This is a genomic window from Rhizobium sp. F40D2, assembly GCF_051810745.2.
Taxonomy (GTDB): domain Bacteria; phylum Pseudomonadota; class Alphaproteobacteria; order Rhizobiales; family Rhizobiaceae; genus Rhizobium.
Genome location: NZ_CM131436.1, coordinates 3880666 through 3992621 on the forward strand (window position 1 = coordinate 3880666; position 111956 = coordinate 3992621).

109 protein-coding genes, 1 tRNA gene and 3 pseudogenes (2 of these 113 only partly in view) are annotated in these 111956 nt (G+C 61.5%); 51 read left to right on the top strand and 62 right to left on the bottom strand.

Features of this window, described 5'->3' with window-relative positions; genetic code table 11:
• The 8 genes from ACS4RS_RS18675 to ACS4RS_RS18710 all read left to right on the top strand — a co-directional run.
• Positions 1 to 1578, top strand: the 3' portion of a protein-coding gene (locus tag ACS4RS_RS18675; protein ID WP_439009767.1) for an ABC transporter permease subunit. The gene continues 654 nt to the left of window position 1, outside the view; 1578 of the gene's 2232 nt are visible here — the last part of the coding sequence; its start codon lies beyond the left edge, outside the window; it ends in the stop codon at positions 1576 to 1578.
• A complete protein-coding gene (locus ACS4RS_RS18680) occupies positions 1575 to 2636 on the top strand; it encodes an ATP-binding cassette domain-containing protein (RefSeq protein ID WP_439009766.1) in 1062 nt (353 codons plus the stop codon). The genes ACS4RS_RS18675 and ACS4RS_RS18680 overlap by 4 nt, the downstream gene beginning before the upstream one ends.
• Before the next feature lie 32 nt (positions 2637 to 2668).
• The gene (locus ACS4RS_RS18685) at positions 2669 to 3490 is read left to right on the top strand and encodes an inositol monophosphatase family protein (RefSeq protein ID WP_439009765.1); all 822 of its coding nucleotides are present in this window, start codon (positions 2669 to 2671) and stop codon (positions 3488 to 3490) included.
• A gap of 130 nt (positions 3491 to 3620) precedes the next feature.
• Positions 3621 to 4154 carry an NUDIX domain-containing protein gene (locus tag ACS4RS_RS18690; RefSeq protein ID WP_439011806.1) on the top strand — a complete coding sequence of 178 codons (534 nt, stop codon included), beginning with the start codon at positions 3621 to 3623 and terminating at the stop codon, positions 4152 to 4154.
• A gap of 57 nt (positions 4155 to 4211) precedes the next feature.
• Positions 4212 to 4718, top strand: a complete 507-nt coding sequence (locus ACS4RS_RS18695) for a winged helix-turn-helix transcriptional regulator (protein ID WP_449313778.1) — start codon at positions 4212 to 4214, stop codon at positions 4716 to 4718.
• Positions 4719 to 4731: 13 nt separating this feature from the next.
• Complete coding sequence (gene fabF / locus ACS4RS_RS18700) at positions 4732 to 5997, top strand: beta-ketoacyl-ACP synthase II (protein ID WP_439009764.1); 1266 nt, start codon at positions 4732 to 4734, stop codon at positions 5995 to 5997.
• Positions 5998 to 6077: 80 nt separating this feature from the next.
• Positions 6078 to 6506, top strand: a complete 429-nt coding sequence (locus ACS4RS_RS18705) for a DUF4864 domain-containing protein (protein ID WP_439009763.1) — start codon at positions 6078 to 6080, stop codon at positions 6504 to 6506.
• Positions 6507 to 6612: 106 nt separating this feature from the next.
• On the top strand, positions 6613 to 7695 hold the full coding sequence (locus ACS4RS_RS18710) for an acyltransferase family protein (RefSeq protein ID WP_449313779.1): 1083 nt from the start codon (positions 6613 to 6615) through the stop codon (positions 7693 to 7695).
• A gap of 2 nt (positions 7696 to 7697) precedes the next feature.
• On the opposite strand, the gene tgt is transcribed toward ACS4RS_RS18710, so the two are convergent.
• From tgt to coaD, 5 genes are all read right to left on the bottom strand, one after another.
• Entirely contained in the window at positions 7698 to 8828 is a 1131-nt protein-coding gene (gene tgt, locus ACS4RS_RS18715) for a tRNA guanosine(34) transglycosylase Tgt (RefSeq protein ID WP_439009762.1), read from the bottom strand.
• Positions 8825 to 9928, bottom strand: a complete 1104-nt coding sequence (gene queA, locus ACS4RS_RS18720) for a tRNA preQ1(34) S-adenosylmethionine ribosyltransferase-isomerase QueA (RefSeq protein ID WP_439009761.1) — start codon at positions 9926 to 9928, stop codon at positions 8825 to 8827. Before queA ends, tgt begins: the two co-directional genes overlap by 4 nt.
• A gap of 79 nt (positions 9929 to 10007) precedes the next feature.
• The gene (locus ACS4RS_RS18725) at positions 10008 to 10517 is read right to left on the bottom strand and encodes a peptidylprolyl isomerase (RefSeq protein WP_439009760.1); all 510 of its coding nucleotides are present in this window, start codon (positions 10515 to 10517) and stop codon (positions 10008 to 10010) included.
• Between the two features lie 28 nt (positions 10518 to 10545).
• On the bottom strand, positions 10546 to 11118 hold the full coding sequence (locus ACS4RS_RS18730) for a peptidylprolyl isomerase (RefSeq protein ID WP_439009759.1): 573 nt from the start codon (positions 11116 to 11118) through the stop codon (positions 10546 to 10548).
• A 90-nt stretch (positions 11119 to 11208) separates the two neighbouring features.
• Positions 11209 to 11703: a pantetheine-phosphate adenylyltransferase gene (gene coaD / locus ACS4RS_RS18735; RefSeq protein ID WP_012557666.1), complete on the bottom strand. Its 495-nt coding sequence runs from the start codon at positions 11701 to 11703 to the stop codon at positions 11209 to 11211.
• Between the two features lie 105 nt (positions 11704 to 11808).
• Between coaD and ACS4RS_RS18740 the strand changes: the two genes are divergently transcribed.
• Positions 11809 to 12135, top strand: coding sequence for a hypothetical protein (locus ACS4RS_RS18740; RefSeq protein ID WP_439009758.1), 327 nt, complete (start codon positions 11809 to 11811; stop codon positions 12133 to 12135).
• 93 nt (positions 12136 to 12228) lie between these two features.
• Entirely contained in the window at positions 12229 to 12384 is a 156-nt protein-coding gene (locus ACS4RS_RS18745; protein WP_439009757.1) for a hypothetical protein, read from the top strand.
• A 440-nt stretch (positions 12385 to 12824) separates the two neighbouring features.
• Here the strand turns inward: ACS4RS_RS18745 and gyrA are convergent, their stop codons facing one another.
• Positions 12825 to 15650: a DNA gyrase subunit A gene (gene gyrA / locus ACS4RS_RS18750; protein WP_439009756.1), complete on the bottom strand. Its 2826-nt coding sequence runs from the start codon at positions 15648 to 15650 to the stop codon at positions 12825 to 12827.
• Positions 15651 to 15899: 249 nt separating this feature from the next.
• On the opposite strand from gyrA, the gene ACS4RS_RS18755 reads away from it, so the two are divergent.
• On the top strand, positions 15900 to 16547 hold the full coding sequence (locus tag ACS4RS_RS18755; protein WP_012557663.1) for a MarC family protein: 648 nt from the start codon (positions 15900 to 15902) through the stop codon (positions 16545 to 16547).
• 86 nt (positions 16548 to 16633) lie between these two features.
• Here the strand turns inward: ACS4RS_RS18755 and ACS4RS_RS18760 are convergent, their stop codons facing one another.
• The gene (locus tag ACS4RS_RS18760) at positions 16634 to 17140 is read right to left on the bottom strand and encodes a single-stranded DNA-binding protein (protein WP_439009755.1); all 507 of its coding nucleotides are present in this window, start codon (positions 17138 to 17140) and stop codon (positions 16634 to 16636) included.
• A 282-nt stretch (positions 17141 to 17422) separates the two neighbouring features.
• Here ACS4RS_RS18760 and uvrA point away from each other — a divergent pair, with 282 nt between their 5' ends.
• The 3 genes from uvrA to ACS4RS_RS18775 are packed head-to-tail and all read left to right on the top strand — an operon-like array spanning position 17423 to position 21633.
• Positions 17423 to 20344 carry an excinuclease ABC subunit UvrA gene (gene uvrA / locus ACS4RS_RS18765; RefSeq protein ID WP_439009754.1) on the top strand — a complete coding sequence of 974 codons (2922 nt, stop codon included), beginning with the start codon at positions 17423 to 17425 and terminating at the stop codon, positions 20342 to 20344.
• Complete coding sequence (locus tag ACS4RS_RS18770) at positions 20341 to 20802, top strand: GNAT family N-acetyltransferase (protein WP_439009753.1); 462 nt, start codon at positions 20341 to 20343, stop codon at positions 20800 to 20802. The genes uvrA and ACS4RS_RS18770 overlap by 4 nt, the downstream gene beginning before the upstream one ends.
• 24 nt (positions 20803 to 20826) lie before the next feature.
• Positions 20827 to 21633, top strand: a complete 807-nt coding sequence (locus ACS4RS_RS18775; protein ID WP_439009752.1) for a DUF72 domain-containing protein — start codon at positions 20827 to 20829, stop codon at positions 21631 to 21633.
• A 41-nt stretch (positions 21634 to 21674) separates the two neighbouring features.
• On the opposite strand, the gene ACS4RS_RS18780 is transcribed toward ACS4RS_RS18775, so the two are convergent.
• Positions 21675 to 23147, bottom strand: a complete 1473-nt coding sequence (locus ACS4RS_RS18780; protein WP_439009751.1) for an NAD(P)H-hydrate dehydratase — start codon at positions 23145 to 23147, stop codon at positions 21675 to 21677.
• Positions 23148 to 23490: 343 nt separating this feature from the next.
• Here ACS4RS_RS18780 and ACS4RS_RS18785 point away from each other — a divergent pair, with 343 nt between their 5' ends.
• From ACS4RS_RS18785 to hspQ, 3 genes are all read left to right on the top strand, one after another.
• Entirely contained in the window at positions 23491 to 23829 is a 339-nt protein-coding gene (locus ACS4RS_RS18785; RefSeq protein ID WP_003539626.1) for a P-II family nitrogen regulator, read from the top strand.
• Between the two features lie 79 nt (positions 23830 to 23908).
• Entirely contained in the window at positions 23909 to 25318 is a 1410-nt protein-coding gene (gene glnA / locus ACS4RS_RS18790; RefSeq protein WP_003559365.1) for a type I glutamate--ammonia ligase, read from the top strand.
• Positions 25319 to 25476: 158 nt separating this feature from the next.
• Positions 25477 to 25806, top strand: a complete 330-nt coding sequence (gene hspQ / locus ACS4RS_RS18795; protein WP_003539613.1) for a heat shock protein HspQ — start codon at positions 25477 to 25479, stop codon at positions 25804 to 25806.
• A 406-nt stretch (positions 25807 to 26212) separates the two neighbouring features.
• On the opposite strand, the gene ACS4RS_RS18800 is transcribed toward hspQ, so the two are convergent.
• Positions 26213 to 26878: an invasion associated locus B family protein gene (locus ACS4RS_RS18800; protein WP_012557658.1), complete on the bottom strand. Its 666-nt coding sequence runs from the start codon at positions 26876 to 26878 to the stop codon at positions 26213 to 26215.
• A 284-nt stretch (positions 26879 to 27162) separates the two neighbouring features.
• Here ACS4RS_RS18800 and ACS4RS_RS18805 point away from each other — a divergent pair, with 284 nt between their 5' ends.
• Together ACS4RS_RS18805 and ACS4RS_RS18810 are read left to right on the top strand one after the other, a co-directional pair.
• Entirely contained in the window at positions 27163 to 28965 is a 1803-nt protein-coding gene (locus ACS4RS_RS18805) for an extracellular solute-binding protein (RefSeq protein ID WP_439009750.1), read from the top strand.
• Between the two features lie 65 nt (positions 28966 to 29030).
• Positions 29031 to 29702: a DsbA family protein gene (locus ACS4RS_RS18810; protein WP_439009749.1), complete on the top strand. Its 672-nt coding sequence runs from the start codon at positions 29031 to 29033 to the stop codon at positions 29700 to 29702.
• A gap of 22 nt (positions 29703 to 29724) precedes the next feature.
• Here ACS4RS_RS18810 and ACS4RS_RS18815 read toward each other — a convergent pair whose 3' ends face one another.
• Genes ACS4RS_RS18815 through ACS4RS_RS18825 form a run of 3 tightly spaced genes read right to left on the bottom strand, consistent with a single transcriptional unit; the run spans position 29725 to position 34014 of the window.
• Complete coding sequence (locus ACS4RS_RS18815) at positions 29725 to 30192, bottom strand: OsmC family protein (RefSeq protein ID WP_439009748.1); 468 nt, start codon at positions 30190 to 30192, stop codon at positions 29725 to 29727.
• A 16-nt stretch (positions 30193 to 30208) separates the two neighbouring features.
• Positions 30209 to 33712 carry a transcription-repair coupling factor gene (gene mfd / locus ACS4RS_RS18820; RefSeq protein WP_449313780.1) on the bottom strand — a complete coding sequence of 1168 codons (3504 nt, stop codon included), beginning with the start codon at positions 33710 to 33712 and terminating at the stop codon, positions 30209 to 30211.
• Entirely contained in the window at positions 33709 to 34014 is a 306-nt protein-coding gene (locus tag ACS4RS_RS18825; protein WP_004680228.1) for an FAD assembly factor SdhE, read from the bottom strand. The genes mfd and ACS4RS_RS18825 overlap by 4 nt, the downstream gene beginning before the upstream one ends.
• Positions 34015 to 34106: 92 nt before the next feature.
• On the opposite strand from ACS4RS_RS18825, the gene recG reads away from it, so the two are divergent.
• A complete protein-coding gene (gene recG / locus ACS4RS_RS18830; protein WP_439009746.1) occupies positions 34107 to 36212 on the top strand; it encodes an ATP-dependent DNA helicase RecG in 2106 nt (701 codons plus the stop codon).
• On the opposite strand, the gene ACS4RS_RS18835 is transcribed toward recG, so the two are convergent.
• From ACS4RS_RS18835 to pcsA, 14 genes are all read right to left on the bottom strand, one after another.
• Complete coding sequence (locus ACS4RS_RS18835; protein WP_439009745.1) at positions 36209 to 36916, bottom strand: DUF502 domain-containing protein; 708 nt, start codon at positions 36914 to 36916, stop codon at positions 36209 to 36211. The genes recG and ACS4RS_RS18835 overlap by 4 nt on opposite strands.
• 134 nt (positions 36917 to 37050) lie before the next feature.
• A complete protein-coding gene (gene glmS, locus ACS4RS_RS18840; protein WP_439009744.1) occupies positions 37051 to 38877 on the bottom strand; it encodes a glutamine--fructose-6-phosphate transaminase (isomerizing) in 1827 nt (608 codons plus the stop codon).
• A gap of 110 nt (positions 38878 to 38987) precedes the next feature.
• Complete coding sequence (gene glmU, locus ACS4RS_RS18845) at positions 38988 to 40349, bottom strand: bifunctional UDP-N-acetylglucosamine diphosphorylase/glucosamine-1-phosphate N-acetyltransferase GlmU (protein ID WP_439009743.1); 1362 nt, start codon at positions 40347 to 40349, stop codon at positions 38988 to 38990.
• A 163-nt stretch (positions 40350 to 40512) separates the two neighbouring features.
• Positions 40513 to 41298: an FCD domain-containing protein gene (locus ACS4RS_RS18850; protein ID WP_439009742.1), complete on the bottom strand. Its 786-nt coding sequence runs from the start codon at positions 41296 to 41298 to the stop codon at positions 40513 to 40515.
• Positions 41299 to 41314: 16 nt separating this feature from the next.
• Complete coding sequence (yjfF, locus tag ACS4RS_RS18855; protein WP_012557650.1) at positions 41315 to 42283, bottom strand: galactofuranose ABC transporter, permease protein YjfF; 969 nt, start codon at positions 42281 to 42283, stop codon at positions 41315 to 41317.
• Positions 42280 to 43293, bottom strand: coding sequence for an ABC transporter permease subunit (locus ACS4RS_RS18860; RefSeq protein ID WP_439009741.1), 1014 nt, complete (start codon positions 43291 to 43293; stop codon positions 42280 to 42282). The genes yjfF and ACS4RS_RS18860 overlap by 4 nt, the downstream gene beginning before the upstream one ends.
• Positions 43290 to 44813 carry a galactofuranose ABC transporter, ATP-binding protein YtfR gene (gene ytfR, locus ACS4RS_RS18865; protein ID WP_439009740.1) on the bottom strand — a complete coding sequence of 508 codons (1524 nt, stop codon included), beginning with the start codon at positions 44811 to 44813 and terminating at the stop codon, positions 43290 to 43292. The genes ACS4RS_RS18860 and ytfR overlap by 4 nt, the downstream gene beginning before the upstream one ends.
• 185 nt (positions 44814 to 44998) lie before the next feature.
• Positions 44999 to 45961: a galactofuranose ABC transporter, galactofuranose-binding protein YtfQ gene (gene ytfQ / locus ACS4RS_RS18870; RefSeq protein WP_003586511.1), complete on the bottom strand. Its 963-nt coding sequence runs from the start codon at positions 45959 to 45961 to the stop codon at positions 44999 to 45001.
• A 143-nt stretch (positions 45962 to 46104) separates the two neighbouring features.
• Positions 46105 to 47181, bottom strand: a complete 1077-nt coding sequence (locus ACS4RS_RS18875) for a BMP family ABC transporter substrate-binding protein (RefSeq protein WP_439009739.1) — start codon at positions 47179 to 47181, stop codon at positions 46105 to 46107.
• A gap of 54 nt (positions 47182 to 47235) precedes the next feature.
• Entirely contained in the window at positions 47236 to 48156 is a 921-nt protein-coding gene (locus ACS4RS_RS18880) for an ABC transporter permease subunit (RefSeq protein WP_439009738.1), read from the bottom strand.
• Positions 48153 to 49238, bottom strand: coding sequence for an ABC transporter permease subunit (locus ACS4RS_RS18885; RefSeq protein ID WP_439009737.1), 1086 nt, complete (start codon positions 49236 to 49238; stop codon positions 48153 to 48155). Before ACS4RS_RS18885 ends, ACS4RS_RS18880 begins: the two co-directional genes overlap by 4 nt.
• Positions 49239 to 49249: 11 nt before the next feature.
• Positions 49250 to 50818 carry an ATP-binding cassette domain-containing protein gene (locus ACS4RS_RS18890; protein ID WP_439009736.1) on the bottom strand — a complete coding sequence of 523 codons (1569 nt, stop codon included), beginning with the start codon at positions 50816 to 50818 and terminating at the stop codon, positions 49250 to 49252.
• 39 nt (positions 50819 to 50857) lie between these two features.
• Positions 50858 to 51838: a quinone oxidoreductase family protein gene (locus tag ACS4RS_RS18895; protein ID WP_449313781.1), complete on the bottom strand. Its 981-nt coding sequence runs from the start codon at positions 51836 to 51838 to the stop codon at positions 50858 to 50860.
• Between the two features lie 10 nt (positions 51839 to 51848).
• Positions 51849 to 52577: a phosphatidylcholine synthase gene (pcsA, locus tag ACS4RS_RS18900; protein WP_439009734.1), complete on the bottom strand. Its 729-nt coding sequence runs from the start codon at positions 52575 to 52577 to the stop codon at positions 51849 to 51851.
• A gap of 359 nt (positions 52578 to 52936) precedes the next feature.
• On the opposite strand from pcsA, the gene ACS4RS_RS18905 reads away from it, so the two are divergent.
• Positions 52937 to 53749 carry an FAD-binding oxidoreductase gene (locus ACS4RS_RS18905; protein ID WP_439009733.1) on the top strand — a complete coding sequence of 271 codons (813 nt, stop codon included), beginning with the start codon at positions 52937 to 52939 and terminating at the stop codon, positions 53747 to 53749.
• 51 nt (positions 53750 to 53800) lie between these two features.
• Here ACS4RS_RS18905 and ACS4RS_RS18910 read toward each other — a convergent pair whose 3' ends face one another.
• From ACS4RS_RS18910 to ACS4RS_RS18940, 7 genes and pseudogenes are all read right to left on the bottom strand, one after another.
• The gene (locus tag ACS4RS_RS18910) at positions 53801 to 54415 is read right to left on the bottom strand and encodes an FCD domain-containing protein (RefSeq protein ID WP_439009732.1); all 615 of its coding nucleotides are present in this window, start codon (positions 54413 to 54415) and stop codon (positions 53801 to 53803) included.
• A 360-nt stretch (positions 54416 to 54775) separates the two neighbouring features.
• Complete coding sequence (locus tag ACS4RS_RS18915; RefSeq protein ID WP_439011805.1) at positions 54776 to 55135, bottom strand: VOC family protein; 360 nt, start codon at positions 55133 to 55135, stop codon at positions 54776 to 54778.
• 79 nt (positions 55136 to 55214) lie between these two features.
• Positions 55215 to 56417, bottom strand: a complete 1203-nt coding sequence (locus ACS4RS_RS18920) for an ABC transporter permease (RefSeq protein ID WP_449313782.1) — start codon at positions 56415 to 56417, stop codon at positions 55215 to 55217.
• Complete coding sequence (locus tag ACS4RS_RS18925; protein WP_439009731.1) at positions 56407 to 57123, bottom strand: ATP-binding cassette domain-containing protein; 717 nt, start codon at positions 57121 to 57123, stop codon at positions 56407 to 56409. Before ACS4RS_RS18925 ends, ACS4RS_RS18920 begins: the two co-directional genes overlap by 11 nt.
• 12 nt (positions 57124 to 57135) lie before the next feature.
• Positions 57136 to 58429: pseudogene (locus ACS4RS_RS18930) on the bottom strand (efflux RND transporter periplasmic adaptor subunit).
• A 160-nt stretch (positions 58430 to 58589) separates the two neighbouring features.
• Positions 58590 to 58964, bottom strand: a complete 375-nt coding sequence (locus ACS4RS_RS18935; protein WP_439009730.1) for a GFA family protein — start codon at positions 58962 to 58964, stop codon at positions 58590 to 58592.
• A gap of 8 nt (positions 58965 to 58972) precedes the next feature.
• The gene (locus tag ACS4RS_RS18940) at positions 58973 to 59182 is read right to left on the bottom strand and encodes a hypothetical protein (RefSeq protein ID WP_003586528.1); all 210 of its coding nucleotides are present in this window, start codon (positions 59180 to 59182) and stop codon (positions 58973 to 58975) included.
• A gap of 374 nt (positions 59183 to 59556) precedes the next feature.
• Between ACS4RS_RS18940 and ACS4RS_RS18945 the strand changes: the two genes are divergently transcribed.
• Positions 59557 to 59739: a hypothetical protein gene (locus tag ACS4RS_RS18945; protein WP_439009729.1), complete on the top strand. Its 183-nt coding sequence runs from the start codon at positions 59557 to 59559 to the stop codon at positions 59737 to 59739.
• 156 nt (positions 59740 to 59895) lie between these two features.
• On the opposite strand, the pseudogene ACS4RS_RS18950 reads toward ACS4RS_RS18945, so the two are convergent.
• A pseudogene (locus tag ACS4RS_RS18950) lies at positions 59896 to 60454 on the bottom strand (cytochrome c).
• Positions 60455 to 60760: 306 nt separating this feature from the next.
• On the opposite strand from ACS4RS_RS18950, the gene ACS4RS_RS18955 reads away from it, so the two are divergent.
• The 7 genes from ACS4RS_RS18955 (at position 60761) to ACS4RS_RS18985 (ending at position 65797) form a co-directional block, all read left to right on the top strand.
• Positions 60761 to 61264, top strand: coding sequence for a cytochrome b/b6 domain-containing protein (locus tag ACS4RS_RS18955; RefSeq protein WP_439009728.1), 504 nt, complete (start codon positions 60761 to 60763; stop codon positions 61262 to 61264).
• A gap of 153 nt (positions 61265 to 61417) precedes the next feature.
• Entirely contained in the window at positions 61418 to 61831 is a 414-nt protein-coding gene (locus ACS4RS_RS18960) for a hypothetical protein (protein WP_439009727.1), read from the top strand.
• A gap of 93 nt (positions 61832 to 61924) precedes the next feature.
• On the top strand, positions 61925 to 62152 hold the full coding sequence (locus ACS4RS_RS18965; RefSeq protein ID WP_439009726.1) for a hypothetical protein: 228 nt from the start codon (positions 61925 to 61927) through the stop codon (positions 62150 to 62152).
• Complete coding sequence (locus ACS4RS_RS18970) at positions 62149 to 63615, top strand: TolC family protein (protein WP_439009725.1); 1467 nt, start codon at positions 62149 to 62151, stop codon at positions 63613 to 63615. Before ACS4RS_RS18965 ends, ACS4RS_RS18970 begins: the two co-directional genes overlap by 4 nt.
• 13 nt (positions 63616 to 63628) lie before the next feature.
• Entirely contained in the window at positions 63629 to 64975 is a 1347-nt protein-coding gene (locus tag ACS4RS_RS18975) for a multicopper oxidase family protein (protein ID WP_439009724.1), read from the top strand.
• Between the two features lie 31 nt (positions 64976 to 65006).
• Positions 65007 to 65486 carry a plastocyanin/azurin family copper-binding protein gene (locus ACS4RS_RS18980; protein ID WP_439009723.1) on the top strand — a complete coding sequence of 160 codons (480 nt, stop codon included), beginning with the start codon at positions 65007 to 65009 and terminating at the stop codon, positions 65484 to 65486.
• Positions 65487 to 65509: 23 nt separating this feature from the next.
• Entirely contained in the window at positions 65510 to 65797 is a 288-nt protein-coding gene (locus tag ACS4RS_RS18985; protein WP_439009722.1) for a copper-binding protein, read from the top strand.
• Positions 65798 to 65925: 128 nt separating this feature from the next.
• Here ACS4RS_RS18985 and ACS4RS_RS18990 read toward each other — a convergent pair whose 3' ends face one another.
• The 5 genes from ACS4RS_RS18990 to ACS4RS_RS19010 form a co-directional block, all read right to left on the bottom strand.
• A complete protein-coding gene (locus ACS4RS_RS18990) occupies positions 65926 to 67005 on the bottom strand; it encodes a sn-glycerol-3-phosphate ABC transporter ATP-binding protein UgpC (protein ID WP_439009721.1) in 1080 nt (359 codons plus the stop codon).
• Between the two features lie 27 nt (positions 67006 to 67032).
• Entirely contained in the window at positions 67033 to 68082 is a 1050-nt protein-coding gene (locus tag ACS4RS_RS18995; protein ID WP_439009720.1) for an ABC transporter permease subunit, read from the bottom strand.
• Positions 68079 to 69116 carry an ABC transporter permease subunit gene (locus ACS4RS_RS19000; protein WP_439009719.1) on the bottom strand — a complete coding sequence of 346 codons (1038 nt, stop codon included), beginning with the start codon at positions 69114 to 69116 and terminating at the stop codon, positions 68079 to 68081. The genes ACS4RS_RS18995 and ACS4RS_RS19000 overlap by 4 nt, the downstream gene beginning before the upstream one ends.
• Before the next feature lie 11 nt (positions 69117 to 69127).
• The gene (locus ACS4RS_RS19005) at positions 69128 to 70387 is read right to left on the bottom strand and encodes an extracellular solute-binding protein (RefSeq protein WP_439009718.1); all 1260 of its coding nucleotides are present in this window, start codon (positions 70385 to 70387) and stop codon (positions 69128 to 69130) included.
• 169 nt (positions 70388 to 70556) lie between these two features.
• Positions 70557 to 73076, bottom strand: coding sequence for a hypothetical protein (locus tag ACS4RS_RS19010; RefSeq protein ID WP_449313783.1), 2520 nt, complete (start codon positions 73074 to 73076; stop codon positions 70557 to 70559).
• 184 nt (positions 73077 to 73260) lie between these two features.
• Between ACS4RS_RS19010 and ACS4RS_RS19015 the strand changes: the two genes are divergently transcribed.
• Positions 73261 to 74319, top strand: coding sequence for a LacI family DNA-binding transcriptional regulator (locus tag ACS4RS_RS19015; protein WP_449313784.1), 1059 nt, complete (start codon positions 73261 to 73263; stop codon positions 74317 to 74319).
• Here the strand turns inward: ACS4RS_RS19015 and ACS4RS_RS19020 are convergent.
• The 5 genes from ACS4RS_RS19020 to ACS4RS_RS19040 are packed head-to-tail and all read right to left on the bottom strand — an operon-like array spanning position 74306 to position 79437.
• Complete coding sequence (locus tag ACS4RS_RS19020) at positions 74306 to 75049, bottom strand: ATP-binding cassette domain-containing protein (protein ID WP_439009716.1); 744 nt, start codon at positions 75047 to 75049, stop codon at positions 74306 to 74308. The two genes, ACS4RS_RS19015 and ACS4RS_RS19020, sit on opposite strands and share 14 nt — an antisense overlap.
• On the bottom strand, positions 75046 to 75906 hold the full coding sequence (locus tag ACS4RS_RS19025) for an ATP-binding cassette domain-containing protein (protein ID WP_439009715.1): 861 nt from the start codon (positions 75904 to 75906) through the stop codon (positions 75046 to 75048). Before ACS4RS_RS19025 ends, ACS4RS_RS19020 begins: the two co-directional genes overlap by 4 nt.
• Entirely contained in the window at positions 75893 to 76795 is a 903-nt protein-coding gene (locus ACS4RS_RS19030) for an ABC transporter permease subunit (protein WP_439009714.1), read from the bottom strand. The genes ACS4RS_RS19025 and ACS4RS_RS19030 overlap by 14 nt, the downstream gene beginning before the upstream one ends.
• Positions 76792 to 77820: an ABC transporter permease subunit gene (locus tag ACS4RS_RS19035; RefSeq protein WP_439009713.1), complete on the bottom strand. Its 1029-nt coding sequence runs from the start codon at positions 77818 to 77820 to the stop codon at positions 76792 to 76794. Before ACS4RS_RS19035 ends, ACS4RS_RS19030 begins: the two co-directional genes overlap by 4 nt.
• 21 nt (positions 77821 to 77841) lie before the next feature.
• Positions 77842 to 79437: an ABC transporter substrate-binding protein gene (locus tag ACS4RS_RS19040; protein ID WP_439009712.1), complete on the bottom strand. Its 1596-nt coding sequence runs from the start codon at positions 79435 to 79437 to the stop codon at positions 77842 to 77844.
• A 134-nt stretch (positions 79438 to 79571) separates the two neighbouring features.
• Between ACS4RS_RS19040 and ACS4RS_RS19045 the strand changes: the two genes are divergently transcribed.
• The 3 genes from ACS4RS_RS19045 to kdgD all read left to right on the top strand — a co-directional run bounded on the left by ACS4RS_RS19045 (position 79572) and on the right by kdgD (position 82285).
• Entirely contained in the window at positions 79572 to 80282 is a 711-nt protein-coding gene (locus ACS4RS_RS19045) for an FCD domain-containing protein (protein ID WP_439009711.1), read from the top strand.
• A 65-nt stretch (positions 80283 to 80347) separates the two neighbouring features.
• A complete protein-coding gene (locus ACS4RS_RS19050) occupies positions 80348 to 81322 on the top strand; it encodes a mannonate dehydratase (RefSeq protein ID WP_439009710.1) in 975 nt (324 codons plus the stop codon).
• A gap of 36 nt (positions 81323 to 81358) precedes the next feature.
• Complete coding sequence (kdgD, locus tag ACS4RS_RS19055) at positions 81359 to 82285, top strand: 5-dehydro-4-deoxyglucarate dehydratase (RefSeq protein WP_439009709.1); 927 nt, start codon at positions 81359 to 81361, stop codon at positions 82283 to 82285.
• A gap of 113 nt (positions 82286 to 82398) precedes the next feature.
• Here the strand turns inward: kdgD and ACS4RS_RS19060 are convergent, their stop codons facing one another.
• From ACS4RS_RS19060 to ACS4RS_RS19075, 4 genes are all read right to left on the bottom strand, one after another.
• On the bottom strand, positions 82399 to 83610 hold the full coding sequence (locus tag ACS4RS_RS19060; protein ID WP_449313785.1) for an ABC transporter ATP-binding protein: 1212 nt from the start codon (positions 83608 to 83610) through the stop codon (positions 82399 to 82401).
• Entirely contained in the window at positions 83496 to 84344 is an 849-nt protein-coding gene (locus ACS4RS_RS19065; protein ID WP_439009707.1) for an ABC transporter permease subunit, read from the bottom strand. Before ACS4RS_RS19065 ends, ACS4RS_RS19060 begins: the two co-directional genes overlap by 115 nt.
• Positions 84337 to 85275 (bottom strand): ABC transporter permease subunit, encoded by a 939-nt coding sequence (locus ACS4RS_RS19070; protein WP_439009706.1) that lies wholly within the window; start codon positions 85273 to 85275, stop codon positions 84337 to 84339. Before ACS4RS_RS19070 ends, ACS4RS_RS19065 begins: the two co-directional genes overlap by 8 nt.
• Positions 85276 to 85354: 79 nt before the next feature.
• Positions 85355 to 86659 (bottom strand): extracellular solute-binding protein, encoded by a 1305-nt coding sequence (locus tag ACS4RS_RS19075; RefSeq protein ID WP_439009705.1) that lies wholly within the window; start codon positions 86657 to 86659, stop codon positions 85355 to 85357.
• A gap of 199 nt (positions 86660 to 86858) precedes the next feature.
• Here ACS4RS_RS19075 and ACS4RS_RS19080 point away from each other — a divergent pair, with 199 nt between their 5' ends.
• The 3 genes from ACS4RS_RS19080 to ACS4RS_RS19090 are packed head-to-tail and all read left to right on the top strand — an operon-like array spanning position 86859 to position 89851.
• Positions 86859 to 88058, top strand: coding sequence for an ROK family protein (locus ACS4RS_RS19080; protein WP_439009704.1), 1200 nt, complete (start codon positions 86859 to 86861; stop codon positions 88056 to 88058).
• Positions 88059 to 88091: 33 nt separating this feature from the next.
• Entirely contained in the window at positions 88092 to 89192 is a 1101-nt protein-coding gene (locus ACS4RS_RS19085) for a Gfo/Idh/MocA family protein (protein ID WP_439009703.1), read from the top strand.
• Between the two features lie 17 nt (positions 89193 to 89209).
• Entirely contained in the window at positions 89210 to 89851 is a 642-nt protein-coding gene (locus ACS4RS_RS19090; protein WP_183692918.1) for a ThuA domain-containing protein, read from the top strand.
• Positions 89852 to 90024: 173 nt separating this feature from the next.
• Here ACS4RS_RS19090 and ACS4RS_RS19095 read toward each other — a convergent pair whose 3' ends face one another.
• A complete protein-coding gene (locus ACS4RS_RS19095) occupies positions 90025 to 90504 on the bottom strand; it encodes a DUF2938 domain-containing protein (RefSeq protein ID WP_439009702.1) in 480 nt (159 codons plus the stop codon).
• Between the two features lie 242 nt (positions 90505 to 90746).
• Between ACS4RS_RS19095 and ACS4RS_RS19100 the strand changes: the two genes are divergently transcribed.
• A complete protein-coding gene (locus ACS4RS_RS19100) occupies positions 90747 to 91544 on the top strand; it encodes a creatininase family protein (protein ID WP_439009701.1) in 798 nt (265 codons plus the stop codon).
• A gap of 16 nt (positions 91545 to 91560) precedes the next feature.
• Here ACS4RS_RS19100 and ACS4RS_RS19105 read toward each other — a convergent pair whose 3' ends face one another.
• Positions 91561 to 92511 carry a LysR substrate-binding domain-containing protein gene (locus ACS4RS_RS19105; protein WP_439009700.1) on the bottom strand — a complete coding sequence of 317 codons (951 nt, stop codon included), beginning with the start codon at positions 92509 to 92511 and terminating at the stop codon, positions 91561 to 91563.
• Positions 92512 to 92693: 182 nt separating this feature from the next.
• Between ACS4RS_RS19105 and ACS4RS_RS19110 the strand changes: the two genes are divergently transcribed.
• From ACS4RS_RS19110 to ACS4RS_RS19140, 7 genes are all read left to right on the top strand, one after another.
• Positions 92694 to 93710, top strand: a complete 1017-nt coding sequence (locus ACS4RS_RS19110; protein ID WP_439009699.1) for an ABC transporter substrate-binding protein — start codon at positions 92694 to 92696, stop codon at positions 93708 to 93710.
• A 73-nt stretch (positions 93711 to 93783) separates the two neighbouring features.
• Positions 93784 to 94608 (top strand): ATP-binding cassette domain-containing protein, encoded by an 825-nt coding sequence (locus tag ACS4RS_RS19115; RefSeq protein WP_439009698.1) that lies wholly within the window; start codon positions 93784 to 93786, stop codon positions 94606 to 94608.
• The gene (locus ACS4RS_RS19120; protein ID WP_439009697.1) at positions 94608 to 95471 is read left to right on the top strand and encodes an ABC transporter permease subunit; all 864 of its coding nucleotides are present in this window, start codon (positions 94608 to 94610) and stop codon (positions 95469 to 95471) included. Before ACS4RS_RS19115 ends, ACS4RS_RS19120 begins: the two co-directional genes overlap by 1 nt.
• Positions 95471 to 96784 (top strand): cytosine deaminase, encoded by a 1314-nt coding sequence (locus ACS4RS_RS19125; protein ID WP_449313786.1) that lies wholly within the window; start codon positions 95471 to 95473, stop codon positions 96782 to 96784. Before ACS4RS_RS19120 ends, ACS4RS_RS19125 begins: the two co-directional genes overlap by 1 nt.
• Before the next feature lies 1 nt (position 96785).
• Positions 96786 to 98192 carry an FAD-binding protein gene (locus ACS4RS_RS19130; RefSeq protein WP_439009696.1) on the top strand — a complete coding sequence of 469 codons (1407 nt, stop codon included), beginning with the start codon at positions 96786 to 96788 and terminating at the stop codon, positions 98190 to 98192.
• Positions 98192 to 98773 (top strand): NAD(P)H-dependent oxidoreductase, encoded by a 582-nt coding sequence (locus ACS4RS_RS19135; protein WP_439009695.1) that lies wholly within the window; start codon positions 98192 to 98194, stop codon positions 98771 to 98773. The genes ACS4RS_RS19130 and ACS4RS_RS19135 overlap by 1 nt, the downstream gene beginning before the upstream one ends.
• A 98-nt stretch (positions 98774 to 98871) precedes the next feature.
• Positions 98872 to 99264: a RidA family protein gene (locus tag ACS4RS_RS19140; RefSeq protein ID WP_439009694.1), complete on the top strand. Its 393-nt coding sequence runs from the start codon at positions 98872 to 98874 to the stop codon at positions 99262 to 99264.
• 35 nt (positions 99265 to 99299) lie between these two features.
• On the opposite strand, the pseudogene ACS4RS_RS19145 reads toward ACS4RS_RS19140, so the two are convergent.
• The 4 genes and pseudogenes from ACS4RS_RS19145 to ACS4RS_RS19160 all read right to left on the bottom strand — a co-directional run.
• Positions 99300 to 99374 (bottom strand): annotated as a pseudogene (locus tag ACS4RS_RS19145) (MarR family transcriptional regulator); the annotation flags it as partial.
• A 42-nt stretch (positions 99375 to 99416) separates the two neighbouring features.
• Positions 99417 to 99653 (bottom strand): hypothetical protein, encoded by a 237-nt coding sequence (locus ACS4RS_RS19150; RefSeq protein ID WP_439009693.1) that lies wholly within the window; start codon positions 99651 to 99653, stop codon positions 99417 to 99419.
• Positions 99653 to 99823 (bottom strand): hypothetical protein, encoded by a 171-nt coding sequence (locus ACS4RS_RS19155; protein WP_010069037.1) that lies wholly within the window; start codon positions 99821 to 99823, stop codon positions 99653 to 99655. Before ACS4RS_RS19155 ends, ACS4RS_RS19150 begins: the two co-directional genes overlap by 1 nt.
• 101 nt (positions 99824 to 99924) lie before the next feature.
• The gene (locus ACS4RS_RS19160; RefSeq protein WP_003586584.1) at positions 99925 to 100182 is read right to left on the bottom strand and encodes a DUF982 domain-containing protein; all 258 of its coding nucleotides are present in this window, start codon (positions 100180 to 100182) and stop codon (positions 99925 to 99927) included.
• A 390-nt stretch (positions 100183 to 100572) separates the two neighbouring features.
• Here ACS4RS_RS19160 and ACS4RS_RS19165 point away from each other — a divergent pair, with 390 nt between their 5' ends.
• Positions 100573 to 101400: a nickel-binding protein gene (locus ACS4RS_RS19165; RefSeq protein ID WP_184376884.1), complete on the top strand. Its 828-nt coding sequence runs from the start codon at positions 100573 to 100575 to the stop codon at positions 101398 to 101400.
• Positions 101401 to 101476: 76 nt separating this feature from the next.
• Here the strand turns inward: ACS4RS_RS19165 and ACS4RS_RS19170 are convergent, their stop codons facing one another.
• A complete protein-coding gene (locus ACS4RS_RS19170) occupies positions 101477 to 101770 on the bottom strand; it encodes a DUF982 domain-containing protein (RefSeq protein ID WP_439009692.1) in 294 nt (97 codons plus the stop codon).
• Positions 101771 to 102787: 1017 nt separating this feature from the next.
• Here ACS4RS_RS19170 and ACS4RS_RS19175 point away from each other — a divergent pair.
• The gene (locus tag ACS4RS_RS19175; protein ID WP_439009691.1) at positions 102788 to 103522 is read left to right on the top strand and encodes a hypothetical protein; all 735 of its coding nucleotides are present in this window, start codon (positions 102788 to 102790) and stop codon (positions 103520 to 103522) included.
• Here ACS4RS_RS19175 and ACS4RS_RS19180 read toward each other — a convergent pair.
• Both ACS4RS_RS19180 and ACS4RS_RS19185 read right to left on the bottom strand, forming a co-directional pair.
• On the bottom strand, positions 103519 to 105012 hold the full coding sequence (locus tag ACS4RS_RS19180) for an FAD-dependent monooxygenase (protein ID WP_439009690.1): 1494 nt from the start codon (positions 105010 to 105012) through the stop codon (positions 103519 to 103521). The two genes, ACS4RS_RS19175 and ACS4RS_RS19180, sit on opposite strands and share 4 nt — an antisense overlap.
• Positions 105013 to 105130: 118 nt before the next feature.
• Positions 105131 to 105988, bottom strand: coding sequence for a LysR family transcriptional regulator (locus tag ACS4RS_RS19185; RefSeq protein WP_439009689.1), 858 nt, complete (start codon positions 105986 to 105988; stop codon positions 105131 to 105133).
• A gap of 107 nt (positions 105989 to 106095) precedes the next feature.
• Between ACS4RS_RS19185 and ACS4RS_RS19190 the strand changes: the two genes are divergently transcribed.
• Positions 106096 to 106554, top strand: coding sequence for a DUF3237 domain-containing protein (locus ACS4RS_RS19190; protein WP_439009688.1), 459 nt, complete (start codon positions 106096 to 106098; stop codon positions 106552 to 106554).
• Between the two features lie 304 nt (positions 106555 to 106858).
• Here ACS4RS_RS19190 and ACS4RS_RS19195 read toward each other — a convergent pair whose 3' ends face one another.
• Both ACS4RS_RS19195 and ACS4RS_RS19200 read right to left on the bottom strand, forming a co-directional pair.
• Positions 106859 to 107029 carry a hypothetical protein gene (locus ACS4RS_RS19195; RefSeq protein WP_439009687.1) on the bottom strand — a complete coding sequence of 57 codons (171 nt, stop codon included), beginning with the start codon at positions 107027 to 107029 and terminating at the stop codon, positions 106859 to 106861.
• A gap of 175 nt (positions 107030 to 107204) precedes the next feature.
• Positions 107205 to 107408, bottom strand: coding sequence for a CsbD family protein (locus tag ACS4RS_RS19200; protein ID WP_439009686.1), 204 nt, complete (start codon positions 107406 to 107408; stop codon positions 107205 to 107207).
• A gap of 151 nt (positions 107409 to 107559) precedes the next feature.
• Here ACS4RS_RS19200 and ACS4RS_RS19205 point away from each other — a divergent pair, with 151 nt between their 5' ends.
• Positions 107560 to 107787 (top strand): hypothetical protein, encoded by a 228-nt coding sequence (locus ACS4RS_RS19205; protein WP_439009685.1) that lies wholly within the window; start codon positions 107560 to 107562, stop codon positions 107785 to 107787.
• 20 nt (positions 107788 to 107807) lie between these two features.
• Here ACS4RS_RS19205 and ACS4RS_RS19210 read toward each other — a convergent pair whose 3' ends face one another.
• The 3 genes from ACS4RS_RS19210 to ACS4RS_RS19220 form a co-directional block, all read right to left on the bottom strand.
• Positions 107808 to 108134, bottom strand: a complete 327-nt coding sequence (locus ACS4RS_RS19210; RefSeq protein WP_439009684.1) for a type II toxin-antitoxin system RelE/ParE family toxin — start codon at positions 108132 to 108134, stop codon at positions 107808 to 107810.
• Entirely contained in the window at positions 108121 to 108411 is a 291-nt protein-coding gene (locus ACS4RS_RS19215; protein WP_439011804.1) for a ribbon-helix-helix domain-containing protein, read from the bottom strand. The genes ACS4RS_RS19210 and ACS4RS_RS19215 overlap by 14 nt, the downstream gene beginning before the upstream one ends.
• Before the next feature lie 286 nt (positions 108412 to 108697).
• Positions 108698 to 108773 (bottom strand) — tRNA-Lys (locus ACS4RS_RS19220).
• Positions 108774 to 109050: 277 nt separating this feature from the next.
• Between ACS4RS_RS19220 and ACS4RS_RS19225 the strand changes: the two genes are divergently transcribed.
• The 3 genes from ACS4RS_RS19225 to ACS4RS_RS19235 all read left to right on the top strand — a co-directional run.
• Positions 109051 to 109932 (top strand): GyrI-like domain-containing protein, encoded by an 882-nt coding sequence (locus tag ACS4RS_RS19225; RefSeq protein WP_439009683.1) that lies wholly within the window; start codon positions 109051 to 109053, stop codon positions 109930 to 109932.
• A 169-nt stretch (positions 109933 to 110101) separates the two neighbouring features.
• Complete coding sequence (locus tag ACS4RS_RS19230; RefSeq protein WP_439009682.1) at positions 110102 to 110851, top strand: cytochrome c biogenesis protein CcdA; 750 nt, start codon at positions 110102 to 110104, stop codon at positions 110849 to 110851.
• Positions 110852 to 111190: 339 nt separating this feature from the next.
• Positions 111191 to 111956, top strand: the 5' portion of a protein-coding gene (locus ACS4RS_RS19235; protein ID WP_439009681.1) for an MBL fold metallo-hydrolase. It continues 143 nt past the right edge of the window; the window shows 766 of its 909 coding nt (coding positions 1-766); it begins with the start codon at positions 111191 to 111193; the stop codon falls past the right edge of the window.

Sequence of the window (111956 nt, forward strand, 5' to 3'; positions counted from 1 at the left end):
CGTTGCGGCGTTGCCTGGCGCACGCTCCTTCTCGCCCTCATGACCGCTACCGGCTCCACCCTGCTCGGCCTCGGCTTTGCGCTGGTGGCGACGCGCACGCGCTTTCCGTTCAAAAAGGGATTGCGCCTGCTGACGGTGCTGCCGATCATCACACCGCCCTTCGTCATCGGCTTGGCGCTGACGCTTCTGTTCGGGCGCGCCGGGGTCATCACCGAGGCCTTGTCGAGCCTCCTGGGTATCGAGCCAGGCCGCTGGCTCTATGGGCTTACAGGCATCTGGATTGCCCAGGTCCTCTCCTTCACGCCGATCTCCTTCCTCGTCCTTATCGGCGTCGTCGAAGGCGTCAGCCCGTCGATGGAGGAGGCATCGCAGACCCTGCGTGCCGGTCGCTGGCGCACATTCTGGCGCGTCTCGCTGCCGTTGATGAAGCCGGGTCTCGCCAATGCCTTCCTGATCGGGTTCATCGAGAGCATGGCCGATTTCGGCAATCCGCTCGTGCTCGGCGGCACGCATGGCGTGCTTTCGACGGAAATCTTCTTCGCGGTCGTGGGCTCGCAGAACGATCCGTCGCGCGCGGCCGTTCTGGCCATCGTCCTCCTCTGCTTCACTCTCTCGGCGTTCCTCGCCCAGCGTCTCTGGTTATCGGGCAAGAGCTTCGCCACGGTCACCGGCAAGGGCGACAGCGGCGCCCATATCGCCTTGCCGCGCGGACTTTCCATTGCCGTGCATGCGGTGGTCGTTCCATGGATGATTTTCACCGTCGTCGTCTATGGAATGATCCTGGTCGGCGGCTTCGTGAAAACCTGGGGCCTCGACAATACGCTGACGCTCGACCACTACGTTCGCGCCTTCTCGATCGGTTTCGCCAATGGCGGGATTGCGTGGACCGGTGTGGCGTGGAACTCCTTCTGGACGACGATGGAGATCGCGCTCATTTCGGCGCCCTTGACCGCTGCGGTGGGCTTGCTGACGGCCTACATCATCGTACGGCAGAAATTCGTCGGTCGGAACGTCTTCGAATTCGCGCTGATGATGAGCTTTGCTATTCCCGGAACGGTCATCGGCGTCAGTTACATCATGGCTTTCAATCTGCCTCCGGTAGAGATGACGGGCTCGGCGCTGATTCTCATCCTCTGCTTCGTCTTCCGCAATATGCCGGTCGGCGTTCGCGGCGGGATCGCGGCGATGAGCCAGCTCGACAAGAGCCTGGACGAGGCGTCGCTGACTTTGCGTGCGGACAGTTTCCGCACGATCCGCAAGGTGATCCTGCCGCTGCTGCGGCCAGCCATTACCGCTGCCCTGGTCTATTCCTTCGTTCGCGCCATAACCTCGATCAGCGCCGTCATCTTCCTCGTCAGCGCGCAATACAACATGGCCACGTCCTATATCGTCGGCCTCGTCGAGAATGGCGAATACGGCGTGGCGATCGCCTATTCATCCATGCTGATCGTGGTGATGAGCATCATCATCGCCGGCTTCCAGCTTATCGTCGGCGAACGCCGCCTGCGCCGCGAAAATCGCGTCGCCGGCGCCAGCTCAGCCCCCTCTGTTCCTCTCGGTCAGGAGAAAACTGCATGATCACCGTCAAACCCGGTTCCGTCACCTTTCAGAACGTGCGCAAGACTTTCGGTACATTCACGGCCATTCCGGACCTGTCTCTGACCATCGACCCAGGCACGCTGGTAACGTTGCTCGGCCCATCCGGCTGCGGCAAAACAACGACGTTGCGCATGTTGGCCGGGCTCGAGCATCCGACATCCGGACGCATTCTGATCGGCGGTGCGGATGTCACTATGTTGCCCGCCAATGAGCGCGATGTCTCGATGGTTTTCCAGTCCTATGCCCTGTTTCCGCACATGACGTCGCTCGATAACGTCGCCTACGGTCTGCAGTCGTCGGGCCTCGGCAAGAAGGAAGCGCGGGAAAAGGCCGAGGAAGGATTGAAGCTCGTCGGCCTTGCGGGCATGGGCCATCGCTTGCCTGCCGAGCTTTCCGGCGGCCAGCAGCAACGCGTTGCGGTTGCCCGCGCACTTGTGCTCGAGCCGCAGGTGCTGCTGCTCGACGAACCGCTCTCCAATCTCGATGCGCGTCTGCGCCGCCGGGTCCGTACGGAAATCCGCGAACTGCAGCAGCGGCTCGGTTTCACCGCCGTCTATGTCACGCACGACCAGGATGAAGCCCTGGCGGTATCCGACCGCATCATCGTCATGAAGGATGGCGAGATCGCCCAGTCCGGGACGCCGCGCGAGCTTTACGAAGCGCCGGCCTCTTCCTTCATCGCCGATTTCATGGGCGAGGCCAATGTCATCCCCTGCGAGGTGGTCCGCATTGAAGGTGCGGAGGCGCTCATCCGCGTGGCCGGTGTCGACCATCGCCTGCCGGGGCGCAGCGCAAAGCCCGGCATGGCGAAACTTGCTGTCAGGCCCGGATCGATCACCATAGCACCGCCCGGCCAGGAGGGCCTGGCTGGACGCGTTCTCCACAGTGCCTATCTCGGCGGACATGTCGAATATGAAATCGAGACCGACGTCGGGACGCTGTTCATCATCGACCATGCCGTTGAGAGAAATCTTCCGCCTTCGAGCGATGTTACACTCGGATTCGAGAACCGTGGCATTGCGCTGATCAACGCCTGAAACATTTGGAATGCGAAATAAAGGATAGCAACATGACTATGCATGACACCGACCTGGAGCGGCGCTTCGCCCTGGCCAAATCCCTTGCTGAGGAGGCTGGCGCTTTGGCGCTCGACTATTTCAACAAGCGCGAGACTCTTGTGATCGAGACAAAGCGCGATCTTCAGGACGTCGTGTCGATCGCGGATCGGAACGTCGAGACCTTTCTGCGCGAGCGGGTTGCGGCAGCAATTCCCGAGGACGGTTTCCTCGGCGAGGAGTTTGGCCATCAAGCGGGAAGTTCCGGCTACACCTGGGTTGTTGATCCAATCGACGGCACCGCGCCCTTCGTCAATGGCATGCCGACCTGGTGCGTTTCGATCGCTGTCCTCCACCAAGGCGTCCCGGTCATCGGCGTCATCCAAGCGCCCTGTGCGAATGAGCTTTATGCCGCAGCCGCCGGCCTTGGAGCGAGCTTGAATGGCGGGATGCTGTCGCTTGATCCCTCCCGCACGATACAGAACGCCATGACGGGCATCGGCTGCAATACGCACGTCGCTCCAGACGTTGTCGGCTCGATCATAACGGCGTTGCTTGCTAGCGGCGGCACGTTCATCCGGAACGGCTCTGGAGCGCTCATGCTTGCCTATGTGGCTGCAGGGCGTCTTGTCGGCTATTACGAACCTCACATGCGGGCTTGGGACTGCATGGCGGGCTTTTGCCTGGTCAAAGAAGCAGGGGGCGAGTGCCTGCCCTTTCCGACCGAGGGGGAAGATTTGTTCAAGGGGCATCCAGTCCTTGCCAGCAATGTTTCCGCATATCCCGAATTGTTGGCGATTCACAATCTGCGCGACGGCCATAGGACCGGATTGTAGAGCAGGCTAGGCGGCGGCGAGCGCGCGGCTGACAATGGCGGATGTTTGCTCGTAGAACTGATTGTCATAATCTGCCATGAACACGAGCAGGCAGATGAAGAACAAGCAAATTCAACAACCCCCACTCGCGATGAAGACTCCGAGAAAACGCAGCAAGCCTCGACCAGACAAGTCTCAGCCATTGCTGCGGCAGCTCGCCGCCGTTCCTGCCAAGCTGTTTTCGGGTGCATTCCGCCAACAGTACGGCGCGATTTGCTTCCGCTACATCGATGACGGACCGGGAATCGAAATCCTGGTAATCACATCGCGCGAGAGTGCGCGCTGGGTCATTCCGAAAGGGTGGCCGATGAAAGGGAAGAAGCCGTTTGAAGCGGCGGCGATCGAAGCCTGGGAGGAAGCAGGCGTGCGCGGGACGGTGAGGAAGAAACCGGTCGGTCGCTACACCTATCTGAAAGACCTCGACGATGGCGACGTAGCTCCCTGCATCGTCGATTTGTTTCAGGTTGAAGTCATCGAGATCAGCAACGACTTCAAGGAGCAAGGCCAGCGCATTTTGGAATGGGTCAACCCCGATGAAGCGGCACGACGCGTTCGTGAGGTCGAACTGAAATCGCTGCTCGTCGAATTCGAAGTTCGCCGGCGCACGAAGCGCGATCCCCGCTGACGGCTGTCCTCCATTAGTTACTTGCATGATGATAGTCACTGCTGTAGTGACATCCCTATGCAGCGGACAAGCTTCAGTCAATTCAAATGCCCGGCGGCGCGCGCGCTCGACAGCGTCGGCGACTGGTGGAGCATCCTCATCCTGCGCGACGCCTTTCAGGGGCTGTCGCGCTTTGACGATTTCCAGAAGAGCCTCGGCGTTGCGCCGAACATCCTGACGCGGCGGTTGAAACACCTCACTGATAAGGGGCTGTTCGAACGGCGGCTTTATCATCAGCGCCCTGCCCGCTACGAATATCGGCTGACGGACAAGGGCCGCGATTTCTTTCCAGTGCTGATGACGCTGTTTTCCTGGGGAAGCCGGCACATTCCGGAGGAAGATCTTGCCTTTCTGCTCGGCGACGCCGCCTCCGGCAAAGAGCGCGAGGCGGTGCTGGTCGACGCACGGACCGGCGAAGAAGTGACTCCCGAAAACACCAGCCTGCTGGCAGGCCCGGCAGCCGACGACGCGGTGCACGAGCGGATCGCCCGCATGCGCGCCTGGTATCTCGGCATCGACGCATAGAGAGGAATATATCATGGATCGCATCGTCGTCACCGGCATGGGACTTGTCTCGCCGCTCGGCACCGGCGTCGAGCTCGCCTGGAGGCGCCTTCTTGACGGCGGCTCCGGGCTGAGAGTGCTTTCGGACGATGTCGTCGGAGAGCTGCCGGCCAAGGTCGGCGGCATCGTTCCTGATATCACCGAGAATGCCGAGGCCGGTTTCGATCCCGACCGTTACATCACGCCCAAGGACCAGAAGAAGATGGACCGCTTCATCCAGTTCGCCATGGCGGCCACGGAGGAAGCGGTGAAGCAAGCCGGCTGGATGCCGGTCGACGAAGCGAAACGCGAGCGCACCGCGACGATCATCGCCTCCGGGGTCGGCGGTTTTCCGGCGATCGCGGAAGCGGTGCGGATCGGCGAAACGCGCGGCGTGCGGCGGCTGTCGCCCTTCACCGTGCCCTCCTTCCTTGTCAATCTCGCCGCCGGTCAGGTCAGCATTCGTTACGGCTTCAAGGGCCCGCTCGGCGCGCCGGTGACGGCTTGTGCGGCCAGCGTCCAGGCGATCGGCGATGCGGCGCGGCTTATCCGCTCCGGCGAAGCGGATGTGGCGATCTGCGGCGGCGCCGAGGCGTGCTTCGACAAGGTGAGCCTCGGCGGCTTTGCCGCAGCGCGCGCCCTTTCCACCGGCTTCAACGAGACGCCGGACCTGGCGTCGCGGCCCTTCGACACGGCGCGCGACGGTTTCGTCATGGGCGAAGGCGCCGGCATCCTGGTCATCGAAACACTTGAGCATGCGCTTGCCCGCGGAGCGACGCCGCTGGCCGAACTCGTCGGCTACGGCACGGCGGCAGACGCTTATCACATGACGTCAGGCCCCGAAGACGGCGACGGCGCGCGCCGGGCGATGGAGGCAGCCCTCCGGCAGGCGAATATCCCGGCATCGGAGGTCAAGCACCTCAACGCACATGCGACCTCCACACCGGTCGGCGACAAAGGCGAGATCGCGGCGATCGCCACGGTCTTCGGCCGCAATGGCGGCATCGCCGTCAGCGCGACAAAATCGGCGACCGGCCATCTGCTGGGTGCTGCCGGCGGGCTGGAGGCGGTCTTCACCATCCTGGCGCTGCGCGACCAGATCGCGCCGCCGACCCGCAACCTGGATCAGGCCGATGCCGCCGCCGATGGGATCGATATCGTCGGCAAGACGGCGCGGCCGCTGCCCATGGACTATGCCATCACCAACGGTTTCGGCTTCGGCGGCGTCAATGCCAGCGCCCTCTTCCGCCGCTGGTCGTAAAGTCCGCTTTTCTTAAGTAAAAAATCGCCTACACTTCTGCTCTATCGGGGATCATTCTCCGATACAGCTGGAGATCCACCATGCGCGCCTTCTTCGCAGTTGTCATTCTGTGTGCCGCGTCCCTCTTCTCCACCGTCTCGGCGCGCGCCGAAGACCCGATCGAGACGACGCGGACGATGATCGAAGAACAGATCGCGGCGTTCCTCAAGGACGACGCCGAAACCGCATATTCCTTCGCCGCTCCCGGCATCAGGGCGATGTATCCCGACAAGAACCTGTTCTTCGCCATGGTGAAGAAAAGCTACGAGCCGGTCTATCATCCCGGCAACTACGCTTTCGGCCGCAGCCGCTCGATCGACAACGGCGCGCTGATCTATCATGAGGTGCTGATCTCAGGCCGCGACGGCAAGGACTGGACGGCGATCTACCAGATCACCCGCCAGCCGGATGGCAGCTACAGGATCAACGGCGTGCAGATCATGCCGGATGCCGACAGCAAGGGGATCTAACGCGCTATTCTTGGCTGGATGAAACGCTGCCCAGCACCTGGATCCGTTGCACTAACTATTTTGAAATCGTGCTGGAGTAAAAATCCGCCAGCGGAGGATTGGCAGGTTGAATACTGGCAAGCGATTTTTCACGGCTATTGAAGCGTTGCGGGGACTCGCGGCCATCATGGTCATGTTTCTACACACCGGCGGCACGCTTGGTCCGATACCTGTCAATATCAGCTACCTTGCCGTTGATCTCTTCTTTCTCTTGAGCGGCGTCGTTCTTGCAAGTTCATACGAAAGGCAACTGGCAACGGGACAGATTTCGCCTGCCAGATTTCTGCTGCAGCGGATCATTCGGCTTTATCCTGTTTATCTGCTTTCTCTTCCTGTTGGCCTTGTCAGCTATTCAATTCAATTCGGCTTCGATTACCTAACCTTGGCCAGCCTTCTGCTGAGGGCGATTCTGTTCATTCCAAATGCAGGCACGGGCGGCGCCTTTCCGCTAAACGGGCCGAGTTGGTCGCTCTTCTTCGAACTCTGGGCTGGAGTGCTGTTTTCCATTCTTCTGGTGCGACTTTCATCCAGAAGCTTGCTCGCCATCGCCCTCGGGACAGCGGGTATCACCTTGTACGGAGCCGTTGGAGGCAATTTCGACATTGGCCATCAGGCGGGCTACTTCGGATTTGGCTTCTCGAGAGTTTTGTTCTCGTTCTCGCTCGGGATCTGCCTTCAAAGGTTTCACGAGCTTCGGCCGCCGAATGCGGCCAATAGAGGCAACACCGTCGGCATTTTCCTCTGTGGTTGCCTGATTGTGATCACGAATATACCCGCCAGCACATTTTACGGTTTTCCCTATTTTGATCTTTTCATATGCTTGGTGATTTTCCCGGCCATTGTCTGGGTCGCAATGCGCACGAGGCAGACCGGCTTTGTCGAACTGGCATTTCGTTGGCTGGGGATCGTTTCCTATCCGATTTATATCCTGCACGCGCCCATCTTCGAGTTGCTGCATTTGCTGCGGCAAAAGGGCTTTGACCTCCCGGCATCCCCTGCAGCCGGTATGGTCGTCGTGATAGCGATTTTCATCATGGCCGGCATCGTCGCCACCCACTTCGACGAGCCAGTGCGCAAAAAACTCAAAATCGTGATTGCCCCAAGACCAGCATCAGAGCTTCCCGCGGAGAGCCGCGCTGGAGCGAGCTAGCCTTACACCGGGTCGAGATCGCCCCTCGCCCATTCCTCCATCGTCTCCGCCATGAAATCGGCGAAGCGGCCTTCGGCGATTGCCTTGCGGATGCCCTGCATCAGTTCCTGGTAATAGGCGAGATTGTGCCAGGAGAGCAACATGCCGCCGAGCGCTTCGTTGGAGCGGACGAGATGGTGCAGATAGGCGCGTGAATAATCGCGCGAGGCCGGGCAGTTCGACTGATCGTCGAGCGGGCGCATATCCTCGGCATGGCGGGCATTGCGGATATTGACCTTGCCGCGGCGCGTGAAGGCCAGGCCGTGGCGGCCGGAACGGGTCGGCATGACGCAGTCGAACATGTCGATGCCGCGGGCGACCGATTTCAGGATATCATCCGGCGTGCCGACGCCCATGAGGTAACGCGGCTTTTCCCCGGGGAGCACGGGCAGCGTTGTGTCCAGCATCTGCAGCATGACGTCCTGCGGCTCGCCGACGGCAAGGCCGCCGATCGCATAACCCTTGAGGTCGAGCTGGCTCAACGCCTCAGCCGAGCGGATGCGCAGCGCCGGAATGTCGCCGCCCTGGACGATGCCGAACATCGCCTTTCCAGGCTGCTCCCCGAAGGCGACCCGGCAGCGCTCGGCCCAGCGCAGAGACATTTCCATGGCGCGCTCGATTTCCTTCGGCTCGGCCGGCAGCGCCACGCATTCGTCGAGCTGCATCTGAATATCGGAGCCGAGCAGCCCCTGGATTTCGATGGAACGCTCCGGCGACATATGGTGCAGGCTGCCGTCGACATGCGACTTGAAGGTGACGCCCTGCTCGTCGAGTTTGCGCAGGCCGGAGAGCGACATGACCTGGAAGCCGCCGGAATCCGTCAGGATCGGGTGCTCCCAGCGGATCAGCCTGTGCAGGCCGCCGAGGCGGGCGACACGCTCGGCGCTGGGACGCAGCATCAGGTGATAGGTATTGCCGAGGATGATGTCGGCGCCGGTTTCGCGCACCTGGTCGAGATACATGGCCTTGACCGTGCCGACGGTACCCACAGGCATGAAGGCCGGCGTGCGGATCGTGCCGCGCGGCATGGAAATCTCGCCGAGGCGCGCGCCGGCATCGGTCTTCTTCAAGGTGAACTGGAAGTTCTCTGTCATTTGTCTTTCCGGAAAAGAAGGCTCGCGTCTCCATAGGAGTAGAAGCGGTAGCCTGTCGAAATGGCGTGTTTATAGGCCGCGTGCATGGTTTCGAAGCCAGCGAAGGCCGAGACCAGCATGAACAGCGTCGAGCGCGGCAGGTGGAAATTCGTCATCAGCATGTCCACAGCCTTGAAGCGGTAGCCGGGAGTAATGAAAATGCCGGTGGCGCCGCTCCAGCCGCGGATCTCGCCGCCTTCTTCTGCAGCACTTTCGATCAGCCGTAACGAGGTGGTGCCGACGCAGACGATGCGCCCGCCCCTTGCCTTGACGGCATTCAGCCGGGCGGCGATTTCAGCGCTGACAGTGCCGCTTTCAAGATGCATCTTGTGATCGTTGGTATCGTCAGCCTTCACGGGCAGGAAGGTGCCGGCGCCGACATGCAGCGTGACGAAATGACGTTCGATGCCGGCTCTGTCGAGCGCTTCGAACAGCGCAGGCGTGAAATGCAGGCCGGCGGTGGGGGCAGCGACGGCGCCCTCTTCGCGGGCATAGATCGTCTGGTAATCAGCGCGGTCGCGCTCGTCCTCGGGGCGCTTGGCGGCGATATAGGGCGGCAGCGGAATATGGCCGACGGCGGCGATCGCCTCGTCGAGCGCCGGGCCGGAAAGATCGAAGGCAAGCGTCACTTCGCCGGCCTCGCCCTTCTCCTCGACGGTGGCATCGAGCGAGCCGAGGAAGCAGCTTTCGGCTGAATGACCGAAGGCGATGCGGTCGCCCTCCTTGATGCGCTTGCCGGGCTTGGCAAAGGCCTTCCAGCGGCTCGGCCCGACGCGCATATGCAGCGTTGCCGACACCTGCTGGCCGCCGGCGCCGTCGCGATGGCGAATGCCTTCCAGCTGGGCGGGAATGACCTTGGTATCGTTGAAGACCAGCGCATCGCCCGCCCGCAGGAAGGATGGCAGATCGCCGACGCGATGATCGGAGAACACGCTTTCCGCATGGGGCCTGCTTTCCGCATGGGGATTGACGACGAGCAGGCGCGCGCTGTCGCGCGGCTCGGCAGGCCGCAAGGCGATGCGTTCATCCGGCAAATCGAAATCGAAAAGGTCTACGCGCATAACGGCACTTTCAGGCAAAGCGAAACCCGCCCCCACGCGGTTGCGCACGCGCAAGAGCGGGTTTCAGCAGAAATCACAATCAGACGTCGGCGGCAACCCGCATCGAGACGATCGAGTCCGGATCGGAAACCGGCTCGCCGCGCTTGATCTTATCGACGTTGTCCATGCCTTCGATGACCTGGCCCCAGACGGAATACTGCTTGTTCAGCCAGGGCGCGTCGGTGAAGCAGATGAAGAACTGCGAATTGGCCGAGTTCGGGTTCTGTGAACGGGCCATCGAGCAGGTGCCGCGCGTATGCGTGGTCGCAGAGAATTCGGCCTTTAGATCTGGCTTGGAGGAGCCGCCCATGCCGGCGCGGCCGGGATTGAAGGTTTCCGAGCCCTTCTTGCCGAATTCGACGTCGCCCGTTTGAGCCATGAAATCCTGGATGACGCGGTGGAAGACGACGCCGTCATAGGCCTTTTCGCGGGCGAGTTCCTTAATGCGGGCGACATGCTCCGGGGCGACCTGCGGCAAAAGCTGAATGACAATCTTGCCCTTGGTGGTTTCCAGAATGATGGTGTTTTCGGGATCCTTGATCTCGGCCATTGTCTTCTCCTCTTGTTTCTCTCGTAACTTACTTCTTACCCAAGGTGACCTTGATCATCCGGTCGGGACTTTTGACTTCGCCGTTCTGGCCTTCGCCGCGCTTGATCTTGTCGACATTCTCCATCCCGGAAACGACCTTGCCGACGACGGTATACTGGCCGTTGAGGAAGGATCCGTCATCAAACATGATGAAGAACTGCGAATTGGCGGAATTCGGGTCCTGCGAACGGGCCATGCCGACCGTGCCGCGCACAAACGGGGTCTTGGAGAACTCGGCCGGAATATCCGGCATGTCGGAGGAGCCGGTGCCGGCGAGGCTCGGATCGAAACCCTTTTCCATATTGCCGTATTTGACGTCGCCGGTCTGGGCCATGAAGCCGTCGATGACGCGGTGGAAGGCGACGTTGTCATATTCGCCCTTCTTGGCCAGCGCCTCAATCTGGGCGACGTGCTTCGGCGCAACCTCAGGCATCAGCTGGATGACGACGGGACCGTTCTTCAACTGGATGGTGAGATAATGATCGGCCGACTGGGCGAAGGCATCCCCCGCGAAGGAGGCGAGATACAACACGCCGGCAAATGCGAGATAAAAGAGTTTCATGTGGGCTCCGTTGCGGCGGGTTCCGCCTGGTCTTTGCGCTTGCTGGACTTGGTACTTATCAGACTTTGTACTTGTTAGACGTCGTACTTGTCAGTCTGGGCGCTTGGATGTGAGGGCTTGCAAGACGGCGGCCGGCACGAAGGCGCTGACATCGCCGCCCATGGCGGCGATCTGGCGGACCAATGTGGCGGTAATGGGCCGCGAGGCCGTGCCCGCCGGCAAAAAGATGGTTTGGATATCAGGCGCCATCGTCCGGTTCATGCCGGCCATCTGCATTTCGTAATCAAGATCGGTGCCGTCGCGAAGACCGCGGATCAAAAGCGTGGCGCCATGGCTGCGGGCGGCATCGACGACCAGATTGTCGAAGGCGACGACGTCGATGTCGCCGGTCTTGCCGGGCAGCACTTCAGCCAGGGAAAGGCGGATCAGCTCGGCTCTCTCCTCGAAGGAAAAGAGCGGCGCCTTGCCGGGATGAATGCCGATCGCAACAATCACCTTTTCGGCGACGTTCAGCGCCTGGACCAGAACATCCACATGCCCATTGGTGATCGGGTCGAAGGACCCGGGATAAAAAGCTGTCGTCATCTGGCCCGACCGTTGGTTTGACGCCTTTTGTCACGGATGCCGCCTTCCCGCAAGTCATTTGGCCGCAAGTGATTTGGCCAATCATCCCGGACGGTTGAACGGCGGATGAATGGCTCGTTCAAGGCGGTTTCAGACAGGATCTGCTTAACTCGGATCATCAACGCAGCCGATGCCATTCCGGCATCCGGCGCTCCCCGAAAGACCAAGTCCATGCTGATCGTGCTCGTTGCACTTGCCGTCGTTTCCTCCCTCGCCGCCGAGATGGCCTATGGCTATTTCGCCGACCGCTACGAGGTGAGCTGGGTGCGGCCGGCGCTTGCAGAGCATGCGGCGATCGTGCGCGCCCAAGGCCGGCTGCGCGAAAAAACGAGGTTCGAATCTGAACGCCAGATGAACGGCACATTCAAGGAGGCTTCAGATCGGCATTGGTAAACACCCCGTCAACATCCGGCGGAACCATTTTAAAACGGATGCGTTCATTCAACCGACACATAGATGCGATTATCGCGGCAGGAAGGACTAAAGATGCCCGGCAAGATTACGATGATTAACGTGCTCTGGATGGTAATGGTCACGGGCATGCTGACCGCAACTGTCGCTCTCTATGATCAGAAGATTGATGCGTCCAAGGTTTATGGTCCCTATGCTTCGGCCCGGACGGCCGTACTGGGCCAGTACTGAGGGGCGAGAACGCAACTCCCCAGGAAAGGAATGCCTATGTTCACGATCTTGACAGTGCTCACCGCCCTTATCAGCATCATGTTCATAGTGTCTGTAGCCTCGACGATATCAGCGCTCCGGCGCGAAGGTGAAGAGGTAAAGGCGCTGAACGAAAAACATAGAGCGTTCTGACCTTCCTTTTTCCAAGCAATTCCCCACCTTGAGCGGCACCCTTCCGCTGCCCAAGGCCTTTCAAAGCCGGATGCACCCAGCCTCCGGCTTTTTCTTTGGGACTGATCTTGAACCATCCCTTAAAGCGCGTCGCGATCTTTCAGATTGCTCCTTGCGCTTTGGGTCTTTGTATCTACGCGGGTCGTTATCGCAAAACCGCTGCACACTTTTACGCGACATGCTTTTGCTTGAAAAGAAAAGGGCGGCCCGACGCCGCCCCGTTCATATGATCATTCCTCGGCCGGCCCGGCCCGATCACCATCGGCAATCGGCGCCTCACCGGCTGCACCTTCGTCGGTCGCAGCGGCGCCGCCTTCGGCGACCTCGACAACCTCCTCCGTCTCCTCCTCCTCAGGCTCACTGATGCGCTCGACCGAGACGACCTTCTCGTCCTTGGCCGTCGAGAAGATCGTGACGCCCTTGGTGGCGCGGCTGGCGATGCGGATGCCGCCGACCGGCACGCGGATCAGCTGGCCGCCATCGGAAACCAGCATGATCTGGTCGCCGTCATCGACGGGGAAGGCCGCGACCAGTTCGCCGATCTCGCCTGTCTTCGACGTGTCGGTGGCGCGGATGCCCTTGCCGCCGCGGCCGGAGATGCGGAAGTCATAGGAGGACGAACGCTTTCCGAAGCCCTTTTCAGAGACGGTGAGCACGAACTGCTCGAGCTGCTTCAGCTCCTCGTAACGCTCGTCGGAGAGCTGTCCCTCTTCGGTGACCTCCTCGCCGACCAGCGCGATCTCCTCGGCCTCGCCCGTCGTCAGGCGGCGGTCGTTGGCGGCGCGCTTCAGATAGGCGGCGCGTTCCCACGGCTCGGCGTCGACATGGCGGACGATGGTCATTGAGATGATGCGGTCGCCGCCGGCAAGGCTGATGCCGCGCACACCGATCGAGTTGCGGCCGGCAAAGACGCGGACATCGTCGACGGAGAAACGGATGCACTGCCCGAGCGCCGTCGTCAGCAGCACGTCGTCATTTTCCGTGCAAGTCTCCACGGAGAGGATTTCATCGCCCTCCTCCTCGAGCTTCATGGCGATCTTGCCGTTGCGGTTGACTTGGACGAAATCCGACAGCTTGTTGCGGCGAACGGTGCCCCGCGTCGTCGAGAACATCACGTCGAGATTATCCCAGCTCTCCTCGTCCTCGGGCAAGGGCAGGATGGTGGTGATGCGCTCGCCGGGGGCGAGCGGCAGCATGTTGATCAGCGCTTTGCCGCGCGAGGTCGGCGTTCCGATCGGCAGGCGCCAGACCTTTTCCTTATAGACGATGCCGCGCGAGGAGAAGAACAGGACCGGCGTATGCGTATTGACAACAAATAGCCGGCTAACGAAATCCTCGTCGCGGGTAGTCATGCCGGAGCGACCCTTGCCGCCGCGGCGCTGGGCGCGATAGGTGGTCAGCGGCACACGCTTGATATAGCCGAGATGCGAGACGGTGACGACCATGTCCTCGCGGGCGATCAGATCCTCGTCATCCATTTCGAGGCCGCCATCGACGATCTCGGTGCGTCGCGGCGTACCGAATTCATCCCGCACTGCGATGAGCTCGTCTTTGACGATGGTCTGGATGCGGACGCGCGAAGAGAGAATATCGAGGTAATCCTTGATTTCCTCGCCGATCTTGTTGAGTTCGTCGCCGATTTCGTCGCGGCCAAGCGCCGTCAGGCGGGCAAGGCGCAGTTCAAGGATGGCGCGGGCCTGCTCTTCGGAGAGATTGTAGGTCAGGTCCTCATTGATGCGATGGCGCGGATCGTCGATCAGACGGATCAGGCTTTCGACATCTTCGGCCGGCCAGCGGCGGGTCATCAGTTCTTCGCGTGCCGACTGCGGATCGGGCGCCTGACGGATGACGCGGATGACTTCATCGATATTGGCGACGGCAATGGCGAGACCGACCAACACATGAGCGCGGTCACGCGCCTTGCGCAGCAGGAATTTCGTTCTCCGGCTAACGACCTCCTCACGGAAGGAGACGAAGGCGCGCAGCATGTCGAGCAGGGTCAGCTGCTCCGGCTTGCCACCGTTCAGCGCCACCATGTTGCAGCCGAAGGACGTCTGCAGCGGCGTATAGCGGTAAAGCTGGTTGAGGATGACCTCGGCATTGGCGTCGCGCTTCAATTCGACGACAACACGATAACCCTGGCGGTCGGATTCGTCGCGCAGATCGGAGATGCCTTCGATGCGCTTGTCGCGCACCAGCTCGGCCATCTTCTCGATCATCGTCGCCTTGTTCACCTGGTAGGGGATCTCGGTGATGATGATCTGCTCGCGGTCGCCGCGCATCGGCTCGATGGCCGCGACGCCGCGCATGATGACCGAACCGCGGCCCGTCTCATAAGCCGAGCGAATGCCGGCACGGCCGAGGATCTTCGCACCCGTCGGGAAGTCGGGGCCGGGAATGATCTGCATCAGGTCCGGCAGCTCGATGGCGGGATCGTTGATCAGCGCGATGCAGCCGTCGATGACTTCCGACAGGTTATGCGGCGGAATATTGGTCGCCATGCCGACGGCGATGCCGCCGGCGCCGTTGACGAGCAGGTTCGGGAACTTGGCGGGCACCACGACCGGTTCGGAGAGCGTGCCGTCGTAGTTGTCGCGGAAATCGACGGTTTCCTTGTCGAGATCGTCGAGCAGTGAATGGGCAGCCTTTTCGAGGCGGCATTCGGTGTAACGTTCGGCCGCCGGCGGATCACCGTCGACCGAGCCGAAATTGCCCTGGCCGTCGATCAGCGGCAGACGCAGCGACCAGGGCTGGGCCATGCGGGCCAGCGCATCATAGATCGCCGAATTGCCATGCGGATGGTATTTACCCATCACGTCACCGGTGACGCGGGCGCATTTGACGTATTTCTTGTTCCAGTCGATGCCGAGCTCGGACATGCCGTAGAGGATGCGCCGGTGCACGGGCTTCAGGCCGTCGCGCACGTCGGGCAGCGCGCGGCTGACGATGACGCTCATGGCGTAATCGAGATACGACCGCTGCATTTCCTCCATGATGGAGATGGGCTCGATGCCTGGCGGGAGCTTCCCGCCGCCGGGGGGTGTTTGCTCAGTCAAAACAGATCACGATCTCTTCTAGAATCACTTGAAGATTTATAGCGGAAAGCCTGTTGCCGCGCCAATTTCACGGGGCGTTTTGAACAGGCTTTTGCGGCTTAAAGAGGGTAAAACATGCAAGTCGCGCGGTCGCAGCGGACAAATCCGCCGCCGGCCGCCGCGGGACATTTGCCAAATCGGAATCGCCGCTTCACAATCACCAAAACCAGGCATAAAAACCACGTGACTATATGGGGTTTTCGAGGGACGATGGCAAGCGCCGACCAATTGATCAACGCCTTCACGACGCTCATCGTCACCATCGATCCGCCGGGGCTCGCACCGATCTTCCTGGGGCTGACGACCGGCATGAGCCGCGCCCAGCGCACGCAGGTGGCGCTGCGCGGTTCGACCATCGCCTTCATCATCCTTGCCGTCTTCGCGCTATTCGGCGCGAGCGTGCTCGGCGTGCTCGGGATCTCGATCGGCGCCTTCCGCATCGCCGGCGGATTGCTGCTCTTTTGGATCGCCTTCGAGATGGTCTTCGAACGGCGCCAGGAGCGCAAGGAGAAGGCCACCGAGGCGGCTGTCACCAAGGATCATATCGAGAATATCGCCGTCTTTCCCCTCGCCTTGCCGCTGATCGCCGGCCCGGGCGCAATCTCGGCGACAATCCTGCTTGCCGGCACACTGCCGACATCCGTCGAAAAGGCCCAGTTCATCGCCGTCATCGCCGCCAATCTGTTGCTGACCTTTCTCATGCTGCTGATCGCCGATAGGCTCGACCGCTTCCTCGGCGTCACCGGCCGGGCGATCCTGACGCGGCTCCTCGGCGTCATCCTCGCCGCCCTTGCGGTGCAATTCGTCGTCGACGGCGCAAAAGCGGCGCTCAATCTGATCAGCGCGACGCCGCACTGATCGGTGCAAAACCAAAGAAAAAGAGCACGACGCCATCAAAGGCATCATGCTCTCGGATAGTCTATAGAGCTGGGAAAAGCGGCGGATCAGAACGGGATGTCGTCGTCGAGATCGCGCGAGAAGTTGCCGCCGCCACCGCCGCGGCTTGGCGATGATGAGGGAGCCGGGGCGCCGTAGTCATCGCCATAATCATTGTTGTTGCTGCCTCGGCCGCCGCCGGAGCTTGCACCGCCGCCTTCACCGCGGCCGTCGAGCATGGTCAGGGTCGAACCGAAGCCCTGCAGCACCACTTCCGTCGAGTAGCGGTCCTGTCCCTGCTGGTCCTGCCATTTGCGGGTCTGCAGCTGGCCTTCGATATAGAGCTTGGCGCCCTTCTTCACATATTGCTCGACAACCTTGCAGAGGCCCTCGTTGAAGACGACGACGGTGTGCCATTCGGTCTTTTCACGGCGCTCGCCGGAATTGCGGTCGCGCCAGGTCTCCGAGGTCGCGATACGGAGATTGGCGATCGGCCGGCCATCCTGCGTGCGGCGGATTTCCGGGTCCGCACCGACGTTTCCAATCAGAATTACCTTGTTTACGCTACCAGCCATGCTTCTCACCCTGCCTGCCGCCCTGCCCGGCGGCGTTTAATCGATCGGCGCACCTTAAACCATCACGGACCGCCGATGCGCATGGGCGGCATTTAATCCACATGTTTATCCATCAGAAAGCCGCATGCATCCATCAGGAATTTTGTTCTTTATTTGTTCTAGTTTATCCGTATGATCCTGTCAACAGAATCGAAAACCTTCAGTGTTGCGGACATTCAGCCTCGACTCGCCGGTCGGCATCACTAAATAAGGGCTGTTATCCCAAAGGACCAAGCTGAGACGATGAGCGAACTGAAGACGATCTCCATCCGCGGCGCGCGCGAGCACAATCTCAAGGGCATCGATCTCGATCTGCCGCGCAACAAGCTGATCGTCATGACCGGGCTTTCGGGCTCCGGCAAGTCCTCCCTGGCCTTCGACACGATCTATGCCGAGGGCCAGCGCCGTTATGTCGAGAGCCTGTCGGCCTATGCCCGGCAGTTCCTCGAGATGATGCAGAAGCCCGACGTCGACCAGATCGACGGGCTGTCGCCGGCGATCTCGATCGAGCAGAAGACCACCTCGCGCAACCCGCGCTCGACGGTCGGCACCGTCACCGAGATCTACGACTATATGCGCCTGCTCTTTGCCCGCGTCGGCGTTCCTTATTCGCCGGCGACCGGCCTGCCGATCCAGAGCCAGACGGTCAGCCAGATGGTCGACCGTATCCTCGATTTCGGCGAGGGCACCCGTCTTTATATTCTCGCGCCGCTCGTGCGCGGGCGCAAGGGCGAGTACAAGAAGGAACTGGCGGAACTGATGAAGAAGGGCTTCCAGCGCGTCAAGGTCGACGGGCAGTTCTACGAGATCGCTGAAGCGCCGGTACTCGACAAGAAATACAAGCACGACATCGACGTGGTGGTCGACCGCATCGTCGTGCGCTCGGATGTCTCGGCCCGCCTGGCCGACAGCCTGGAGACCTGCCTGAAGCTCGCCGACGGGCTGGCGGTTGCCGAATTTGCCGACAAGCCGCTGCCGCCGGAAGAGACTTCGGCCGGCGGCTCGGCCAACAAGTCGCTGAACGAGACGCATGAGCGCGTGCTGTTTTCGGAGAAATTCGCCTGCCCGGTTTCCGGCTTCACCATTCCCGAGATCGAACCCAGGCTGTTCTCCTTCAACAATCCCTTCGGCGCCTGCCCGACCTGCGACGGCCTCGGCGCCCAGCAGAAGATCGACCCTGACCTGATCGTGCCCGAGCCCGAGCGGACACTACGCGACGGCGCAATCGCCCCCTGGGCCAAGTCGACCTCGCCCTATTACAACCAGACGCTCGAGGCGCTCGGCAAACATTACGGGTTCAAGCTAGGCACTCGCTGGAACGATCTTTCCGACGAGGCAAAGGACGTCATCCTCAACGGCACCGACGACAAGATCGAATTCCATTATGCCGACGGCGCCCGCTCATATACGACGCAGAAGAATTTCGAAGGCATCATCACCAATCTCGAGCGCCGCTGGAAGGAGACCGATTCCGCCTGGGCGCGCGAGGACATCGAGCGCTTCATGTCGGCGGCCCCCTGCCCGTCCTGCAACGGCTTTCGCCTGAAACCGGAAGCGCTGGCGGTGAAGATCAACACGCTGCATATCGGTGAGGTCACCGGCATGTCGATCCGCGTCGCCCGCGACTGGTTCGAGACGCTGCCGGCAAGCTTCAACGCCAAGCAGAACGAAATCGCCGTGCGCATCCTCAAGGAAATCCGCGACCGGCTGCGCTTCCTCAACGATGTCGGCCTGGAATATCTGAGCCTGTCGCGCAACTCCGGCACGCTGTCGGGCGGCGAAAGCCAGCGTATCCGGCTGGCCTCGCAGATCGGTTCGGGGCTGACGGGTGTGCTCTACGTGCTCGACGAGCCGTCGATCGGCCTGCATCAGCGCGACAATGCCCGGCTGCTCGACACGCTGAAGCACCTGCGCGACATCGGCAACACCGTCATCGTCGTCGAACATGACGAAGATGCGATCATGACAGCCGACGACGTGGTCGATATCGGCCCGGCCGCCGGCATTCACGGCGGCCAGGTCATCGCCCACGGCACGCCGCAGGATATTATGGACAATCCGAAGTCGCTGACCGGAAAATATCTGTCCGGCGAACTCGGCGTTCCCGTTCCCCACGAGCGCCGCAAGCAGAAAAAGGGCCGCGAGATCAAAGTGGTCGGGGCGCGCGGCAACAATCTGAAGAACGTCACGGCGGCAATCCCGCTCGGCGTGTTCACGGCGGTGACCGGCGTTTCCGGCGGCGGCAAATCCACCTTCCTGATCGAGACGCTGTATAAATCGGCCGCAAGGCGGGTCATGGGCGCACGCGAAAACCCTGCCGACCATGACCGCATCGACGGCTTCGAGCATATCGACAAGGTGATCGATATCGACCAGTCGCCGATCGGCCGTACGCCGCGCTCGAATCCGGCGACCTATACCGGCGCCTTCACACCGATCCGCGACTGGTTCGCCGGCCTGCCGGAAGCAAAGGCGCGCGGCTACCAGCCGGGCCGCTTCTCCTTCAACGTCAAGGGCGGGCGCTGCGAGGCCTGCCAGGGCGACGGCGTCATCAAGATCGAAATGCACTTCCTGCCTGATGTCTACGTCACCTGCGACGTCTGCCACGGCAAGCGCTATAATAGAGAGACGCTCGACGTTACTTTCAAGCAGAAGTCGATCGCCGACGTGCTCGATATGACGGTGGAGGAAGGCGTCGATTTCTTCGCGGCAGTACCCGCCGTGCGCGACAAGCTGCAGGCGCTGAAGGATGTCGGCCTTGGTTACATCAAGGTCGGCCAGCAGGCGAACACGCTTTCCGGCGGCGAGGCGCAGCGCGTCAAGCTCGCCAAGGAGCTGTCGAAACGCTCGACGGGACGCACGCTCTATATTCTCGACGAACCGACGACCGGCCTGCATTTTCACGACGTCGCCAAGCTGCTCGAAATGCTGCACGAACTGGTGAACCAGGGCAATTCCGTGGTGGTGATCGAGCACAATCTCGAAGTCATCAAGACGGCCGACTGGGTGCTCGATTTCGGCCCCGAAGGCGGCGATGGCGGCGGCGAGATCGTGGCTTTCGGCACGCCGGAGGCGATCGTCAAGGAGAAGCGCTCCTATACCGGACAGTTCCTCAAGGAATTGCTGGAGCGGCGGCCGGCGAAGAAGGCGGTTGCGGCGGAATGACGATGAAGCCGGCGTCGCCCGATGATCTGGAAAGGGTCGCGACGCTGACGGCAGCCGCCTATCAGCCCTATACCGAGCTGTTCGGCGCTCCGCCGATCCCGGTGGCGGAAGACTATACGCCACGGATCGCGCGCGGCGAGGTCTGGCTGCGCGAGGTCGCCGACGAAACGGCCGGCCTGATGGTCGTCGAGCAGCATTCAGATCACCTCTTGCTATACAGCATCGCAGTCTCGCCGGCCTTTCAGGGTGGCGGGCATGGGTTGGCGATGCTCCATTGGCTGGAGGGCAAGGCGCACGAATGGGCGCAGCGTGAGATCCGGCTCTACACCAATGCCCTTATGGAACGGAATATCGCGCTTTACAGCGCCTTCGGGTTTCAGGAAACGGGTCGCCGGCCGAACCCTTATCGGCCAGGATGGACCCTCGTCGACATGACGAAACAGATCAACGCAGCCTGAGCGGCTGCGAATGGGGAGGACAACATGACGAAATCCGGCACTATCCGCACTGGCATCGGCGGCTGGACCTTCGAGCCCTGGCGCGGGCATTTCTTTCCCGATGACCTGAAACAGAAGGACGAGCTGAACTTTGCCAGCCGCCAGTTGAAGGTCATCGAGGTCAACGGCACCTATTACAGCACCCAGAAGCCGGCGGTCTTCGCGAAATGGGCAGCCGATGTGCCCGACGGCTTCATCTTTTCGCTGAAGGCGACGCGGTTCGTCACCAATCGGCGGGTGCTTGCCGAAGCCGGTGAATCGATGGAGCGGTTCCTGTCATCGGGAATCAGCGAGCTCGGCGATCATCTCGGACCGCTACTCTGGCAGTTCGCGCCGACAAAGAAGTTCGATCCGGACGATTTCGAGGCCTTCCTGAAGCTGCTGCCGGACAAGCAGGACGGGCTGGCGCTCCGCCACGTGGTCGAGGTCCGCCACGATTCCTTCAAGGTCCCGGAATTCGTGGCGCTGCTTGCCAAATACGGCGTGGCGCCTGTTTGCGCCGAACATTTCGAATATCCGATGATCGCCGACGTGACGGCCGATTTCGTCTATGCCAGGCTGCAGAAGGGATCGGACGACATTGCGAGCTGCTACCCCGACAAGGACCTGAAGGCCTGGGCGGGCCGGCTCGAGACCTGGGCCGAAGGCAAGGTTCCCGACGATCTGCCGTTGATCGACGGGGATCGCAAGGTCAAGGCCGAGCCGCGCGACGTTTTCGCCTTCATGATCCATGAGGGCAAGGTCAATGCGCCGCATGGGGCGATAGCCCTGCAGAAGCTGCTGGCGGAGTAAGTCAGCGCCCCGAGCCTCGGAGCGGCTATGCACCGACCGGACTAAAGCGGCAAGACGTGAGTGGCGAGGTCTTCCGCCGTCAGCCCCTTGCCGGCACGGTGGGCGGCCTCTCCATGCAGCCAGACGCCGGCGGCCGCGGCCTCGAAAGCCGGCAGGCCTTGGGCGAGCAGTCCGCCGATGATGCCGGCGAGAACGTCGCCGGAACCTGCGGTGGCAAGCCAGGCAGGCGCGTTGGTATTGATCAGCGCGCGGCCGTCCGGCGCGGCGATGACGGTATCGGCGCCTTTATAGACGATCGCGGCGTTGGCGCGTCGGGCTGCGGCCAGGGCCGTGTCCACCTTCCCCAGCGCATCGTCGCTGCCGATATCGGGAAAGAGCCGCGAAAATTCGCCCTCATGCGGCGTCAGCACCAGGCGCGGCTCACCGCCGAAAAGATCGAAAAGCTGTTGCGGATCGTCCTTGAACGAGGAGATGCCGTCGGCATCGAGCACCAGCCGGCGTTCGGCAAGGGCCGAGACGAAGGCGCGCGCCCTGGCGCCGATGCCGAAACCGGGGCCGAGAACGAAGGTTTGCAGCCGCTTGTCGGTGAGCCAGTCTTCGAGGTCGGCCAGGTCGTTGATCGCATGCAGCATGACGGCGGTGAGATGCGCGGCATTGGCAGCCATTGCCGCGCCGAGCGTTGCGATCGTCACCAGGCCGGCGCCCGCCTTCAGGCCCGAGATCGCCGACATGCGCGCAGCACCCGTCTTGTCGGCCTCGCCTGAGAAGACGACCAGATGACCGCGCTTGTATTTGTGGGTTTCCAGCTGTTCGGCCGGCAGCGCACCCTTCCAGGCGCCCGGCCTGTTCTCGGCGATGACGCCGCTCGCCTCCGCCCTGATGATGCGGGCGGGAATGCCGATATCGAAGACCTCCAACTCACCGCACAGCTCCCTGCCCGGCATCAGCAGATGGCCGGGCTTGCGGGTCATGAAGGTGATGGTGTTGCTGGCCCGGAAGGCAGCGCCCAGCACCCGGCCGGTGCGGCCGTCCAGGCCGGAGGGCAGATCGATGGCCAGCACGGGAAGACCGGCCTCGGCCACCCGCTCGATCACCGTGCGGACATCGGCTGGCACATTGCGGGCGAGCCCCGCACCGAACAGGCCGTCAATGACGACGTCGCCGCTTTCGGGACTATAGAGCTGGAGCGGTTCGCCCCGCAGCGCGCATCCGGCTTTCGCACGGGCCGCATCGCCCTTCAGCCTGGAGGGATCGCCAAGGTGGAAGAGCGCCACGCGAGCCCCGCCCTCCTGCAGATGTCGTGCGGCGACATAGGCGTCGCCGCCATTGTTGCCCGGCCCGCAGAGCACGACGAAGCGCAAGGCTCCGGGATGAAGGCGCAGGGCCGCAGCCGCAGCCGCCGCACCGGCCCTTTCCATCAGGCCAAAAGAATCGATACCGGATGCGGCAGCAGCGGTATCGACGGCGGCCATCTCGGCAGGCGTGAGAAGGAGGTCGGACAGTTGGTGGCTCATCGGCCTATTCAATCGAAAAACGCCTAAAAAACAACCGCCTGAAATCAGAAAGAAAAGAACCACTTTTGTGCATTTGCCTATATTTTCATCTTGCGCAGACGTGGTTGCGCGACTCCTTAAACATGGGTTTTTTCAGATTTTCGATATGTTTTTGATCGAAGGGCAGAGTTTCGCGACTGTTTTGTCACCAAATCGACATCAGAATCTCCGCAAATGCGGCGGTTTCGGCAAAATCCGTGGATTTTTTTAAGAAGACGGATTTCAAACTGGCACGATATCTGCATCATATCCGGCGAGCGGGAAAATTCCTGCCATAACGGGAGAAGCGGAGAGACATTTTCTCATGAAAAAGATCGAAGCGATCATTAAGCCTTTCAAGCTGGACGAAGTGAAGGAAGCTCTTCAGGAAGTCGGCCTGCAGGGTATCACGGTCACTGAGGCCAAGGGTTTCGGCCGTCAGAAGGGTCACACGGAACTTTACCGCGGAGCCGAATACGTCGTCGACTTCCTGCCGAAGGTCAAAGTCGAAGTCGTCCTGGCCGACGAAAACGCGGAAGCCGTCATCGACGCGATCCGCAAAGCGGCGCAGACCGGCCGTATCGGCGACGGAAAAATCTTCGTCTCCAACGTCGAAGAAGTTATCCGTATCCGCACCGGCGAGACCGGCATCGACGCCATCTGACCCACTTTGCCAAGCGCGCAAAGTTCGATACGGTCAGCGCAGCCATGTATTGTCATCGTAAATCGGAGGAAGGTATTTAATGGCGACCGCAAGCGAAATTCTGAAGCAGATCAAGGAGAACGACGTAAAGTTCGTCGATCTGCGCTTCACCGACCCAAAGGGCAAGCTGCAGCATGTGACGATGGACGTGGTCTGCGTCGACGAGGACATGTTCGCTGACGGCGTGATGTTCGACGGCTCCTCGATCGGCGGCTGGAAGGCCATCAACGAGTCCGACATGGTGCTGATGCCCGACACCGAGACGGTGCATATGGACCCGTTCTTCGCTCAGTCGACCATGGTCATCGTCTGCGATATTCTCGATCCGGTTTCCGGCGAGGCTTATAACCGCGATCCGCGCGGCACGGCCAAGAAGGCCGAAGCCTATCTCAAGGCATCCGGCATCGGCGACACGATCTTCGTCGGCCCGGAAGCCGAATTCTTCGTCTTCGACGACGTCAAGTACAAGGCCGATCCTTACAATACCGGCTTCAAGCTCGATTCGACCGAACTGCCGTCTAATGACGACACCGATTACGAAACCGGCAACCTCGGCCATCGCCCGCGCGTCAAGGGCGGCTATTTCCCGGTTCCGCCGGTTGACAGCGCCCAGGACATGCGTTCGGAAATGCTGACGGTTCTCTCGGAGATGGGTGTCGTCGTCGAAAAACATCACCATGAAGTGGCCGCTGCCCAGCACGAACTCGGTATCAAGTTCGACACGCTGGTGCGCAACGCCGACAAGATGCAGATCTACAAATACGTCGTGCATCAGGTGGCCAATGCCTATGGCAAGACGGCGACCTTCATGCCGAAGCCGATCTTCGGCGACAACGGCTCGGGCATGCACGTGCACCAGTCGATCTGGAAGGGCGGCAAGCCGACCTTCGCCGGCGACGAATATGCGGGTCTCTCCGAGAGCTGCCTCTACTACATCGGCGGCATCATCAAACATGCCAAGGCGATCAACGCCTTCACCAATCCGTCGACGAACTCCTACAAGCGTCTCGTCCCGGGCTATGAGGCACCGGTTCTGCTGGCTTACTCCGCGCGCAACCGCTCGGCCTCCTGCCGCATTCCGTTCGGCACCAATCCGAAGGCAAAGCGTGTCGAAGTCCGTTTCCCGGATCCGACCGCCAACCCCTATCTCGCCTTCGCCGCCATGCTGATGGCCGGCCTCGACGGCATCAAGAACAAGATCCATCCCGGCAAGGCCATGGACAAGGATCTCTACGACCTGCCGCCGAAGGAATTGAAGAAGATCCCGACCGTCTGCGGCTCGTTGCGCGAAGCCCTCGAAAGCCTCGACAAGGACCGCAAGTTCCTGACGGCCGGCGGCGTGTTCGACGACGACCAGATCGATGCCTTCATCGAACTGAAGATGGCAGAGGTGATGCGTTTCGAAATGACGCCGCATCCTGTCGAATACGACATGTACTATTCGGCCTGATCGGCCTGAACACGGAAAGTCCCGGTGTGCCGGGGCTTTCCCCTCCCAGGGTCATGGACGCCAGCAGGAGGATATGACGTTCATGTGACGCGCTTGCGCAAAAATCTTGATTTGCGCGGCACCAATCACCAAATTTGGTGATGAAAGGAAGTCGTACCATGAAAGAAAGAGTAGCAAAGTTCAGTATCGGCGAAGTGGTCCGGCACAAGGTTTTCCCGTTTCGCGGCGTCATCTTCGACGTTGATCCGGAGTTCGCGAATACGGAGGAGTGGTGGAATTCCATTCCGGCCGAGGTGCGCCCGAGCAGAGACCAGCCCTTCTATCACCTGCTCGCCGAAAATGACGAAAGCGAATATGTCGCTTATGTCTCCGAGCAGAACCTGATGAACGATGAAAGCGGCACGCCGCTTCGCAACCCACAAATCTACCAGATTTTCGATCAGGCCCCGTCTGGGCAGTTCAAACCCAAGATGAGCTTCGCCCATTAAATCAAAGGTGCCGATCAAGGAACAAGGCCTCGCCTCTCCCAGCGAGGCCTTTTCTTTTGGCGCTAAATCCGCATTGTCCGGTTAAGCTACTGACAATACCTGCCAATTTCTCTTTGCCTTTCGCCGGAAAGCCCTTCATCCGGCTGCCGCCACCGACCGGGGTCGAGCCACGGGTCTCGACCCGTCCTTCGGACCCCCGTAAACGGGGCGAAGGGGATATGCCGCAACGTCTCCGTCCCTCGCTGGCCTCAAGCAGGGCACGTCCCCTCGCCCCGATTACGGGGAGAGGGTTAGGGTGAGGGGCTGACATCACCGCGAACCGGACAGCCGGCGCAAAGCAGAGATAGCCGCTTATCAATAAAAAACCCGGCGCGAAGCCGGGTTCTATTCGATATGGCAGCAGGGATTACTGCGCCTTGGCTGCCTTCTGGGCGTCTTCCAGCTTCTTGCGGGCTTCTTCGGCCTTCTTCTGCATGCTGTCCTGCAGGCTGCGCTGGCTTTCAGCGAGCTTGGATTCGGAAACCGGTTCGCCGTCATAAGCGCCAGTGAAGCCTTCGAGCGAAATCTTGATCGGGTTCGGGGCGCGGCGGAAGTTGATCGAGGTGAAGATCACGTCGCTGCCCTTCTTGAGGCTGGCGATCATCGCGTCGGTCAGCGGGACTTCGGCCGTGCACTTGTCCGGCAGGCAGACGGCGTAGTCGAGCTTCTGGCCCTTGCCGCCGTCGATCTGCATGATGACGCCCGGGGGGATCAGGCGTGCCGTGGGAACCGACACCTGCAGCAGCTTGCGGTTGATCTTGCCGGAGACCGAGATCAGGCCGACGGCCGTGACAAGCTGGCCGCCATTGGCGAGAATTAGGTTCTGGACAACACAGATGTCGTTGTCTTCCTGCTTGCTGCAGGTCTTGTACCAGCCAAGCTTTGGCGCTCCAGTGGCCTGCGCCGGGGCATCGGCCGGAGCCTGTGCCGCCGCATCCTGTGCGAAGGAGGAGACCGGAGCCGAAGCGGCGCCGAACATCACTGCCAGAACGGACAGCGCTGCCCGCATTTTCTTTTCAGACTTGAACATCATAACGAATTCCGTCTCCTGATATCCGTTCGGGGCAGCGACTTGCCGCCCCAACCATCGGGTCGTTCGGCACCCACCTCTTAAAAAAATAAGGCAAATGCATGACCCCGAAACTTCGGGTTCACCTGTTACATCGCAGCGTTCAAGATATCCAGCTTTTCTTTGGCAATTTGAGGAGCATTTCGTCGCGATGCCAAAGAAATCGCCGCTTCGTGTTGGAATCGCTCGACCCCATGATAATCTCCGCGGTGAATCATGCCCGTTTTCGTGGTTGCAAGGATTGCCGAATGCTCCGGATCGTCGTCCCCCTCGTCCTCTCGCTGCTGTGCGGCGCTGTTGCCGCGGAGCCGCTGCATGGCATCGCGATGCATGGCGAACCGGCCTTGCCGGCTGATTACAAACACTTCCCTTACGTCAATCCCGATGTGAAGAAGGGCGGCAAGATCACCTACGGCGTCGTCGGCACCTTCGACAGCCTCAACCCGTTCATCCTGAAAAGCATGCGCACGACGGCGCGCGGCATGTGGGATCCGGAATATGGCAATCTCGTCTACGAATCGCTGATGCAGCGCTCCAGGGATGAGCCCTTCACGCTCTACGGCCTTCTTGCCGAGACGGTGGAATGGGACGACGCCCGGAGCTTCATCCAGTTCAACCTCAATCCGAAGGCGAAATGGGCCGATGGCCAACCGGTGACGCCCGAGGATGTGATGTTCACCTTCGAGCTGATGCGCGACAAGGGGCGGGTGCCCTTCGCCAACCGCCTCAACGTCGTCGCCAAGATGGAAAAGGTCGGTGAAAACAGCGTGCGCTTCACCTTCAACGACAAGGCTGACCGCGAGACGCCGCTGATTTTCGGTCTTTTCCCGGTCCTGCCGAAACATGCGATCGATCCGGAAACCTTCGACCGTTCGTCGCTGACGCCGCCTGTGGGATCCGGTCCCTACAAGGTGAAGACCGTAAAGCCCGGTGAGAGCATCACCTATGAGCGCGATCCCAATTACTGGGGCAAGGACATTCCCTCCAAGGTCGGCACCGACAATTACGATCAGATCACCGTCCAGTATTTCCTGCAGGATACGACGCTGTTCGAGGCCTTCAAGAAGGGTGATGTCGACGTCTATCCCGACGGCAATCCCGGCCATTGGGCCAATGCCTATAATTTCCCTGCGGTCACCTCAGGCGCCGTCGTCAAGGACGTATTCACACCGAAACTGCCGAGCGGCATGCTCGGCTTCGTTTTCAACACGCGCCGACCGATCTTTGCCGACACCAAGGTGCGCGAGGGCCTGTCGCTGGTGTTCGATTTCGAATGGGCAAACAAGAACCTTTATTCCGGCGCCTATAAGCGCACCCAGAGCTTCTGGCAGAATTCCGAGCTGTCCAGTTTCGGCGTTCCCGCCAATGCGGCCGAGCTTGCGCTGCTCGGGCCGATCAAGGACAAAATCGCACCCGCGATTCTCGACGGCACCTACAAGCTGCCGGTCACCGACGGCTCGGGCCGCGACCGCGATGTGCTGAAGCAGGCCGTCGGACTGTTGAAACAGGGCGGCTATACGATCCAGGGCGGCAAGATGCTGGATGCCTCCGGCCGCCAGCTCGCCTTCGAGATCATGACGCAGAATGCCGATCAGGAGAAACTCGCCATTGCCTATCAGCGTTCGCTGCAGACAATCGGCATCGCCGCTTCGATCCGCACCGTCGACGATTCGCAATACCAGAGCCGGACGAACAGTTTCGACTACGACATGATCATGAAGTCCTATACATCGTCGCTGTCGCCCGGAAACGAACAGCTCGGCCGCTGGTCGTCGGCTGCGCGCACGCGCGAGGGTACGGACAGCTTTGCCGGCGCCAATGATCCCGATATCGACAAGCTGATCGACCACCTGCTCAGGGCACGCTCGGCTGAGGATTTCACCGCGGCGGTGCGCTCCTACGATCGGCTGCTGCTTTCCGGCCATTACGTGCTGCCGCTCTATCATATCGACCAGCAATGGGTGGCCCACAGCAAACGCATCGGCCACCCCGACAGCGTGCCGCTCAATGGCTATCAACTGCCGGTATGGTGGGATACGAGCGCGCAGTAGAAGCAGCCGAACCGCCCGGCCTTTATGTCTCCCTTCGGAGACGCCTAGACATAAGGAAGATCATCATGGAGCGTATCACCATCGACGTCGTCTCGGATGTCGTCTGCCCCTGGTGCTATCTCGGCAAGGCGCGGCTGGAACTCGCCATCGCCGAGGTGCAGGACGAAATCGGCGTCGACATCAACTGGCGGCCGTACCGGCTCAATCCCGACTATCCCAAGGAGGGCGTCGACCAGAAGAAGGCGTTGGCTAAGAAGCTTGGCGGCGAGGAGCGCGTGGCGCAAGCCCATAAGATGCTGACCGATTTAGGCCGCGAGGTCGGCATCGCCTTCGATTTCGAAGCGATCAAGATCGGCCCGAACACGCTCGATGCGCATCGGCTGATTCACTGGGCGATGATCGAAGGCCGCGAGAAGCAGGACAAGGCCGTTGCCGCGCTGTTCAAGGCGAATTTCGAGGAAGGCCGCAATGTCGGCGACCATGCGGTGCTGCTCGACATCGCCGAAAAGGCCGGCCTCGACCGCTCGGTCATCGCCTCGCTGCTTGCCTCCGATGCCGATCGCGATCTGATCGTCGCCGAGATCACGGCGGCGCAGGAGATGGGCGTCAACGGCGTGCCCTTCTTCATCTTCGACCAGCAATATGCTGTCAGCGGGGCGCAGACGCCGGATGTGCTGGCGAATGCGCTGCGCGATATCGCCAAGGCCAAGGCCGAGGCGCGATCGGGGCTCAACTAACAAGCCCGACGACGGGCTCAGCTCACCCCAGAACCGGAACGCAGCGCACCTCGGTCTTCACCGAATTGGCGATGAAGCATTCCTCGTGGGCGCGATGATGCAGGGCTTCGAACTCGCTTAGCGAGGGCTGCTTATCGCCGGAGAAGACGACATGCGGGCGGAGCGTCACGACAGTCATGGCGAGACGGCCTTCGGCATTCTTCTGCATGAGGCCCTCGGCGGCATCGGTGTAGCTGTCGACGCAGAAGCGCTGTTTGGCGGCAATCGACAGGAACCAGAGCATATGGCAGCTGGAGAGCGAGGCGACGAACGCCTCCTCCGGATCGACGGCGTCCTCGGCGGAATAAGGCAGCGGAACGACGTGGGCAGACGAGGATGCGCGCAGCTCGATGCCGCCGTCGAAGGTCCAGCGGTGGGCGCGGCTGTAGCGATTGTCGGTGAAGGTCTCGCCGTTGCGCTGCCAGGCGATCGTCGTGCCGTATGTCGCCATCTCGGTCTCCCTTTGTTTATTTCGCCATCTCGGCCAGCTGCGTCATGATCACGGCAGCGCCCTGCAGGCGCTTTTCCGGGGTCGGCAGGTCGCGGGTCAGGAACAGGCTGTGGTCGGGGCGGATCTTCGCCATCGCGCCCTGCTTGCCGATGTAGCCGACGAGATTTGCCGGATTGGGGAATTCCTTGTTGCGGAACTGCACGACGACGCCCTTTGGACCGGCGTCGAGCTTTTCGACATTGGCGGTGCGGCAGAGCGACTTGATGTAGACGATCTTCAAGAGATGCTGGACTTCGATCGGCATCGGCCCGAAACGGTCGATCATCTCGGCGCCGAAGCCATCGATTTCCTTGAGTTCGGTGATTTCGCCGAGACGGCGGTAAAGCGCCATGCGCAGATGCAGATCGGGCACATAGCCCTCCGGGATCATCACCGTCGTGCCGACGGAGATTTGCGGCGACCAGCCGGTGTCGTGGATCTCGTCGACACCCTTGACCTCGGCGACCGCCTCTTCGAGCATCTGCTGGTAGAGTTCGAAGCCGACCTCCTTGATGTGGCCGGACTGCTCTTCGCCGAGCAGGTTGCCGGCGCCGCGGATATCGAGGTCGTGGCTGGCCAGCTGGAAGCCGGCGCCGAGTGTATCCAGCGACTGCAGCACCTTCAGCCGGCGGTCGGCGGTTGCCGTCAGCACCTTATTCACAGGCAGGGTGAAGAGCGCGAAAGCGCGCACCTTCGAGCGGCCGACGCGGCCGCGCAGCTGATAGAGCTGAGCGAGGCCGAACATATCGGCGCGGTGGACGATCAGCGTGTTGGCTGTCGGCACATCGAGGCCGGATTCTACGATGGTGGTCGACAGCAGCACGTCGTAACGGCCATCATAGAAGGCGTTCATGATGTCTTCGAGTTCGCCGGCCGGCATCTGGCCGTGGGCGACGGCGACCTTCAGCTCCGGCACGTCGGACTGCAGGAAGGCATGCACATCGGTAAGATCGGCAAGCCTGGGGCAGACATAGAAGCTCTGACCGCCGCGATAGTGCTCGCGCATCAGCGTCTCGCGGATGACCAGGCTGTCGAAGGGCGAGATGAAGGTGCGCACCGCCATGCGGTCGACCGGCGGTGTGGTGATCAGCGACAATTCGCGCACCCCGGTCATGGCCAGCTGCAGCGTGCGCGGGATCGGCGTCGCCGACAGCGTCAGCACGTGCACGTCGCTCTTGAGCTCCTTCAGCCGCTCCTTGTGCTTGACGCCGAAATGCTGCTCCTCATCGATGACGAGCAGGCCGAGATTGGCAAAGTTGATGCCGGCGCCGAGCAGCGCATGCGTGCCGACCACAATATCAGTCTTGCCTTCGGCGACTTCCTTCTTGGTCAGCGCCAGCTCCTTGGCCCCAACCAGGCGTGAGGCCTGCTGGATGCGCACCGGCAGGCCGCGGAATCGCTCGGAAAAGGTCTTGAAATGCTGGCGGGAAAGCAGTGTCGTCGGCACGACGATGGCAACCTGGACGCCATTCATCGCGGCGACGAAGGCGGCGCGCAACGCCACTTCCGTCTTGCCGAAGCCGACATCGCCGCATACGAGACGATCCATCGGCCGGCCGGCGCCGAGATCGGAGCGCACCGCGTCGATGGCGTTGTCCTGGTCCTCGGTCTCATCATAGGGGAAGCGGGCGGCAAATTCGTCGTATAGGCCGTCCGGCGTCGTCAGCATCGGCGCGTGGCGCGTCAGCCGCTCGGCGGCGATGCGGATCAACGCATCCGCCATGTCGAGCAAGCGCTTCTTCAGCTTGGCCTTGCGCATCTGCCAGGCGCCGCCGCCGAGCTTGTCGAGCTGCGCCTCGGTACCCTCGCCGCCGTAGCGGGAGAGAAGATCGATGTTTTCGACCGGCAGGAAGAGTTTCGCCTCATCGGCATATTGCAGTTCGAGGCAGGCATGCGGCGCGCCCGCGGCCTCGATGGTCTTCAGCCCGATGAAGCGGCCGATGCCGTGTTCGGCGTGGACGACGATCGAGCCCTCGTCGAGGCCGGCGACCTCGGCGATGAAATCGGCGGCGCGCTTGCGGCGCTTGGAGCGGCGCACCATGCGGTCGCCGAGGATATCCTGCTCGCCGATAACGACGAGATCGCCCGCCTCGAATCCGGATTCGAGATTGAGCACTGCGGCGGCGGCCTCGCCTTGCGCTAGCGAACCGAGATCCTTCAGCGCCTCGATCGGCTTGACCTTTTCCAGGCCGTGTTCGTTCAGCACCTGCAGCAGGCGCTCCAGCGAACCTTCGGTCCAGGCGGTGACCAGCACTTTCGCGCCGGCAGCGCGGCGGTCGGCGATATGTTTGACGACGACGTCGAAAATGTTGATGCGCTCGGCATCACCGCCGCCTTCGGCATTCGAGCGGGCCCAGCGCTGGCCCTGGCGAGCGTCGATATTGACGACGCGGCGCGCCTCACCTTCGATTTCGTTGAAGGGGCTGATGCGGATCGCGCCGAGGGCGTCGAGGGTTTTGGCGAAAAGCTTGCTGTCGAGATAGAGCTGGCCCGGCGTCACCGGCTTATAAGGCGTGCCCTGCGCCATCTGGCCCTTGGCCGGCTGACCGGAATTCAGGCGGGCGTCATAATAATCGAAAACCAGCTTGGAGCGCTCCTCGGCTGCCTCACGCACCGTGTTGTCGGTGACAATACGGAAGCCGCTGAGATAATCGAAGACGGTATCGAGCTTCTCGTAAAAGAGCGGCAGCCAGTGCTCCATGCCCGGATAACGGCGGCCTTCGGAGACGGCGAGATAGAGCGCGTCATCACGCGTCGTCGCGCCGAAGGCCGAGAGGTAATTCTTGCGGAAGCGGCTGATCGTATCCGGCGTCAGCGTCACCTCGCTCATCGGATTGAGATCGAGGGAGCGCACCTGGCCGGTGGTGCGCTGGCTGGCCGGATCGAAGCTGCGGATCGATTCCAGCGTATCGCCAAAGAAGTCGAGGCGGACCGGCTCTTCCGAACCCGGCACGAAGACATCGAGAATGCCGCCGCGCACGGCATATTCGCCGACCTCGCGAACGGTTGCGACGCGGTCGAAGCCGTTGCGCTCCAGGCGCCCGGCGAGATCGTCCATGCGCAGCTGGTTGCCAGGACGGGCCGAAAAGCTCAGGCTTTCGATGACATCCTGCGGCGCCACCTTCTGCAGCATGGCATTGGCGGTGACGAGCACGATCGCCGCATGCGGCTTCTTCCGATGGGCGATGAGGCCGCCGAGTGCGGCAAGCCGGCGGGCCGAAGTATCGGCGCTGGGGGAAACGCGGTCATAGGGCAGACAGTCCCAGGCCGGCAGGGTCAGAACCGGGATATCGGGGGCGACGAAGCCCAGCATCTGCTCGAGATCGGCCATGCGATGGCCGTCTGATATGACATAGGCGACCGGCTCGCCTGCACGGGCGAGCTCGGCCAGCAGCAACGGCTCGAGGCCGACAGGCACATTGCCGATTGTCAGCGGCTCGGCAATGGCCGCAAGCTTCTTCGCATCGAAACCAGGGATCATTCCGGCGTCCTGAGGGGCTTGTCGAAATCGGGAGTATAGGCAGCAAGGCGGGCAAACATCGGCGTCTGGAAACGTTCCGGGACGGGCCATGTTCCCATAATCCAGCGAACAAGATCATTGTCCTCTTCGGCCATGATCGTCTCGAACTCGTCGAGCTCTGCATCCGAAAGCGTCGCGATCTCGGCTTCGGCGAACTGGCCGAAGACCAGATCCATCTCGCGGATGCCGCGATGCCAGCAGCGGAATAGGATACGACGGCGGCGCGGGTCGAGACCGGCACTCGTGAGCGTGACACCTGTCATGGCATTACCTTCCTGTTGATGCGCCTCTATAGACCCTGGAAAGCGGCTTGTCAGCCTTGCCAAGGCCGCATTGTTCATCGCATTTTGGCCACATGCGCCCCGCCATTCTTGATCCTCTGTTTTCTCCCATTTCGGGCCTTCCGGGCGTCGGCCCGAAGATCGCCGAGCTGCTGGTCAAGCTGCTCGGGCGCGAGACGCCGGAGGATTGCCGGGTCATCGATCTTATCTTCCACGCGCCGTTTTCGCTGATCGACCGGCGCAACCAGCCGGGGATTGCCCGCGCGCCGCAGGGCGCGATCGTGACGATCACCGCCCGCGTCGACCGGCACCAGGTGCCGCCGCGCGGCAAGAGCAATGTCCCCTACCGCGTTCTCCTGCACGACGAGACCGGCGAGTTGACGCTGGTTTTCTTCCGCGGTCAGGCGGCCTGGCTGGAAAAACAACTGCCTCTCGATGCTGAGGTCACGGTCAGCGGCAAGGTCGACTGGTTCAACGGCCGCGCCTCGATGGTGCATCCCGATTACATCGTCAGGGCCGATGAAGCAGAGAACCTGCCGCTGGTCGAGCCGATCTACCCGCTGACGGCGGGGCTTTCGCCGAAGACCTTGCGCAAGATCATCGATGCCGCCCTGCCGCGCTTTCCCGCGCTTCCGGAATGGATCGACACTGCGCTGGCGCAGAAGCAGGGCCTGCCGTCGATCGGCGATAGCTTCCACATGCTGCACGAGCCGCGCGACCCCGCCGATATCGACCCGCAGGCCCCTGCCCGTCGGCGGCTCGCCTATGACGAATTCCTTGCCGGCCAGCTTTCGCTGAGCCTGGTGCGCCAGAGGCTGCGCAAGGTGGCGGGCCAGCCGGTGCAGGCGACGGGCGAAATCAGCGGTGAGATTCTGAAGTCCCTGCCCTTCTCGCTCACATCAAGCCAGAACGAGGCGATCGCCGAGGTTTTGAAGGACATGGCCGGCACTGAGCGCATGCTGCGGTTGTTGCAGGGCGATGTCGGTTCCGGCAAGACGCTGGTAGCACTGATGGCGATGGCGGCGGTGATCGAAAGCGGCGGCCAGGCCGTGCTGATGGCACCGACTGAAATCCTGGCGCGCCAGCACCATGCGACGATCTCGAAATTCGCCGCCTCCGCCGGGCTCGGCATCGAGATCCTGACCGGCCGCACCAAGGGGCGTGAGCGAGAGGAGATCCTCGAGCGCATCGCGTCGGGCGCCGCACAGATCATTATCGGCACGCATGCGCTGTTCCAGGACAGCGTCGCTTACGCCAAGCTGATGCTGGCCGTCGTCGACGAACAGCACCGTTTCGGCGTGCATCAACGACTGAGGCTGACCGCCAAGGGCATCTCGCCGCACATGCTGGTGATGACGGCGACGCCGATCCCGCGCACACTGGTGCTTGCCGCCTTCGGCGACATGGACGTTTCCAAGCTCACGGAGAAACCGGCCGGCCGCAAGCCGATCCAGACGATCACCGTGCCGATGGAGCGGACAGGGGAAATCGTCGGGCGGCTGCAAAGCGCGCTTGCCGAGGGCAAGAAGGCCTACTGGATCTGCCCACTGGTCGAAGAATCCGAAGAACTCGACCTGATGTCGGCCGAGGAGCGGCATGCGACGCTCGTTGCCGCGCTCGGCCCCGATATCGGCCTCATCCATGGCCGCATGAGCGGGCCGGAGAAGGATGCGGCGATGATGGCGTTCAAGAACGGCGAGACCCGCCTCCTCGTCGCCACCACTGTCGTCGAGGTCGGCGTCGACGTGCCGGATGCGACGATCATGGTGATCGAACATGCCGAACGTTTCGGCCTGGCGCAATTGCATCAGCTGCGCGGCCGCGTCGGGCGCGGCGACGAAGCCTCGACCTGCATCCTGCTCTACAAGGGGCCGCTCGGCGAAACCGGCCATGCCAGGCTTTCGATCATGCGCGAGACCGAGGACGGTTTTCGCATCGCCGAGGAGGACTTGAAACTACGCGGTGAAGGTGAGCTGCTCGGCACCCGCCAGTCCGGCACGCCGGGCTTCCGCATCGCCAGCCTCGAGGCGCATGCCGACCTCCTGGAAATTGCCCGCAAGGATGCCGCCTATCTCATCGAGCGCGATCCGGAGTTGACTGGTGACCGAGGAACGGCAATCCGCACCCTGCTCTATCTCTTCCGTCGCGACGAGGCGATCCGGTTCTTGAGAGCTGGTTAGTCGGCTTTAGAAACCGCCACCGGCTTCGGTCGCGGCAGATGCTTCTGTTTCGGTTCGGGCGGCTTGTGCTCGGGGGCAACGAGGCCGCCCGAGATCAGGAACTTGGCGGCGTCTTCCGGGCTCATGTCGAGCGGGACGATCTTTTCGCGGGGCACGAAGACCAGGAAACCGGCCGTCGGCACCGGCGTCGGCGGCAGGAAGACGGCGACCATGTCCTGACCGATGTCGTTGAACTTCGACGCGATCTCGCCCTTGGCATCGGTGGCGATGAAGACCAGTGCCCAGAGGCCGGGACTGGGATATTCGATGAGGCCGACCTTCTTGAAGGAATTCGCCTGTTCCTTCAGCACCGTTTCGAAAATCTGCTTCACGCTTCTGTAGACGGTGCGCACCAGCGGCATGCGCTGAACGATCGATTCGCCGAAACGGACGATGCTCTGGCCGATCAGGTTCTTGCCGAGGAAGCCGACGACGGTGATCAGCACGACGGCGGTCAACAGGCCAAAACCGGGAATGGCGAAATTGAGGTAGCTTTCCGGATTCCAGCGCGCCGGAATATAGGGCCTGACCCAGCTGTCCGACCAGTGGATGAAGGTCCAGGTTAGCCAGATGGTAATCGCGATCGGCGCGCAGATGATCAGGCCTGCGAGAAAATTATTCCTCAGCCGGGTTGCGACCGGCATTCTGGGGATGTTGTCGGTCATCTTTCCTGATGAACTCCATCTCGGTCCTGGACAGGCCGGAACGCCGGCCCTTCCCCCTTGTCCGCCGACCAAAATTGCCAGAATTCGGGGCGTCGCACAATATGTTTCGGCGCGAAGATCAGGTCGTCGCGGGCTTATTCCACGGTCACGGATTTCGCCAGATTGCGCGGTTGATCGACATCGGTGCCCATGAAGACGGCGGTGTGATAGGCGAGCAGCTGGATCGGCAGCGAGAAGATCATCGGCGCGATGATTTCGTCGACCACGGGCAGGGTGATCGTCGCCATAGTCGGCAGTTTCGAGGCTGCCGCCCCCGCCTCATCGGTGATGAAGATGATGCGGCCGCCGCGGGCTGCGACCTCCTGCATGTTCGAGACGGTCTTTTCGAAGAATCGGTCGAAGGGGGCAATGACGATCACCGGCATGTTCTCGTCGATCAGCGCGATCGGCCCGTGCTTCAATTCGCCGGCGGCATAGCCTTCGGCATGGATATAGGAAATTTCCTTGAGCTTCAGCGCCCCTTCCATGGCGAGCGGGAAGCTGGTGCCGCGGCCGAGATAGAGCACGTCCTTGCATTTCGACAGCTCGCGCGACAGGCTTTCCATCTGCGGCTGGATGAGGTTCAGCACCCGGCTCATGATGCGCGGCATTTCGGCGAGATGGCGCACCAGCGCCCTCTCCTCATCGGCGCTCACCGTGCCGCGGGCCTTGCCGGCGCCGATCGCCAGCGATGCCAGCACGGCCAGCTGACAGGTGAAGGCCTTGGTCGAGGCGACGCCGATTTCGGGCCCGGCCATGATCGGGAAGACGGCGTCGGATTCGCGGGCGATCGTCGATTCGCGGACATTGACGACGGCGCCGATCTTCAGCCCGTTGTCGCGGCAATAGCGCAGCGACGCCAGCGTATCGGCGGTCTCGCCGGACTGCGAGATGAAGAGCGCTGCCTGCGACGGCGACAGCGGCATTTCGCGATAGCGGAATTCGGAGGCGACGTCGATCTCGACCGGCAGGCGGGCATAACGCTCGAACCAATATTTGCCGACGAGGCCGGCGAGATAGGCGGTGCCGCAGGCCGAGATCGCCAGACCGGTCGCGGCCTTGAAGTCGATCGCGGCGGCATTGGCACCGATCGTGTTCTCGGCGAAATCGACATAGTGGCTGAGGGCGTGGGAGATCACCTCCGGCTGCTCGTAGATTTCCTTTTCCATGAAATGGCGGTGGTTGCCCTTGTCGACGACATAGGCGGTCGCCTGCGAGATCTGGCGGGCACGCTTGACCGGCTTGCCGGCAAAATCGATGACGGCGACGCTGTCACGGGTGACGACGGCGCAGTCGCCGTCGACCAGATAAGTGATCTCGTTGGTGAAGGGCGAAAGCGCGATCGCATCCGAACCGAGAAACATCTCGCCGCGGCCGTAACCGACGGCCAGCGGCGGGCCGGAACGGGCGGCCATGATCGTGCCGGGATCGGCCTTGAGCATGACGGCCAACGCATAGGCGCCGGTCAGCCGGTTCAGCATCTGCAGCATGGCGGCGCGCGGCTCCAGGCCTTCGCGCAGGTATTTCGCCATCAGCTGGGCCACGACCTCCGTGTCGGTCTGGGTTTCGAAGACCGAGCCCTCCGCGGTCAGTTCGTCGCGCAGCTCGGAGAAATTCTCGATGATGCCGTTATGGACAACGGCGACACCTTCGACAAAATGCGGATGGGCGTTGGTTTCATTGGGAACGCCGTGGGTCGCCCAGCGAGTATGGGCAATGCCGACAGTGCCGGGCAGCGGCTCGGCGTCGAGGCGCTTTTCCAGATTGAACAGCTTGCCTTCGGCGCGGCGGCGATCCATCACCCCCTCATGGATGGTGGCGACACCGGCGGAATCATAACCGCGATATTCGAGACGCTTCAGCGCATCGACCAGTCGCCCGGCAACAGGCTGAGTTCCGACGATCCCGACAATTCCGCACATGCAATATCCCCACAAGGCTCCGACAATCGAGGCCAGTCCTAACGATTCCCGCTTATTTATCAATCACCTCGGCGGTCACTTTGAATTTCCGCCGGTTACGCAAGGCGGCATCAGCCCTTAACCTTCTTCGCCGCCTTGATGGCAAGCGCGCGCTCGAGCAGCAGTGTGGCGCGGCCGGGCTTGATCTCCTGCCGGGCACGGCCGAGCGCCAGCGCATCGGCCGGCACGTCGGCGGTGATGACGCTGCCGGAAGCGATATAGGCGCCGTCGCCGATCGTCACCGGGGCGACCAGCGAGGAGTTGGAACCGATGAAGGAGTTTTCGCCGATCACCGTCTCGCTCTTGTTGACGCCGTCATAATTGCAGGTGATCGTGCCGGCGCCGATATTGCTGCCGGCGCCGATGACGGCATCGCCGATATAGGTGAGATGGTTGACCTTGGCGCCCTCGCCGATCCGGCCGTTCTTGACCTCGCAGAAATTACCGACCTTCGAACCATTGCCGAGATCGGCACCCGGCCGCAGCCGGGCGAAGGGGCCGACGGTCGCGCCCTGGCTGACATGGGCGCCTTCGATGTGGGAGAAGGCGTGGATGACGGCGCCGCTGTCGATCACCGCGCCCGGACCGAAGACGACGTTCGGCTCGATCAGCGCATCCTGGCCGATGACAGTGTCGTAGGAGAGAAAGACCGTTTCCGGCGCGATCATGGTGACGCCTGAAAGCATCATCTGGTGGCGGCGGCGCTCCTGCCAGAAGCGCTCGATGACGGCGAGTTCGGCCCGGGTGTTGCAGCCGGTCATCTCGATCTCAGGCGCATCGACGGCGGTGACGCGACCGCCGAGCGCGCGGGCGATCTCGACGAGATCGGTCAGATAGAATTCGCCCTTGGCATTGGCGTTGCCGATGCGCGAGAGCAGATCAAGCGCCTTGCGGCCGTTGATCGCCATCAGCCCGCTGTTGCACCGGGTGACGGTGCGCTCGGCATCAGTCGCGTCCTTTTCTTCGCGGATGGCGATGAGTTCGCCGTCCTTGACAAGCAGGCGGCCGTAGCCGGCGGGGTGATCGGTGTGGAAGCCGATGACGACGATATCGCTGCCGTCCGCAAGGCCCTGTCGGGCGGCCTTGAGCGGCCCGTCGGTCTGCAGCGGCACGTCGCCATAGGTGACGAGAATATCGTCATAGCCCTTGGCGATCGCCTCGCGCGCCGCCAGCACCGCATGGCCGGTGCCGAGGCGCTCTTTCTGCAGGCAGGCTTCGATGCCGACGCCGGCAATCGTTGCGGCCTTTGCCACCTCCTCGGCGTCGCGGCCGACGACGAGCGCGACGGAGGAGATGCCGGCGGAGGCGACCGCTTCGACCACATGGGCGATCATCGGCCGCCCGGCGACGGGATGCAGCACCTTCGATTTCGAGGATTTCATCCGCGTGCTGTCACCGGCGGCAAGGATGACGGCAAGACAAGTACGTTCCATGATCTGCTCCGCGAATCCGCGCCATGAGGCGGCTTTGTTGCCTCATACTGCATAATTCCTGAAATCGGAATCGATTTTCGGAAAGCACGCTGCGTAGACTGAAAGCCTTGCCGCGTGCTTTGCGCGCCCGAAAAGATGTGTGGCGCCGCAGTCAGCAAAGACTCTACAGGTGTGAAGTTTCGGTCGAAATCGGCACTATGACAGTCTCGGAACCGCGGGCGGCGAAGGCCTCGTGCACATGGTGGCGGCCATCCAGGATGACGAGCTCCATGGCGCGGCGCGCAGCAAGGCTGTCGCCGGAAACGATCGCGTCGACGATGCGCATATGGGTGTCGGCGATATTGGCAAAGCCGTTTTCGGATGGCGGCGTGCTCATGCGGAACATGCCGACGAGGGCAGCTTCGATGAGGCTGCCCAAGGTGCGCATGAAGGGATTATGGGAGGCCTCGGCGAGCGCCAGGTGAAAGTTAAGGTCGGCGAGCGCAAGGCTGTCGGCAGTATGGCCGCTCGCCGCCATCTCGAGCGCCAATGCGCGCAGCGTCTCGATATCCTCGGCATTCGCCCGTTCGGCGACGAGACCGGCGGCGAAGGGTTCGATGGCGAGACGAATATCGTAAAGCTGCAACAGGAACTCTTCCGTCACGCCATTGTCGAAATGCCAGGCGATGATCTCGCTATCGAACATGTTCCAGAGGTTCTTTTCGGTCACACGCGTGCCGACCCGCGCCTTGGCGACGACCATGCCCTTGGCGGCAAGCGTCTTCATCGTCTCACGCAAGACGGTACGGGACACCTTGAAGCGTTGCGCCAGCTCGGTGTCGCCAGGCAGGATCGTGCCGACGGGATAGGTGCCGGCGACGATTTCCTTGCCGAGTTCATCGACCACCTGCGCGTGGCTCGTCCGGGTTCTGCGCCCCGTCTTGCGGGTCTCGTCCAATTTGTTGCGCAAGCGATCCCTCTCCCCTTCAGGCGTACCTCTTGTTCAGACTGGAAACGAACAGGATGGCTTTCTGCATCAGGATGAATGCAAACAGCAAAAGCCCAATCAGGATCTTGGTCCACCAGCTCGACAGCGTGCCGTCGAAAGTGATGTAGGTCTGAATGAGCCCCTGGATCAGGATACCGATCAAGGTCCCCGCCACGAATCCCGCTCCTCCGGTCAGCAGCGTCCCCCCAATGACGACCGCCGCGATGGCATCGAGTTCGACACCGACTGCTGCAAGAGAATATCCGGCAGAGGTGTACAGCGAAAAAACGATCCCGGAAAGGCCTGCCAGAAAGCCCGACAGCGCATAAATCTGGATTGTCGTGCGTCCCACAGGCACGCCCATCAGCCGCGCCGTCTGCGGGCCGCCGCCGAGCGCATAAACATTGGTGCCGAAGCGGGTGCGCTGGGCGATGAAAATGCCGACGGCAAAGACCAGTAACATGATGGCGCCGATCAGCGTCAGCCGTCCGCCGCCGGGCAGCCGCCAATAGAGGCTGGTCAGCGTCGAATAATATTCGTGGTCGATCGGGATGCTGTCGATGGAGAGCACGAAGGCCATGCCGCGCGCCAGGAACATGCCGGCAAGCGTGACGATGAAGGCCGGCATCTCGAGATAATGGATGATTGCACCCATGACCGCGCCGAAGGCAGTGGTGATGACGAGCACCAATGCGAAGGCGAGCAGTGGGTGGATCGAGGTTTTCTGCAGGATCACCGCCAGGAAGACGCCGGTGAAAGCGATGATCGATCCGATCGACAGATCGATGCCGCCGGAGATGATGACGAAGGTCATGCCGACGGCGGCGATGCCGAGAAAGGCGTTGTCGGTCAGAAGATTGCCGATGACGCGGGTCGACAGCATGTTCGGATATTGCAGCGTGCAGCCGGCATAGGCGAGCACAAAGATGACGATGGTGGCCAGCAGCGGCAGGTATTTGGAGTTCATTTCGGCTGCTCCCTTCCGCCCTGCCGGCGGCTGGCGAAGATGGCGAGCGATTGCACCGCCGGCGACTGGATGACGAGGATGACGATAATGATGACAGCCTTGATGATCAGGTTGAATTCGGGCGGGAAGCCGGAAGACAGAATGCCGGTATTGACCGCCTGGATGATCATCGCGCCGATCAGCGATCCGAGAATGCTGAAGCGGCCGCCGAGCAGCGAATTGCCGCCGACGACGACGGCGAGGATGGCGTCGAGTTCCAGCCAGAGGCCGGCATTGTTGGCGTCGGCGCCCTTGATGTCGGCGGCGACGATGATGCCGGCGATCGAGGCGCAGAGCCCGCTCAGCATATAGACCGCCATCAGCAGTACCGGCGTCTGGATGCCGGAGAGCGTGCTGGCGCGGCGGTTGATGCCGACAGCCTCGATCAGCATGCCGAGCGCCGTCCGGCGCACAAGCAGGATGACGAGCAGACCGACGAGCAGCCAAGTGACGACGGGCATCGGCAGGAGGGCCATAGAACCGCTGCCGAAGAAGGTCAGCCCGTCATCGTTAAAGGTGAGGATGGCGCCTTCGGTGATGAGCTGGGCGATGCCGCGGCCGGCGACCATCAGCACTAGCGTGGCGATGATCGGCTGGATATTGAGGACCGCCACCAGGAAACCGTTCCAGACGCCGCAGGCAATGCCGATCGAAAGCGTCAAGATAATGGTGTAGACCACTGAATTTCCTGAGACAATCGACGCGGCTGCGACGGCGCCGCAGATGGCGATAACCGCGCCGACGGAGAGGTCGATGCCCTTGGTTGCAATGACCAGCGTCATCCCGATCGCCAGCAATGCCACAGGCGCGCCGCGATTGAGCACATCGATCAGGCTGCCATAGAGCCGGTCGTTCTGAACCACGACATTAAAAAACTGCGGCGACGTCATGAAATTCAACAAAAGAATGACAGCGAGCGCGATCAATTGCGGCGCCAGGCGAAAAGCCAGCGCGTTCAGCGAGGACCTCATGCATCCTCCATCTTGTGTTCGGCGGCAGCGATGGCATCGACGATGCCGGCGGCAGTGATACGTTCCCCGGTCAATTCGGCGATATGCTGCCTGTCGCGAAGGACGATGACACGTGAACTATAGGCGACAAGCTCTTCAAGTTCCGATGAAATCACGATCAGCGACATGCCTTCGGCGCAGAGCTGTTCGATGAGCCGGATGATCTCGGCATGGGCGCCGACATCGATGCCGCGGGTCGGCTCGTCGAGGATCAGAAACTTCGGATTGGTCGCCAGCCAGCGGGCGAGGATCGCCTTCTGCTGGTTGCCGCCGGAGAGCAGGCGGATCGGTTTTTCGCGGTCGGTGGTGCGGATATCGAGCGCCTTGATGTAGCGGTCGGCAAGTGCATTCTGCTCGGCGCGCGACAACGGTCGGGTCCAGCCGCGGCGAGCCTGCAGCGCTAGGGCAATGTTTTCTCGGATCGACAGATCGCCGACGATGCCGTCGGTCTTGCGGTCCTCCGGACAGAAGCCGAAACCTTTTTCGATCGCGGCGCGCGGGCTCGAAAGCGTGACCGGCTGGCCGTCGATCGTGGCGCTGCCGCTATCGGCATGTTCGACGCCGAAGAGCAGTTCGGCGGTTTCGGTGCGCCCCGAGCCGAGCAGCCCGGCAATGCCGACCACCTCGCCGGCGCGCACGTCGAGATCGAAGGGCTTGACCTTGCCCCGCTTGCCGTAGCCTGCGAAACGATAGCGGACCTCGCCGGCGGCAAGGTTGTGTTCCCGCGCCGTCTCCTCGACATGCGCCAATTCGCGACCGAGCATCATGGCGATCAGGCCCTGGCGCGGCAGATCGGCAACGTCGCGGGTGCCGACGAGCTTGCCGTTGCGCAGCACGGTGATGCGGTCGCTGATCGCATAGACCTGCTCGAGAAAATGGGTGATGAAGACGATGCCCAGACCGCGCTTCTTCAGGTCCTCGATGATGCGGAAGAGCAGCGCCACTTCCTGGTTGTCGAGGCTTGCCGTGGGCTCGTCCAATATCAGCACCTTGCCGGAAAGATCGACGGCACGGGCAATGGCGACCACCTGCTGGACGGCGACGGAGAAGCGGCCAAGCTCGGCGGTGACGTCGATATCGATGCCGTAACCGGCCAGCAGTTCGCGCGCCTTGCGGTTCATCGCGCGCACGTCGGTCATGCCGAAACGCCGTGGCTGGCGTCCGAGAAAGAGGTTTTCGGCGACGCTCAGATTGGCCAGCAGGTTGACCTCCTGGTAGACCGTGCCGATGCCGAGCTTCTGGGCGGCGAGCGTATTGGCCGGATTGATTTCCTGGCCGTCGAGCGTCAGGCTGCCCTCGTCACGATGATAGGCGCCGGTGATGCATTTGATCAGTGTGGATTTGCCGGCACCGTTTTCGCCCAACAGCGCGTGCACCTCGCCCTTGCGCAGCGTGAAATCGACCTTGTCCAACGCCACTGCGCCGGGAAAGAATTTCGATATTCCGGAAGCCGCGAGAACGTTCTCGAAATCGTGAATCATAAGGGTCTGTTTTCCTGATATTGACGGCAAAAGCCGCGCCGCGGCCGGACATGACGTCCCAAGGCGGCAAGGCAGTTCCGCACCGGTCCATGATGGGCCGGTGCGGTTCTACAGCGCTTGAATGCTGCATCATTCTACCCTCAATCGAACCCGATTCAGGGATTATGCAGCGGCGTCAAATCAGATTAGTAGCCCTGACCCTTCTTCTCTTCGTAGACCTTCATCGGCTCGTCGGCAGGCGTGTAGAGCTTGGATTCGGTCTGTATCCACTTCGGCGGAGCCTTCTTGTCCTTCAGGTAGGCGTCGAGCGCATCGAAGGCCGGACCTGCCATGTTCGGCGTCAGCTCGACCGTGGCATTGGACTCGCCTTCGGACATTGCCTTGAAGATATCCGGAACGGCGTCGATCGAGACGACGAGGATATCCTTGCCGGGCTTCAGGCCGGCTTCCTTGATCGCCTGGATGGCGCCGACGGCCATGTCGTCGTTGTGGGCGTAGAGAGCGCAAATATCCTTGCCGCCATTCTCGGCCTTCAGGAAGCTTTCCATGACTTCCTTGCCCTTGGTGCGGGTGAAGTCACCGGTCTGGCTGCGAACGATCTTGAGGTTGTCGTGGCCGGCGAGAGCTTCTTCGAAGCCCTTCTTGCGGGCGATGGCCGGCGACGAACCGGTCGTGCCCTGCAGCTCGACGACGTTGCACTTCTTGTCGCCGACGGTCTTGACCAGGAAGTCACCGGCGACCTTGCCTTCGTGGACCAGGTCCGAGGTGACGGCCGTCAGGTAGAGATCGTCCGGAGCCTTGATGGTGCGGTCGAGAAGAATGACCGGAATCTTGGCTTCCTTGGCTTCCTTCAGAACGTCGTCCCAGCCGGTTTCGACGACCGGAGCAATGAGAATGGCATCGACGCCCTGAGCAATGAAGGAGCGCAGAGCCTTGATCTGATTTTCCTGCTTCTGCTGCGCATCGGCAAACTTCAGATCGATGCCGCGCTTCTTGGCCTGCTCCTTGGTTACGGTCGTTTCAGCCGCGCGCCAGCCCGATTCCGAGCCGATCTGCGAGAAGCCGACGGTCAGCCCGGCGGCCGAAGCCGAACCGAACATGCAGGCAGCAAGAATCGTGGCACTCAAAAGTGCAGTCTTCAATTTCATGATTTCCTCCCAAGCCGCGTCTCGCGGCGCGGGGTCAAAAAATCATATAGTATTACTTTTGTAAATCGGAATCTTTGCATGCAGTGCAGCAAAAAAAGAGCGCCCACAGGGGGCGCTCTTCGCAATTGCGAATTGAAGGCGGCTTATTGCGCCGGCAGCTTGTCGTCGACGCCTTCGACATAGAAATTCATGCCGAGCAGCGTTCCGTCATCCGCCTTCTCGCCGGCCTTCAGCCAAGGCGTGCCGTCCTGCTTGTTGATCGGACCGGTGAAGGGATGCACCTCGCCGGACTTGATCTTGGCTTCGGTTTCCTCGGCCATCTTCTTCACGTCGTCGGGCATGTTAGTATAGGGCGCCATCTTCAGGATGCCGTCCTTGAGGCCGTCCCAGCTCTGCTCGGACTTCCAGGTGCCGTCCAGAAGCGCGTGAACGCGCTTGGAGTAGTAGGTGCCCCAGGTATCGACGATCGCCGTCAGCTGCGCCTTGGGGCCTGCCGCGATCATGTCGGATGCCTGGCCGAAGGCGTGGATGCCTCGTTCTTCGGCAACCTGCATGGGAGCCGTCGTATCGGTGTGCTGGGTCAGCACGTCGACGCCCTGGTCGACCATCGCCTTGGCGGCATCGGCTTCCTTGCCGGGGTCGAACCAGGTGTTGACCCAGATGACCTTGAGCTTGAAGCTCGGATCGACCGACTTGGCACCCTGCTCGAAGGAGTTGATGCCCATCACCACTTCCGGAATCGGGAAGGAGGCGATGTAGGCCGCACCATGGTTCTTAGAGGTCTTGGCGGCGATCTGGCCGAGGATGTAGCGGCCTTCATAGAAGCGCGAATTGTAGGTGGCGAGGTTGGGGCCCGATTTGTAGCCGGTGCCATGCTCGAACTTGACGTCGGGGAACTTGGCGGCAACCTTGACCGTCGCATCCATGAAGCCGAAGGACGTCGTGAAGATCAGCTTGCAGCCGGACCGGGCAAGACGCTCGATGGCGCGCTCGGCATCCGGGCCCTCCGGCACGTTTTCGAGGTAGGGCGTGTCGATCTTGTCGCCGAATTCGGCCTGGACCTGCTGGCGGCCGAGATCATGCGCCTGCGAATAACCGCCATCGGTGTGCGAACCGACATAGACGAAGCAGACCTTCGTCTTATCGGCAGCCTGAGCGGCCGACGAGATGCCGATCACGGCGGCAGCCGAGGCGGCGAGTGCGAATGCATATTTCTTCATGGTAACCCCTGTTGGTTTGAAGTTATTGCGGAAACCCGTCTTTATGGTGTTGCTTCATCGCTCCGGCACGAAGGCTTTTCCGAGCGAGGCGGGCGTATTGATCAACGTCGTGCGCCGATTATGAGAAATGATGATGAGAACTACAATAGTCGCGGCATAGGGCAGCATCGAGAGGAACTGCGAGGGAATGCCGAGACCGAAGGCCTGTGCGTGCAGTTGCAGGATGGTGACCGCGCCGAAGAGGTAACCACCGGCAAAAACCCGCCACGGCCGCCAGGAGGCAAAGACCACCAGCGCCAGCGTGATCCAGCCGCGGCCGGCCGACATGTTCTCCGCCCATTGCGGGGTGTAGACGAGCGACAGCTGGGCGCCGGCAAGCCCGGCGCAGGCGCCGCCGAACATCACCGCCAGATAGCGCGTGCGGATAACCTGAATGCCAAGTGCATGGGCCGAAGCGTGACTGTCGCCGATCGCCCTGAGCTTCAGCCCGGCCCGGCTACGGAACAGGAACCAGCTGACGCCAACCACAAGCGCAATCGACAAATAGAAGATCAGATCCTGCCGGAAGAGAACGTGGCCAATGACCGGAATGTCAGACAGGACCGGAATGACGATCTCTCCCAGCCGGATCCCGGGCATGCTGACATAGGCTTCGCCGAGCATGCCCGACACACCAAGGCCGAGAAGGGTGAGCGCCAGGCCTGTCGCCACCTGGTTTGCCACCAGCGTCAGCGTCAGGAAAGCGAAGAGAAGCGAGAAAAGCGCGCCTGCCGCAATGCCGCAGACAATGCCGACATAGGGCGAGCTCGAGATCTGCGCGCCGGCAAAAGCGGCGACCGCGCCCATGATCATCATGCCTTCGACGCCGAGATTGAGAACGCCGGAACGCTCGGCGACGAGTTCACCGAGGGCTGCGATGACGAGCGGCGTCGAGGCGGTGATGACGGTCAGCAGAATGGCTTCGAAGATACTCATGCCGCCCCACCTCTTAGCCGCGACCAGACGATGCGGACTTTGTAATAGATCAGCGTATCGCAGGAGAGCACGAAGAAGAGCAGCAGGCCCTGGAAGACGCGGGTGACCTTATCGGAGACGCCGAGCGACAGCTGTGCGGCCTCGCCGCCGAGATAGGTCAGCGCCAGCACCAGGCCCGATGCGATGATGCCGAGCGGATTGAGGCGTCCCAAGAAGGCGACGATGATGGCGGTGAAGCCGTAGCCCGGGGAGATCGCCGGCTGCAGGTGGCCGATCGAACCGGAGACTTCGGCTATCCCGGCAAGGCCGGCAAGTGCGCCGGAGAAGAGGAAGCTGAACCAGATCATTTTCTTCGAGGAGAAACCGGCAAAGCGCCCTGCCCGCTCCGACTGGCCGAGCACGACGATCTCGAAGCCTTTCAGCGTATAGCGCAGCATGAACCAGACGCCGATCGCCGCGATAATGGCGAAGATGAAGGCCCAATGGGCCCGACCCGACGCTTCCCAGATCGCCGGCAGCACCGCTTCCGGGGCGAAATCGCGCGAGACCGGAAAGTTGAAGCCCTTCGGATCGCGCCAGGCGCCGCGGATGAGCCAGTCGAGGAAGAGTTGGGCGATGTAGACCAGCATCAGCGACGTCAGGATTTCGTTGGTGTTGAAATGCGCCTTCAACAGGGCCGGAATGGCGGCGAAAAGCGCGCCGCCGAGCGCTCCCAGGATGAGCATCAGCGGCAGCACGAGCGGCGAATGCCAGTCGTAAAAGACGATCGGCAGATAGGAGCCGGTGATGGCGCCGATGGTGAACTGGCCTTCGGCGCCGATATTCCAGTTGTTCGAGCGATAGCAGACCGCCAGTCCGACGGCGATCAGGATCAGCGGTGCGGCCTTGATCGCCAGTTCGTGCAGAGACCAGACCTCGAGCAGCGGCTCGACGAAGAAGGCGTCCAGCGCCTCCACAGGGTCCTTGCCGAGCATGGCGAACATGATGGCGCCGAAGACCAGTGTCAGCACAAGGGCCAGCAGCGGCGAGACGAAGGTATAGAGCTTCGAGACGTCGGGGCGTTTTTCGAGTTCAATGCGCATGGGCTGCCTCTTCAATGCGCATGCGGCGCCTCCGGGGCACCACCGCTCTGGTGCAGGCCGCCCATCAGCAAGCCGATCTTTTCGCGTGTCAGTTCGCCTGATGGAAACGGGCTGGAAAGGCGTCCCTCGGAGATGACGGCGATATCGGTCGCCACTTCGAAGATCTCGTCGAGATCCTGGCTGATGACGACGACGGCGGAGCCGGCCTTTGCAAGATCGACCAGGGCCTGGCGGATGCGGCTTGCAGCCCCGGCATCGACACCCCAGGTCGGCTGGTTGACGACCAGGACGGCCGGCTGGCGGTCGAGTTCGCGGCCGACGATGAATTTCTGCAGGTTGCCGCCGGAGAGCGAGCCTGCGGCCGGGTCGTCGCCGCTCTTGCGGACATCCATCGCCTCGGAAATCCGCCGTGCGGCAGATTTCACAGCACCGTGGCGGATGATGCCGAGCAGGCCGAGAAAGGCCTTGCGGTCCGACTGGCTGCGGGCGAGCACCAGATTGTCCGACAGTTTCATGGCGGAAACGGCAGCATGGCCATGCCGCTCCTCCGGCACGAAACCGGCCCCGAGCAGACGGCGGGCGGTGATGCCCTCGGTGCCCACAGGCTTCTTGCGGATGACGATCGCCTCAGTCGAAGCGACCGGATATTCGCCGGAGAGCGCATCGAAGAGTTCGCTCTGGCCGTTGCCGGCAACACCGGCGATGGCAAGGATTTCACCTGAGCGCACGGCCATGGAGACATCGCGCAGCGGCATGGCGAACGGCGTGCGCGCGGGAACCGACAGGTTGGCAACGGCAAGCTGCACCTCGCCCTTCTCCGAGCGCTCGGGATGCGTGACGATCGCCACCTCGCTGCCGACCATCATCCGCGCAAGCGAGGCCGGCGTTTCCTGCTTCGGATCGCAGGCGCCGGTGACGCGGCCATGGCGCAGCACGGTGGCGCGATCGCAGATGCGCTGCACCTCTTCCAGACGATGGCTGATATAGAGAACCGAGCGGCCCTCGGCACGCAGCTTGAACAGCGTTTCGAACAGCCTGTCGGCCTCCTGCGGCGTCAGCACCGAGGTTGGCTCGTCGAGAATGATCAGCTTCGGATTCTGCAGCAGTGCGCGGACGATCTCGATGCGCTGGCGCTCGCCGACGGACAGATCGGCGACATGGGCATGTGGATCGAGCGGCAGGCCGTAAGCTTGAGACAGCGCCCTCGCCTCCTCGGCGATCTTGCCGATCGGGATGGCGTCATCAAGCGACAGCGCGATGTTTTCGGCGACCGTCAGAGCCTCGAACAGCGAAAAATGCTGGAAGACCATGCCGATGCCGAGCTTGCGGGCCTCGCCGGGCGAGGCGACCGTGACCGGCCTGCCTTCCCAAAGGACTTGCCCGTTCGTCGGCTCCAGAACGCCGAACAGCATCTTTACCAGGGTCGATTTGCCTGCACCATTTTCGCCGAGAAGCGCGTGAATTTCGCCCGGCGCGATATCGAGATCGATTTCATTGCAGGCGGCAAAGCCACCGAAAAACTTCGTCAGCTTCTGGACGGATAGTAACGCACCGGACTCCGGCACATTCAATGGCGACACGTTCCCCTCATTTCTTCTGCCAACCGGTCCGTTCGGATCTCATGGAATCAGCAGCGTCGTTCCTGTTGTTTTTCTTGTTTCCAGATCCGCGTGAGCCTGCCCAACCTCACGCAACGGATAGGTTTGATTGATATTGATACGCACTTTGTTGCTTTGCACAACATCAAATAGCGCCTTGGCGCTGTCGATCAGCTCCTGGCGGGCGGCGATGTAGGTGAAGAGCGTCGGCCGCGTCGCAAAGAGCGAGCCCTTCTGCGCCAGCATCGCCAGGGTAAAGTTCTCGATCGGCCCGGAGGATTGGCCGAAAGAGGCAAAAAGACCGCGCGGCTTCAGGCAATCGAGCGACTGTGGAAAAGTATCGCGGCCGATCAGATCATAGACGACATCGACGCCCTTGCCGGCGGTAATCTCGCGAACCCGGACGGCGAAGTCCTCGCTCTTGTAGTTGATCACGTGGTCGTAGCCATGAGCGAGCGCCAGCTGGACCTTGTCTTCAGAGCCGGCCGTACCGATGACGGTGGCGCCAAGCGCCTTTGCCCATTGGCCGGCGATCAGGCCGACACCGCCGGCGGCGGCATGAAACAGCAGGACCGTCTCAGGGCCGACTTTGAAGGTACGATTCAGGAGATATTCGGCGGTCATGCCCTTCAGCATCATCGCCGCTGCCGTTTCGAGTTCGATGCCATCGGGCACATGCACCAGATGGCGCGTCTCGATATTGCGCTCGGCACTATAGGCACCGTCGGCGCTGGCATAGGCGACACGGTCGCCGATCTTGAAATCCACAACGCCGGGGCCGACCGCCGTCACGGTACCGGCGCCCTCCTTGCCGGTGACGAAGGGCAGATACGGCGCCTTATAGGTGCCGTTGCGGAAATAGACATCGATGAAATTGAGGCCGACCGCCGCCTGGCGGATCTGCACCTCGCCGGCTGCGGGCGGCGGCAGATCGAGTTCGACATAGTCGAAAACCTCCGGCCCGCCCGTTCTCGAAAATGAAATCGCCTGCGTTTTCGTCATCTTGGCCATCCTAAGCTTTGCGTCCGAGGGCGGGGAAGAATTGCAGCACCGCGCCGATGACGTAAAGATAGAGCCCGGTCACGATGAAGAGAATGAGCGCCCATTCGGGCGTGTCGAAGTCCATCAGCAGCGAAAAAATGCCCAGCGCCGACCACAGAAGGAAGACGCCGAGATTGAGCGGGCGCAGCCTTTTGACGCGGACCGGATGCAGGAAATTGATCGGCAGGAAGGTCAGCACCACCGAAACCGTCACGACGGCGAGCGCCGTCGTCGCGCTGGCATCGATGACGAACAGCGTGAAGACGATCATGTTCCAGACGACGGGGAAGCCGGAAAAGAAATACTCGTCGGTCTTCATGCCCATATCGGCATAATAGATGGCGCTGGAAACGACGATCATGCCGGCGGCGACGAAGGACCAGGGCTCGCCGATCATGCCGCTCTGATAGAGCGCAAAGGCCGGCAACAGCACATAGGTGACATAATCGATGATATTGTCGAGCGTATCGCCCGACCAGTTCGGCAGCACTTCCTTGACGCGCACCTTGCGGGCGATCGGCCCGTCTATGCCATCGACGAGAAGGGCCAGGCCCAGCCACCAGAACATGTCGATGAAGCGGTGCTCGGCGGCGGCAACGACCCCGAGAAAGGCCAGGAAGGAACCGGAGGCCGTCAGGATATGGACGGAAAAGGCGCGCATCTCCGCATAAGGAACGCGCTTGTACTTAAAAATCTTCATATTCCCCCGACCGCCCTATCGCGCTCGCCCCGGCAAGCTTGTTTTTTGCCAACCATCACCGGCTCCCTCATTCCTGAATCGGGTCCCGACGCCGTAGGTCTTTGTTGTCGCACCGCTTTTGCCGAAAACCGGCGTGCAGTCCAGGCGCGCCGCCCTAATATGCATCCTTTGCCGGGCTTCGCCAGCGGGAAATACGACATTGCCCACTGCCCCCTGGTTGGCCATTGAATCCTGACAATGACATGCATATTTCCCTTCAGGAGCACTGCGTGGAATGGAATGCCTTTAATTCGAGCCCGATATGTAATATCTGCCTCGCATCCGACAGTTCATCCGACGAAACGGGATCCGCTACCGCAATGAACGCGCCTGCAAAGACCGAAGACTTCGCCTCGTCCATCCCCGCCGGCGTTTACGCCGAGACGGTGCTTTCTGTGACGCATTACACCGACCGGCTCTTTCGTTTCACGATGACCCGGCCGCAGGGCTTCCGTTTCCGTTCCGGTGAATTCGCGATGATAGGCCTGATGGTCGAGGGCAAGCCGGTCTTCCGCGCCTATTCGATCGCCAGCCCCGCCTGGGCCGAAGAGCTCGAATTCTTCTCGATCAAGGTGCCGGACGGCCCACTGACTTCGCATCTGCAGGCGATCAAGCCGGGCGACCAGGTGCTGATGCGCAAGAAGCCGACAGGCACGCTGGTGCTCGATGCGCTGACGCCGGGCCGCCGCCTCTATATGTTCTCGACGGGAACGGGCATTGCGCCTTTCGCCAGCCTGATCCGCGATCCCGAGACCTATGAAAAGTTCGAGGAGGTCATCCTCACCCATACGACGCGCGATGTCGCCGAGCTGAAATACGGCTTCGACCTCGTCGAGGAGATCCAGAACGACGAGTTGCTGAAGGAAGTCGTCGGCGACAAGCTGCGCCACTACGCGACCGTCACCCGTGAAGATTTCGAATATCGCGGCCGCATCACCGACCTGATCTCCTCCGGCAAGCTGTTTACCGATCTCGGCGTGCCACCGCTCGACCCGGCGATCGACCGTGGCATGATCTGTGGTTCCTCGGCCATGCTGAAGGACACCAAGGAACTGCTCGAACAGGCCGGCCTCAATGAAGGCGCCAACAGCAAGCCTGCCGAATTCGTCATCGAACGCGCCTTCGTCGGCTGACGTTTTCTGCGACATCCAGATCTGACGACGGCTCCGGAAACGGGGCCGTTTTTATGTGCGGGCGAGATAGTCGATCAGGGTCGCCATCGCAGCATGCGCCTCTTCCGGCCTGTCCTGTCGAATGGCGCGGATGACGGCGACGTGCAGCGCAATGGCGCGGTCCATGCGCTCCGGATTTGCGGTGGAATACCAGAGGCGACGCGCATGCGTCTGCACCGGGCCGAGCGCCGCCATGATGAAGCCGTTCGGACAGGCATCCTCGAGGATTTCGTCAAAGGTCTTGTCGGCGGCGAAGAAGCCGGCGAGATCGCCGGTGACGGCGCAGTCCTCCATCGCCCGGGCGCAGTCGCCAAGGCGGACGCGCTGTTCGTCCGTCGCATGTTCGGCCGCAAGACTCGCTGCTATCGGCTCCAGCTCCCGGCGCACCTGCATGACATTGCCGTGATCCTCAGGCGCAATCTCGGCCACCTGCAGCCCGACACGCGGCTTCACCAGGACCAGCCCCTGCCAGGCAAGTTTCTGAATCGCCTCGCGCACCGGTGTGCGCCCATGGCCCGCCATATCGATCAGCTGCTTTTCGGTGACGAGCGCGCCGGGCTTCAGCGCCAGCGTGACGATCAGACGCTCGAGCGCGAGATAGGCGAGATGGCTCTGTGACGTCTGCATGCCGAAGATCCGCCGCTCAATCTGATATATCACATAGTGGCACGGTCAAAGACCGAAGACAAGTCGGCATTGAAATATCAGAATGGAGACAAAGAGATAACAGCGGGGTGAATTCAACGAATGCGATTGCTGACCTGGTCGTCTACGCCAAAAAAGAACTCCCTTCACTCGCCCCACCCTCCGTTATGCTCGGCCTTGAGTCGAGCATCCGCACCACATCCGCCAGCGATGATGCCATGGATCCTCGGCTCAAGGCCGAGGAGGACAGAGAGCGGGGTTGGCGTTCTTCCCGAACTCACCCACGGCGTAAAGAGCCGCCCCGCGTCGGGCGCTCTATAATACCGGCACCTACCCTTCCGGTCAGCTCTTGCGAAAAGCCCGGCTGGACACCGAAATCGAATTTTGACACGGGTCTTTTACATTGGCGAACACATAACCGTCAGCCTTGTGAAGAGCGCCGAACTCCAGACCGTTCTCTGCGCACCGCATGCAAAAGGCCTCGACATCCTCTATGTCGAAGACGAGCTTGACGATGGATTGGCCGCTCCGCTGCCCTTTGGCGGCCTGATGCAGCATTATATTAGCGCCGCCGTCCTGGGCGATGAGTTCAACGATGCTGTCGCCGGGCAGGCTGGCTGCCTCGAATCCGAAGTGCTTCTCGTAAAACCGCGCCGTTTCCTCGACGTTTCCGGCGTAGATCACCAGCCTGTTGAGCGGCATTCCGGTTTCCTCCGAGAACGTTAAAGTCTGTGAGCGTAGAGAGAGATGAAGCATTTTGCCATGACGCATTCATCATGCGTCACTCATGCCGCAGCGCCTCGATCGGGTTGAGCTGTGCTGCCCGTCTCGCCGGGAAATAGCCGAAGATCATGCCGATTGCGGCGGAGAAGAGGAAGGCGACGGCGACCATCATTGGGCTGAAGACGAAGGGGACTTTCAGGAGGGTCACGGCGCCGAAGCCGAGGCTGAGGCCAAGCACAATGCCGGTGATGCCGCCGAAGAGCGACAACGCCACCGCTTCGACCAGGAACTGGGTGAGCACCTGGTTTTCGAGCGCGCCGATCGCCAGGCGAATGCCGATCTCGCGGGTTCGCTCGGTGACGGAGACCAGCATGATGTTCATGATGCCGATGCCGCCGACGAGCAGACTGATGGCGGCAACGGCGCCGAGCAGGCCGGTCAGCAGCGTCGTCGTGCCGGTCATCGCCTCGGCGATCTGGGTCATGTCGTTGACGTTGAAATCGTCCTGTCGGCCGGGGATGATCTTGCGGCGCTCGCGCAGCAGATCTTCGACATCCGACTGCACCTTGGCTGTGGAAACCCCGTCTCGCGCCGAGATGATGATCTGCGGCACGTTGCTGTTGCCGCTGATGCGCCGCTGGAACACCTTGACCGGCATGATGACGACATCGTCCTGGTCGGTGCCCATGCCGGACTGGCCGCGCTTGGCAAGGACGCCGATGACGGGGCATGAGACCTTGCCGACGCGGATCTGCTGGCCGGTCGGATCGGCCGCGCCGAAGAGCTGCGAGCGCACCGTTTCGCCGATGATGCAGCGGGACTGGCCACGCTCCTCGGCGGGGGTAAAAGTGCGGCCGAGCGCCAGGTTCCAATCCTGCGCGACGAAATAGTCGTTGGTGGTGCCGGAGACGCTGGTCGAATGGTTCTGGCCGCCTGATATGACCGTCGCCGTGGACTGGTTGAGCGGCGCCACGGCCCTCAGGCCGCCGATCTGGTCGCGGATGGCGGCGACGTCCTTGACGCTGAAGCGCTTGGCCTCGGAGCTGGCGCGTCCGGGGCCGAACTGGCCGGGGCGAACGAACAGCATGTTGGTGCCGAGCCGTGACAGCTCGGTCGAGACCTGCGCGGTGGTGCCGTTGCCGATCGTCACCAGCGCGATGACGGCGGCAACGCCGATGACGACGCCGAGCACGGTCAGGAAGGAGCGCAGCATGTTGCGGCTGATGGCGCGCAGCGCAAGCTTGAGCGTCTCAAAGAACATGATCCGCCCTCCTCCGCTTCTCGACCTCTGTCTCCAGCTTGCCGTCAACGAAGCGCAGCAGCCGCCCGGCATAGGCGGCGATATCGGTCTCATGCGTCACCATGACGATGGTGATGCCCTGCTCGCGGTTCAGCCGGGTCATCAGGTCCATGATCTCGACGCTGGTCTTCGTGTCGAGATTGCCTGTCGGTTCGTCGGCAAGCAGCACCGCCGGTTCAGTGACGATGGCGCGGGCGATGGCGACCCGCTGCTGCTGGCCGCCGGATAGTTCCTGTGTCTTGTGATGCTCTCGGCCGGACAGGCCAACCAGGGCCAAGGCTTCGTGGGCCCGTTCGCGCCGCTCGCGTACCGCCATGCCGCGATAGATGAGCGGCAGCTCGACATTTTCGACGGCCGATGTGCGCGACAGCAGGTTGAAGCCCTGGAAGACGAAGCCGAGCATGTGGCGGCGCAGGAGCGTCAGCTGGCCGCGGTCTAAGCCGGAGGTCGCGATGCCCTGGAAGACGTATTCGCCAGATGTCGGCACGTCGAGGCAGCCGAGAATGTTCATCGCCGTCGACTTGCCGGAACCCGACGGGCCCATGATCGCAACGAATTCATGCGCGTCGATCGCAAGATCGACATGGTCGAGCGCGAGGATTGCCGCCTCGCCCTCGCCATAGACCTTCGAGACTTGCCTGAATTCGATCAGCGGCGGGTTGGCCATCGGTCTCACCGCCTAGTCGGTCCGCACGGTGGCGTCGGTTACCAATGCGTCGTTTTCCTTGATATCGCCGGAAACGACCTGAGTGAACTGCCCGTCGGACGAGCCGACCTGGATGACGACCGACGTGGAGCGGCCGTCGCGCAGCACCCAGACGCGGCGCTCCGTTCCCGTCAACGTCTGGGGCGCATTGCCGCCGCGCCGGCGTGACGGACCGAATATCCCCAGAATACCGCGGCCGCGGCGTTCGGCCTGCGGCGGGGCATAACGCAGCGCGGCATTCGGCACCATCAGCGTATTCTTGACGGCCTCAACGGTAATGTCGGCGGTTGCCGTCATGCCGGGGCGCAGCAGCAAGTCGGCATTGTCGACCGACAAGATCGCCTTGTAGGTCACGACATTGTTGACCACCTCGGAGGCGAAGCGAGATCTGTTCGATTTCGGCGGGAAAGATCCGGTCGGGATAGGCGTCGACGGTAAACTTCGCCTTCTGGCCGACGGCGATCTTGCCGACATCGGCCTCGTCGACATCGACCTGCAGCTCCATTTTCTTCAGATCGCCGGCGATGGTGAAAAGGATCGGCGCCGAAAGCGAGGCTGCGACCGTGGCACCCGGATTGACGGAACGCGTCAGGATGACGCCGTCGATTGGCGAGACGATCTTCGCCTTGGCGAGATTGACCTCGGCAAGCTGAAGGTCGGCCTCCGAGGCGAGCACCTCGGCTTCGTTGATCTGTTTGGCGGCGACGGCGGAATCATGTTTGTAGGTGGCGTCGTCGAGGCTCTGCTGGGTGGAAACGTTGCTCTTGACCAGGCTCTTCAGCCGCTCGAGCGAGGTATTTGCCGATTCCAGATCGGCATTGGCCTTGGCGACGTTTGCCTTGGCAGAATTCAGCTTGGCGCGCGAACTCTTCACGTCCGCCTCCAGCTTGTTGGTATCGAGGAGCGCCAGCACATCACCCGCTTTGATCGTGCTGTTGTAATCGACATTGACGTCGCGGACCGTCCCGGAAAGCTCGCTCGAAATATCCACCTGCTCGGTAGGCTGCACCGAGCCGGTGGCGGTGACGAGCACCGTCAGATCGCCGCGTTTTGCCGGCTGAGTGGCATAGCTCACTTCGCTTTGCCCGCGGCCCATATAGAAATAGGCGGCGCCGGCTGCGGCAGCGACGAGGATCAGCAGGATGAGCAGGCGTCCACGCCAGCGGCTGCGCTTGCCCTGACGTCCCGATGCAGCAAGGACCGCGGCGAGATCGGACGCGCCGCTTGTCTGTGGCCCGGTCTTCTTGCCGGTTCCGGTGTCGTTCATGTCATCCTCGATCAGTCATTGGCCGTCTCGGCCCTTGCAGCGAAATAAGCACAGCGCAGATGAACCGGGCATTAGCGTTGCCGCCGAAGTGGCACGGAATTGCGGATGGGGGAAATGAAATATTGGTAAGAAAGGTCAAGTTTTCGCGCGGAGGCGCTCGTCAATCGGCATCGCCGGCATATTGCCCCGCGCTCGGCAGCGGATGCAGCCAAGGTTCGCGCCGCCTGATCCAGACTTCATGATCCGGCGCGAGGTCCGTCGGTGGGCTGTCGAGCGAACCGAGGCGGATTTCCGCGGCCTCCTCCCGCAGGCAGAAAAGCCTGCTGCCGCAGGCTGGACAGAAGCTGCGGCCGGCAAAGGTCGCGATTTCGCCGCTATGGGAAAACGCCCGGCGCGGCCAGAGCGCAAAGAAGACGAAGGCCGAGCCGCTCGATTTGCGGCAATCGGCGCAGTGGCAAAGGCCGACGCGAAGCGGCTCGCCTTCGACGCGATAGCCGACTGCCCCGCACAGGCAGCTTCCCGTCCGGATCCGCATGGCGGTCGTCAGGCGTCGAGACTGGTGGGCAGTCCCGGCGGGCGCCGCTTTGCCGCCATCAGCAGATCGAGTTCGGTAGCCGATGGGCCGAACTTGTCGTAGAGGCGCTTTGCCTCCTTGTCGTCAAGCCGGTATTTCCTGGCAAATTCGCCGATACTGTAGGGGCGGCCACGCAACACTCTTCGCGCCGGGGTCGCCGTATTCGGTGCGTCGGTCATGGGTTTCTCCTTTCTTTTCATGCCCGGTAAGTTAGAGCGATGGGTTCGATTGGAAAGAGCCGACGGCCTGGCGCGGGCCTCCGGCATGACTGGATCAGGTTGATCGCGGAACCTTCCTGCCGCCAGCCGCATTGTCGAATCGAGGTTGCGGGCCGCGCCAAGCGGACGCGGCGGTGCTGGAGAACATCGGGATTTTTCCGCGTTCTCCCGATGGCCAACGAAACGGCAGGCGAGCTCCCTACCCGTCCGGTCCGCTTCCTCATGCCCTCACTTCCAGGCAAGATCACGAAATATTAAAATCGGGAACGCATGGGCCAGTGCGCGGTTCTACCTCTGAGGTCGACGTGGCCTCGTTCAAACCCAAGGAGAACCGAATGGCAAACCAAGGTGGAACCCCTGAACAACACGTCAAAGCCGGGCAGCAGAGTCACAAGAACGATACCAATGCCCGCAGCACCTCATCAGGCGGTCGCGACGCGCAGTCCAGCGGAACCCGCGGCGACAGCCATGAACAGCATGTAAAAGCTGGTCAACAGAGCCACAAGAATAGCAACTAAAAAGTGTTGTGATATGGAAATTCGGCTCGCGCTTCAGCGCGGGCCTTTCTTTGTCTCCACGGCAGTGGGTCGACCGCCGGGGAGCCGATCTTCCTCTCGGGCCGTTGCGCGTGCACGCACCAATAGAACGGACAATCCAATCGCGAGTGGCCACCGTCATTCCATCCTAAACCGGGTGTGGCAGGTCGTGCAGGCTTGGAGCATGAGGTGGAACGCGTGCTCTGCCGGCATCGACGACAGCTCGTGCTCGTTACGGACGTGAGTGCCGAAAGGACCGCCGCCCATAGGCTCTCCGGGCTTCATGCGCATGCTGGCAGTCATCGGCCCGGGGTTTTTCTGCGCGGCGGCATCCAGCGCGATGGCGTAGTCGCGCAGGTCGTTGGCGATGCGGTCGAACCGGTCGCGCTCTTTAAGGATATTCGGCCCGGCCTTCGACTGCCTACGGTCGGCGGCCGCAGACGCAAAATGTGCAGAGAGAACGCCTCCAGACCTGTCGCGAATGGTGTCGGCCGCCCATCTGAACTCGTTAGCCTTGTAGGTCGTCAGGATCCTTGAACATGCCGGAGATCGTCTTTGCCGCTTCTGCCATGGCTTTCATGTCCACCTGCCGAATGGCGACAACGTCCTCCTCGGCCGAAGACACGGCTGCTACCATCAGGACCGCCGCCATGGAGGCGAACAGTCCGAACTTATTCGCGTCAGCTGTTAATCTCATCGACGAGGCCGCCTGCATTTGTGACAATGATACTGCAGCGGATATCTGTCTTTATCTGGGCAGCAAGAGGGCGGATGCGCCCGTCAGGTGGCCATCTTCTCATCGTTCTGCGCAACGAAGACCGAGGGATCGACGCAGCTCGGCGGATCGCCGGCCCGGTTCACAGTCCTTGGCACAGTGGACGCGGATTTCGGCGCATTCCCGGCGTCCAATCGGCATCAGCAGCACGTGGATCTTTTGGCAACCGGGCGATGAGAAAGCATTAACTGTCCCCGGTTAGTCTGCCCCCTCGCTCGGAGAGGATCGATGAAGAGTGGTTACTCGCTCGCCCAGATAGGACTCCACTGGCTCGTCGCCTTGATGGTGCCGGTTCAGTATCTGACCGGGGGCAGCATCGAGAGAACTCATCACGCCGTCCACATGGGTCTCACGCCATCCTATTGGGACGTCGTCCAGCACCAACTTCATAACTACGCAGGAATGGTGATCGGCCTGCTGATGGGCTTGCGGCTGGTTCTTCGTCTCCTTCAACCGCCCGAAGCCGACAGGCCCGGTTTATGGGCCGGGCGGACCGCGAAGGCGCTTCACTACGGCTTCTACGTCGCGATCATCGGACAGGCCTGCATGGGGTTCATCGCGAGCTATCTCTCGTTCGCCATCGCGCCGTATCATGTGATCGGGTCGAGGATTATCCTGGCGATGGTCGCATTGCACCTCGCCGCAGCGGCCTGGCACACGCTGGTCGCCCGTGACGAGACGGTCGACCGCATGGTGTTCTCGCGCCGGAAGCGGTCAGCCGAGAATTTCTAGAGTGGCCAGCGTCAGCACGACATAGCGGTTGGCCTTGGCGGCGAACACCAGGATCGTGAACGGGATGATCTTCGTGCCACATAAAGGGCTCGAACATTGGCGACAAACGAGTTGCAATTGAAATCGAGCTGCTTTGCATGTAGTTCGAGGAGCATGGACAAGATGTACCGAATCGCAATGAGCAGGCTGCTCGTGATGATGCGGCTGGTGATTATCGTATCACTGGCGGGGTACTCGCTGTCGAACGCCAGCGCCGCCATGCATGGCTCCTCGTTCCCTGAAATGGCAGCGGCCGTGTCAGAAACGGATGCTATGCGGCATCACGATGGCCATGACATGACGAAGATGGCTGTCCATGACCACTCCCAAGGTGAGGCCAGCAGTGACGCCGATGGCGTATCGAAGCCCGTCAAGCAAGAATGCTGCAAAGATTTCTGTGGCGGGCTCGGCATTATTTGTGAAGGCCAGGACGTCGGCGGACCCGTCGTTACGTCGATCCGGCAGTTCATCGACGACCGGACGACGCTTGGCGAACTGCCGACCCTCCACCGCCCCCCGAATATCTGAATAGAGACGCACCCGCTTGATCGGGTCTAGTCGGACGTTTGCCTGCTTCAGGGCGAGCGCGCCGTAGGCTATCTCCTATTCGGAAATTTCAAAATGAAACCCTCGCTTTTCGTGGTGGGGCTGCTGCTCGTTGCCGGCGGCTGCGCATCCACGCTTCCTCCCGACGTGGTGGCGTTTCCCACCGCTGTCGTTGAACCGTCTGCGCTTCCGGCGGCATACAGGTCGCCGATCATCGGTTACGTCGCCCGCCAGCCGGTCGATCCCAAACCCTGGCGCAGGCAAAACGATCTGCAGTCTCCCATGCATGGAGGCGGCTCATGATCGGCACCAAAAGATTGATCGTAACGCTGGCATTTCCGCTTGCCTTGAGCGGCTGTGTTACAGGCACCGACTATTCCCGCAAAGAGGCGGGATTCACGTCCGTTGCCAACAAAACCGCCACGGTCACGGCCAAAGAGACCGTGTGGATCCAAAACCAGAACCAGGCGCGATCGGCCGCCGCGCAGGTCAAGGGCCTGCTTGCTCGAACGAAGCCTCTCGACGTCGAGACGGCCGTTCAGATCGCGCTGCTCAACAATAAGGGCCTGCAGGCCGCCTATGCCGATCTTGGCGACAGGGCCGCCGACGCTTGGCAGTCGACGATGTTCCTCAACCCGACCATCTCCATCGGTACGACCGGGATCGGAACTCCGGAGCTGCAAGCGTTCAAGACGATCGAAGGGATGATCACGACGAACATCTTGGCGCTCGCCACGAAGAACAGGGACATGGCGATCGCCGACACCCGCTTCCGGCAGGCGCAATTGATCGCGGCAGTCAAGACACTTCAGGTCGCCGCGGATTCCCGGCGCGCCTGGATCGGCGCGGTTGCGTCATGGGAGAACGTCGGGCAGCTCCAGCAGGCCCAGGCGGCAGCCGACGCAGCCTCGGAACTCGCCGAGAAACTGGGCGAGACAGGTGCGATGACCAAGGGCGCGCAAGCCCGCGAACATGTGTTCGTCGCCGAACTCGCCGGAGAAACGGCGAAGGCCCGGCTGGCGGCTCGTCTCGCCAAGGAGGATCTGACGCGGCTGATGGGCCTCTGGGGCTCCGATCTCGACTACCAGGTTCCGAATAGCCTGCCGCCGCTACCCAAGTCCGTCGTCAGGCGCGACACCATCGAGGCCGAAGCCCTCAGGAACCGCATCGACCTGGAGATCGCCAAGCTCGCCCTTGAGGCCACTGCCAGATCCTACGGCCTTACCAAGGCGACGCGCTATGTCAGCGACCTCGAGATCCTGACCGGTTTCGAAGCGGAACGGGAAATCGAGAATGACGAGACGAAAACCAGGACCACTGCGCAAGTCGAGCTTGAGTTCGCCATCCCGATCTTCGACACCGGCAAGGCCCGGATGCGCAAGTCCGAGCTGGCTTACATGCGGGCGGCGAACCTCTTGGCCGAGAAAGCCGTCAACGTGCGCTCGGAAGCACGCTCCGCTTACGAGGCCTACCGCTCGCACTACGATATTGCGCGGCACTACCGCAACAACGTCGTGCCGTTGCGCACCAAGGTCGAGGAGGAATCCCTGCTGACCTACAACGGCATGATCTCGAACACCTTCGAGCTGCTGACAGACACCCGCGACAAGATCAACTCCATCCTGCTCTCCGTCAACGCGAAGCGAGATTTCTGGCTGGCGGAAGGCGATCTGGTGCCTGCGATCTACGGCGGCGGCTCGACGAAGGCGTCGGCAGAGGCCGAGGTCACCGCTGCTTCCGAAAGCAGCGGTGACGCCGGTCATTGAGAAAGGACACACCATGTTCAACAGACGACAACTTTTTGGAGCCAGCGCTGCTCTGCTCACCACAGCCGCCTGGACGAAGACCTCGGCAATGGGTCTGCCCGAGGCCCCGACGATGGATTCGGCCGACATGCAGCCCCCGCTCCTCCCTACCTCCGGCCCGGAATACCAGCCGGTCGTCACCCTCAACGGCTGGACCCTGCCGCATCGGATGAACAACGGCGTCAAGGAATTCCACCTCGTCGCCGAACCGGTCGAGCGCGAGATGGCGGACGGCATGACCGCCTATCTTTGGGGTTACAACGGACAGTCACCGGGACCGACGATCGAGGCTGTCGAGGGAGATCGCGTTCGCATCTTCGTTACCAACAAGCTGCCCGAGCATACCACGATCCACTGGCACGGCATGATCCTGCCTTCGGGCATGGACGGCGTCGGCGGCCTGACGCAGCCGCACATTCCGGTCGGCAAGACCTACGTCTATGAGTTCGACCTCGTGAAATCCGGCACCTTCATGTACCACCCGCATTCCGACGAGATGGTGCAGATGGCGATGGGTATGATGGGTTTCTTCGTGATCCATCCGAAAGATCCCAACTTCATGCGCGTTGACCGGGACTTCGTCTTCCTGCTCAACGCCTACGACATCGACCCAGGCTCCTACGTGCCGCGGATCATGGAGATGACCGACTTCAACATGTGGTGCTGGAACAGCCGCGTGTTCCCGGACATCAGCCCTCTCGTCGTGTCCAGGAATGACCGGGTGCGCGTCCGCGTCGGCAACCTGACGATGACCAACCATCCGGTCCACATGCATGGCTACGATTTCGAAGTGACCTGCACCGACGGCGGCTGGGTGCGGCCGCAAGCGCGGTGGCCGGAGGTGAGCATCGACATACCCGTCGGCGCGATGCGTGCCTACGAGTTCGACGCCAAGCATCTCGGCGATTGGGCGATCCATTGCCACAAATCGCACCACACGATGAACGCCATGGGTCATAACATTCCTACCTTCATCGGTGCGGACAAGTCGAAGGTCGCCGAGAAGATCAGGAAGCTGCAGCCGGAATACATGCCCATGGGCACCAAGGGCATGGCCGACATGGGCGAAATGGAAATGCCCATCCCCGAGAACACCATTCCGATGATGACCGGCTGGGGACCACATGGTCCGATCGAAATGGGCGGCATGTTCTCGGTCGTCAAGGTCCGCGAGGGGATATCGGCAGACGATTACTCGGATCCCGGCTGGTACGAAAACCCGCCCGGAACGCAGGCCTGGGAGTGGACCGGAGAACTTCCGGACGCGACCAAGGCCAAAGACGCGGAAACGCAAATCACGCCGAAGCCGACAAAGGGCTGAGGTCCAATCTCAACATCGAAAGGAATGACGGATGAAGAATTATCTCATGGCACTGGCGCTCGCAGCAATGGCGTCGCCAGCACTTGCCTCAGGCAATCATGCCGGCGGCCACGGCGAGAAGATGGCTATCGGAGAACCCGGCGACAAGGCCAAGGCGACACAGACCATTCGCGTCACGATGACGGAAACCGACGACGGAAAGATGCTGTTTACCCCCGCAGTCTTCAACGTCCGCAAAGGGCAGACGGTCAAGATCACGATCAAGAATGCCGGAACCGTCGACCACGAATTCGTGCTCGATCAGGAAGTCAAGATCCTGGAGCACAAGAAGGTCATGGAGAAGTTCCCGGAAATGGAACATGCCGACGCCAACTCCGTCCGGCTTCCGGCCGGCCAAGCCGGTGAGATCGTCTGGAAGTTCACCACCGATGGCGCTTTCAAGTTCGCCTGCCTGATCCCTGGCCACTACGAAGCCGGCATGCATGGCGACGTCACAGTCGCCGGCAAGTAATCTGCAACACAGGAGCTAGACACATGAAAACAGCAATGATCAAAATCGGCCTCGCCGCCCTGCTCTGCGCCAGCGCAGCCTTCGGCGCATTCGCCGAGGAATTTACCAGGGGTGTCATCAACAAAGTCGACGCAAAGGCAAAGAAGGTCACCATCAAGCATGAGGACATGAAGAACCTCGACATGCCCGCGATGACGATGGTTTTCCGCGTCGAAGACCCGGCTCTGCTCGAAAAACTGGAGGAAGGTGCGAATGTCGAGTTCGTTGCCGAGCGGCTGAATGGCAAGCTGACCGTCACCAATATTAAATAGCCGCTTCCTGCCGCCCGGGTCGATCCGGGCGGCAGGACATCGACAGCGCCACAATTTTTCCGGAACATCTCCATCTGGCGGCAAGCGACATGTTCGGCCCGCCCTGCCAGGCGGTTTATCGCAGCCTGTTAGGACAGACGCCTTCCGTCCTCGCCAAAGAGATGCAGCACGGCGGGGTCGAGATGCAGTGGCAGGCTGTCGCCCGATTTCATCCGTTGCTGGCCGGCAAAGACGGCGATCAGCTTCTTGCCCGCTGCGTCGGCGTGGACGACGGTTTCGGAACCCAGTTCTTCGACAAGGGTGACGCGGGTGTCCAGCCTTGACGCGGCGCCCGCGTCGGCAAGGGTGATGTGTTGCGGGCGGATGCCGATGCTGATCCGCTCGCCGATCGGGCGCGTTTCCTGAGCAATAACGGAAAGGCGGTGGCCGCCGACGGTTTCGACTTGGGTAAAACCGCCTTCGTGGCCGACGATGGCACCCTCCAGAAAATTCATGTGCGGCGCGCCGATGAAGCCGGCGACGAAGCGGTTGGCCGGTTTGTTGTAAAGCTCCAGCGGTGTTCCCACCTGCTCGACCCTGCCGCCTCGAAGCACAACGATGCGGTTTGCAAGCGTCATCGCCTCGACCTGATCGTGGGTAACGTAGATCATCGTCGCCTTCAGGCGGGCGTGGAGCGCGGCAAGCTCGGCGCGCATGCTCACTCTCAGCTCGGCGTCGAGATTGGAGAGCGGCTCGTCGAGCAGGAAGGCATCCGGCCGGCGGACGATGGCGCGGCCGATCGCGACGCGCTGGCGCTGACCGCCGGAGAGCTGGCCCGGGCGGCGCTGCAGGAAGGGCTCGATCTCCAGCATGCGGGCGGCGTCAGCAATGCGCGCTTCGATCTCGGCCTTGGCCACCTTGGTATTCTCGAGGCCGAAGGCGAGGTTCTCCCGCACACTCATATGCGGATAAAGCGCATAAGATTGGAAGACCATGGCAAGGCCGCGGTCGGCGGCGCCGATCTCGGTGACATCCTTACCGTCGATGGCGATGCTGCCGCCCGTCGGCTTGTCGAGGCCGGCGATCAAGCGCAGCAGCGTCGATTTCCCGCAGCCGGAGGGGCCGACGAAGGCGACGAACTCGCCGTCATGGACCTCTAGCGAGACATCGCGGATGACCTCGACGGCGCCGAAATTCTTGACGATGTTCCTGAGCTCGAGCCCGCTCATGCACTCTCCTCGTATTTTTAGCCTGGCCTATTTCAGTCCCGAGCCGGCGATACCTGTGGTGATGAAGCGCTGCAGGAAGACGAAGATCAGCACGACCGGGATCATCGAGACCACGGTCATGGCGAGGATATAGTGCCATTGCACATTGAGTTCGCCGGCATAGACGTTGAGGCCGACCTGCAGCGTATAGAGTTCCTTGCGCGAGAGCACGATCAGCGGCCAGAGGAAATCGTTCCAGCGCCAGACGACCGAGAAGATCGCCAGCACCGCAAGGGCCGGCGCCGACAGCGGCAGGATGATGCGCCAGTAGATCTGCCATTCGCTGGCCTTGTCCATGCGCGCGGCGTCGATCAACTCGTCGGGAATGGTCAGCATATATTGCCGCAGCAGGAACACGCCTGTCGGGGTGGCGACTGTCGGCAGGATGACGCCCCAGAGGCTGTCGAAAAGGTTCAGGGTGCCGATGACGGAATAAAGCGGCACGACGATCACCGAGAGCGGCACCATCAGCGTCGCCAGGATCATCATCATGACGGCGGTGCGGCCAGGGAACTGGTATTTCGACAGCGCAAAGGCGGCCATGGAATTGACGAGCAGCGTGATCGCCGTCGCCACGACCGTGACGAAGATGGAGTTGCGCATGAACAGGAAGAAATCGAAGCGCTGGAACGGTTCGGTGTAATTGCCGGCGGCGAATTCGACCTTGCGCACCGGGGTGCGGTCCTTGATGTTCGCCTTGATGATTGCACCCGGCTGTTTCGCATCGACCATCTGGCCGATGATGCCGATGCGGCGGACTTCGGCGAGCACACGGGTGCTGCCATCAGGCATCGTGACGTTATAGAGCGGCAGCGGCTTGTCGTAGCCCGGCACGACGGCCTGTTCGGTGATATAGGGCAGGAAGGACGGCGGGAATTCGGCAAGTGCGGCCGGCGTCTTGAAGGAGGAAAAGACCAGCCAGACGGCGGGTCCGAACATCAGGAAGACGCCGGAGATCAGCCAGATCCATGTGACCACATCGGTCCAGTGCCAGCCGCGGCCGCGGCGGCGCAGGAGAAAGGTGCCGATCGCGCTCATTGGCGTGTTCCCTTCTTCTCGTTGCGGTTGCTCGCGCCGAGCTGGATCAGCGTCAGGATGACGAGCACGATACCCATCAGGATCGAGGCGGCCGAGGCAAGCCCCGGATTGCGCAGCGAACTGGCAAAGCCGGTCTCGTAAATATACTGGGTGATGTACATGGTGCTGGTACCGGGCCCGCCGCCGGTCAAAACGAAGACCTCGTCGAAGATCTGCACGGCGCGAATCAGCGCCAGCACCAGGACGACGATGAGGTTCGGCATCAGCAGCGGCAGGGTGATCCGCCGGAAGATGCGGGTGGGGCTCGCCTTGTCCATCGCCGCCGCCTCGTAGAGATCCCTCGGGATCGCCTGCAGGCCGGCGAGCAGGATCAGCGCATAAAAACCCATATGCGCCCAGACCGAGACGAAGACGGCGAAGAAGAAGGCCCAGAACCGATCGCTGAGCCAGGAGAAGGGTTCGAAGCCGAAGGGGCTCAGCGCATAATTCAACAGGCCCTGGCGCTGCAGGATCCATTTCCAGATCAGGCCGACGACGACGGGCGACAGAAGGACCGGGAAGAAGAAGACGGCGCGCCAGAAGCCGCGATTGGAAAGCTCGCGGTTGAGAATCAAAGCCGTCGCCAGCGCGGCGACCAGCATCGCCGAGACCTGGAAGACGACAAAGACGGCGGTGTTGCGCACGGCCGCCCAGAAAGTGTCGGCCGCGCAGGTCGAGGGGTCGAGATAAGAACCGCAATCGAACAGGATGCGGTACTGCTCGGCGCCGACATAGGTCCTGTTCGGCAGGAAGATGGCGCCGCCGCTTGTCGTCGAATAGATGAAGTTGATGACCAGCGGCAGGAGCACAAAGACGGTGAAGATCAGCATGTTGGGCGCCAGGAAGACGCCCGCCATACCGTTCAGCCCCGTCAGCTTCTGCCAAGCGCGCATGGGAATATCGACGATGCCCATGAAGAGCCGGACAGGCGCGCTGAGCGCCTGCCGCAGGCCGGCTTTCGCCGGCGGTTCGGAAGAAACCGTCTTTCCCGCCATCCCTACTTCCGTCAGTTAGCGCCGACCTTGGCTTTGATGTCCTCGTCGATGCGGGCATAGGCGTCGTCGAGCTTCATTTCACCAGCGATCACCTGGCTGATGCGGGCGACGATGGCGCTGTAATAGGCATCCGACCACTTCCAGCCCGGCAGCTTCATGGCCGGTGCCGCCGTCTGGCCGGCCGCTTCGACGAAGGCCTTCAGCGCCGCCTGCACATGCGGATTGTCGGTCTTGAAGTCCACCTGGCCGGAGGCCACGCCCTTATGCGCGGGAATGAACAGGCTGCGCTCGGCGAATTCCTTCTGCACGTCGGTGCTTGCCAGATAGTCCATCACCTTGGCGACGTCCTTGGGGTTCTTGGTGTATTTGACGGCGACAAGACCGGCGCCGCCCTGTATGCCGGTGCAGGCGACAGTGCCGCAGGGGCTCCCGGTCATGACCCAATCGAAATTATCGCCGATCTTCTGGGCAAAGCCCGGGACCTGCCAGCTGCCGGAATAATAATAGGCAAGGCCGCCATTGATGAAGTCTTCGGCGGCGGCGCGATAGGTGGTGCCTGCGGCGCTGACCCAGACATCCTTGTTGACGATGCCCTCCTCGTTCCACTTGACGAAGCGGCTGAGGAAGTCCTTGGCGCCCTGATCGATCGGTGCCGGCTTGCCGTCGGCGGCGATATAATTGGCGCCGTAGGAGATATTCGGGCCGGAGACGCGATGGCCGGAGCGGTCGATCGCCATGGCGAAGACCTTCTGACTGTCGGCGACCTTCTTGGCGGCGGCCGCCCAATCATCCCAGGTGGCTTTCGGGCCGGGAATTTCGACGCCGGCCTGATCGAACAGCGTCTTGTTGACGAAGCCGCCGGTCAGCGTCAGCTGCGTCATGAGGCCGGTGATGGCGTTCGAGCCGTCGGGACGCATCCAGTCGGCCTGGGCGCCGAAATTGTCGTCCCAGTATTTGGCGTCAGCGAGGTCGGGGCGAAGATCGAGCCAGTGCTGGGCGAGCGCCTTCAGATTGGTGACGCGGGCGATATCCGGGCCCTTCCCTGCTTCGAGCTGCACCGGCAGCTGTTCCTTGACAACGTCATACGAAACCTCGTCGAGGATCACGTTGACATCGGGATTGGCCTTCGAGAAGCGCGCCAGCAGGTCCTTGATGACAGCCCCTTCGCCGCCGTCGGAATACCACATGATGCGCACGTCGCCGGCATGGGCGGCAACGGAACCCAAGAGAAGCGCAGCCAAAGCCGCACCGATCGATTTCATTCTGGTCATTTTCTCCTCCTGCTGACCGATGAATTCCCACAGCGCCGCGCGTCTTTTCAGACGCGCAAAGGACGCTGTAACACTTTGAATTGCTGCATAATTTTATCCTTAAATCGCTTCCGATTTAAGGAATTATGCAGTAGGCCCGGCCGGGTCCTCCACCTGCCGGGCATATCGTCTATGAGGCCGCGCGCCGAGGCTGCCTGCCTGATATCTCAAGATGTACCGCGTCTCCCCGCACCGACCAGTCCGACGGACGAAGAATGCGGCCTTCGGCCCGCACGGTGCCGTCCTCTTCGAAGACCACCTGACCATAATCCGGATCGATGACAATCAAAGCGCCCTCATTGTCCCGACGGGCCGCGAGCGTGGCGAAACGCGCCCGCATGCCGTCGAGGCTGCCTTCGCGCCCGCAATCGGAGAGACGGACGATCCAGCGGCCCTTGCGGCCGGAGAGGCGCAGCTCGACATTCGTCGTCGGGCCATGTTTTACCGGCTCGAACGCGCCATTGCCGATCAGGATCGCAAGCCCGTTGCCGGAGCGGGCGAGCGCCAGATTGCCGTCGACCACCGTGTCGTCGAAGGCTTCGAGCGGGAACCAGGCATGGGTGAAATCCGGCTGGCCCTCATGGATGTCGAAATCGAGGATGGCGAGATCGCGATATTGATGGACCCGCGGCAGCGTTCCGCAGCCGCCCCAGAAGCTCGGCCGGCCGTAACCGAACTGGATAGTTTCGCCGGGATGGTTGATCCAGACCTGCGCTTCCGGCCGGTCGCCGAGGCGCAGATGCAGCACCGTCTCCTGATAGCCCCAGGCGCCGGGGCGATAATGGGCGATGGTGCCGAGCGCAGTATCGCGCGTCTTGTAATGATAGAGGGCGGCAAAACGGTTCTCGCCCTGGGAAAAGGTCCATTCCTGCGCGTCGTCGGCGTCATGCGCGGCGATCGCGGCAAGCGCCTCGGGAAACTGCAGGCCGTGGTCGCGGATGCAGACGGCAAGCTGCGGCAAAGCGTGGACGCGCCGGGCATACCAGCCGCGGCCCCAGAGCAGCCTAGAAATGGCCGAGAGTTCGACCGAGCGGCCGGGGCGCAGCGTATGTTCGTAGGAGCGGCCCTGGCTGCCGGTCAGCATGCCGTGATGGGCCGAACGGGCGACAATTTCCATCAGGCGGACGATGCTGGCATTCGCCCGGGCGCGGATCGTCTCGTCCGGCGCGCAGGCGGCAAGCGCCGTCAGGCCCTTGAGGTCGATCGGGAAATACGGAACGGAATTCCACTCGGCCATTTCCCAGTGCTCGAAATGATCGAGCCAGGCCCGGACCCGCTCTTCGCCGACCTTCATCTGCTCGGCGCCGGTGCGGCCGGAGCGGACGAAGACGGCATCGGGGAAAAGCCGGCCGCCGAGATAGGCGGCGGTGTGGAAGAGCAACGCGTGGTTTTCCGAAAAATACCACTGAACGTCGTTGCCCGGTTCGTCCATCCAATAGCGGTAGCGAAGAACGGCGTGTTCGATCCTTTGCCTCAGAGCCTGCGACAGCAGATCGCTCCAACGCGTATAGGCAAACAGCAGCGGCACCAGCACGAAATCGGCGCAGTCGTGACAATGCTCGATGACGGGCAGCATGGCCGAGATCATTGCCTCGGTTTCCTCGCCGCCCTGCCCCAGGGCCAGGCGCGCGAAAGCGCAGACCGTGTCGGGTTCCGAATGCGCGGCGACTTCGGCAAGCGCCTCGGCAACGCGATCTTCCAGCGCAGCAGGCGCTTGCCCCTGGCGCTGGGGATGACAGATCTCGACGCCGAGCGTGCGGCCGAGCGAAATTTCGCCTGTTTTAAAGGTGATGCGGAAATGACGGAAATCGGCCGGCATGCGGGCCGAGGTCCCGAGTTCGAGCCTGGTTGCGCCTTTCTCAAGCGCGAAATCATAATCGAAGCGCTCGACCGACATGAAGTCGCCTTCGATCTCGACATGACAGCTCAGCGCCACCGGCAGCGGCGCAGGAAACAGGATCGTTACATCCTCGCCGAGATAGGCGGTACGATCGAAGCGCATGCCTTCGAGGATCGTCTCCAGCGCATCCGCGGCAGCGGCGGCGATCGGAACGGGAACAGCGGTTTCGACCTCCGGTCCGTCGAGATAATCCAGCTGGAAATAGAAGCGGGCGTCTCGCTCGGCGAGATCGTCGAAATAGACGCGGATCTCATTGAGGCCGGCGGCGAGCTCGACCTCGAAGACCTGCTGGGCTTCCAGATTGCGCTCGTAAGGCGCCATGAAGCCCTGCTCGCGGCCGTTGACGAAAAGGATGGCGCCGCCGCAAGTCGACAGGCGAAGCCTGGCGGGCCCGGCCGTGCCGGCATCGAGGAAGCTGCGGGCCCAGCAGCCGATGCGCGTCGGGCGAAACCAGAAACCGGAGAGATCGACGCGCGGCGAGGCGAAGGGAAGCCACCACCGGACGGGTTCGAATTCGTCGGTCGATTGCGGTCTTCGGCCGGAGAAGCATGTCCTGAATTCGGTGCGGCAGGGATATTCATGCGGGATGAAGTTCTTCGTCTTGGTGACAAAGAAAAACGGATCCATCTTGCCTTCCATCGGCCGGTCGGCGACGTCGTAGCGCGCCTGTGAGAGATTGCCGAGCTGCCAATAGACGATCGGGCTCTGTTTGCCGGTGGCGCGGCGAAGATGGGATTTCTCAGCGGTCATGCTTCAGCTCGCTCGAGCCCTGACACGTTGGAAACGCCGACGCGTGGATGACGGTCAAGCCGCATCTTCAAAGCCTCCCTGCTCTGCCGCTTGTCGCGGACTCCTCATGGGCAATTGTGCATAGGCATTCCGTTTGCGCAATCTGAAAGATTTTTGCATAAAGGCATGGAGGGAGGAGAACGACATGGCAGCGGAGGAGAAAAAAGGCAGACGCACGCGTCTCGACGACATCGCCGCCCGGTGCGGCGTCTCGATCAGCACGGTCTCACGCGCCTTGGCCGGCGAAAAGGGCGTCAGGCCCGAAATTCGCAAGCTGGTGCTGGAAGCCGCAAGTGCCGTCAGCTACGCCTTGCCGGCGAGCGTCGCCGGCAAGAAGGTCATGCTCGTCGCCTCCGGCGCGGCAATGATCGACTATGTCCGCAACCAGTTCACGCTTCATGTGCTCGAAGGCTTGAATGCACGCGCGGCCGCCCTCGGCATCGAACTGGCCATGCGCCCGGTCGCCGACAAGGCCGATGAAGCCCGTGTCGTCGCCGAGATGCGGGACGATCCAGGCTTCGGCGGCATGCTGATCCTGACCGTCGACGAAGAGGATATGCTGGCGGCAGCCGCCGGCCTCGGAAAGCCCGTCGTGCTCGTCAACAGCGACGATCCCTATATGCGGCTTTCCAGCGTGACGCCCTGCAACCGCTCGGCCGCCTTCATCGCCGCCGAGCGGCTGATCGAGGCCGGGCACCAACGCATCCTGTTCATGCTGCGCCCGGGACGGCGGACGATTGAGCGGCGCCTTGAGGGCTGGCGCGATGCCCTGCAGCATCACGGGCTGCAGGCCGATGCCGATCTGGTGCTCGAGGTCGACGACTGGCTGCCGGAATTGGGCGCCGAGGCGGTCACCCGCCTCGTCCGCGACAGGGGCCTTTCCTTCACCGCCATCCTGACGGCGGGCGACAGCCTTGCCAACGGCGCCGTGCGCGGATTGCAGGCGATGGGGTATGCCGTGCCGCAGGACATTTCCGTCATGGGCATCGACGACCTGCCGCAATCGGCCTTTCTCAATCCGCCGCTTTCGACGGTGCATATCCCGATGCGCGAACTCGGCGCCACTGCGCTCGATCTGTTGCGCGACATGATGCTCGGCCTTGCGACGCCGCGGCGGCGTGTCGAGCTTTCCTGCCATCTCGTCGAAAGAGGCAGTGTCGCAGCCATCAGCGGCTCAGCAGCGGGAAATATCAGGCCTCGATGAAGCTCGCTTCGAACAGTTCGCGGGCATAGGCATCATGCGTCACGCCGGCCTGCAGATCCTGTTTGGTGAGTTCGTCGACGAAGCAGCCTTTCTTCATGATCAGCACCCGGTCGCACATATGGGCGATGACCGCGAGGTCGTGGCTGACGAGCAGATAGGTCAGTCCCTTTTCCTCACGCTGATCAGCCAGCAGGTTGAGAATTTCGGCCTGGACCGAGACATCGAGCGCCGATGTCGGTTCGTCGAGCAGCAGGATGGGCGGCGACAGGATCAGCGCCCGGGCGATTGCCACGCGCTGTCGCTGGCCGCCGGAAAGCTCATGGGGAAAACGATTGGCGAAGCTTGCCGGCAGGCCCACCTGGATCAACGCCTTTTCGACCTTCGACCAGATATCGGAATGGCGCATGGCGCGCAGCGGTTCGGCGAGCGCAGTGCCGATGCGATGGCGCGGATGCAGGGATCCGTATGGGTCCTGAAACACCATCTGGGCGAATTTCAGCTCCTCGCGGGAGCGATGCTTGCCGATCGGCCTGCCGCCAAGCTGGATCTGCCCGGTCCAGCCCGCCTCCATTCCGGCGAGGCACCGCAGCACCGTCGATTTGCCGCAGCCGGATTCGCCGACAATACCAAGCGTCTCGCCCTGGTTGACCTGAAAACTGATGCCCTTGACGACATGGTTACTTGATTTGCCCGAGGCAAAGACGACATCGAGGTCGCGGACATTGATCATTGCGCCGTCTCCAGATCGAGTTTTGCCCTGTCGAGAACCGCCAGCCGGCGAACCGGGTTCTTCGGGTCGGGCAGCGCGGCAATCAGCCCGCGGGTATAGGGATGGCGGGCCTCCTCGAGACTGGTCAGCGTTTCGACGATGCGGCCGGCATACATGACGATGATACGCTCGCAGAAGGCCGCCACCATCCGGATGTCGTGGCTGATCAACAGCAGGCCGGAATTGTTCTCGCGCACCAGTTCGTCGAGCAGCAGCAGTACGTCCTTGCGAACGCTGACATCGAGCGCGGAGGTCGGTTCGTCGGCAATGACCAGCTTCGGCCGTGCCAGCAGCATCATGGCGATCATCACGCGCTGGCCCATTCCGCCCGATATCTGGTGGGGATAAAGCGCCATGACCCGGTCCGGATCGCTGATGCGCACGCGCTCCAGCATGGCGCGGGCGGCGTCGGGCGCCTGGCTCTTGCCGAGACCGAGGTGAAGACGTGCAGCTTCAGCGATCTGCTTGCCGATCGAGAGCACCGGATTCAGCGAATAACGCGGATCCTGCATGATCAGCGCAATGTCCTTGCCGCGAAGCGCACCCATCTGCCGCTCGCTCTTTGACAGCAAGGGATCGCCGCCGAGATCCAGGCGTTCGGCGGAGACCACCGCTGCCGGCGGCAGCAGACGCATGATCGCGCGCCCCGTCGTCGATTTGCCGGAACCGGATTCTCCAACGATGCCGACCCGTTCGCGCCCGACGTCGAAACTGACATTGGAAACGGCGGGCACGGCGCCGCGGCCGAAGCGGACGGTCAATCCCTTGACTGCGAGAACAGGTTGAAGATCACGATCATTGATTTCACGATCTGGCATGGCGGGGGTCCAGAATGTCGCGCAGAGCATCTCCGGCGATGTTGAAGGCAAGGCTAGTCAGAAGGATGGCAATACCCGGCATGACGGCGACCCACCAGTAATCCAGCATGAACTTGCGGCCGTTGGAGATCATCGCGCCCCATTCCGGCGCCGGCGGCTGCGCGCCGAGTCCGAGAAAGCCGAGGGAAGCCGCCGTCAGGATGATGCCGGCCATGTTGAGGGTCAGGCGGACGATGACTGAGGGAACGCACATCGGCGCGATATAGAGAAGAAGGATGCGGATCGGCGAGGCGCCGTAAAGGCGGGCGGCGACCACATAATCGGCGTTTCTGACGACAAGCGCTTCGGCGCGCGCAAGCCTGGCAATCGGTGGCCATGCGGTCAAAGAGATCGCGATGATTGCCGTGGTCAGGCCGGCGCCGAGTGCGGCCGCGAAAGCCAGCGCCAGAATCAGCGATGGGAAAGACAGAACGATATCGGTCGCCCGCATCAGCAGCGCATCGGTGCGCCCGCCGAAGAAGCCGGCAACGACGCCGATCAGCAGGCCGATCGGCCCGACGATCAGCGAGATCGACAGCACGGTCTGGATGGTGATCCGCGTGCCGAAGATCAACCGGCTTAAAATGTCCCGGCCGAATTCGTCGGTGCCGGCCCAATGCGCCAGGCTCGGGGCCTGCAAGGCATCGCCGAGCGACTGCACGACCGGATCATAAGGTGCGAGAAGCGGCGCGAAGATCGCGATCAGGCACAGCAATCCGAGGATGATGAAGCCGGCAAGGCCAAGCGGCTCGGCAGCCAATTTGCGGCCGGCACGAGCCAACGACACCGCTATGCGGGTCGATACGCTTGGCGGGCGGATCCGAATGTCACTGCGGATGGCGTCGCTCATCGGGCTGCCTCCCGCATGCGCGGATCGAATACGGCGTAAGCGACGTCGGCGAGGAAGTTTAACAGCATGAAGATGAATCCCACGATGATGGTGCCGGCAACGATGGCGTTCATGTCGCCGATCATGAGGGCATTCGTCATGTACTGGCCGATGCCCGGCCAGGAGAAGACGATCTCGGTGACGACAGCGCCTTCGAGCAGCCCGCCATAGGAAATCGCCAGGATGGTGATCAGCTGCACCGCAATGTTGGGCAGGACGTGGCGCCAGATCGTGCCAAATGGGCTGACACCCTTGGCACGGGCCGCGATCACGTAATCCTGGCTCAACTGCTCCAGGGTGAAGCTGCGTGTCATCCGGGTAATGTAGGCCATCGCCGCATAGGCCAGGATAATGGCAGGCAGAATGATGTGGCCGAGCGCGTTCCAGAAGATTTCCGTCTCGCGTTGCAGCAGGCTGTCGATCAGCAGCAGCCCGGTCTTGGGCGTGACCAGGCCCTCGTAGAAGACATCGATCCTGCCCGGCCCGCCGACCCAGTTCAGGCCGGCATAGAAGATGACGAGCCCGACGATGCCGAACCAGAAAACCGGGATCGAATGCCCGACGAGCGCCACCACCCGGGCGATCTTGTCGACGAAGCTGTCGCGAAACAAAGCCGCGACCAGGCCGAGCGGCACACCGACGAATGTCGAAATGATCACCGCCAACGTCGCCAGTTCGAAGGTCGCCGGAAATGCCTGAGCAAGGTCCGACGAGACGGGATTGCCTGTCAGAACGGCGGTGCCGAAGTCACCATGCGCCAGCCCGTTCAGATAGACGAAAAACTGCTGGTAGATCGGCAGATCGAGGCCCAGGCGCGTCCGCATCGCCGCATAGGCGGCTGGATCGGCGAGCTCGCCGACGATCGCGCCGACCGGATCGGTGGGCAGAACGCGGCCGATCACGAAGGTCACACATAAAAGGATGAACAGGCTGACCAGCAAATGCGCCAGGCGTCGGCCAAATTCGGCTACCGAGAGTTCCTTCATGATCGGCTGTCCTGGGAGTCTTTACTGGGTTTCTACCTTGGTCACGTTTTCGAGACGCGTCAGCTGCGACGGATGCCCGACATATCCCTGGACCTTGCCGGTGAGGACGATCGGCTCAAAGCGCTCGAAGAGCGGAAGCACGGCCGGCTTCTGTTCGACGAACATCTTCTGCATTTGAACGTAGAGTTCGCCGCGCTTCTTGGCGTCCGGCTCCATCGATGCTTTCGCCGTCAAGGCCGTGAGTTCGGGAATGTCCCAGGCCGAGCGCCAGACGAAGTTGCCGGCATTGTTGGCCTCTTTCGAATTGTCGGGATTGGAGGAAAACTGCTCCATCGACCCGAGCACATTCGGCATGTAGGCGCTGGTCTGCGGGATCAGCAGATCGAAATCCCTGGCGCGATGGGCGGCAATGATCTCCGAGCCATTGCCCTGCTGGATGTCGATCTTGATGCCAACCTGGGCAAGCGATGCCTGGATGGCGGTGGCAAGATCGATGCGCGGCGTTTGCGCAATGGTCTTCAGTGTCAGCGAGAAGCCGTCCTTGAAACCTGCCTCGCTGAGCAACTGCTTGGACTTTTCGACGTCGAGATGCCAATCCGGGCTCGGGATCGCATATTCGAAGTTCTCCGGAACGGGAACGGTTCTTGCCCGTCCGTAAGGCCCCATGATCGTCTTTTCGATGCCTTTGTAATCGATACCGTAGGCGATCGCCTCGCGAACCTTAGGATTGGAGAGGTACTGGTTGCCGGCATTCATCGACAGCACGTAGAAGCCGCCTGTCGGAATACGCTGGATGGCAAAGCCCTGCTTGTCCTGGAACGTCGCGAGATCGGATGCCGTCAGCGCGCTCGCAATATCGATATCGCCGCGCTCCAGCATCAGCCGCTCGACCTGGCTTTCCGGCACATGTCGAACGATGACGCGGCGCATCTTCGGAGCGCCGGTCATATAGTCCTTGTTGGCGTCGAGAATGACCAATTCATTCGGTGACCAGCGATTGAGGGTGAACGGGCCGGAGCCGGCCGAATGCGTCCGCATCCAGGCGTTGCCGTAGTCATTGTCAACGGCGTGGCTTTCGACCTCAACGCTGTCGACCACGCTGGTGGTGGTCGTCGTCAGCCGGTAGAGCAGAAGCTCTGCCGTCACCTGGTCGGAAAGATCGATGCGCACCGTCTGGTCGTCGACCGCCTTGACGAGCTTTTCGACATTGTTCTTGTCGTAGCCGACGCGCTTGAGATTGGCGGCGGCGGCCTGATCCATCTTCAAGAGCCGCGCCAGCGAATAGACGACATCCTTTGAGGTCACCGGGTTGCCGGAGGCGAAATTGGCCTTGCGCAGCGTGAATGTGATGCCCTTGTCGTCAACCTTCCAGCTTTCCGCCAGCTGCGGAAGGATCTTGCCGTCCGCCGTGCTGGCGACCAGTCGGTCGTAAAGATTTGACATGATTTCGACCGCTTTGCCTTCGGTCGCCTGCTGCGGATCGAGGGACAGAACCTGGGCCAGCGATGTCCCGATCACCAATTGGTCCTGCGGCGTGGCGGCCTCCAGCTGCGGTGCGGCGATTGTCAGGGCGCCGAAAACGGCGCCGACGAACAAGCCTTTAGAAAAATGCTTCATTGTCACTCCTCCCTGGATTACTATGGAAGACATATTATGTCGCCCGTATGTCGTATTATGATCTATCGAAGCCTGATACGGTTGACAAGGCCCGAGCGGGAAACTTGAGTGCAAGGGGATTGGGGAACGGAAAAATGACGATACTCAGCCGTGGCCGGCAAAGACTGGCGCAACAGGTCATCGATCAGTTGCGGGCGCAGATCGAGACGGGAAAGCTCAGGGTGGGCGACCAGCTTCCAACCGAGCCGCAGCTCGAAGCGACCTTCGGCGTCAGCCGCACCGTGGTGCGCGAGGCGATTGCCGACCTCAGGTCGGCGGGTTTCGTCAAGCCGATCCAGGGCAAAGGGGTGTTTGTCTCGGATCCGCAGGCGCATTCGGTCCTGTCATTGACGCCGGTGGAAATCAAAAGCATTCCGGAAACCCTGGAGTTGCTGGAGTTTCGCATGGCGGCCGAGGGTGAAGCGGCGGCCATCGCCGCCTATCGGCGCACCGCCGAGCAGGAAGCGGCCATCCGTGAAGCCAACCGCCGCATGGCGAACCTGATCGAGACCGGGCAGCAGACGGTGGAGGCGGATTATGCCTTCCACATGGCGATCGCCGCCGCTACCAACAACCGATTCTATGTCGATGTCCTGCGCCAATTCGGCCCCAAGGCGATCCCCCGCGGCCAGTTTCCGACGCTGCCCGAAGCCAATGACAGGGAGTATCTGCAAAAGGTCTATGCCGAACATGTCGAAATCCTGTCGGCCATCGCCGATCAGGATCCCGATCGCGCCCGCCAGGCGATGCGTGCGCATATGATGGCCAGCCAACGTCGCTATCGGATGCTCTCCGAGCAGCAATAGGGCTCGACTCTCTTCGAAATTCATATTATGTCATATGACATTGCATAATTTCGAAAGAGACTCAAATGTATCTGGGAACACAGGTCGCCGCGCGGGATGACGACGATTATCGGATCTTCGCGCAACTGGGTGTGAAGCATATCAACGCCGATCCGCCGGGAGAACCGAGCAGTTGGACGCTTTGCGACCTCGAGCGCCATCGCGACAAGGTCGAAAGTTTCGGCCTGATCCTCGACATGATCCAGCTGCCGCTGCCCTCGCAGCCGATCGAAAAGGCGTCCTATCCCGATATCCTGCTCGCCGGCCCGGAGCGCGACAGGCAGATCGACGCCGTCTGCAAGCTGATCGAGAATACCGCAGCGGCCGGCATTCCCGCGGTCAAATACAATCTCAATCTGATCGGCATTCCCCGCACACCCGATGAGCCGGGGCGCGGCGGCTCGATGAATGCCAGCTTCCGCTGGGACAAGACGGATCAGCAGGCCGCACCCGGTCTTGCCGGCGTTCTGTCCGAAGACGAAAACTGGGAGCGGATCGACTATTTCCTCGAACGCGTCGTTCCGGTCGCCGCAAGCAACCGCGTCAGGCTCGCCTGCCATCCGCACGATCCCTATACGCCGCCGGGCTTTCGCGGTGTCACGCGGGTGCTCGGCAGCGTCGAAGGCCTGAAGAAATTCGTGCTGATGCGCGAAAACCCCTATCACGGCCTCAATTTCTGCCAGGGCTCGATCGGCGAGATGCTCGAAAATCCGGGCAAGGAGATCGACGACGTCATCCGCTGGTTCGGCGAGCGCAACAAGATCTTCAATGTTCACTTCCGCAATATCCGCGGCGGCAAACTCTCCTTCATGGAGACCTTCCCCGACGAGGGCGACATGGACATGGTCCGCTCGGCCAGGATCTACAAGGAAGTGGGCTTCAAATACATGCTAATGCCCGACCATGTGCCGACCGTCAGCGGCAAGGACCCTTCCGCCACCGCATTCGCCTATTGCTACGGCTATATCGCGGCCCTTCTGCAGACGCTCGAAAGCGCCTGAGACGGCCAATTTCAACAGGTAAGGAACAGGACTTTCATGATGAACCCGATTGAATTGAAGAAGGCCGTCGGTAGTGGTCTCCTCTCGTTTCCGGTGACGCATTTCGACGATCAGCTCACATTCGACGAGGCGAAGTACCGTCGTCATGTCGAATGGCTTTCGGGTTTTGACGCCGCTGCGCTGTTTGCCGCCGGCGGCACGGGAGAGTTCTTCTCCCTCAATCCGGCCGAAATCCCGCAGGTCATCCGCGCCGCCAAGGCCTCTGCCGGCAACACGCCGATCATTTCGGGCACCGGCTACGGCACGTCGCTGGCAATCGACATCGCAAAGGCTGCCGAGAAAGCAGGCGCGGACGGGCTGCTGCTGCTTCCACCCTATCTGATGTTTGCCGAGCAGGCCGGCCTGATCGCCCATGTCAAGGCGGTCTGCCAATCGGTCGGAATCGGCGTCATCGTCTATAACCGCGACAACGCAGTCCTGACGGCCGAAAGTATTGCGCGGCTCGTCGAGGAATGCCCGAACCTGATCGGCTTCAAGGACGGCGTCGGCGATGTCGACAAGGTGATCGAAATCACCACGTTGCTCGGTGACCGCCTGGTCTACGTCGGCGGCATGCCAACCCACGAGGTCTATGCGCAAGCCTATTTCGCCGCCGGCGTGACGACCTACTCCTCCGCCGTCTTCAACTTCGTCCCCGCCCTCGCCCAGCGCTTTTACGGCGCCTTGCGCACCGGCGACCAGGCGACCGTCGACGAGATCCTGAAGAGCTTCTTCTTCCCCTTCGTCGCCTTGCGCAACCGCAAGAAGGGCTATGCCGTCTCGATCATCAAGGCCGGCTTGCGGGTGCTCGGTCAAAACCCCGGCCCTGTGCGCCCGCCCTTGACGGATCTCACCCCGGAAGAAGTGGCGCTGCTCGACAAGATCGTCCAGGCCAACGGCGTCGCGCGGATCGCGGCGGAATAGTCGCGGGTTACCTCAACGGTCAAAACCGCCGGGCTTGCTCGGCGGTTTTGTCGTTGTCAGGCATCCCTTAAATCACGCCCACAGCATGTCGCGCAAAAACGCGCGCAGCAGTTTCAGAGCGCTACGCCGCTTCCACGGTCGAAGACGTGCACCTGGTCGCTGGCAATGCTCGCCTCGAAGACTGCGCCGTAGCGGGCGGGGTATTCGCCGTCGACGATGGCGGTCACCTGCTGGCCGGCCAGATCGAAGACCACATGGGTCTGGGCGCCTGTCGGTTCCACCAGCATGGTGCGGCCGGCAAGCGGCGTCTCGCCTGATATGCCGGGAATGAGATGTTCCGGGCGCAGGCCGATGGTGACAGCCTGGCCGGGCCTGACCCTGCGATCGGGCGCGATGCGGATTGCCGTGCCGTCGTCGAGGCGGGCGGCAGGCGCTCCAATTTCGCCCTCCACCGTGCCCTCCAGCATGTTCATCGCCGGCGAGCCGATGAAGGCGGCGACGAAGAGATTGGCCGGTTTCCGGTAGAGTTCGAGTGGCGTTCCCTGCTGCTCCACCCTGCCCTGATTGAGCACGACGATGCGGTCGGCAAGCGTCATCGCTTCGATCTGGTCATGGGTGACATAGATCGACGTCGTCTTCACTTTCTGATGCAGCGTCTTGATCTCCGAGCGCATCTGCACGCGGAGTTTCGCATCGAGATTGGAGAGCGGCTCGTCGAACAGGAAGACGGCCGGATTGCGCACGACGGCACGGCCCATGGCGACGCGCTGGCGCTGGCCGCCGGAAAGCTGGGCCGGCTTGCGGTCAAGCAGTTGGCCGAGATCGAGCATGCGGGCGGCCTCGGCCACGCGAGCCTCGATCTGCGGTTTGGCGACGCCGGCGAGCTTCAGATTGAAACCCATATTTTCGGCGACGGTCATGTGCGGATAGAGCGCGTAGGACTGGAAGACCATGGCGATGTTGCGCTCGCGCGGCGTCATGGCGTTGACGATATTGCCGCCGATGGCAATCTCGCCGTCGGTGATCTCCTCGAGGCCGGCGATCATCCGCAGCAGCGTCGATTTTCCGCAGCCGGACGGGCCGACAAGGGCGACGAATTCGCCATCCTGAATATCGAGCGAGATGCCGTGGATGACGTCGACGGCGCCATAGGCCTTACTTACATCGTGCAGTGAGACGGATGCCATGCTTGCAGCTCCAATGGTTCGGCTCAGGACTTCACGGCGCCGGCGGTCAGGCCGGCGATGATATGCCGCTGGGCGACGAAAAAGACGATAATGGTGGGCAGGATGGTCAGGGTGATGAAGGCGAGCACCAGCTGCCATTCGGTGCCGTATTCGCCCCGATAGACCATGATGCCGAGCGGCCAGGGATATTTCGATTCCGAGTTCAGCATGATCAGCGGCAGGATGTAGCTGTTCCAGCTGCCGACGAAGGAGATGATGCTGACGGTGGCGACGATCGGCCGGGAAAGCGGCAGCGAGACATGCCAGAAGAACCTGAGATAACCGCAGCCGTCGACGAAGGCCGCCTGGAACAATTCTTCCGGGAGGTTGCGGAAATAGTTGCGAAACAACAGGATGCTCATGCCGAGGCCGAAGGCCACCTGCGGCAGTACCACGCCCCAATAGGTGTTCAACAGGCCGAGATCACGGATGCGGATGAAGAGCGGCAGGATCGCGGTCGCCGCCGGAAACATCAGGCCGAGCAGGAAATAATTCAGCAGGAAGGACGAGCCGAAGAAGCGGACGTGGGCAAAGGCGAAAGCGGCCATCGACGAGACGATCAGCGTCAGCAGCACGGTGAGTGCTGCAATGATCAGCGAATTGCCGATCTGCAGCCAGTAACGTTCGCCGAAGAGAATGTCGGTATAATTCGTCCATTGCCACTCCGTCGGCATGCCGAACGGATTGGTGCGCAGGTCGCCCAGCGTCTTGAAGCCGCCGAGTGCCGTCGTCAGCAGCGGCACAAGCACGATCGCGGCAATCAGGCTCAGCGACACATAGAGATAGATGCGTGTCGACGCACTCATGCGGATGGAGGAGCTGATATCAGTCATGGCGCATGAAGATCCTTTTGTAACCGAAAGCGAGCGTCACGCAGATGATGAAAAGCACGACGCCAACGGCGCTGCCGAGGCCGACCTGCATGCGCATGACGCCATAGGTGTAGAGGAAGGTGACCATCGTCTGCGTCGAGTTGGACGGTCCGCCGCCGGTGAGCGGCATGATCATATCGAAGAGCTGCAGCGAGCCGACGACGGCAAAGAAGATGGAAAGGCGCAAGGTCGAGCCGAGCAGCGGCAGGGTGACATAGCGAAATTTCTGCCAGCCGGTGGCGCCGTCGATTTCGGCAGCCTCGAGCACGCTCTTGTCGACGGATTGCAGGCCGGCGATGAACAGCATCATGTGAAAGCCGAAATATTTCCAGACGATGACGCCGAGCACGGCATAGATCGCCACGTCCTTATCGGCGAGCACGTAAGGATTGGCGAAGCCGAAGAAATTGGAAACGGCGGCAAACAGGCCGTAATCGCCGTCATAGACGAAGCGCCAGATGAGGCCCGCGGCAACATCTGCCAGCACATAGGGCATGAAGAAGATCAGCCGGTAGCCGACGACACCGGGAATGCGGTGGGCGAGCATGGTGGCAAGCCAGATGGCAAGCGGCACCTGGATGCAGATCGAGATCACTATGATCAGGCCATTATTCACCAGCGCCTGGGTGAAAGCCGCATTGCGGAACAGCACCTGGAAATTGCGCAAGCCGATGAACTCGGTCGGCGTGCCGTAGCCGTTCCATTTGTAGAGGCTGTACCAGGCCGCCTCGCCCATCGGCATGATGACGAAGAGCGTGAACAGCAGCAGCGCCGGCGGCAGAAAGATGAGCAGCACCGTCAGCCGGTCATGGGCGACCGAGCTTTTCCGGTTTGCCGCCCGTCTTGCCGGCCTTGCGGCCGAAGTCATCGAGGGTACTGAAATATTGGCCATGGGTCCTGCTTTCGTTCGTCGGCAGCAATGCCGGCGCTCCGCTTGATCGGGAGCGCCGGGAAGGCTCTGCGGGCGCTGGTTATTGTTCCAGCTCGAAAGCGTCCTGGATCATCTGGGCGCCGTCCTTGGAATTCATCTGGCCGGAGACGATTTCCACCGAGACGTCGTTGACGACACGGCCGACGGCCGCGCCGAGATCCTGGTCAAAGAAGTTCTGATGCCAGGTCGAACCGGCAAGCTGTTTGGCCGATTCGGCCAGCAGCGGATTGACGACGCCGTCATCGGCGCCGACTGCAACGGGAAGCAACATGCCGGCCTTGGCCATCGCCCGTTCATTCTCCGCGCTCGTCAGGAAGGCGAGGAAATCGATCGCTTCCTTGGACGCCTTCTTGGTGACGGCCCAGCCGTTCAGGCCGCCGAGCGTATCGGTCGGCTTGCCGGCGCCGCCTTCGACTGTCGGGAAGACGAAACGGCCGATATTGTCTGATGAAAGACCCTTGCCGTCGCCGGCATTCTTGCGCTGGTTGGCCTCGGTCGCTTCAAAGCCGAGGATCATCGCCGCCTTGCCGTCGCCGAAAACACCGAGCGTCTGCGGCCAGGTCGCACCGAGATAGCCGGGCTGGAACGGCTCGAGCTTGCCGAGTTCGGCGAGGTCGTCGCCTGCCTTGATGATCGCGGGATCAAGGAAGCCTTCGCCTTCGCCGTTCTTGGCGGACTCAAAGACTTTCTGGCCACCCTCGCGCATGACGAGATAGCTCCAGTAGAAATGGATCGGCCATTTCTCACCGCCGCCGCCGGCGATCGGCACGATGCCGGCCGCCTTGATCTTCTTCACGGCGTCGAGAAAATCCGCCCAGGTCTTGATGTCCTCGGCTTTAACGCCGGCCTTGGCAAACAGCGCCTTGTTATAGAAAAAACTGACGAGACCCACCTTGTAGGGGATCGCCCAGGTCTTGCCGTCGAAGGTCAAACCATTGACCGAAGCCGGGGTATAGGCGCTGCGCAGCTTGCCGCCATCGGCATCAAGCGCTGACGTCACATCCTGGAGCGCGCCGGTCTCGGACTGTTGCTTCAACACGCCGCCGCCCCAGCTGAAAAAGAAATCCGGCACGTCGTCGGATTGCAGCAGCGTGGGAAGCTTGGCCTTGAAGGCTTCGTTTTCGAGAAACTGCATCTGGATGTCGACATCGGGATGCTGGGCTTCGTATTTCTTGACGATATCCTCCCAGGCCGCGACATTTTTCGGGTCGAGTTCGAGATGCAGCCATTTCACCACCGTCGTCGCCGAGGCGGCACCCGCTCCCGCCAACAACAGGCCTGCTGCCGCGGCCATGGATACGATGCGCCTACCGCCGAAAGCGGCGTTCTTCAGCATAAAATTCATTGATTTTCCTCCCAGGGGTCTATCCTCACAATTTTTCCCCTATGCGGATTAATTCAACGGAGCTTTGCCCGGATGTCAACCCAATTACCGCTATTTTTACCAAATGCGCTTGACAGGCCCACGGGATTGCCTGCTATTTATTTCGTAACCCGTTAAAAATATTGGGTTCCGCCCAACGAACGATGCCGGCTAGTTTTTCATGAAGACCGCAGATCCAGAATTGATGCGCGCGATCAATCGCTTGAACGTGCTCGATACCATCCGGCGCAATGGTCCGATCTCGCGCATCGAGATCAGCGAACGCACCGAGCTGTCCACCACGACCGTTTCCGCCATCACCGCCTCGCTACTCGACGACGGGCTGATCCTGCCGCGCCACGAAGGCGATATCCGCAATGAGGCGGTGCGCGGCAGACCGCGCGTGGCGCTGGAACTCAATCCCGACGCCGCCCGCGTCGTCGGCGGCAAGATCGCCGCCAACAGGATGGTCTTCGTCGTCACCAATTTCCGCGGCGACGTGCTGTCGAAGCTCTCCCTGCCGATCCGCATCGACCGGCAGCCCATCGGCGTCATCGCCGATCTCGTCGAGGACGGTGTGCGGCGCTGCGTCGTCGATGCCGGACTGTCGCTTGAAGATGTCGACAGCGTCTGCCTCGGCTTTCCCGGTGTCATCGAGCACCGCACCGGCTATATCCGCAGTAGCCCGATCTTTCGCGACACCAATATCGATTTCGCCGCCGAAATGTCGACGCGGCTGTCGACGCCGACCATCGTCGAGAGCGACGCGCATGCCATCACGCTCGGTCATCACTGGTTCGGGAAAGCGCGCGATCTCGAGGATATGGTATTGATTTCGCTGGAACAAACGCTGGGGCTCGGCGTGCTGCACGGCAACAGCCTGTTTCGTGGCGCCGGCGGTCTCAGCCACAATCTCGGCGACCTGGTGCTCGGCATGGGCCCGAACGGCGTAATCCGGCTTTTCAGCCAGGCCGGCGAAAGCGCCATCCTCGGCGAACAGCCGGCCGACGGGCGTTTTGCCGAAGCGATCCGGCTCGGCCGCGGCATGAACCATGCCCAGGCGCTGATCAAGGCTGATGACGACCGGCTGATCAGCGCCGCGATCCGCGCCGGCGAAGCGGTGGGATTGACCATCGCCAACATCGTCACGCTGTTTGCGCCGCCCCGGGTCATTCTTGTGGGGTCGAGCCTGGCGCTCGGCGAACCCTTTCTGAACAGCCTGCGCGATGCCTATGCGCTCGCCATTCCGCCTTCGCTGAAGGGGGTGAGCGAACTCGTCTTCGACGATTCGAGCGATGATTTCTGGGCGCAGGGTGCGGCTGCCGTGGCGCTCTACGAGCTTTACGAATCGCCCTGGAGCACGACGGGGCCGGCGCTCTGACGGGCGTCACAATCAAGATCAATGGAGGAATTCATGGAGAGAGTCGGTATCGGCATCATCGGATGCGGCAATATTTCGGGCGCCTATCTGACGGCGATGGCATCCTTTCCCATTCTCGACATTCGCGGCGTCGCCGATCTCAATCGGGAGCTGGCCGATGCGAAGGCTAAGGAATTCAACGTTCCCGCCCGATCGGTCGAAGAGCTTTTCGCCGACCCGAAGGTCGAGATCATCGTCAATCTGACGATCCCGAAAGCCCATGTCGCGGTCGCGTTGCAGGCGCTTGAGGCCGGCAAACATACCTATTCGGAAAAGCCGCTCGGGATTAATTTCGCGGAAGGGAAAAAATTGGCGGATGCCGCCAAGGCGAGGAATCTGCGCATCGGCGCGGCGCCCGACACCTTCCTCGGCGGCGGCCACCAGACCGCCCGCGCGCTGATCGACCGGGGCGTCATCGGCCAGCCGGTCGGCGGCTCGGCAAGCTTCATGTGCCCCGGCCATGAACGCTGGCATCCTAACCCGGCCTTCTACTACGAGGTCGGCGGCGGGCCGATGCTCGACATGGGTCCGTATTACATCACCGACCTCGTCAATCTTCTCGGGCCGGTTGCCAAGGTTGCGGGTTTTGCGACGACGCCGCGGGCCGAACGGCTTATTACCAGCGAGCCGCGTAATGGCGAGCGGATCCCCGTGCATGTCCCGACCCATGTCGCCGGCATGATGCGTTTTGAGAACGGCGCCGTCGTCCAGATCGCCATGAGCTTCGATGTTGCCGGCCACAAACATGTGCCGCTCGAAGTCTACGGCACCGAGGGCACGTTGATCGTGCCGGATCCCAATAAGTTCGCCGGACCGGTGGAATATCTGAAGAAGGGCGGCGCGTTCGAGGACCAGCCGGTCACCGCGCCCTATGCCGACGGCAACTATCGCTCGCTCGGCGTCGCCGACATGGCGCATGCGATCCGCTCCAACCGGCCGCATCGTGCCAATGGCGATCTGGCGCTGCATGTGCTCGAAGTCATGGAAGCATTCCACACCGCGGCTGCGACAGGTCGCACGGTGGCGATATCAACGGCGGTGGAGCGCCCTGCCCCCTTGTCCGATTCCATCGTCGACGGACGGCTGGCGAAATAAATTCAGGAGGAAAGACTATGCGTGAAGCACTGATCGTCTGGGGTGGCTGGAGCGGGCACGAGCCGCAGGAATGCGCCGAAATCATCAAGACCATGCTCGAGGAGGACGGTTTCAAGGTCTATCTCGAACACGGCACCGAGGCGCTTGCCGACCCTTCCGTTCACGATCTCAGCCTGGTCGTGCCGATCATGACGATGTCGAAGATCGAGAAGGAGGAGGTCAAAAACCTCGCCGCCGCGATCGAAAGCGGCGTCGGCATCGCCGGTTATCACGGCGGCGCGGGCGATGCCTTCCGCGACTCCGTCGACTACCAGTTCATCATCGGCGGCCAGTGGGTGGCCCATCCCGGCAATATCATCGACTACACCGTCAACATCACCCGGCCGGACGATCCGCTAATGGAGGGAATTGCCGATTTCCCCTATACGTCAGAGCAATATTACATGCATGTCGACCCCTCGAACGAGGTTCTGGCGACGACCAAGTTCACCGGCGAGCACGCCTACTGGATCGACGGCGTCGTCATGCCGGTCGTCTGGAAGCGCAAATACGGCAAGGGCCGCGTCTTCTATTCCTCGCTCGGCCACCAGGCCAAGGAATTCGACGTGCCGGAGATGAAGACAATCTTCCGCCGCGGCGCCAACTGGGCGGCGCGGTAGGGGGAAGTTCGGATCCAAAGATTGCCCCTCACCCTAGCCCTCTCCCCGTAAAACGGGGAGAGGGGACGTGCCTCGCGAGACGTCGGCGAGAGACGGAGAGGTCACTGCTTGTCCCCTTCTCCCCGCAGGCGGGGAGAAGGTGCCGGCAGGCGGATGAGGGGCAGGCCGCAACCTCAGCGCAGAATCAACGCCGTCCCGTAAAGCCCCAACGCAAAAACCGTATGCGCCAACAAATTGAAGCACCGCACCTTGTTCGGTGTCGGATGTTTGGAGGCCGCCCAGCCGATGCCGAGGCCCGGTTGCAGCAGAAACCACCCTGCCCCGACGGTGACAATGCCGAAGATCCAGGCGGGAAGAAATGTCGGTGCGGCGAACCAGCCCTGCCCCATGATGATCGCGAAGATCACGCCATAGAGAATGCCGACGGCGTAGTGGCTGATCCAGCCGAGCGCCAGCTCATTGGCATAGGGTTCGGCATCGGCGATGCTGTCATGAAAGACCTTGCCGCGGCGAAGGTGCCAGAACCAGCGGCCGACCGGCGCCCAATTGGGGGCCGTCTGGCCGAAGACCTTGGTGAGCACGATCGCCCAGAGATCCATCAGGATGGTTGCACCGGCGCCGATCGCCAGGCCGCGCAGCAGAATATCGAACATCGGGAATCACCGGAGAGCGTTAAATTGCAGAGGCGCCAGCAAACCATTGCAGATGCGTTGGCGCAATGGCTGCAGTGAATTCCCAACGCATTCAGTGCTCATGCAATTGTGCCGCCTGACCTCTGCGCGGCCGCCATTGCCGCATCATCCGCAAAAAGGCATCGGTGCGGGCGCAAATTGATGCTTTTCGTATGCAGAGATATTCCCTACTCACTGTCGAAACGGCAATGAGAGGCGCGGCGATGGCAATGCCATTTTACTGGAACGAATTGAACAGCTCCGATTTCGCCGGACTTTCGCCCGATACGACCATTGCCATCCTGCCGATCGCCTCGACGGAACAGCACGGCCCGCACCTGCCGATCGCGACCGATGTGACGATCGCCAACGGCATGCTGGCCGAACTGCGAAAGCAGAAGCCCGACGATCTCGATTTCCTGGTGCTGCCGACACAGGAGATCGGCAAGGCGAACGAACATATCTACGGGCCGGGAACGCTGTCGCTCGGCGCGGAACTGCTCATTCCCGTCTGGACGGCGATCGGCGCCAAGGTTGCCGAGGCCGGCATCCGCAAGATGGTCATCGTCAATTCGCATGGCGGCAATGTCGACATCATGAGCATCGTCGCGCGCGAGTTGCGCGTCCGCTATCGGATGGCCGTCGTCTCGACGCAATGGGGCCGCTTCGGCCATCCGGAAGGCATGATCAGCGAAGACGAGTTGAAATACGGCATACATGGCGGCGAGGTCGAGACTTCGCTGATGCTCTATTTCCGCCCTGATCTGGTACGGATGGACAGGGCGCAGAATTTCACCTCCAAGGCCGAATGGATGCGCGGACAATCGCGGTATATCCAGCCACTGCCGCCGCATTCGCTTGCCTGGATCGCCCATGACCTCAATCCGGACGGCGTCGTCGGCGATGCCTCGCGCGGAACGGTGGAGAAAGGCGAAGCAATCTGCCGCCATCAGGTCAGGGGCTTCATCGAGTTGCTGTCCGACCTGAAGCGCTATCCGCTTTCCAGCCTCTATTCACAATAGTGCGGACGAAAGTGAGCTACGGGGCGAGAGGCTTTTCCATCGCGATATGACCTTTGGCCTGCAGTTCTTGCACGAGGCCGGCAAGTTCGGCGAGCAGATATTCGACGAACAGGCTGGTGGCGGAATCGAGCGGCGCACGGGCGCGGGCAAAAAGCTTCATCGGCTGATGACGCGCATGCGGCTCGGCGATCGGCCGGAAGACCAGTTCGCCCTGACGGCACTCCGTGATGACGTCGAGCGGGTTCAGAATCGTCAGCCCCGCGCCCGACTTGACCAGCTTCTTCAACATCTCCGAGGCATTGGTCTCAAGCACCGGTTCGACATGCACGTCCAGGCGCGCCAGGGCCAGATTGATCACGTCACGCAGACTAGTGCCCTGTTGGGCCAGCACCAGGCGTTCCTGGACGATGTCGGCAAGGTTGATCGGACCTGAACCAATGAGATGATGGCCTGGCGGCAGGACGACGCCGATCGGGATGTCAAAACTGCCGAGCGCACGGATACCGGGTGTGGCGGGGATATTGAAGCCGAGGCCGATATCCACCTCTCCCGAAAGAACCGGATTGACCGTCATCGTGCCGGCGTCGTTGCGCAGTTGCATGAAGACGCGCGGATGCTCCGATTGGAAGCGGGAAATGATGTCAGGCAGCGGCCCCGCGGCAAGCCCAACGGTGGTAACGATGCGCACCTTGCCGGCCTGCTGCATCTTCAGGCTGCGGATGCGGCCCTCCAACCGCTCGTAATTCTTCAGCACCTCGCGAATATGCTCGATGCAGAGTTCGCCGGCCGCCGTCAGGCGCAGGCCGCGCGGCAGGCGCTCGAAGAGCGGAGCACCCATTTCCTCCTCCAGTGCCAGAATCTGCCGGTTGATTGCAGAGGACGCCACATTCAGCCGCGCTGCTGCTTTGCGGATGGAGCCGGAGCGCGCGATCTCATTGATGTAGATAAGCTTTCTGGAGTGCAGCATCGGAACCTCGTTGCATAAAATTAAAGCAGGCAGCACAAATTAGGCACAGGCTGCGGATGAGATGCCGAAAAGGCATCATTGCGCACGAAATTTGATGCTTTTCAAACAGCAAAGCAATCGCTCCAATGAAGAAAATCGGGCGTCGCCATGGACGTTCCGAGCTCTGAAGGGGAACGCTGATCATGCCCAATGCACTGAAGAATACGATCTTATCCGCGCTCATGGGTCTTGGCGGCGCCTTCGCCGCTGCTGTCGCGGCGCATGCGGCCGACAAGGTGAGCTACGGAACGAACTGGCTGGCACAGGCCGAGCACGGCGGCTTCTACCAGGCAGTCGCCGACGGCACCTACGCGAAACACGGCCTCGACGTCACCATCGTGCAGGGCGGCCCGAACGCGGCCAACAGCGCGCTGCTGATCTCCGGCAAGATCGATTTCTACATGGGTGGGCCGCAGGGCGAGATATCGGCTGTCGAACAGGGCATTCCGCTGGTCGACGTCGCGGCGATCTTCCAGAAGGATCCGCAGGTCCTGATCGCCCATCCGGATATGGGTATCGAAAAATTCGAGGACCTCGCCAAACTCAAGACCTTGTTTCTCGGCAAGGACGGTTATCTCACCTATTTCGAATGGATGAAGGCGAACTACAAGGGCTTCAACGACGAGCAGTACAAGCCCTACAATTTCAGCCCTGCGCCGTTCCTTGCCGATAAGGAATCCGCGCAGCAGGGCTACCTCACCTCCGAACCCTACGAGATCCAGAAGCAGGCCGGCTTCGAACCGAAGGTCTTCCTGCTCGCCGATAACGGCTATTCCCCCTATTCGACGATGATCACCACCACGCAGACGATGATCGACAGCAAACCGGATGTCGTTCAGCGTTTCGTCGATGCCTCGATCGAGGGCTGGTACAACTACCTCTACGGCGACAACAGCAAGGCGAACGAGCTGATCAAGAAGGACAATCCTGAAATGACGGATGGGCAGATCGCCTACTCCATCGCCAAGATGAAGCAATACGGCATCATCGAATCCGGCGACAGCCTGGACAAGGGCATCGGCTGCATCACCGACGCGCATTACAAGGCATTCTTCGACGAGATGGTGGCGATCAAGGTGTTCAAGCCGGAGACCGACTACACCAAGGCCTTCACGACGAAATTCGTCTGCAAGAGCACCGGCATGGCGATGAAGAAGTAAGCCCTCCGACGTTAGCCAAACGGTCCGCCGCAGCGACGGCGGACCTCATCCTCCCCTGGCGAATGAGACAGGCATGCCCTTAGCAGAAGCCCAGGCCCTATCCCCGCAAGAGACGCGCAAGCGGCCGCTGGTCGTGATGCAGTCGGTCTCGAAAGTCTTTTCCAGCGGCACCGTCGCCCTCTCCGACATGTCGGTCACTGTCGAGCGCGGCGAGTTCGTCAGCCTGCTCGGCCCTTCGGGCTGCGGCAAGTCGACGGCGCTGCGCATCATCGCCGGCCTTGGCGACGTGACGTCGGGAACGATCGACTGGCCGAGTTCGCGCGTCAATTCGAAGGGCCTGCCGGAAGGTGATATCGGCTTTGTCTTCCAGGAGCCGACGCTGATGCCGTGGAAGAACGTGTTCGACAATGTCCATCTGCCGCTGAGGTTGAGGGGGGCTTCGAAGGCGGCAGCGCATGCAGAGATCATGCAGGCGCTGACCACCGTCGGCCTCCAGGATTTCGCCAGGGCCTATCCACGCGAACTTTCCGGCGGCATGAAGATGCGTGTCTCGATCGCCCGCGCGTTGGTGACGAAACCGAAGCTGCTGTTGATGGACGAGCCTTTCGCGGCGCTTGACGAAATCACCCGTCAGAGGCTGAACGACGACGTGCTTCGGCTCTGGAAGACGACAGGCATCACCGTCATCTTCGTCACCCACTCGGTCTTCGAATCCGCCTATCTCTCGAACCGCATCGTCGTGATGAAATCAAGACCGGGCCGCGTACATGCCGACGTCCCGCTGACCACCAGCCTTGAACGTGACGAGCATTACCGCACCTCGGAAGAATACCGAAGGGCTTGTGAGACGGTCTCCCTTTCGCTGATCGGAGCAATCAACGCGGCGGGAGAGCATTGATGCGCGACCAAACTGATACGCCGCCACAGCTCCCTTACCTTGCTGCAAATGCCATTCCCAATCCCGCAGGCGCAAGGCACCGCGATCTCGCGCTGCGCATCACCATCCCCTTCCTCGTTATCGGCATGCTGATCCTGATCTGGTACGCCTATGTGAAGCTCTCGGGCGTGCCGCCCTATATCCTGCCAGGTCCGGCTGCAGTGGCAAACGCTTTCGTGACGGACTGGGGTACGCTTGCGCCTGCGCTCTGGGTCACCACCAAGATCACTTTCCTGTCGCTGATGCTGGCCCTTGTCGGCGGCGTCGGCTTTGCGATCTTCCTGGTGCAGTCGCGCTGGATCGAACTCGCCTTCTATCCGCTTGCCGTCATCCTGCAGGTGACGCCGGTCGTGGCGATCTCGCCGCTGATTCTGATCTATGCGCCGTCGACACAGATGGCGCTGTTGATCTGCGCCTTCCTCGTCGCCTTCTTCCCGATCCTTTCGAACATGGTCCAGGGGCTGAAGAGCGTCGACCACAATCTCATCAACCTCTTCGAGCTTTACGGCGCCTCGCGCTGGCAGACGCTGCTCTTTTTGAAACTGCCCGCCGCCCAACCCTATTTCATGACGGGTCTGAGGATCGGCGGCGGCCTGGCGCTGATCGCCGCCGTCGTCGCGGAATTCGCGGCAGGCTCGGCGGGCGCCGGCTCCGGCCTCGCCTTCCGGCTTCTCGAAGCGCAATATCGGCTCAACATTCCGCGTCTCTTCGCCGCGCTGCTGATGCTCTCCCTGCTTGGTGTGGCAATCTTCGCCGTGACCTCCTTCATTTCCTGGCTCGCCCTGCACCGTTGGCATGAGAGCAGCCTGAAACGGGAAAACTGATGACCCATTCCTTCCTTTCGCCGCCCAATGCCGGCCGCTTCGTGCTGAGCAATGCGACGCTGCCTGCCATCGCCGTCGAGGGATTTGCCGCGCCGGCCATAGAGGGGCTGGTCAAGGCGGATATCGTCATCGCCGATGGCGTCATCTCTGCGCTGCTGCCGGCGGGCGCAGCACCGGTGGAATTGCCACGATCCGATCTGAAGGACGGCATGGTCTGGCCCTGCTTCACCGACATGCACACCCATCTCGACAAGGGGCATATCTGGCCGCGCAACGCCAATCCCGACGGCACCTTCGTCGGCGCCCTGGACGCAGTGCGGGCGGACCGGGAGACGTACTGGTCGGCGGCTGATGTCGGCAAGCGGATGGAATTTTCGCTACGCTCTGCCTATGCGCACGGCACCAATCTGATCCGCACCCATCTCGATCCGCTGGCACCGCAGCACCGCATTTCCTTCGAGGTTTTTGTCGAGATGCGCGAGGCCTGGAAAGACAGGATCGCGCTGCAGGCAGTGGCGCTCTTCCCGATGGAAAATATGGTGGACGCGGCCTATTTCGCCGACCTGGTCGCCGTCGTCCGCGAAAAAGGCGGGCTGATCGGCGGCGTCACCCGAATGACCGCCGATCTCGACAGCCAGCTCGATGTGCTTTTCAGGGCTGCCGCCGACAATGGCCTCGACGTCGATCTTCATGTCGACGAGAGCGACGATCCTGCCGCCGAGACGCTGAAGGCGATCGCGCAGGCCGTGCTGCGCAACCGGTTCGAAGGCAAGGTAACGGCGGGTCATTGCTGCTCGCTCGCCAGGCAAGACGAGGAGACGGCAAAATGCACGGTCGAGCTTGTCGCGAAGGCTGGCATCTCCGTCGTCTCGCTGCCGATGTGCAACCTGTATCTGCAGGACCGTTACCCCGGCCGGACGCCTCGCTGGCGCGGCGTCACCCTGTTCAAGGAACTGGCGGCGGCCGGCGTTGCGACAGCGGTGGCCTCCGACAACACGCGTGATCCTTTTTATGGCTATGGCGATCTCGACCCGGTCGAAGTGTTGCGCGAGGCGGTCCGTATTCTGCATCTCGATCATCCGCTGGACACGGCCGCGCGCATCGTTACCACCTCGCCCGCGGATATTCTCGGCCGGCCCGACAAGGGGCGCATCGCCGCTGGCGCCTCAGCCGATCTTGTGCTTTTCAGCGCCCGGCGCTGGAGCGAATTTCTTTCCCGTCCGCAGTCTGACCGCGTGGTGCTTCGGCGCGGCAAGGTGATCGACCGCAGCCTGCCGGACTACCGTGAACTCGACAGCGTCTTTGGAGCCTGACATGCCGGATTATCAGACGATCAAAAAGCAACTCGAAGGCATCGCCGTCGAGGACAATCCGGCCCTGGTGCGCCAGAAGAGCCGCGATTTTTACTGGTATTCGCCGATATTGAAGGCACAGCTCGACAATGTCACGGCCGATCTCGTCGTCACCCCGAAAAACGAAGACGAGGTCATCCGAACACTCAAGGTCGCCTTCGCGCATGGCGTGCCGGTAACGCCGCGCGGTGCCGGCACCGGCAATTACGGCCAGGCCATGCCACTTTCCGGCGGCATTGTGCTCAACCTTGCGGCCATGGACAAGATCAAGGAAATCCATCCTGGACGGGTTGTCTGCGAACCGGGGATCGTCATTGCGCAGCTCGACAAGCAGACCAAAGCGCATTCCGGCCAGGAACTGCGCTTCCACCCGTCGACGGCGCAGACGGCGACGGTCGGTGGCTTTATCGCCGGTGGCTCCGGCGGCGTCGGGTCAATCACCTGGGGCGGTCTGCGCGATCTCGGCAATATTCTGCGTCTGCGCGTCGTCACAATGGAGGCCGAGCCGCGCGTGCTGGACCTGACCGGCTGGGACCTGCAGAAGGTAAGCCATGCCTACGGCACCAACGGGATCATCACCGAAATCGAAATGCCGCTCGCCCCTGCCTATGATTGGGTCGACGTGCTTGTCGGCTATGACGACTTCATGGCATCAGTGCGCTTCGCGGATGCATTGGCCAAATGCAACGGCATCCTCGTCAAGGAAATCGCGCCGATCGCGGCACCGATCCCGCACGAATATTTCACCCGCCACAGGCCCTTTATCCGCAAGGGCCAGTCGGTGGTCGTGCTGATGATCGCGCCGCATTCGATGGATGCCTTCCTGGCCTTTGCCGGCGCCCACAAGGGTGAGATCCTCTTCCGCTCCGACACGATCGAAAGCATGAAAGGCATTCCACATGCCTATGAGCTTGCCTGGAACCACACGACACTGCGTGCGCTGAAGGTCGATCCCGGCTTCACCTATCTCCAGGTTCAGTATCCAGGCCCGGATCACGTCGCCAAGGTCGCGAAGATGGTCGAGATCTTCGGTGAGGAAGTGCCGGGCCACCTCGAATTCATCAGGTTCGACGGCCAGATCCAATGCTCCGGCCTGCCTCTGGTGCGTTATACCACGGCGGAGCGCCTCGAGGAGATCATCACGATCCACCAGGATCACGGCTGCCCGATCTTCAATCCGCATCGCTATACGCTTGAAGAAGGCGGCATGAAGCGCACCGACAAGGTACAGCTCGCCTTCAAGCAGGAAACGGACCCGAGCGGTCTGTTGAACCCCGGCAAGATGATCGCCTGGGAGAATCCTGATTTCGATTTCAATGCCGGCAAAAACTACCTCTTCCCCGGGCTGGCGAGCGTCATGGAGGCCTGATGAGAGTTCTCGTCCTTCATTCGCATCCGGTCGAGGAAAGCTACGGCAAGGCGCTCTACAAACAGACGCTGGAAAGCCTGCGAGAGGCCGGTCACGAGGTGGATGCGTGCGATCTCTACGCCGAGAATTTCGATCCGGTGCTCTCCCGTCACGACCGGCTCGCCTATCACGATTATCCCGATAATACCGCGCTGGTGAAACCCTATGTCGAACGGCTGAGGCAGGCTGAAGGACTGGTGCTGGTGACGCCGATCTGGAATTTCGGTTTCCCGGCGATCCTGAAGGGATATTTCGATCGCGTCTGGCTGCCTGGAGTCTCGTTCGAACTGATCGACGGCAAAGTGGAATCGCGGCTGCGCCACATCAGGAAACTCGCGGCCGTGCTGACATACGGTGCCACGCCGTTTCGCGCCTTCGCCGCCGGCAACCCGCCGAAGAAAATCGTCAAGCGTGTGCTGAGGGCGCAGATCAATCCGCTGCGGCCAGTCACCTTTCTTGCCCATTACGACATGAACAACTGCACGCCCGAAACCCGGGCCAGGTTTCTGGAAAAAGTGAAAGTGGCGATGGCGCAATTCTAAGCCTCTCGCCTCAACCGAGGCATCGACTGTCATCTGCTTTCGTCATTCGACCATATAGTCTGTTCGTCGCAGTTCCTCGTTCAGCTAAGGAAATGCTTATGAAGAAGATTATCAATCCATCGTCTGTCCGGCGCCCGTTTGGGAATTACAATCACGGGCTGCTGGTGCCGGCGGGCGCCTCTCTGCTCGTGACCTCGGGGCAGCTCGGAATCGGTCTCGACGAGAAAGTGCCGGAAGATATCGGTGCACAGGCAGAACTTTGCTTCGAGGCCATCAAAGCAATTCTCGCCGAGGCGGAAATGAGTTTTGCCGACGTCATCCGCATCTCAGGCTTCGTGACAAAGCGCGAGGATTTCCCCGCTTATATGGCCATGCGGGATCGCTACACACTCGATCCGAAGCCGGCCTCGACGCTGATCATCGTCAGCGGCTTCACCCGCCCCGAATTTCTCGTGGAAGTCGAAGTCACGGCCGCCAAGCTGATTTGCTGAAGCGAGCGTAGGACGCGCGCTTGTCAGCCGCCCCCGCGCACGCGGCGATCTGCAGCACTTCCGCGACACTCGACAAGGCCGAGGCTTTCGAGCTTGGCAACCTGACGACGGCTCTCCAAGGCGCGTCTGAAACTGCGAGAGGCCGCCTTGTCTCAGAGGGCGTCGCGCTTGTATCGCGGCCTCCAACCGCGGGTCATTCCGCGGCTCATCGCCCGCTCCGCCAGCGCCAGTTGTTGGCGGAGATGTTTGCAGTCGTCGAGCAGCGAGCGGATCGCCGCCTTGGCATTGTCGTCATGCCAGGCCAGCACGGCTTCGACTTCCCATGCCGGATCGGGCCAAACCGGTTCGGGCCAAACTGGATCGGGTTCCGGGATCTTTGCCGGTTGCATCAGTTCAGCGCCAATGGCAATTGAACCGGACGCGGCAAGGGCGGCAGCGGCCGGCTGAGTTCGACCTTTCTCTGCCAGGCGGCGCGTCGCAGCTGATCGCGCTCGCGCGCCGCACGCGACGCTTCGACAAGGGCTAGGGCGTTGGCGATCACCTGTTCCGTATGCGTCATGACCATCTCCAGTGTTCCTGTTTTGTTCCACACTAGACTTTCGGCCGAGAAAGTCAAGCCGGGTGGATCTGGCGTTCAGGACGATTGGATCGGGTGGGCGTTCAGTCCGCAGCTTCGATGACGGCGATGCCGGCTTCCTGCGCAGCCCGGATAAAGGATGCCCGCACCTCTTCCGGCGGGAGATCGCCAATAATCGCATCCAGGCATGACTTCACGGCTTCGAAATAGTCTTCGCCGTCATCGACCGGCCACTCGTGCAGCAGCGTGCGCGCGGCGTCCCACACAGAGTTAATAACGGCATAATGGCCAAGCCCCATTGAGGCTAAGCCGACCGGTCGAAAATTTGCCGTCTGTCTCACTTTGCTACAGCTTTTCCAGTTTCGGTGAGCTTACGAGTTAACGATGCAATTTGCGTGCCGTGGGGCGGGCGAGAGCAGACATTCTCCTCGCCCCCTTTCACCCAGGCGCTTTTGAGACCATGCAACGCTTGAAGTGCTCCGATCGGAGCCGAGAACCCCGCAACCGGTTAACAAACGACTAATTACGGTAAATATCAGGCTTCTCCTGCTAAGCCTACTCATTAGAAGCCGGCCTTGCCGCAAGTATTCTACAGGATTTACAGCAACGGATCGGATCTTCGGAAGAAACGGTCTCTATAATCCTTCATTGATTGTACCAAAGGTGGACGCAGAAGCATCCGGATCGTACAATGTCATCGCTTGCACGCAACGGATCTGGGAGGACGCGCGATGCCTATCTTCATGGATCGGCACTTTCTCGAAGGAACGTCGGCGGCCGACGTTGCCCAGGCGCATCGCATGGATCTGGACATTCAGGATCGCTACGGCGTCAAGTTCCTGACCTATTGGTTCGATCAGCGGCGCGGGACCGCCTTCTGTCTCGTGGACGCGCCAGACATGGAAACCGCCCAATGTGTGCATCGCGAGGCGCACGGCTTCGTCGCCGGCGAGGTCGTTGAAGTCGCGTTATCTGCGGTCGAGGCGTTTCTCGGCCGAATTCACGACCCCGATCCGGCGCCTGGCCAATCCTCCGCCGAGATAGATCCCGGCCACCGGGCAATCCTCTTTACCGATATCGTCGGATCGACCGAGATGACGGCGCGGCTCGGCGACCGCATCGGGACCGAAATGGTGAGAGCCCATGACGCGATCGTGCGCCGATGCCTCGGCCAAAATTCCGGCCGCGAAGTGAAGCACACCGGCGACGGCATCATGGCGGCCTTTTCCGCGACCACCGCCGCCGTCGAATGCGCCATGGCGATCCAGAAGGAATTCCAGCTCTACAACGGCGGAAACACCGAGCCGATCCATATCCGCATTGGGCTGGACTGCGGCGAGCCGGTCGAGGACAGCAACGACCTGTTCGGCTCGACCGTACAGCTCGCCGCACGCCTCTGTGCGGCTGCCTCCAGCGACCAGATCCTCGTCTCAGAGAATATCTTTCGGGAATATGGCGCCGCCGATCTTTTCGGTCACGCCTCGCGCCGGCGGCTCAAGGGCTTTTCGAAGCCTGTGATGGTGTTCCGATGCGACTGGGCGAATGACGCGACTGCCTGAGATCCTGTCGAAATCCCCGCAAAACCAGAACGCGCCGCACATGATGTGACGGCGCGCCTTTGCACATTCTATCCTATCAAGCATTGCCGATATTTCGGTCACCGATCAGCTGCTCGAATTTTGGGGCAGCCTCAACCTTGGCGAGCACGCCCGACATCTTCAGAAAACGCCGGAAATTCTCGCGCGCAGCGCTCAGCGGGAAACGGCCACTGGCCGTGTCCCTGCACGCCTTCAACAGCGTGTCATATGCCAGACCTCGTTTGTCCGCCGGCCATTCATCCAGAAAATCGAAGATTTCATCGAGACATGTGATCTCTGCGATGAAATGCTGGTGATGAAGCAAAACCGGATCAAACCGAGTTTCCGTCATAGTATCCTCCCATTTATATTACTTTTTTATAGGATAATATTACTGAAAAACCTTGATTTATTCAAGACAAAATCGCCTGCATCTGGCCAAAAGCATCCGCAACTACTTCCATAATGGCAGAATAGCCCGATCAGATTATCTTGAGTGAATTGATCAGCGATCTAGGTTCAAAAGCACAGGATCAGATTGGTTGATCCATCGCACATATGTTCAGCCAAGCGTGATCAATCGCGCGGCAAGTTTCGTATATGCTCGTGACGGCATGGTATGTTGTGACCAAGATCAACTCCGCAAGGGAGAGCCAGATGAACCGATTTCTGACGTTCGTAGTCGCCGGCGCACTGCTCGGTGTGTCCACGATCACGTCTTCCTGCACCTCACCCGCCAAGCACGATCGTGAAGATTTCCAGTATCAACGGGACACATCAATCAACCCGGCTTGCGCGGGTGGTTTCAGGCCCAGCAACGCGCGCTCGTGCAGTTATTGAAGGCGCGGCGGCGGACAGGCATCGCTGCGCTTGCCGCAGGGAGCAGCCGCGATATGCCTCCGTCGTAAGAGGAGGCGCGCTGCAGCGATAGGAAAGCTAAGGGAACTCCAAGCCCGCCCCGCAGTTAACGCAACGGGTCACGGTTGGCTCAATACAAAATAGGAGAACGGTTCCCCATGAACAATTTGATCTGGCTTGTCGGCGCTGTCGTCATCGTGCTCGCGATTTTGAGCTTCTTCGGCTTTCGCTGATTCATTTAAATTGTGGCGATGGGCCTTCTCTCCAGGATCAGATGGAGATCAGACCCGTTGGCGCCGATAGATCGATAAGCTTCCGCGCGACTGGTTTCGGTCGACTTTGGCTTGGCCGGACGCTGTTTGCGCCTGTTGGCCACCGAGGCACGAAACGCGCTCCATTGCCGTTTCGTCAACAATCCACCGAATGACGGTTGGATGGGCTACATCACCCCCTCGACTTCCTTTACAGTCACGCGTTTCGGCCTTCCCGTGGCCGGTCGCGAGGGAAATCGATGGAACGTCTTGGTGCGGATGAAGCAACTCAATCCAGGAAGCGGGCTGCAAAGGCCGATTATTCGGATAGTTTCGCCCGGGATGTTTCGGCCGTCAAAGTCGGCGATTGCTTACTGGGGTATAAGGCGGTGCAGCGTCGCGCGCGAGGCGGCCGCTGGAACCATTTCCGCGGCCGGATGCGCGAGATCGAAAAATTGATCAGGCATCGCCATGGAACGATCGTGCCCGAAGCGGATGACGCATTGATCTATGTCGAGGTGATCGCCAGTCTCGCCCTTGTCGAATTTGGGCAGGAGTTCGTGGACGTGGTTCTCGGCTGGGCGGCGCGATGGCTTCCCTGGGCTGGGAAATCGGACGTGGAGGAGATCATCTACGAGCGAACGAAGGTGCGTTTTTCCTCGCTGTCGGCCGACGCGCTCGGCCACGCTCTGCATTTGAGCTACGCCGAACGGTGCGCCCTCGATATCCGCACGATCGGCGCCTTCGATGTGCCGAAGGCGAAAAGAGCAAAACTTCAAAAAGAGAAGCGGCGGCAGCGGGACCGAAGCCGGAAAGAGCAGCAACGCCGCGCCGCCGGCGCACGTCCCAGAGCCGACTATCTCGCCAATTCCTTCAGCCAGGCGCGCCCTTGGGAGGCTTTCGGCATCAGCCGCCGGACATGGGAGCGCCGCGGCAAACCCGTGCCGGAGGCCGAAGCGATATCGCATTGCAGCTCAATGCCTCTGGCCGCTTAGCTAGGTGGTCCGAACCAGGTAATCATCGCCTCGCGAAGGCCATCCGGCGTCCCCTCGCCCACCCAGGCCACATAGCCATCGGGCCGGATCAGCACTGCGGTTGAGGCTGAGACCGCACCCAGCGCCGGCAGCTCCCATGCGCCGTCATAGCTGGCGTCGACCAGTTGGATGCGGCCAGACCACGGCGCGATGTCGAGGCTGCCGCGTGCACCCAGATTCAAGAGCAGCGGCCGCGCATTTTGGAGTAGAGCATAGACGCGGAGCCGGCCATCGGGCGTGGTGAGGTCGAGGTCCGGCATGCGGCGGCCAAGCAGCGGATGCCCCTCGCCGAGGTCGTAATGGATGGCCAGCCCGGACATTTCGGCGGCGATCTTCTTGCGCGGCTCCCGCATGGCGAGGAGCTCCAGGACGACGTCTCGCAAGGCTTCGGTGCGGTCATCGGTCCGCTGCAGCGCGACCTGCGCCATCGTCGTGCGCAACACGCGGGCGGCCACCGGATGGCGCTCGGCGTGATAGGTGTCGAGCAAGCTTTCCGGCGATATTCCCTTCACCACCTGAGCCAGCTTCCAGCCCAGATTGACGGCGTCCTGCACACCGGTGTTGAGGCCCTGCCCGCCCACTGGAGAATGAACATGCGCGGCGTCGCCGGCCAGGAAAATCCGGCCCTTGCGGTAGGCCGCCGCCTGCCGCGACATATCGGTGAACCTGGAAATCCACCTCAGGCTATGGATGCCATAATCCGTTCCGCATGTTTCGATCAGGGCTTGCCTGAGATCGCCGAGCGTCGGCTCGGCCGTGCCGCCGGCATTCCTTTCCGTCACCATGACGTTGACCGGGCCTTCGCTGGCAAAGACGACCTTGCCGTCGTGGATTTCGTATTCCTCACGGCCGAAGGCATGCATGCCGAGCGCCGTGCGATGGACGCCGAGCGGCGGCTCCACTTCCATCTCGGCCTCGGCAAGAATATTGCTGGTCGTCGCATCCCATCCCGGAAATTCAATGCCGGCCAGCTTGCGAACCAGACTGCGGCCGCCATCGCAGCCGACGAAATAGCCTGCCCTGAGCTTGAAACCATCGGAGAGTTCGAGTGTGACGCCGGTATCGTCCTGCGCGAAGCCGGTCAGCTCACGGCCACGGTAGATCGTCACCGGCAGTTCGCCGATCCATTCCGCCATAATGCGCTCGATATGCTTCTGCCGCAGCGCCAGCCCGTAATTGTGCCGGGTCGGAAAATCGCTGATATCGAGGCGCGTCACCGCAAATCCGGTAACCTGGGCGATCTGCCCTTCCGCGAGGAACCGATCGACCACGCCGCGCTGATCGAGAACCTCGAGGGTGCGTGCGCTGAGGCCGCCGGCGCGCGAACCGACGATCTCCTGGTTCGGGCGGCGTTCGACGATCGCGACATCAACGCCTGCCAGGGCCAATTCGCCCGCCAGCATGAGGCTCGTCGGCCCCCCTCCGGCAATCACCACTGCATGCTCCAGCATCCGCAAACTCCTGCTGTCCGACTGTCCGAGGGCGATATAGGGGCTCGATTGTTTCCGGGAAGGCAAATTGATCGGGGCTGGCCTGCTGCCGATTTGGGCTTTCGCAGGTTGTTCCCTATCAGGCTGGCTCGTGCGCCCGCTCGCAAAGCCATGCGCAGAGCTGCCTGGGCGCGGGACGGGAGTCGTCGGCGCGTATCAACGCGAAATGCCAGGCCGGCCCGGTCAGCACATATGGGAAGGGTGCGATCAGCAGTCCCTTCTCCAAGAGCGGTCGAAACAAGGACGGCGACAACAGCGCCACGCCGACACCTGCCACCGCCGCACTGGCGTCCAATTCGTGCGTGGGATAATCGACCATCGCAAACCGCAGAGCCGGCTGCGTCTCGCATTGAGCGCCCCTGAACCAGGCATCCCAATCCGGATGCGGCAAAAGCTCGAAATCGACCAGCCCATCCGGCCCGTTCAGCGTTCTCGATCCAAGCAGTGAGGGCGCCAGGATCGGTGTTGCCTCAACCGGAGCGAGCCGATATTCGTCAAGCCCTTCCCATCCGCCACGCCCCGTCCTTATGGCAACGTCAAATGCGCTGGGATCGCGAATATCGGCGGAGACGTCGACCTCGATCTGGGATGTTCTTACTGAGGGATAGCGGGACAGCCGCGGTGCGAGCCAGCGCGAGGCGAATGTCGGAGGCGCCGTCAGCCGAAGAGGTGGCATGGCCGCCTGGAACTCATCAAGCGCGCCGGCAATGCCATCCAATGCCGCCCGAATTCGGCCCGCCAGAACAGCGGCAGCAGCCGTCGGGACAACGCGGCGCCCAGCACGCTGGAACAGCGGCTGACCAAGTTCGGTCTCCAACGTACGGATACGCAGGCTGACTGCCGCTGGGGTGAGGCATAAACGCTCGGCCGCGCGGGCAAAGCTGCCGGCAGAAACGCAGGCTTCCAGAATTCGCAAGGACTCCAACGGCGGCCGCATGATCTCTTCGCTTTTGATGAGTTTTTCTTGTGATGCTCACAAGCAAAGCGCGTTTTGGGGACAGAGCGCCTGCAGCTAGGGTTGAAGTTAACAATAGGCGATCTGATATGACCCTGCAATCTCGGCCCTTATTCAAACTTTTCATGACACTTCATCCGGCCTTGGAGCTCGGCCAGACGCCGGCCGGAGGCCGCCGCATATTTTCCGTTTCCGGAGGATATTTTGAGGGCGAGCGCCTGAAAGGCGACGTGTCGCCGCTGATTGGCTCCGATCTGCTGCTTGCTCGCGCAGACGGCACGTTTCAGCAGGATGTCAGGCTCCTGCTCGTCACCGATGACGGCGATCTGATCTTGATGACCTATCGCGGCGTCCGGAGCTCCACCCCGGCAGTTGACGAGCGTCTGGCGCGCGGCGAAGCGGTCGACACCTCCGAATATTATCTGCGGACAACTCCCTATTTCGAGACGGCGGCACCACAGCACGCGTGGCTCAACCAAATCGTCGCGGTTGCGCAGGGCGGACGGTGTCCGGGCGGCGTTGAGTATGACGTATTTGAAATTCTCTAGATGCGCTCCCAGGCCCTCGGCGATGGGTAAACATAATGCCGTAACGGCTTCTCTCAGCAGGGGCTGATTCCGTGTCGCAGGTTGTTCTCCCTATAAACAGAGATCCTTACTGGTTGGAGCGACTTGCGACAGGAGTTTCTGCCTTGTCTTCCAAAGCCAGGTTGCTTGCCGCTTGCTGTTTTCTTGTCGTGGAACCCGGCCGTTCCAACACGACCTGACCGGGTAGGACGCCGATGTGGCAGGTGCTTTCCCGGGTCGCCGTTTGTTCTCGAAGGGCGATCAATCAAATAGTTGGTGTGATGCCTCACTGCGGAGCCGCGGCTTTTTGCGGAATCGTCTCGGCCGCTGGCCGCTCGGACGGATCGGCGGGATGGCCATAGAGCGTATAGGCGGCGCCCGCCAAAATGCCCAGGACGAGAAGCGCGAGTACGTACAACATCATTCCACGGATTGCCGTTTTCGGTGTCTTGTCCATTGCGATCTCCAAGATTTCGAGCGCTTCCGGTTCCGAGAGTGGAGGTCCGTCGATGATCGCTTATCCTACGTGCCCGGGGTGCACTTCATCCGCCCTCAAGGCCGCGCAGCGGCGGCCGGCACAGATAAGCCGCCGGCCAGACGCCGACGGCTTGAGATAGGCGACGTCTCCCTGATTACCAGGGCTGCCGGCCGTACCAGTCGTCGATGTCCTTCTTCGCACGGTCTTTTTCGTAGCCGTAGCGCTCCTGGATCTTGCCTTCGAGCTGATCACGCTTGCCAGCGATGATGTCAAGGTCATCGTCAGTGAGCTTGCCCCACTGCTCCTTTACCTTGCCCTTCATCTGCTTCCAGTTGCCTTCAACACGGTTCCAATCCATGGGTATTTCCTCCTATCGCTGGAATAGAGGAACGGAGACGAAGGTTAAGTGTTCCGGTCGATAAATGGGCGACCCGACAGATGCAGTCACCCGGGAACAATCAGATCCGGATCTGGTTTAACTTGCGCCCTTGTCCCTAACGGAGGCGACGATGTGGGCAATCCTGATCGGTGCGGCTCTTATAATTGGAGGGCTTCTTTTCCTCTTTCGGTCAGCCCTCGGTCGAACGCCGAGTGACCTGCACCAGATGCCGCAAGGCGGCAGCACGCTGGAACCACGGCGCCAGGGCCTGAGGTTCCTCGGAGTATCGCGAAATTGGCCAGCCCTGGCTGTTATCGCAGTTGGCGTGCTTCTATTGGCTTTTGGCGGATATTCATGACGCCCAATGACCATCTCGCTTCACGCCTCATCCCCGTCATCGCCCACCCGAAACAAGGCCTCATAGTTTCTGCCACCATAGAATGTGTTGACGATCTCGACTGCGTCGGCAACGTGATAGGCAATCACGGCGGAATGCTCAAAAGGAACAATCCGTAAGCCTGGTGCCAAATCATCCCGAGGACGCCCGCCATTCGGTGCATCGCCGATCTTATGGCATCTTGCCATGATACGCTTGACGAAGCGATTGGCAGTGACGTTGCTCTGACTGATATCCGCAATGTTGAGATAGATTTGGCGAAGGTCGCCAAGCGCCTCGGGCCGGTAGACGACCCTAGCGCGCCTCATTGCTGGACGCTTTTTCCTGACCTTTCATGAAGCGGTCCATGTCCGCTTCGGCCTCTTCTTCGGCTAAGCTCGGGCGGGGATCGTCCAGAGAACGCCGGATGCGGGCGCGCATCGCGTTTAGGCGTTCGGCATCCTCAAGGCGCTGTCGTTGCCACACCCGCACCGCATCACGCATCGCTTCACTCGTGGTCGCAAACTCACCCGCCTCGACGGTATCGCGGACGCTCCGCAACATGTCGGCCGTGAGTGTAATCGTTACCTTTTCCGCATTTCGCATCGTCGCACACTTTCCACGGTTTCTTACAAAGTATGATAAAATCATACCTTGCACCAGAGAAATCAGGAGCAGTGGTGCCAATAGGTTCTCCACCAACAGTTAGGAACTGCTGGCAATCTATGACTTAATGCTCAAGATAAACTGCTTCGTTGGATCGCCGATAGATGCGGATTCTGTCACCAGTCACTTTGGGATGTCAGTTGATCCCTCAAAACAGTGCGAGAAATGTGCGAAGGTTTCCGCTCATATCCAACCTACATCAATGTTACAAGCCATTGAAATGGGTTGGTGAGAGCGTCGGGGTTCGAACCCGAGACCTACTGATTAAAAGTCAGTTGCTCTACCGGCTGAGCTACGCTCTCCCTCTCCGCGGTGAAGCACCCCGGCTGGAAGTGGGCGGAACATAGGCAGGCGACCCATTGCGGTCAACCGAAAAATTCGGCTTTTTCCGGCAGTCGGCACATTTCTTGCGGACGCAAGGCACATAGCTTGCGAGCGCAAGGCACATGACGAGAAATCGGGGGCGAGCTTGTCACCATATCCTTGGCGATGTTCTGCGACCCGTGAGAAAACCGCAAGATCGATCGAGCGCGTCAGGCCGGCCTGCGTTTAGTTGAAGCTGCCACGGAGGACAGAAGGATGAAGGCGGCGCTGCAAAACTACCATGCCCGGATGCAGCGGGTGCTTGACTACATAGACCGGCACCTGGACGACGATCTGGACCTGGAAATGGTGAGCGGCGTTGCGGCCTTCTCGAAGTTCCATTTCCACCGGCAGTTCACGGCGACCTTCGGTCTATCCATGCATCGCTATATCCAGCTTGCCCGGATGAAGCGCGCTTCGCACCGGCTAGCCTACAGGGATGCCCAAAGCGTCACCGAGATAGCGATGGATGCCGGTTACGACGCACCGGATGCCTTCGCCCGCGCCTTTCGGCAACGGTTCGGGCAATCGCCTTCGTCATTCCGGAAGTCTCCCGACTGGGAGCCGTGGCTTGCGGCCTTCGGGCCTCTCGACAACGCTAGGAGCAAGCGCATGCAAAAGAGTTTTACTACTGACGACGTGACGATCCGCGATGTGCCGCCGACGCCGGTGGCGATCATCGAGCATCGGGGCGACCCGGCGACGCTCGGCGCCACCATCCAGCGGTTCATCGCCTGGCGCACGGCCGCCGGCCTGCACCCCAAGACAAATCCGACCTTCAATGTCTGGCGTTCCGAGCGGCGTCCCGCGTCGCCTGCAGATTATTGCGTGGACCTTTGTGTCGGGACCGACCAACCGATCGCGGCGAACGGCGATGAGATCAAGGCCGGCGAGATCCCCGGCGGACGCTGTGCGGTGCTGCGCGTCGTCGGCAACACCGATAATCTGGAGCCCGCCGCGCTCTATCTCTATCGCGACTGGCTTCCGCTGAGCGGTGAAGAAGCCGGCGATTTCCCGATCTATTGCCAGCGGCTGAGCTTCTTTCCGGAGGTGCCGGAGCATGAGGCGGTCGCGGAATTGTTTCTGCCGCTGAGATAGCGCGCTGGGATGGCGGCTTGTCGCTTCTGATCGCAAGATCCTGACAGGCCGCTATCCTCCCGTTGGTGCTTCAGGGGCGCTTCAGGGCTCGCCAAACGCAAAAAGGTGATTGGCAATCCGCGGCCTGCAAAGTTAGGAACATCATGTAGATTGCAGCCGGAGAGAATGTGTGTCGATTGCCGATATTTCCCTGTGGAGCGCGCTGATTGCCGGGGCGCTTTCCTTCCTTTCGCCGTGCGTGCTTCCCCTCGTCCCACCCTATCTCTGCTATATGGCCGGCATTTCAGTCGAGCAGTTCCGTGGCGGCGGTACGGTTGCCGTCGCGCCCGTCGTCCGGCGCGGCGTATTGTTCTCCGCCCTGCTCTTCACGCTCGGCTTTGCCACCGTCTTCGTTGCGCTTGGCGCGGGTGCCTCCAGCATCGGCATGGCGCTTCGCCAGCATCTCGACCTGTTGTCGAAACTCGGCGGGCTTATCATCATCGTCATGGGGCTGAATTTCCTCGGCCTCTTCCGAATCGGAATCCTTGCCCGCGAAGCGCGCTTCCATGGCGGCGGCAAGCCAGCGACGCTGACCGGCGCCTATATTATGGGCCTTGCCTTCGCCTTCGGCTGGACGCCCTGCATCGGGCCGGTTCTCGGCGCGATCCTCGGCGTCGCCGCCTCGCGCGAGACAGTCGGCTCCGGCGCCGGCCTGCTTGCCGTCTATTCGCTCGGCCTGGCCGTCCCCTTCTGGATCGCTGCCGGCTTTTCCGGCGCCTTCATGCGCTTCCTGTCGCGCTTCCGCCGCCATCTCGGCACGGTGGAAAAGGTGATGGGTGTCTTCCTCGTGCTGACCGGCCTCGCCTTCCTGTTCGGATGGGTCAGCGATGTCGCCATCTGGTTCCAGCAGGCCTTCCCGGTGTTGATGCAGATCGGCTAAAGCGCGTCGCATGAAGCTTGATTCATGCGACGCGCTTTAGCTCTTGTTTTGATGCATGTCGTTATCGCGGAACCGCTGCACGCTTCCGGGCGACATGCATTAGGCGTCCGATTGCCGATTTCGCTATGCCAGCTAACTTGCCGCAGGCGCTGATCTGATCGACTCCGTCCTCATCAACAGCCACCCGGCAGTAAAAGGCAACCTGCACCTATGCCGTGGTATGGCTTGCCCTGCCCCTTGGCCCCAACGCCCTTACCCCTCGACCCAATCGATCACAAACACGCCTCCATGTAGCGTCGTCGGTGCCGTGTTTAAGGCGGCGGTCAGAAGGAGACGAACATGAACCTTGAGACAAAGATGAGCCCTCGGCTCGACGAGTTGGTTCCATCGCGCTACGCGCTTAATATCGGCGAGATTGAGGTGTTGGTGGTCAGTGATGGAGTGCTACCGCTGCCAACCGCGATGCTGGGCCACAACGCCGATCCGGCCGCCCGGGCGGCCTGGCTGAAAGACATGTACCTGCCGCCGGACGCTTTGGATTGGGCGCTCAACGTCGTCGTGGTGCGGAGCGGCGGCCAGACCATACTCCTCGACGCCGGGCTGGGGGTCGATCCGGACTTGCGCTTGCCGCGAGCCGGACAGTTGATCAAGCGACTGGAGGCCGCCGGCATCGATCTTGCGGCCGTGACCGACGTGGTGCTGACCCACATGCACATGGACCACATTGGCGGGCTGCTCGTCGACGGGGTTAAGGAGCAACTGCGTCCGGACCTGCGGATCCACGTAGCCGCCGCCGAAGTCAAGTTCTGGGAGGCGCCCGATTTCTCCCACGTTTCCATGCCGCCGGGGTTCCCGGACGCGCTTCGGGCGGCTGCCAAGCGGTTCGCGAAAGAATACAGCGGCCATCTGCAGCTGTTCGACGAGGAGTGCGAGGTGGCGCCGGGCGTGGTCGTCCATCGCACCGGCGGCCACACCCCCGGCCACAGCGTAATCCGCCTTGCGTCCGGTGGGGACCGGCTGATGTTTGCCGGCGACGCCGTGTTCGCAGTCGGGTTTGAACACCCCGATTGGTACAACGGCTTCGAACACGACCCCGAGGAGGCGG

Coding starts and splice junctions, on each gene's coding strand:
- ACS4RS_RS18680 (WP_439009766.1), top strand. CDS start 1,575: ATGATCACCGTCAAACCCGGTTCCGTCACCTTTCAGAACGTGCGCAAG.
- ACS4RS_RS18685 (WP_439009765.1), top strand. CDS start 2,669: ATGACTATGCATGACACCGACCTGGAGCGGCGCTTCGCCCTGGCCAAA.
- ACS4RS_RS18690 (WP_439011806.1), top strand. CDS start 3,621: ATGAAGACTCCGAGAAAACGCAGCAAGCCTCGACCAGACAAGTCTCAG.
- ACS4RS_RS18695 (WP_449313778.1), top strand. CDS start 4,212: ATGCAGCGGACAAGCTTCAGTCAATTCAAATGCCCGGCGGCGCGCGCG.
- fabF (WP_439009764.1), top strand. CDS start 4,732: ATGGATCGCATCGTCGTCACCGGCATGGGACTTGTCTCGCCGCTCGGC.
- ACS4RS_RS18705 (WP_439009763.1), top strand. CDS start 6,078: ATGCGCGCCTTCTTCGCAGTTGTCATTCTGTGTGCCGCGTCCCTCTTC.
- tgt (WP_439009762.1), bottom strand. CDS start 8,828: ATGACAGAGAACTTCCAGTTCACCTTGAAGAAGACCGATGCCGGCGCG.
- queA (WP_439009761.1), bottom strand. CDS start 9,928: ATGCGCGTAGACCTTTTCGATTTCGATTTGCCGGATGAACGCATCGCC.
- ACS4RS_RS18725 (WP_439009760.1), bottom strand. CDS start 10,517: ATGGCCGAGATCAAGGATCCCGAAAACACCATCATTCTGGAAACCACC.
- ACS4RS_RS18730 (WP_439009759.1), bottom strand. CDS start 11,118: ATGAAACTCTTTTATCTCGCATTTGCCGGCGTGTTGTATCTCGCCTCC.
- coaD (WP_012557666.1), bottom strand. CDS start 11,703: ATGACGACAGCTTTTTATCCCGGGTCCTTCGACCCGATCACCAATGGG.
- ACS4RS_RS18740 (WP_439009758.1), top strand. CDS start 11,809: ATGAATGGCTCGTTCAAGGCGGTTTCAGACAGGATCTGCTTAACTCGG.
- ACS4RS_RS18745 (WP_439009757.1), top strand. CDS start 12,229: ATGCCCGGCAAGATTACGATGATTAACGTGCTCTGGATGGTAATGGTC.
- ACS4RS_RS18755 (WP_012557663.1), top strand. CDS start 15,900: ATGGCAAGCGCCGACCAATTGATCAACGCCTTCACGACGCTCATCGTC.
- ACS4RS_RS18760 (WP_439009755.1), bottom strand. CDS start 17,140: ATGGCTGGTAGCGTAAACAAGGTAATTCTGATTGGAAACGTCGGTGCG.
- uvrA (WP_439009754.1), top strand. CDS start 17,423: ATGAGCGAACTGAAGACGATCTCCATCCGCGGCGCGCGCGAGCACAAT.
- ACS4RS_RS18770 (WP_439009753.1), top strand. CDS start 20,341: ATGACGATGAAGCCGGCGTCGCCCGATGATCTGGAAAGGGTCGCGACG.
- ACS4RS_RS18775 (WP_439009752.1), top strand. CDS start 20,827: ATGACGAAATCCGGCACTATCCGCACTGGCATCGGCGGCTGGACCTTC.
- ACS4RS_RS18780 (WP_439009751.1), bottom strand. CDS start 23,147: ATGAGCCACCAACTGTCCGACCTCCTTCTCACGCCTGCCGAGATGGCC.
- ACS4RS_RS18785 (WP_003539626.1), top strand. CDS start 23,491: ATGAAAAAGATCGAAGCGATCATTAAGCCTTTCAAGCTGGACGAAGTG.
- glnA (WP_003559365.1), top strand. CDS start 23,909: ATGGCGACCGCAAGCGAAATTCTGAAGCAGATCAAGGAGAACGACGTA.
- hspQ (WP_003539613.1), top strand. CDS start 25,477: ATGAAAGAAAGAGTAGCAAAGTTCAGTATCGGCGAAGTGGTCCGGCAC.
- ACS4RS_RS18800 (WP_012557658.1), bottom strand. CDS start 26,878: ATGATGTTCAAGTCTGAAAAGAAAATGCGGGCAGCGCTGTCCGTTCTG.
- ACS4RS_RS18805 (WP_439009750.1), top strand. CDS start 27,163: ATGCTCCGGATCGTCGTCCCCCTCGTCCTCTCGCTGCTGTGCGGCGCT.
- ACS4RS_RS18810 (WP_439009749.1), top strand. CDS start 29,031: ATGGAGCGTATCACCATCGACGTCGTCTCGGATGTCGTCTGCCCCTGG.
- ACS4RS_RS18815 (WP_439009748.1), bottom strand. CDS start 30,192: ATGGCGACATACGGCACGACGATCGCCTGGCAGCGCAACGGCGAGACC.
- mfd (WP_449313780.1), bottom strand. CDS start 33,712: ATGATCCCTGGTTTCGATGCGAAGAAGCTTGCGGCCATTGCCGAGCCG.
- ACS4RS_RS18825 (WP_004680228.1), bottom strand. CDS start 34,014: ATGACAGGTGTCACGCTCACGAGTGCCGGTCTCGACCCGCGCCGCCGT.
- recG (WP_439009746.1), top strand. CDS start 34,107: ATGCGCCCCGCCATTCTTGATCCTCTGTTTTCTCCCATTTCGGGCCTT.
- ACS4RS_RS18835 (WP_439009745.1), bottom strand. CDS start 36,916: ATGACCGACAACATCCCCAGAATGCCGGTCGCAACCCGGCTGAGGAAT.
- glmS (WP_439009744.1), bottom strand. CDS start 38,877: ATGTGCGGAATTGTCGGGATCGTCGGAACTCAGCCTGTTGCCGGGCGA.
- glmU (WP_439009743.1), bottom strand. CDS start 40,349: ATGGAACGTACTTGTCTTGCCGTCATCCTTGCCGCCGGTGACAGCACG.
- yjfF (WP_012557650.1), bottom strand. CDS start 42,283: ATGAACTCCAAATACCTGCCGCTGCTGGCCACCATCGTCATCTTTGTG.
- ACS4RS_RS18860 (WP_439009741.1), bottom strand. CDS start 43,293: ATGAGGTCCTCGCTGAACGCGCTGGCTTTTCGCCTGGCGCCGCAATTG.
- ytfR (WP_439009740.1), bottom strand. CDS start 44,813: ATGATTCACGATTTCGAGAACGTTCTCGCGGCTTCCGGAATATCGAAA.
- ytfQ (WP_003586511.1), bottom strand. CDS start 45,961: ATGAAATTGAAGACTGCACTTTTGAGTGCCACGATTCTTGCTGCCTGC.
- ACS4RS_RS18875 (WP_439009739.1), bottom strand. CDS start 47,181: ATGAAGAAATATGCATTCGCACTCGCCGCCTCGGCTGCCGCCGTGATC.
- ACS4RS_RS18880 (WP_439009738.1), bottom strand. CDS start 48,156: ATGAGTATCTTCGAAGCCATTCTGCTGACCGTCATCACCGCCTCGACG.
- ACS4RS_RS18885 (WP_439009737.1), bottom strand. CDS start 49,238: ATGCGCATTGAACTCGAAAAACGCCCCGACGTCTCGAAGCTCTATACC.
- ACS4RS_RS18895 (WP_449313781.1), bottom strand. CDS start 51,838: ATGACGAAAACGCAGGCGATTTCATTTTCGAGAACGGGCGGGCCGGAG.
- pcsA (WP_439009734.1), bottom strand. CDS start 52,577: ATGAAGATTTTTAAGTACAAGCGCGTTCCTTATGCGGAGATGCGCGCC.
- ACS4RS_RS18905 (WP_439009733.1), top strand. CDS start 52,937: ATGAACGCGCCTGCAAAGACCGAAGACTTCGCCTCGTCCATCCCCGCC.
- ACS4RS_RS18910 (WP_439009732.1), bottom strand. CDS start 54,415: ATGCAGACGTCACAGAGCCATCTCGCCTATCTCGCGCTCGAGCGTCTG.
- ACS4RS_RS18915 (WP_439011805.1), bottom strand. CDS start 55,135: ATGCCGCTCAACAGGCTGGTGATCTACGCCGGAAACGTCGAGGAAACG.
- ACS4RS_RS18920 (WP_449313782.1), bottom strand. CDS start 56,417: ATGTTCTTTGAGACGCTCAAGCTTGCGCTGCGCGCCATCAGCCGCAAC.
- ACS4RS_RS18925 (WP_439009731.1), bottom strand. CDS start 57,123: ATGGCCAACCCGCCGCTGATCGAATTCAGGCAAGTCTCGAAGGTCTAT.
- ACS4RS_RS18935 (WP_439009730.1), bottom strand. CDS start 58,964: ATGCGGATCCGGACGGGAAGCTGCCTGTGCGGGGCAGTCGGCTATCGC.
- ACS4RS_RS18940 (WP_003586528.1), bottom strand. CDS start 59,182: ATGACCGACGCACCGAATACGGCGACCCCGGCGCGAAGAGTGTTGCGT.
- ACS4RS_RS18945 (WP_439009729.1), top strand. CDS start 59,557: ATGGCAAACCAAGGTGGAACCCCTGAACAACACGTCAAAGCCGGGCAG.
- ACS4RS_RS18955 (WP_439009728.1), top strand. CDS start 60,761: ATGAAGAGTGGTTACTCGCTCGCCCAGATAGGACTCCACTGGCTCGTC.
- ACS4RS_RS18960 (WP_439009727.1), top strand. CDS start 61,418: ATGGACAAGATGTACCGAATCGCAATGAGCAGGCTGCTCGTGATGATG.
- ACS4RS_RS18965 (WP_439009726.1), top strand. CDS start 61,925: ATGAAACCCTCGCTTTTCGTGGTGGGGCTGCTGCTCGTTGCCGGCGGC.
- ACS4RS_RS18970 (WP_439009725.1), top strand. CDS start 62,149: ATGATCGGCACCAAAAGATTGATCGTAACGCTGGCATTTCCGCTTGCC.
- ACS4RS_RS18975 (WP_439009724.1), top strand. CDS start 63,629: ATGTTCAACAGACGACAACTTTTTGGAGCCAGCGCTGCTCTGCTCACC.
- ACS4RS_RS18980 (WP_439009723.1), top strand. CDS start 65,007: ATGAAGAATTATCTCATGGCACTGGCGCTCGCAGCAATGGCGTCGCCA.
- ACS4RS_RS18985 (WP_439009722.1), top strand. CDS start 65,510: ATGAAAACAGCAATGATCAAAATCGGCCTCGCCGCCCTGCTCTGCGCC.
- ACS4RS_RS18990 (WP_439009721.1), bottom strand. CDS start 67,005: ATGAGCGGGCTCGAGCTCAGGAACATCGTCAAGAATTTCGGCGCCGTC.
- ACS4RS_RS18995 (WP_439009720.1), bottom strand. CDS start 68,082: ATGAGCGCGATCGGCACCTTTCTCCTGCGCCGCCGCGGCCGCGGCTGG.
- ACS4RS_RS19000 (WP_439009719.1), bottom strand. CDS start 69,116: ATGGCGGGAAAGACGGTTTCTTCCGAACCGCCGGCGAAAGCCGGCCTG.
- ACS4RS_RS19005 (WP_439009718.1), bottom strand. CDS start 70,387: ATGACCAGAATGAAATCGATCGGTGCGGCTTTGGCTGCGCTTCTCTTG.
- ACS4RS_RS19010 (WP_449313783.1), bottom strand. CDS start 73,076: ATGACCGCTGAGAAATCCCATCTTCGCCGCGCCACCGGCAAACAGAGC.
- ACS4RS_RS19015 (WP_449313784.1), top strand. CDS start 73,261: ATGGCAGCGGAGGAGAAAAAAGGCAGACGCACGCGTCTCGACGACATC.
- ACS4RS_RS19020 (WP_439009716.1), bottom strand. CDS start 75,049: ATGATCAATGTCCGCGACCTCGATGTCGTCTTTGCCTCGGGCAAATCA.
- ACS4RS_RS19025 (WP_439009715.1), bottom strand. CDS start 75,906: ATGCCAGATCGTGAAATCAATGATCGTGATCTTCAACCTGTTCTCGCA.
- ACS4RS_RS19030 (WP_439009714.1), bottom strand. CDS start 76,795: ATGAGCGACGCCATCCGCAGTGACATTCGGATCCGCCCGCCAAGCGTA.
- ACS4RS_RS19035 (WP_439009713.1), bottom strand. CDS start 77,820: ATGAAGGAACTCTCGGTAGCCGAATTTGGCCGACGCCTGGCGCATTTG.
- ACS4RS_RS19040 (WP_439009712.1), bottom strand. CDS start 79,437: ATGAAGCATTTTTCTAAAGGCTTGTTCGTCGGCGCCGTTTTCGGCGCC.
- ACS4RS_RS19045 (WP_439009711.1), top strand. CDS start 79,572: ATGACGATACTCAGCCGTGGCCGGCAAAGACTGGCGCAACAGGTCATC.
- ACS4RS_RS19050 (WP_439009710.1), top strand. CDS start 80,348: ATGTATCTGGGAACACAGGTCGCCGCGCGGGATGACGACGATTATCGG.
- kdgD (WP_439009709.1), top strand. CDS start 81,359: ATGATGAACCCGATTGAATTGAAGAAGGCCGTCGGTAGTGGTCTCCTC.
- ACS4RS_RS19060 (WP_449313785.1), bottom strand. CDS start 83,610: ATGGCAGCTGGTGCTCGCCTTCATCACCCTGACCATCCTGCCCACCAT.
- ACS4RS_RS19065 (WP_439009707.1), bottom strand. CDS start 84,344: ATGACTGATATCAGCTCCTCCATCCGCATGAGTGCGTCGACACGCATC.
- ACS4RS_RS19070 (WP_439009706.1), bottom strand. CDS start 85,275: ATGGCCAATATTTCAGTACCCTCGATGACTTCGGCCGCAAGGCCGGCA.
- ACS4RS_RS19075 (WP_439009705.1), bottom strand. CDS start 86,659: ATGAATTTTATGCTGAAGAACGCCGCTTTCGGCGGTAGGCGCATCGTA.
- ACS4RS_RS19080 (WP_439009704.1), top strand. CDS start 86,859: ATGAAGACCGCAGATCCAGAATTGATGCGCGCGATCAATCGCTTGAAC.
- ACS4RS_RS19085 (WP_439009703.1), top strand. CDS start 88,092: ATGGAGAGAGTCGGTATCGGCATCATCGGATGCGGCAATATTTCGGGC.
- ACS4RS_RS19090 (WP_183692918.1), top strand. CDS start 89,210: ATGCGTGAAGCACTGATCGTCTGGGGTGGCTGGAGCGGGCACGAGCCG.
- ACS4RS_RS19095 (WP_439009702.1), bottom strand. CDS start 90,504: ATGTTCGATATTCTGCTGCGCGGCCTGGCGATCGGCGCCGGTGCAACC.
- ACS4RS_RS19100 (WP_439009701.1), top strand. CDS start 90,747: ATGGCAATGCCATTTTACTGGAACGAATTGAACAGCTCCGATTTCGCC.
- ACS4RS_RS19105 (WP_439009700.1), bottom strand. CDS start 92,511: ATGCTGCACTCCAGAAAGCTTATCTACATCAATGAGATCGCGCGCTCC.
- ACS4RS_RS19110 (WP_439009699.1), top strand. CDS start 92,694: ATGCCCAATGCACTGAAGAATACGATCTTATCCGCGCTCATGGGTCTT.
- ACS4RS_RS19115 (WP_439009698.1), top strand. CDS start 93,784: ATGCCCTTAGCAGAAGCCCAGGCCCTATCCCCGCAAGAGACGCGCAAG.
- ACS4RS_RS19120 (WP_439009697.1), top strand. CDS start 94,608: ATGCGCGACCAAACTGATACGCCGCCACAGCTCCCTTACCTTGCTGCA.
- ACS4RS_RS19125 (WP_449313786.1), top strand. CDS start 95,471: ATGACCCATTCCTTCCTTTCGCCGCCCAATGCCGGCCGCTTCGTGCTG.
- ACS4RS_RS19130 (WP_439009696.1), top strand. CDS start 96,786: ATGCCGGATTATCAGACGATCAAAAAGCAACTCGAAGGCATCGCCGTC.
- ACS4RS_RS19135 (WP_439009695.1), top strand. CDS start 98,192: ATGAGAGTTCTCGTCCTTCATTCGCATCCGGTCGAGGAAAGCTACGGC.
- ACS4RS_RS19140 (WP_439009694.1), top strand. CDS start 98,872: ATGAAGAAGATTATCAATCCATCGTCTGTCCGGCGCCCGTTTGGGAAT.
- ACS4RS_RS19150 (WP_439009693.1), bottom strand. CDS start 99,653: ATGCAACCGGCAAAGATCCCGGAACCCGATCCAGTTTGGCCCGAACCG.
- ACS4RS_RS19155 (WP_010069037.1), bottom strand. CDS start 99,823: ATGACGCATACGGAACAGGTGATCGCCAACGCCCTAGCCCTTGTCGAA.
- ACS4RS_RS19165 (WP_184376884.1), top strand. CDS start 100,573: ATGCCTATCTTCATGGATCGGCACTTTCTCGAAGGAACGTCGGCGGCC.
- ACS4RS_RS19170 (WP_439009692.1), bottom strand. CDS start 101,770: ATGACGGAAACTCGGTTTGATCCGGTTTTGCTTCATCACCAGCATTTC.
- ACS4RS_RS19175 (WP_439009691.1), top strand. CDS start 102,788: ATGGAACGTCTTGGTGCGGATGAAGCAACTCAATCCAGGAAGCGGGCT.
- ACS4RS_RS19180 (WP_439009690.1), bottom strand. CDS start 105,012: ATGCTGGAGCATGCAGTGGTGATTGCCGGAGGGGGGCCGACGAGCCTC.
- ACS4RS_RS19185 (WP_439009689.1), bottom strand. CDS start 105,988: ATGCGGCCGCCGTTGGAGTCCTTGCGAATTCTGGAAGCCTGCGTTTCT.
- ACS4RS_RS19190 (WP_439009688.1), top strand. CDS start 106,096: ATGACCCTGCAATCTCGGCCCTTATTCAAACTTTTCATGACACTTCAT.
- ACS4RS_RS19195 (WP_439009687.1), bottom strand. CDS start 107,029: ATGGACAAGACACCGAAAACGGCAATCCGTGGAATGATGTTGTACGTA.
- ACS4RS_RS19200 (WP_439009686.1), bottom strand. CDS start 107,408: ATGGATTGGAACCGTGTTGAAGGCAACTGGAAGCAGATGAAGGGCAAG.
- ACS4RS_RS19205 (WP_439009685.1), top strand. CDS start 107,560: ATGTGGGCAATCCTGATCGGTGCGGCTCTTATAATTGGAGGGCTTCTT.
- ACS4RS_RS19210 (WP_439009684.1), bottom strand. CDS start 108,134: ATGAGGCGCGCTAGGGTCGTCTACCGGCCCGAGGCGCTTGGCGACCTT.
- ACS4RS_RS19215 (WP_439011804.1), bottom strand. CDS start 108,411: ATGCGAAATGCGGAAAAGGTAACGATTACACTCACGGCCGACATGTTG.
- ACS4RS_RS19225 (WP_439009683.1), top strand. CDS start 109,051: ATGAAGGCGGCGCTGCAAAACTACCATGCCCGGATGCAGCGGGTGCTT.